Below are 115,343 nucleotides of genomic sequence, written 5' to 3'. Positions count from 1 at the left end.
GGGAATCCGAGCCTTCGAGCCCTGTGCCTATTTTACTGCATCGAGCAAAGCGTCTTGTCACCGCCGATTTTATGGAAATTCTGCAGAATTTATTGCCGGATGCGATTTCCCAAATGGATATGATCAAAGGTCCGGAAGCGTCGGAATAATAATTTTTTTATCAAACTAAAAATAGAGAGGGTAGAGGCATGGCCGAAAGTAGTCAAAAGTTTATCCAAAGAAACCGTGCGCCTCGCGTGCAGATTGAATATGATGTCGAAGTGTACGGTTCGCAGAAGAAAGTTCAGCTCCCTTTCGTAATGGGAGTGCTCTCGGATTTGTCGGGCAAGCCGTCTGAGCCTTTGCCACCCGTCGCCGACCGCAAGTTGCTCGAAATTGACGTCGATAATTTTGATGAGCGGCTCAAATCGATGAAGCCTCGGGTCGCTTTTCCGGTTCAGAATAGCTTGACCGGCGAGGGCAACCTGAGTGTCGATATCACCTTTGAAAGCATGGATGATTTTTCACCGGCTGCAGTTGTCAGAAAAGTTGCCGGACTAGACAAAGTGCTCGAAGCCAGACAGCAATTGGCCAACTTGATCACCTACATGGACGGGAAAACCGGCGCAGAAGAATTGATCGGTAAACTGATCAACGATCCGGCTCTGCTACAGTCGCTTGTCGCATCGGCGAAACCTGCTGAATCCAGCGGTGACGCAACCGCTTCAGAAACTACCGGAGGTTAGTCATGTCGGTATTGGAAAGCCAAGTCTCACAAGGGGCAACAGAAACCCTGGAAATTGATGAATTTTCCGCGCTGTTGGCAAAGGAGTTCAAGCCTGGCACCGAGGCGGCCAGTCATGTGAATACGGCCATTTCTACCCTCGCGCAATATGCCTTGCAGGACGTCACGAAAATTTCCGATGACGTGATCGGCAGCATACAGGCGATTATTGCTGGCCTGGATCAAAAGATTTCCGAACAGCTCAACCTGATCATGCATCACCCCGATTTCCAGAAGCTCGAAAGCGCATGGCGGGGATTGCACTATCTGGTCAATAATACCGAAACGGACGAGATGTTGAAGATCCGCGTGTTCAACATTTCAAAAAATGAGCTCGGTAAGACATTGAAAAAATTCAAGGGGACTGCCTGGGACCAAAGCCCGCTCTTCAAAAAGCTTTATGAAGAAGAATACGGTACGTTTGGCGGAGAACCTTTCGGTTGTCTGGTCGGCGACTATCATTTCGATCATTCTCCTCCCGACGTCGAATTGCTCGGCGAAATGGCGAAGGTCAGCGCGTCCGCGCATACCCCGTTCATTTCTGGCGTGGCGCCGGCGGTCATGCAGATGCAAAGCTGGTCGGAACTGGCCAATCCCCGCGATTTGACCAAGATTTTCACCACGCCGGAATATGCCTCTTGGCGTTCGCTGCGGGAGTCCGAAGACGCGCGTTATCTCGGTTTGGCGATGCCGCGCTTTTTGAGCAGGCTGCCGTATGGCGCAAAAAGCGATCCGGTCGAAGAGTTCAATTTCGAGGAAGATACGGAGAGCAGCGACAGCAGCAAATACACGTGGTCCAATGCGGCGTATGCGATGGCAGTCAACATCAACCGCTCGTTCAAACTGTACGGCTGGTGCTCGCGGATTCGCGGTATCGAATCCGGCGGCGCAGTCGAAGGCTTGCCGGTGCATACCTTCCCGACCGACGACGGCGGCGTCGACATGAAATGCCCGACCGAGATCGCAATCACCGATCGGCGCGAGGCCGAGCTTGCCAAAAGCGGTTTCATGCCGCTGATCCACAAGAAAAACACTGATTTTGCGGCATTCATCGGGGCGCAATCGCTGCAAAAGCCGGCCGAATATGAGGACCCGGACGCGACCGCCAATGCAAATCTGGCGGCACGCCTACCGTATTTGTTCGCGACCTGTCGCTTTGCGCATTATTTGAAGTGCATGGTGCGCGACAAGATCGGCTCATTCAAGGAGCGCGAAGACATGGAGCGTTGGCTTGGCAATTGGATCAATCAATATGTCGACGGGGACCCGATCAACTCCAGCGAAATTACTAAGGCTAAAAAACCGCTGGCGGCTGCCGAAGTCGTTATCGAGGAGGTCGAGGGCAACCCAGGTTATTACAGTGCCAAGTTCTTTTTAAGACCGCATTATCAGTTGGAAGGACTGACGGTCTCATTGCGTCTGGTTTCGAAATTGCCTTCCGCAAAAAGCGGCTAATTAGGCGTGCGGAAAGCTTTTTCGCTTTGCCGGCAAAGTATTTTAAATGCTTTACTATTCATTAATCACACTAAGTAGGAGATTGAAATGGCTGTAGATATGTTTATCAACATGGGATCTAAAATCAAGGGAGAGTCGAAGGATAAGGCTCAAGGAGCAAAAGGCGATATCGACATTTTGGCTTGGTCTTGGGGTATGTCGCAATCGGGCTCGTTTCATGTAGGTGGCGGCGGCGGCGCCGGTAAAGTCAATGTGCAGGATATCTCGTTTACCAAGTACATTGATGCGGCGTCTCCGGCAATCCAATTACATTGTTGTGGCGGGACGCATATAGATCAAATGGTTCTATTATGTCGCAAGGCAGGGGAAACACAGGAAAAATATATTGAAATCACGCTGAAAAAGTGCATTATCTCCTCGGTTTCGACCGGAGGGAGTGGTGGCGAGGATCGTTTGACCGAAAACGTGTCGGTGAATTTTGCCGAATTCAAGTTTGAATATTTCAAACAGGATGATAAAGGTAAAACTGCTTCTGCGGGCGTATGCGCATGGAACATCGAAGAAAACGTCAAATCAGGCTAAGCCTTTGCTAAAAAATGACCGGGCAATTTTTTTGCCCGGTTCTTTTTATTGCCGTTTAAGGATTATTTGCCGTGAGCGCTGAATCAAGTTTACAAATGGGCGATTTGGATGAATCGCTGAAACAGTTACAGGATCAGGTTAGAAAAGACTCCGCCAATCCGAAACACCGGGTATTTTTGTTTCAGTTGTTGGCGGTGTTGGGCAATTGGGAAAGAGCGTTGGCGCAATTGAATGTTGCCGGCGAATTGTCTGCCGAAAACTTTCCGATGGTGCAGACCTATCGCGAAACGATTCGCTGCGAACTGCTCCGCGAGAAAGTGTTCAAGGCGCACACGATGCCGATCATGTTCGGCGAGCCGCAACAATGGCAAGCACTGTTATTGGAATCGCTAAAATTGCTCAATGCGGGCAATTACGAAGCCGCGTTACAGGTTCGAGATCAGGCCTATGAACAGGCACCGACGGTCACCGGCACGGTCAACAATGAGCCTTTTGACTGGCTGGCCGACACCGACACCCGCTTGGGACCGGTGCTGGAGCTGATCGTGAACGGTAAATATTATTGGGTGCCAAGCACAGCAGTACGCAAATTGGCAATCGAAGTGCCGGTCGATTTGCGCGACTTGGTTTGGTTGCCGGCCCAAGTGACTTGGGTAAACGGCGGCGGCGCTGCCTGCTTTATTCCCACGCGTTACCCCGGTTCGGAAACGTCGGCAGACTCCGCGATCCGCTTGGCGCGCAAGACCGAATGGCTGGAACCGTATCCAGGCCATGCGTTTGGTATCGGTCAAAAAGTCTTGGCCACGAACGATCGCGATTATGCGCTGTTCGAAATCCGGGAATTGGTTTTCAATCATCCCGACAGTTGACGCATCATGGCTGAATTGACCCATCAAGAGCGTTTGCAGCCGTCCTTACTGGACCGTTTGACCGACGGCGCCCCTGATAAATCAATCGAAAGCCGGGAGCAACGGGTGTTGTCTTTGCGCCAATTGAGGCAAAGCGTACTGCGCGATTTGGGTTGGTTGTTGAGCGCTTCCGCGTTCGATACCATGGTCGATCTGACAGCTTACCCTTTTGTTGAACATTCGGTGATCAACTACGGTACGCCGTTATCTTCCGGTACTTCGGTCAGCAGCATGGATGCGGCTAAAATTGAGCGCAAGATCAAACAAGCGATTCTCGACTTTGAGCCGAGAATTCTTGCCAATTCGCTGACGGTCAAATTGGTGTCCGATGAAGGCAAAATGAACCAACAAGCGGTATCTTTTACGATAGAAGGCGAGTTATGGGCGCAGCCGTTGCCGACGCATTTGTTCATCCGCAGCAGTTTTGACCTCGAAACGGGAGAGGTGACGGTCAAGGATCTGGGAGGTTAGGGTATGGATCCCCGCTTATTGAATTACTACAACCGCGAATTGCAGCATGTGCGCGAGATCGGCGCCGAATTCGCGGCCGAATATCCGAAAATCGCCGCCCGTTTGGGCCTCGATACTTTCGAATGCGCCGATCCGTATGTCGAGCGTTTGTTCGAGGGCTTCGCGTTCATGGCGGCGCGCGTGCAACTCAAGATCGATGCCGAGTTTCCACGCTTTACGCAGAATTTGCTGGAAATCGTTTACCCGCATTATTTGGCGAGCACGCCGTCGATGGCGGTCGTCGAGTTTGCGCCGAAATTGAGCGAATCCGGTCTGGCGGAAGGCTTCGTGATTCCTAGGGACACCGTGCTGCGCGGCCAAATCGGCAAAGGCGAGCAGACCGCCTGCGAATACCGCACCGCGCATCCACTCAAATTGTTTCCGCTCGAAATACGGCAGGTCGATTATTTGCCGACCCTGGCGGCCGTATCCGCCTGCGGCCTGACGTCCGGCAAACATTTGACGAACGTCAAAGCCGCGTTGCGCATCGTGCTGAATACCACGGCCGGCGTGCCGTTCGATAAAATAGCACTCGACACGTTGACGCTGTTTTTACGCGGCACAGCCGGCATTCCTTACCGTCTCTACGAGCAACTGTTGGCCAACAGCAAAGCGGTGGCCGGTAAATTTCGCGTCAACGAGGTCGCGGAGGTGAACTATGCGGCGAGTGCCGGGCTCGTGCGGGGCATGGGATTTGCCGAAGACGAAGCGATGCTGCGCAACACCCCGCGTTCGTTCACCGGTTACCGGATGCTGCAAGAATATTTCGCGTTTCCCGAGCGGTATTTGTTCGTCGAACTTTCCGGTCTGGCGCCGTTGTGCGGCACGTGTCCGGGGCACGAGTTGGAGTTGTTCGTGCTGTTCGAGCGCAGCGACGCCAACTTGATTCATGCGTTGGACAAGTCGAATTTCGGTTTGTTTTGCGTGCCGGCGATCAACCTGTTCCCGAAGCGGAGCGACCGCATTCACGTCGACCCGCGCCAATCCGAATTCCATGTCGTCGTCGACCGGACGCGGCCGATGGATTACGAAGTCCACAGCATCGAGCAGATGACCGGTTACGGCAGCGAACAACGCAGCGAGCAAACGTTTCTGCCGTTTTACGGGTCGCGCAGCGCCTATCAAGGCCAAAGCGAAACCGCGTTTTATACGCTGAATCGCCGCAAACGCGTGTTGTCTTCCAGGCAGCGGCGCGAAGGTATCCGCTCCAGTTATATCGGCAGCGAAATGTTCGTCTCGCTGGTCGATGCGGCGGAAGCGCCGTTTTCGCCGAACATCTCGATGCTGGGTCTGGACATTTTATGCACGAACCGCGATTTGCCGCTGTTGATGCCGGTCGGCGTGGGCGACACCGACTTCACGTTGCAGATCGGCGCGCCGGTGCAAGCGATCCGTTGCGTCGCAGGACCCACGCGGCCCTTACCTGCCGCTTACGAGGGCGATACGGTCTGGCGTCTGATCAGCCATCTTTCTTTGAATTATTTGTCGCTGATCGACAGCGATGCCGGCCAAGGCGCCGTGGCCTTGCGCGAGCTCTTGAGTCTTTACGCCGATCAACGCGATTCGGTCAAGCGCAAACAAATCGAAGGTGTCGTGTCGGTCGGCGCCAGAAACGTCGTGCGCCGGATCGACACCAAAGGGCCGATCGTGTTCGGACGCGGCCTGGAGGTGTCGTTGACGCTCGACGAATCGGCGTTTGAAGGCGGCGGTTATTTTTTGATGGGCAAAGTCTTGGAACAATTTTTTGCGCAGCACGTATCGATCAATTCGTTTGTCGAAACGGTGGTGCGTTCGACCGACCGCGGAGAGGTGGCCAGATGGCCGGCGAGAATCGGACGGCGGCACATTTTTTAAGCGCCGAGCTGGAAGAGGCCGCTTACCGCTTCGATTTTTTCGAGGCGATGCGCTTGATCGAAACCTGGCATCCCGATAAACCGAAATTGGGCGACAGCTTGAAGGCGGCCGACGATCCGGTGCGTCTCGGGCAAGTGCCGGAGCTTCAATTTCCTGCGTCCGCCTTGGCGCATTATTCCCGTGACGCCGCGCCGCCGCGCCTGGCGGTGCATTTTTTCGGTTTGTTCGGTCCGAACGGGCCTTTGCCGCTGCATTTGACCGAATATGTGCGCGATCGGCTCAGAAACCATCACGATTCCACCTTGTCCGCGTTCGCGGACGTTTTTCATCACCGCATGCTGTGCCTGTTTTATCGGGCCTGGGCCGACGCGCGCCCGGAAGTCGCCTACGACCGGCCGTCTGTCGACCGCTTTCCGTTTTACGTCGATACGTTGTTGGGGTTGGGTGGCCAGGCTTTTCGGGCACGGGATGCGCTGCCGGATCGGGCGAAGCGGTTTTATGCGGGCCGTTTTGCCGAGCAGGCGAAAAATCCCGAAGGTTTGCGGGCGGTCGCCTCGGATCTGTTGGGCGTCGAAGTCCGCGTCGAAGAGTTCGTCGGTGAATGGATGAAAATCGAAACGGAAGAACATACGCGCCTGGGTTATTCGCCGCAGGTGGCGACGCTCGGCCAATCGGCGCTGCTCGGCGCGTACGTTTGGGGCTGCCAGCATAAATTTCGGCTGACCGTGGGGCCGTTGTCGTTGACGCAGTATTTGGCGCTGTTGCCGGGCGCGGAAGCGTTGGCGAAACTGACCGCGATCGTGCGCAATTACGTCGGCGACGCATTCGTCTGGGACATCAATCTGATTTTGCGCTGCGACCAGGTGCCTCGGGAAGTCTCGCTGGGGCGGCCCAAGACCGAACGGCCCGACAGCATGAACGGCGGCGCGCAGTTGGGCTGGAGCATGTGGTTGGGACCCAGGCCGGGTTTCAGTGACGCGGACGATTTGATGCTGAATCCGTTCGTCAAACAAAGTAGGCTTTAACGTTTTGAGGTCTCTCCATGATTTTTTTAACAGAAATAAAAACAACCGTTTGCAAAATCGCCAAACACCTTCTCTCTGGAGGAGGCGTGTAAAGCACCGGTGTCGAGACCCGCGTTTTAAAGCTGGACGGCACACACTATAACAACAATCGATCAGCAGGAACGAGTCATGGCAGAAATAAGCCGAGTCAAATTATTTGGAAAGTTAAACCGGGTTTGCTACAAGGCCGTCGAAGGCGCGACCGTGTTCTGCAAACTCAGAGGCAACCCCTACGTCGAGCTGGTGCATTGGCTGAGCCAGCTCTTGCAGTTGCCCGATTCCGATTTGCACCGCGTGCTCAAACATTACAGCCTCGACGCCTCGGTGCTGGCGCGCGACGTGACCAATGCGCTCGACCGGCTGCCGCGCGGATCGACCGCGATCTCCGATTTTTCGCCGCACATCGCCGATTCGATCGAACGCGGCTGGGTGTACGGTACGTTGATGTTTGGCGAAAGCCAGGTGCGCGGCGGCCACCTGTTGGTCGGCATCTTGAAAACCCCCACCCTGCGCAACCAATTGGTCGGCATTTCCCGCGAGTTTGAAAAAATCAAGCCCGACGCGTTCAGCGATGAATTGTCCAACATCGTGGCCGGTTCGCCCGAAGACGGCTTGGCCGCGAGCGACGGTTTTCAAGCCGGGGCGGCGCCCGGCGAGGCGAGCGGCGCGATCGCGCCGGCCGCGATGGGCAAACAGGAAGCGTTGAAGCAATTTACCGTCGATTTGACCGAACAGGCGCGGCTCGGCAAGATCGACCCGATCGTCGGCCGCGACGAAGAAATCCGCCAGGTGATCGACATTTTGATGCGCCGCCGGCAAAACAACCCGATTTTGACCGGCGAGGCCGGGGTCGGCAAAACGGCGGTCGTCGAAGGCTTCGCGCTCAAAATCGTTGCCGGCGACGTGCCGCCGTCGTTGAAAGACGTGACGCTCAGAACGTTGGATGTCGGCTTGCTGCAAGCCGGCGCGAGCATGAAAGGCGAGTTCGAGAACCGTCTGCGTCAAGTGATCGAAGAAGTACAGTCGTCGCCGAAGCCGATCATTCTGTTTATCGACGAAGCGCACACCTTGGTCGGCGCGGGCGGCGCGGCCGGCACCGGCGATGCGGCGAACCTGTTGAAGCCGGCCTTGGCGCGCGGCGCGTTGCGCACGGTCGCGGCGACGACCTGGGCCGAATACAAGAAACACATCGAAAAAGACCCGGCGTTGACCCGCCGTTTTCAAGTCGTGCAAGTGCACGAACCGAGCGAGGAAAAAGCGATCCGCATGATGCGCGGCGTCGTCTCGGTGCAGGAAAAACACCATCAGGTCCTGGTGCTCGACGAGGCGCTCGAAGCGGCGGTCAAGCTCTCGCACCGCTATATTCCTGCTCGGCAATTGCCGGACAAAGCGGTCAGCCTGCTCGATACCGCTTGCGCGCGGGTCGGCATCAGCCAGCACGCGGTGCCGGCCGAGGTCGACGATTGCCGGAAGCGGATCGATGCGCTGAATACCGAGCTCGGCATCATCGGCCGCGAAAAAGCGGTCGGCATCGAGGTCGCCGGGCGTGAACAGGCGGCCAACGAAAAACTCGAAGCCGAAAAAACCCGCCTTGCCGAGCTCGACACGCGCTGGCAAGCCGAAAAAGAATTGGTCGGCAAAATTCTCGATTTACGCGCGAAACTGCGCGCGGCTGGACACGAAGTCGACAAAACCGGCGTAGCGCCGGCCGAAGAGGCAAACGACCGCGAAGCGTTATTGGCGGAACTGAAAGATTTGCAGGAAAAACTGCACGAACAGCAGGGTGAAAATCCGTTGATTCTGCCGACCGTCGATCAGCACGCGGTCGGCGCGGTCGTGCAAGACTGGACCGGCATTCCGGTCGGGCGCATGGTCAAAAACGAAATCGAAACGGTGCTGAAATTGCCCGGCTTGCTCGAACAGCGCATCGTCGGCCAGCGTCACGCGCTCGAAATGATCGCCCGGCGCATTCAAACCTCGCGCGCGGGGCTCGACAACCCGAACAAGCCGATCGGCGTATTCATGCTGGCCGGCACTTCCGGCGTCGGCAAGACCGAAACCGCGTTGGCCTTGGCCGAAGTGTTGTACGGCGGCGAGCAAAACGTGATCACGATCAACATGAGCGAATATCAAGAGGCGCATACTGTCTCGACCTTGAAAGGTGCGCCGCCTGGTTATGTCGGTTACGGCGAGGGCGGCGTGTTGACCGAAGCGGTGCGCCGTCGCCCGTACAGCGTAGTGTTGCTTGACGAAGTCGAAAAAGCGCATCCCGACGTACACGAAATTTTCTTCCAGGTGTTCGACAAAGGCTGGATGGAAGACGGCGAAGGCCGGGTGATCGACTTCAAGAACACGCTGATTCTATTGACCACGAACGCCGGCACCGACCTGATCGCGGGGCTGTGCAGCGACCCGGAACTGATGCCGGACCCGGAAGGCATCTCGAAAGCGCTCCGAGAGCCGCTTTTGAAAGTGTTCCCGCCCGCCTTGCTCGGCCGTCTGGTCGTGATTCCGTATTATCCGCTCAGCGACGAAATGATCGGCGCGATCGCCCGCCTGCAACTCGGCCGCATCAAGAAACGCATCGCCGAAAGCCACAAAGTGCCGTTCACGTATGACGACGAAGTGATCAAGCTGATCGCGAGCCGCTGCACCGAACTCGAAAGCGGCGGACGTATGATCGATGCCATCCTGACCAACACGGTGCTGCCCCGGATCAGCGAAGAGTTTTTAACCCGGATGATGGAAGGCAAGCCGATCGATCGGGTACATGTAAGCGTCGCGGATGGGGATTTTGGGTATGGGTTTGAATAAGCAACTCGCTTCATCGCCCGTTTTTTCCGTTCGATAACGAATCCGGGAGCTATCTATGCCGGAACCAGGTGTTTCTTTGGTTTGTTTAAGGAAAAATGATGGTGACGAGGAGATGCAGACAGATGCAGAGTTGCAAAGAAAACCTACAAAAATACCTTCGAGAATGCGCCTGCTCGAAAAAAAGGGCTGCCCGATTTTTTCGGGTATGCCATAGAGAAAACGATTCTTAATCGAATGGATTCGCACCAAGAGCTGACGAATAATCAAGGGTGGGTTCGAGTTTTGGAATGGTAAGAACCGAACCTGCCGGTTTTGCATCGGCGCTTCCCGAAACCACATCATACATAACCGAAACGCACAGAGGAGTCATCGAATGGCCAAGAAGCATCTGAACAAGAAGGAACTGGTTCACCCTTGTCTGTTGATCAAATACAGCGACCAGAATAAGCCCGACAAAGCTACCAAGAAGAAGCTGGTGGAGGCCGTGAAGTTATCGGCCGAGATCATGCGCGCCACCGTCTGGAAGATGGATCGCGTGGTGTTCTTTCAGCGTCCTGAAACCTATTTGACGGATATCGTAACCGAACACTTCCATTTGGGACAGCCGGGTGAAACCAAGTTTCAGCGGCTGCGCTACCTGAACAAGATCAGGGCGTGCATGTTGTCGACTTCATTTCACATCAACACGGGCATGTATCTGCTCGACATAGACGGAGGCAACCGCAAAACTATGGGTGGCTCTCCGCTCAGCGCGCAAGACGTGATTGACATGCCTTACATCGAAGGCTACGTGAGCACCCGGAAAGCGCTCTTCCTTGAGCTTGCCGGGCCGGTGCACGTGGCGTTCGATCTGGCGAAGCAATATTCCAGTCGCGGGCTGGCGCGTCTGATTATCCACGAAGCGACCCATTCATACTGGCATACCGACGACGTCTTTTACGGTCATGAAGGCGGCTACGCCACGATGACGCCGGATGAGTCGGTGCGTAACGCTGACAGCTTTGCTTATGCGGCCCTGTCGATTCACGCCAAGCAAGTGCAGACTTGGGCTACGCTTGACGCGAACGGCGACCATTAAGCGCTGAAAACGCGAGCAAAAAACCGAATGACGGCGACAGTTTTATCGCCGTCCGACGATCAGGAAGGCTGATAAGATGACCGCAATTTTGAAGCTGGATGGAGACCGCTGGCGTCAAAAACATGCCCGGCCTACAGCTCATTAACTTAAGGAAACTCTGAATAAGTTCTGTTGCTGCGATAAAATATCCGCAGCCACCCTTATCGAGAGGACGCCGCAGATGAAACAACTCGGACTCAGTGCCCCGCTGTTCGTGAAGAAGCCGAAGCAGACCCGACGCCAACAATTCCTCCAGGAGATGGAACAGGTGGTACCGTGGGCGTTGTGGACGCGTCGGATTGCGCCGCACTATCCGATGGCGGGCCGAGGCCGGCGTCCCTTTGCTTTGGCGACGATGTTGCGTATCCACCTGATGCAGCAGTGGTTCGGCTATTCTGATCCGGCGATGGAGGAGGCCTTGCACGACATGCCCTTGTTGCGCGAATTTGCCGGGCTCGATGCCGGTGAAGAGGCGATGCCGGATGAGACGACGATCCTCAAGTTTCGGCGCCTGTTGGAACGCCATCAGTTGGCACAAACGCTGTTCGATGAAACGGCGGCATTGTTAGCCGACAAAGGCTTGTTGCTGCGGCAAGGGACGATCGTGGATGCCACCTTGATTGCCGCCCCGCCCTCGACCAAGAACCGCGATCGCAAACGGGATGGCGAGATGAGTTCCACCAAGAAAGGCAACAACTATCACTTTGGCATGAAAGCGCACATTGGGGTCGATGCCGCATCGGGGCTGGTGCACACCGTCGAGATCACTACTGCGAAAGTGGCGGACGGGGTGATGACCGATGCGTTGCTGCACGGCGATGAACAGGTCGTGCTGGGCGACCGGGCCTATACGCGCAAGGATCGCAATCTGGCGGCGGAACGTCAGGAAGGCGAGCCAGTCTGGGCTTTTCCGTTCAAGCGCCGGAAGGGCGAAGAGTTGCCGGCGGAGCAAGCCCTTTGCAACCGCATGTTGGCTTCGCTGCGGTCCGCGGTCGAACACCCGTTCCGGATCGTCAAGCGCCAATTCGGTTATACCAAAGTGCGCTACCGGGGACTTTTCAAGAACGCGCAGCAACTCTACTTGCTGTTTGCCCTCGGTAATCTTTACCACATCCGGCAGGCGTTGATGCCGGCCTAGAGGAGACGTCCGTCCTGCGTCCTGGAAACCCCGGGGGCGAAGGACGAAAACGGCCTCTCATAGGCCGCTTCTCGTCGAAAATCGGACGATTTTTCGGCCAGCCGCCCACGCCGATTGACCGGTTCTAGCGATAAAAGCTACTTAATCAGAGTTTCCTTAACGGCATTGCCTACACACGGCGGTAGCCCTAAATCAACAGCTAAGTGAATAGAAATTAGATAAATGAAAGGGGAAAAGCGAGATAAATGGAAATGAAACGAAATGAAGAGGGATAAAACGGAACAAAAAATAAAAATAATTTCCGCAGAGCGAAAATAAAAAAATCAGCTTGTTTGATCCAAAATTCCGAGTGTTTTTATATCCACAAACGTATCACGATATTTGATCTCATCAAGATAATGAGGATCGTCTAAACGCGCTTCTTGGGCCGCCATACCGGCCTTGTCGCTTCGCAACTGATAAAGCTCCCATAAATGAAGCAGTCTATTATCATGATGCCGCGAACTATGCTGTTCATAATCTTGCCGTGATGAAAACGCATCACGAAACAAAATGAAAAACTCTTCTTGGGTAGCATGATGCGGAGCATCAAAAATAGACTCAATCATATTCTCTCCCTGCCAAATGCTTAATTTTGGTTTGAATGTGGTCTCGAAATTGAGGATATTTCGCAGCCAGTGTCTTGATCAGATCGTCTTGCATCGTCCACCAATTTGCATGCCGATCGATATGAAAGAAATTATCCATCACCTCAGAATCAATAACGAGAGTCACCGGATCCATCGCGCCAATCTCGACCAACAAATTCTTAAAAGTACCCGCACTTTTAGTATAACTCAGCTGGGTAGCCCGATGTTTCAATGCTTCCGGGCTCTGAAATGTCGGGCAGAAAAGCGCTGCCCGATCTACTCGGCTATTTGTAAGACCATAAGCCGCGCCACAGAATGTGCCGACGTAAGGAGGCGCATCGTTCGCGATCGATGCGCTTCGCTATCGTTCATCCGATGGCTTTTTTTGTAGATATAAACGACTGTAAATAAGAGGGCAAGCATGCTAATCGATGTCAACCACGAGGGTAAACTGAAGAAAGAAGGCTACGGTCAGTACAATACGGCAACGTGTTGGCTTTCGTGTTACCGTATGATTTACAAATGGCCGGCAAGGACGAATCGACGATTCCCGGTAAATTGACTGCTGCCGGTTTGGATTACAAGGAATTATGCAAGCGTGGCATCTATATTGAAGAATGGCCGGTTGCAGGTTCCGCGCTGAGAATGTGCGGTTGGGAAGGTCGTTTGGTCAAAGCGTGGGACGACGAACAGCTCGTTTATGTGTTGAAAGGCTACGGTCCCTTGTTTTTTACCTGGGATTACGGTTCTTCGGGGCATGCCTTGCTGATAGTGGGCTTCGAGGCCAAAATGAAAAAATTCAAGATTTACAACCCTTACAATCAATTTGAAGTCGGAACCGTCGATGTGGAGTGGGCTACCGCGTCTCAACTTCGCGAAAAACTGCATAAGGCGCGTTGGGCGCTTCAGGCGTGGTACGGATGACGAAACGCGCATGAGTATGGATCATGGAGTTGAATCGCATTATTATCGATTTTGCTGGAAAATATTCACTTTTTTAAACCATTTAAAATCGGAGGCGTTATGGATATCTTTACCGAGGTATACACCAAGATAATCGATATCTTGAAAACCAAGTCCCTCGATAGCAGTTGGTCCGATATCGAGGCGGAGCTGAAAGCGTTATGTGTCGATACCGGCCCAAACGCGGCAAAGAGCGAGGCTTTGAGCAAAGCCCGGAAAAAAATCGAAAGCGCGGCGGGTATTTTCGATCTCTTCAATCCCGGCAGCGCCCATGCGGGTGAAATTTTGAAAGCCGCCAAGTCCAGCACGACGGGTTTCCAGAACCGGGCGGCCACGCTTAAAACGTTTAAGCATGTGTATTTTGTAGCCAAAAAAGGTAACCAAAGCATTTGGGTGGTTGACCATCCCAAGACTTACACCCAATGGGCGTTTGACCAGTTCGATGGAAAGCAGCTAAAAAACGTCGAAACGATGTTGGCGGAAGAGGAGGAAACCTTCGGCGCTTCTCGTCGCAAAATGATGTCCGATGCATTGCAACTGGCGCGCAAATGGTCTATGGATATCGTGATCAAACTGGGCACCGCAGACGCAAGCACACTGGCTGTCGTCAAGCGTTGGTTTCATACCGACAGTGCAACTGAACAGGAAGTCAAAGCCACCGCGGCCGTTTTGCTGGACGGCTATAAAAAAATCGAAGCGGTCTGCAACTCCACGACCGTTATTTTTTCAGACAGGCCTCATAAGCGGGCCGATAAGGACTGGAACGATACGACTTTTGCGTCGGTCCGCGCGGACGACACTCTGCCGGTCATCTACATTTTTCAGGCTTTCCTGGACGCAGGAAAGCGTACCTTTTTCGGTAACATCCCGAAACTATGGCTGTGTGCGTTGACGGTGGTGCATGAGTTGTCGCATAAAAAAGTCCATACCGACGACATAAGATACGACTATGACGGTCTCAAACCGGGCAGCGGTATCAGTCCGGCAAATGCAATCAAAAATGCCGACAGTTGGGCGTATTTTGGCGCAGATTTAGTTGGCGTCCTGTCCGAGGCCACCGTTAAAAACGTTTTGAAATGAACGCGGTCGATTTTATTCGCATTTGCTGCGGCGTTGGTATGTTGTCAATGGCTTTGTCCGCCTGCGCCAATGATCCTATTCCCCAAACACAGCCCAAAGAGGTAGTCCCTATGGAAGAAAAAGCCAAACGAAAGGCACCGAAGCCTGTTGATCCAGTAGAGATCGATCACATCCGCTACGAAGTCGTGCGCGGTGCGAAGTCACGCGGCTTCGATCAGAATGGCGGTGTCATCGCCGCCATCGATATGACCAAAAACGAAGAATTATGGACCCTGGTTGTCTATCGAACGGTCTACGACCCCAACGAAGAGAAGGATGTGCAGGAGGTCCATATCACCGACATGACTGCCAGCCCGGATAAAAGTCAGTTACGCATCGAAAACGAAGCGCATAAAATCTACTTGCTCGACCTGAGGACACGGGACGTCACGGAAGAAAAATAATCGACCGATACAGTTTCCAGCATTGGCTTCGATTGAAGTGTCGAGCGATGAAACGCCGCTCGACCTACTTTGCCGGGAATCGGCGGCGAGTTTTACAGGTGGATGATGCCAAGTAGGCGGTGCGAACGATCGGTGGATGTGTAGATGTGGGTAATGGATTTGAATGATGTAAACGGTATTGCGAACGAAAACGCCACGTTAAGTACGTTCGTGTTGCATTGGCCGTTGTCGATGCAATGGAACGACGAACGGTTTTTCGAGTTTTGCCAAGCCAACAACGCATGCGCATCAAGCGCGGCGCTTTAGGAGGCGGGGGGAAGGAAACCGGTTCGAGAAATACCCGTCTAACCAGGCATACGATATTCATTTGAACAATTCGATTAGGTATGAAAGATGAAAATATTTACCGAAGCCTATAAAAAAGCAAAAGAATATAGTCGACACCAAAGAGTTTTCATCTCCTGATTGGCAGAAGTTTTTGAAGGACGAGGCACAAATAGCGAGTCTGTTCGGGCCTGATGGCTTTAGTTCTGCCCACTTTAAAACTCCCGATAAGGTAAGAGATAAAATTTACTCGCAAACGTCTTATGCAATCGTTCGTTTTTTCGGCGCGGGAAAAACGAGCGGTGACGTGATTTACGAGGCGGCAAACAATACCGCCAGCCCGACGGCAGTGAATGACCGCGCCGCGACGTTGAAATTCGTCAAGCATTTATACCGAGCTAAAAAACGCGGGGCACAAGACGTTTGGATTTACTCGCCGCCGAGTGAGCATGCGGGTTGGATTTTCGACGAGATCACCGGCAATAAAGAAACCGTGATAGCCAAGTTGAACAAGGAGGCGGAGCTTTTCTCCGAGACTGACAAGAACAGCATGTGTTCGGCGCTTGCGTTGGCGCTCAAGATATCCGAGGATACCAAGATAAAGCTTGCAGATAACAACGAAACGACCAAAAGTTTTGTAAAACGCTGGTTTATGGATGAGGATTGCGGCGACACCGAAATTAACGAGGCGATTGCTAAATTGTCTGATGGATTCAAGAGAATCGCGGTTTGCTGTAATTCAAATACCTTGGTTTTTACGGATTATCCCGATTGGCGAGACCGTAGAAACACGCTGATGGGGGGAGCGATTCCAGGCGGGGGCCGATTATTTATATTGAAGGCGCTTTTACCGACCTGGCGAACAGAAGCGGGAATTTGTGGACCTGTGCGAGAACCATTATCCATGAGTTCTCACATCATGAGATTCGTACCGAGGATCATCGATACAGGCATCAAGGGTTGAAGCCCAATAAGTCGAATTTGCCTTATACAAAAACGATCACCAATGCGGATAGTTGGGCCTGTTTTGCCGTAGATTTGGCGGGCTATATGCCCGAGTCCGATAGGAATAGCTTTCTTAAATGATATGCTCGGATGGAGGCTTTTTCTTATGTCTTCATTTATGATGAGACAAACTGTCTTTTTAAAATTGACAGCCCTTATAATTATCTGTGTGCATATGAACTATGCGTATGCAGGACAAGATGCCAAAATGGCGCCTAAAAATTCAAAAGAGGTTAATGTGATGATGCAAGCAGATAGGATTCCACCGGCTAATGTATCGCCCATTATTATAGAGGGTATTAGATATGAAGTCATTCATTGGGGAAAAGATTGAGGTTTATGACAGAACGGAGGTTATATCTCGGCCATTGAGATGGCTAGCGGGAAAGAGCTGTGGGTATTAAAGATTTATGATGTGACCTATGATCCAGGCATGGAGAAAGATGTTCAAGATATCTTTATTAAATCCATGTCAAAACCCTTTTTTAGCAAAAAACTAAAAATTGTTGATGAGAAGGGGCGAAAATTCATCGTTGATATCACCAATCGCTCAGTGCGGCAGGAGTAACAGGGGCGTTTCAGAACTCAACTCTCGCGAGCCCGGTAGGGTGGGCAAACTGACTTACCTCGTTTTCAATATTGGGGCTTTGTCAGCGTTCGTGAGCCCTACAAGCGCAGCGTAGGCGGAAGCTATTATTTGACCCAATGCTAATTTCCAAGATACGTGAATCACTTGAAATGCGGAAACGTCAAGCGTGTGGCCGATTGACCGTATTCCACCTTTCATCGACATGTCGCGAATGGCATTTTTTCTATGGATTGGTGTGGTATTTAAATGATGCGTTTGATGGCGATGAATAAAATTTATTTTCGGAGATTAGCATAGCCCATTTCCGCAAAATCGGAACACGCAATCAGCCAGGGTTCGATACCGGCTCGAGCCGACAATTATTGCCTCGTGGTCAAGAGACAAATTTTTACCTTGTCGCTGGACCCGATCTTTCCATCCAAGTGGATGATGAAGCAGTCGCGAGGGTGTTTAGCGGTTCAGGTGATCATTTGGTTGAAAATGTTAAGGTTTACCCCTACCGAATAGATTATGCACCCGAATCAAAAATGCGCTAACAGTGCTGAGAGAATACAACGATAGATCAGTCATCTGGCTTGGCTCTCTTCCACGATCACAGGGCGAACGCCAAAATGGAACATCCGGCCGTGGATGCCGAAAGTTAATTCTTGGAAGCCCTTTATTTCTTTATGAAGAATATTTATACTGAAATATATTTATACTAATAAAGCGCACAACGGGGTTTGCTGGTTTTCATACGGTAAACGATTTATGCGATAGCCTTGGATGCCGATATGTCACACAGTTTTTCCAAAGAATATGAAGCGGCGCGCGACAGCATTTGCAACGGCGCTTTTCCTGCCGACAAGTCAGTTGATGATCTGATCAAAAAGCTGAAAAAATTGCTCGCTTCCGATGGCTTCGATGACGCCAGTTCGGATGCGCTCGAGCTGCTCAGAAAAGAGATCATGACCTTCTCGCTGAGCCGTGTGGTGCTCGGAACCAGTTCCGGAGAAGCCGCGAAAATTCTCGGAATGGCCGGCGCCTACGATACCGCGAAAAAATTCAGCGGTAATGCCGTTCTGGTACAGCGCGCGAGCGCGCTGAAACTGCTGCGCCACAGTTACTTCATTTCGAAAACCGGCGCCAAAAGCCTCTGGGTGATTTCAGTGCCGAAAGGGTATACCGATTGGCCAAGCCTTGAGCTGAAACCGTTGGCCAGCGACGAAACGCGGTTAAAAGACAACCTAGGCAAAGTTCGCGAATATTTCAGTTCGTCGCAAAAGAAACACATGCACGAAGGCGCTCAGTTTGCGCTGGCGTGGGTGCAAAAAACATTGATAGTTCTCGCGAATGCCGGCAAGGACAAAGGCGAATCAATGACACTGGTCAAACGCTGGTTCAAAACCAAGGGCACGTCCGACACCGATTTGACGTCGATTGTCAGCGAGCTGACTGCGGGCTTCAAAAAAGTTCAGGGGGTGCTTAACGGCAACCGTTTGATCTTTACCGATAACCCGCCGGATCGCGGCACCGCGGACGAAACTAACACTGAAGCTTTCGTCTGGAGCGGCGGTTGGAAGGACAGTTTGAAAGTCGTTTACATCGAAAAGGGATTTTTTGCCCGTGGCGCGAACGTGTTGTCCGGGCGCAATAATTGGGCGCGCATCATCATCCATGAGCTGACGCACAGCGAGTTGGATACGAAAGACTACCCGCGCGACAATTCTTACGGTTGGCAGGGCATCAATCCGATGGACCCGAAATTCAATGGCAACAAGGCGATTACGAATGCCGAAAACTGGGCTTACTTCGCCGCCGATTGTGCGAATGCACTGTCCGATAGCGAACGCAAGACGGCATTGAAAACGCCGTAAAGGAGGCGTTCATGCGGATTGTTAGTTTCATGCTCGCCGCGCTGTTCATGTGCCGGAGCCTGCCAGGAGAGGCCGGCGTTTCCGCCAACCAGCCGGCACCTTTCGCTCCTTCCGTTTTTTCAACAGAATCTCACGAGGTACTCATCATGACCGATGCTTCAGACGGCCGCCCTATACGTTCATCCAGCCGGATTCGCGCCCCCGAGGTTGCGCCGGTCGTGCACCAGGGCATACGCTACGAACAAATCAAGGCTCCTTCGTCAAAGGGATTACCGCCGGGGGGCTACGTCAGCGCGACCGAGGTCGCGACGGGTAAACGCGTGTGGCTCGCCAAAGTTTACGATACCGCACTCGATTCGAACCGCGAGACCGACGTGCAGATCGTTTTTTTCAAAAGCCTTGTGTTAAACCAGGGCGGCGATGCGCTGCTGATCGAAGACGAAAAACAACGCAAATATCGGGTTTCGCTGGTGGACGGAGCGGTCCAATCCGTTCCGTGAAGAACGGATTAGACTTTTGAGAAAGGAGAACGAGGCACCTCTTCGTCCCCAAGCGAATGGGATATGATCGGTTCATCCTGGGATTCAGTTTAACCGTCAGTAACAGATGCACAAAGACGGTAAAATTCGAAGTGCTAAAAGCTATACGCCGTTCTGTCGGAGCTGGAGTTCGAAATCATCCGTAAAGCATTGAACGATGCGATCGGCTTCGACATGGATCAACACGGCGGAGGTTCAGTTCGCTGGGCATGGCGACGAATCGATTAAGGTGTCATGCCGGACGGCCCCGCCTTTGCAATATTCAATTCTCGGTAATGCCGAAGCGGTGCAACGTCGATATATGGATCTAAACCGTAATTGATCGCCAAAATAGGAAAGGATGCTTTGGGCGATAAGAGCCGTTGGTTCTGGTATGACGATCATGGCAATCTATTTCTGCCGGAACTGACAGGACCGTCCGGAAGTAGTCTAAAGAAACGCCATCTGGTCATAGCTTGCCGCTTGATTTCATGTTAAAGTCGGCTCTTTCATTTACTGCCGATATCGCATGCGACGGCATGGAGTCAGTGCGCGCTGCGGGAGTTCGAAAGACAAGGGGCAAGAAGAACAAATGGCCGGTTTTGACGTATTGAAGAAAGTTGTTTCACCGAAAGCTGCGGCGCTTTGTCAGGACATCGACCTCGATCCGGCGGCGGTGCAGTGTCTTGCGAGTGACCCCTCGCCGGTTGAATTTCTGAATGCTTTGTTTGAACGCGAGTCTTACCCCGACGCGGTACGTTTTCTGGCGCGCGTGCTGCCCAAACGGGAAGCGGCATGGTGGGCGTGTATTTGTACGCGCGGCGTGCTGGGTCCGGAGGCGCCACCGGTAGCCGTCCAAGCACTTGCAGCGGCGGAACAATGGGTATACAAGCCGACGGAGGCCAATCGCAGGCTGGCCGAGGCGGCGGCACAGGCCACGGCTTTCGACAGTCCTGCCTCCTGGGCGGCGATGGCGGCGTTTTGGAGCGAGGGCAGCATGGTACCTGAAGATGCCCCGGCGGTGCCGCCGGCGGATAATTTGACGGCCAAGGCGGTCGCGGGTGCGGTGATGCTGGCGGCCGTGATTGGGCAACCGGCGTCGATCCAGGAAAAATACCGTTTCTTTTTGACCCAGGGCGTCGACATAGCGAACGGCGGCAATGGGCGTCCCTGGCAAGGTTGATTTGGAGGCTATAAACGATGGGCCAGCCTGCGGCACGTGTTTCTGATATGCATGTTTGTCCGATGTTTGACGGTCCTAAACCGCATGTCGGGGGGCCAATTTTGCCGCCGGGAGAACTGACGGTGCTGATTGGCAAACTGCCTGCGGCAAGAGTCGGCGACATGGCAACCTGCGTAGGCCCTCCGGATGCGATTGTTCTGGGATCTTTCACCGTATTTATCGGTGGCATGCCGGCCGCCCGAATGGGAGATTCGACCGCCCATGGGGGAATGATTGTTTTGGGGTATCCCACGGTTTTGATCGGCTAATAAATAACAACAAATAACGCAGTGAATTCCGGGAAATATCAAATGGCTCGTTTTAGTGGGGCCGTTATAGTCCATTGACAAATTAAAGCCGAATTGATCAGGAATTGTTATGCCCATTTCTCAAGCAGGCCGTGTGGCTTCGGTTACAACACCGCTACCTGAAAACGATTTATTTCTGTGGCGCGTATCCGGCAGCGAGCAGCTGAGCCGGTTGTTCGAATACGAACTGGACCTGCTCAGCGAAAAAAATAATATTAATTTAAAGCCTTTGCTCGGCAAGAGCATGACCATCAAGTTGAACCTTCTGGACGAAGCCGGGCAGCGCTCGATCAATGGCATGGTGATCCGGGCCAGTCGGTGTGGGATGATGGGCCGATTTTATCATTACCGGGCTACGCTCAGGCCCAAGGCCTGGTTATTGACGCGGCGCAGCAATTGCCGAATCATGCCCACCCTGAAGACCGTGCCGGAGATCGTCAAACTGATCCTCGAAGAGCACGGAGTTTCGGAGGTTGAACTGAAACTTTCCCACGAATATTCGAAACGCGAATATTGCGTCCAATACCGCGAATCCGATTTTGATTTTATCAGCCGCCTGATGGAGGACGAGGGGATCTATTACTATTTCGATCATGGCAATACGAGCCATACTTTGATGCTCTGTGACTCAGTATCCTCACAAAAAAGCGCTCCGGTTAATGCCAATATTTTGTATTTTCCCCAAGCCAACGAAAATCGCCGCAAGGAAGGGCACATATACGAATGGAGTTTGAGCCAAGAAATACAGCCGGGAAATTACGAATTGGACGACTTCGATTTTGAGGCGCCGAGCACTGATTTAACCTCCAAGTCATCCAATCCTGGAGCGCACTCTGAAGGGAGTAAAGAAGTTTACGATTATCCGGGGGGCTATAAAAAGAAGCCCGAGGGCGAACACTACTCTAAAGTACGCCTGGAAGAGTTGCGCAGCCAGTTCGAACAAATCTCCGCGCGCGGGAACGCACGTCAGCTCGCGGCCGGGATGAAATTCACCCTGGTCGATTTTCCGGTAGCCGACCAAAATCGCGAATACGTAATCGTTTCCTCGGATCTTCGGATTCAGAACAACGGTTACGAATCGGATGGAATCAGCGATTGTGCCGAGGAATACGAGTGCGCTTACCGCGTGCTTCCTGCCAAAGCGGAAAACCAATACCGGCCGGTCCGCCTGACTCCTATCCCGGTCGTGCAGGGCGTACAGACCGCTATCGTGGTCGGTAAATCCGGAGAGGAAATTTACACTGACAAATACGGACGGATTAAAGTCCAGTTTCATTGGGACCGAGAGGGTAAAAAGGATGAAAACAGTTCCTGTTGGGTGCGCGTCGCCCAGATCTGGGCCGGTAAAAACTGGGGCGCGATCCATATTCCGCGTGTCGGCCAGGAAGTGATCGTTGATTTTTTGGAAGGCAATCCCGATCGGCCGATCGTTACAGGGGCAGTCTATAATGCCGACCAGATGCCGCCGTACGAACTTGAGGCGAACAAAACCCAAAGCGGGATAAAATCCCGCAGCAGCAAAGGGGCAGGGGCGGAGAATTTCAATGAAATCCGTTTCGAAGACAAAAAAGGCGAAGAAGAGCTTTATATTCATGCCGAAAAAAACTTCACACGGATTGTCGAGAACAACGACGTGCAAAAGATCGGCTTCGATAAGAAAGACGCCGGCGATCAAGCCATTGATATCTACAATCACCGGACTGTTACGTTGGATCAGGGTAACGACAGCCTGACGGTAAAAACGGGCAACCGGACGGTCAGCGTCGATACCGGCAATCACGAACTGACGGTGAAAACCGGAAATCGCTCTGCCAGCATCGACACCGGGAATGACAGCGTGAAGGTCAAAACAGGCAACCGTACGGTAAAGGTCGATCTCGGCAGCATCGAAGAAGAGGCCATGCAGTCGATCGAACTGAAGGTTGGCCAGAACAGCATAACGATCGATCAGAAAGGGATTACCTTGAAGGGCATCATGATCACGATAGAAGGACAGGTTAAGACCGATCTCAAAAGCCCGATGACCACCGTTAACGGCGACGGTATACTAACCATGAAGGGTGGAATCGTAATGATCAATTGATCTCCTTTAGAAAAATCGGATCGCCTTGAGTATCTACGAAGCTCTCGAATGTAAGTGTTAAAAGTGGAAATGAGTAAATGAAACGATCCCGTTTTGTACCGGTTTTGAGTTTTGTATTGTTGCAGGCTTGCGGCAGCGCGCCTCCGGCGCCCCCTGCCCCCGTGCCGGAGCCGCCGACCGTCGTGAATTTAAAGATCAGCAGCGCGGCAAACCTGAATGCGGACGCGATCGGTGCCGGCGCCCCGGTCATGCTCCGGATTTATCAATTGCGGGAGACCAGTGCCTTTAATTCCGCCGACTTTTTTTCGCTGTTCGATAAGGATCAGGCGACGCTGTCCGCTGAAATGGCAAGGAAACAAGAACTGCTGATCAAGCCGAACGACCATCTGTCGCTTTCGTTGCAGCTGGAGCCCGACATCAAAACGCTAGGAATCTTCGCCGCTTTTAGGCTGCTGGATAACGCGCAATGGCGCGCCATGCTACCGGTGACAGCTCACCAGACGCAAACGGCCGAAATCAAACTGCAAGGCAATACGGTGCGCGTTGAGCCGCTCCAACCGGGCATAAACAAGCCATAAGGAAGATGCTTGTTGAAAATATGGCAATATTTGTATCATAGGCGTTTTTAATGATTGGCTGTTTTCTCGGTTCGATGCTCTGGTCCGCTTCCCCTTATCTGTCAATTCAGTTCTCCGCTCATTTGTCCGTGCTGCCGTTCAATCGTTGGTGGGGGCGAAGATGACATTGATCATTAAAGCCGTCAGTTACAAGGATGCGCCGCTGACGTCAGAAATCAGCGTTCGGTTTGAAGAGCAGGGCGGTTCGATCGGACGTTCGCCGGATAACCAGATGGTGTTACCCGATCCCGAAAAGTACATCTCCCGCCTGCATGCCGAGATTCAATACGAAAGGGGGCAGTATTTCATTCAGGACTGTAGCGCCGGAGGGACTTACCTGGAACAGCAGGGCCAGCAGCTGCAGCAGGCCCGAGCGGCTTTGACCGATGGCGAAAAACTGCGCATCGGTGAATATGAACTGGTGGTGACGATAATCGAATCGGCGCCGGCATTCTCGCAGCCTTATCAGTCTTATGTAGAGCCTGTCCGTCAGCTGGATTTGGCCGATAGCAGCGCCTTGGGCGGACTTTCTGGCCCTCAACCCAGTGTCGCAGTAAAAACCGAAACACATCAAAGTTTCATCGAACAGCCCGATGCTTCGGTTTTTCATCAAAGCTTTACCCCACCGGAAGCCCAAGCGGATCCTCGGCTTCAGAAGAAGGAAGAGGTGAAAGATGATCTCGACTTCGGCGATCTACTCTCGACCCTGGATCATTTGTCGGCTTCCCCGTCTGCGCCGGACGGCCGCGCTTTTAAGCCGTCAGCCTCGAGCCCTTCATTGCTTTCCGATTTCCCCGAACTGCCAGCCGATTTTTTTGAGGAAGAGAGTATGCTGGAATCCGCTAAGATGTCGGCTGCCACTTCGCCGCACCTTGATACGGCGGATTTGCCGGCTTCGCCGTTTAATACCGCGGCAACCGATCAAGAGGAACTGGTAGCGGCGAACGAGCTACCTGCGTCTCCATTTTCGTCAAATCCATTCCCAGAGGCAGGTTCCGGACGCGAAGCTGATCCAGCCGCGCCCTTTAGCTTGGAGACGGCAATTCACAGTGTCGAGGCGAGAGAACCGGAGGCGGTAGCTCCAATACCGAAGCCCCATGTGGCTCCTCAGGAAGCCCGGGTGCGCATGACCGCCCCTTCCAATACTGAAAGAGCGGCAGCGGACAGCGAACTGATTCGTGCATTTCTAACCGGGGCAGGGATTGACGATTCCCAGTTTTTGTCACCGGAACAATGGTCGGAGTTGTTCCGGACCTCTGGCGAACTGCTGCGCAGCATGGTCGAAGGACTGATGTGCGTACTGCGCGCCCGCGCGGAGCTGAAAAGCCAGTTTCGCGTTTCGGTGACCACGATGCGGTCGGTCGACAATAATCCGTTGAAATTTACCCCGAATGTCGATGATGCGCTGCGCCTGATTCTGGCGCCGACGAATCCCGGCTTTTTGACGCCGAAAGAAGCGGTGCGGGAAGGATTTGCGGACATCATGAATCATCAGATGGCGATGACCGCCGGCATCCAGGCCGCGCTGGCGGATATTCTGCGCGGTTTCGATCCCGAATTGATCGAGAAAGCCCAAGGCGAAGGGATCCAGTTTCAGAAAAAAGCCAAATGCTGGGAGCACTATACGAATCAATACCCGAAGCTGAAGGCTTCCGCCCAGGAAGACTTTTTCGGGGACGCTTTCGGCGATGCTTATGAGCAGCAAATGCAGTTGCTGAGCCGCTCCTCAAAACAATAGCCTTATTACCGCACTTCTGCCGGGAAACCACAATATGTCTGAACACAATAGGGTAGTCTGGTCCGAGGGAATGTTCCTTCGTCCCCAGCATTTCCAGCAGCATGACCGCTATTTTGAAAGCCTGCTGCATGGCTTGTCGCTGGGCATTCACGCCTATGCCTGGGGCTTTGCAAGCCTGAAACTCGACCAGGGATGCCTCGCGATCGGCAAGGTCGGGCTTTGCGAATGCAAGGGCGTCTTTCCGGACGGCACTCCCTTCAACCTGCCGCAAGACGATGATCTGCCGATGCCGCTGGACGTACCCGAAAATGAAAAGGCCAGTATTGTCTATTTGGCCTTGCCGCTGCGCCGGTCGGATGCTACCGAAGTCGACAGCGAGGCTTTTCCGGACAACATGGCCCGTTACCGCCTGACCGAACGCCAGGTCCGCGATCATAACAGCGGCTCCGACGGACGCTACGACGTACAGATCGGCGCACTGAAGCCGCGCCTGATGTGCGAAAGCCAGGAGCGTTCGGGCTATGTCTGTCTGGGTATCGCCAGGGTCGTCGAAGTGCGCGCCGACAAGACGGTAATTCTCGACAAACAGTACATTCCGCCGGCCGTGCACTGCGCCTCTGCGGGCCTGTTGGGCAGCTTTGCCGGCGAGTTGCAAGGCTTGCTGCATACGCGCGGCGAAGCGTTGGCGGGACGAGTCGCCGGCAGCAGCCAGGGCGGCGTGGCAGAAATCGCCGACTTCATGCTGCTGCAGCTGATCAACCGCTACGAACCGCTGCTGGCGCATCTGGCCAATACTTCGGTGATGCATCCGGAAGATTTTTTCCGGCTTTGCCTGCAAATGGCCGGCGAATTGGCGACCTTTTATCGCCCCGGCAAACGGCCGATTGCGTTTCCCGATTACCGGCACGACGACTTGAAAGCCAGTTTCATTCCGTTGATTGACGAACTGCGTAGCCTGTTGAGCATGGTGCTGGAACAGAATGCGGTGCAGTTGCCGTTGGCCGAAGCCCGGCCTGGCGTCTATGTCGCAAAACGCCCGGAATTACAGTTGTTGGAGGGTGCAATTTTTGTGCTTGCCGCGAAGGCTCAGGTATCTTCCGAATTGATCCGCAGCCATTTCCCGCCGCAGGCTAAGATTGGCCCGGTCGAAGACATTCAATTGCTGGTGCGTTCGGCGCTGCCCGGCATTGCGATTCAGGCCTTGCCGGTCGCGCCGCGGCAGATTCCTTACCATGCCGGTTACTCTTATTTCGAGCTGAACAAGCAAAGCGAGCTATGGGCAAAAATGGCGGCTTCCGGCGGCTTTGCGATTCATGTCGGCGGCAGTTTTCCGGAATTGGAACTCGAGTTTTGGGCAATTAGAAAAGGTTGAACGGTATGAATCCAAGCAATCCTTCAGGACCCTTCGATGACGGCGATCGTACGATCATCCGGCCGATGCCGGGTGGACGCAAGCCCGCCGCCGCACCGACGGTAACGGATATTCCGCCGGTGCCCCCCATTTCTCCGGCACCATCTTACCGTCCCACAGCCCCCGTGGAACTACCCCCTGCCGAGTTTAAGCAGAATCCGATCGTTGCGGCGGCGCTGTCGCTGATCTCGCTGGCCGGGCGGCTGCGGCAAACCGCGGTGTATCCGGCGGTTGAGGAACTGCGCCAACGGATGAGCAACGAAGTGACTCTGTTTGAAAACCGGTTGCTGCAATCCGGGATCAGCGCCGACCATACCCGTATGGCCAGTTATGCGCTGTGCAGCTTTCTGGATGAAACGATTTTGAATACCCCGTGGGGTTCGCAAAGCCAGTGGGGTCAGCAAAGTTTATTGATCTCTTTCCATCGCGAAGCCTGGGGCGGTGAAAAGTTTTTTGATATTGTCGCGGCATTGGTCAAACAGCCGGCCCAGAATCTGGTGCTGATCGAATTGACCTATCTTTTTATCAGTCTGGGATTCGAAGGCAAGTACCGGATATTGACGAACGGTGCGAACGCGCTGGAGAAATACCGCGCCGAACTGTATCAGTTGATTCAGCGCGTGAAGGGCGATAGCGAACGCGAACTGTCGCCGCGCTGGCAGGGCTTGAAGGACGTGCGCAATGCGCTGGTCCGGTATGTGCCGCTCTGGGTGGTCGGCGCGGTATTGGGCGTGCTTTTGCTTCTGGTTTACATCGGGTTTGTTCTGGCATTGAATGCGAGGTCCGACCAGATTTATAAGGACCTGTTCGCGCTGGCCAAACAGCCGGTCGAGATCGCGCACGCGGCGATTCCGGCGCCGGTCGTAAAACCGGCGGATCCGGATCGGAAGGAACGTTTCAAGCGGCTGCTCGCGAATGAAATTGCGGCAAATATGGTAGAAGTCGTCGACGACCGGCTGCTTCGGATCCGAAACTCGTTTGCCTCCGGCAGTGACCAGTTAAAGCCGGAATTCAGGCCGATGCTGAGAAAGATCGCGGATGAGTTTGCTGCCGGCAAGGACAATGTGCTGGTGACCGGGCACACCGACGACAAACCGATCGTGTCGGCGCGCTTTCCTTCCAACTGGCATTTGTCGCAATCGAGAGCCAAGCAGGTCAGCGAAATATTGAATAGTCTGGCCACGCAAAGCGGGAAGATCCGCTATGAAGGACGGGCCGAAAGCGAGCCGTTGATCCCGAACGATACGCCGGAGCACAGGGCGATCAATCGTCGCGTCGATTTACTGATTTTGTGAGAGCGCAAATGGGAAAGCTCAAGGCATTTTTTACCAATAAATGGGTGATTCAGTTTCTAGGGCTGGCGGCGCTCAGCTGCCTGGTATGGTTCGCGGGGCCGCTGATCGCGATCGCCGGCAGCGTGCCGCTGGAGTCGGCGCCGGCGAGGATACTGGTAATTATCGCTTTGTTCGTGATTTGGGTGATTTTTCGGCTGGTCATGCAGCTTCGTGCCGGCAGCACCGAGAAAAAACTGGTCGAGCAATTGGTCACCGGCGACAGTGATCATGTGGCGGCAGCGTCGGCCGATGAAGTCGATATGTTGCGTAAAGGCTTCGAGGACGCGTTTGCGGTATTGAAAAAATCGCGCACAGGCAGTAAATCCTCTGGCCAGTTTGTTTATCAATTACCGTGGTATGCGATCATCGGACCGCCCGGCTCCGGCAAAACGACTGCACTGATCAATTCCGGCCTGCATTTTCCGCTCGCCGAAAAGCTCGGCAAACATGCGATCCAAGGAGTCAGCGGGACGCGCAATTGCGATTGGTGGTTTGCCGATAATGCGGTTTTTCTGGATACGGCCGGCCGTTATACGGCTCAGGAAAGCCACAAGGCCGTCGATGCGGCCGGATGGGCCGGATTTTTGGCGCTGATCAAAAAATACCGTCCGCGTCGGCCGTTAAATGGCGTGATCGTGGCGACCAGCCTTTCCGATCTGCTGCAGCAGTCCGAGCAGGAGCGCCTGCTGCATGCGAAGGCCGTGCGTGCGCGGATTCATGAGCTTTATCAGCATCTCGGCGTACGGCTGCCGGTCTATATGATGTTTACCAAGGCCGATCTGGTGGCTGGCTTCAACGATTTTTTCGCCGATCTGACTCCCGAGCAGCGCGCCCAGGTTTGGGGAGAAACCTTTTCGGCCGACACCCTGACCGGCGATCAGGATTTACCTGCGCGTTTCGCGGATTCCTATGACGAATTGCTGCAGCGCCTGCAGAATCTGACGATCGGACGGATTCAGGACGAGCGCGATGTGCGCCGGCGTGGCGCGATTCTGGATTTCCCGCAGCAAATGACATTGCTGAAACCCGCGCTGCTGGATTTTTTACAGGCAACTTTCGCGGCAAACCGGTATGAGCAGCCGGTACTCCTGCGCGGCTGTTATTTCACCAGCGGTACCCAGGAAGGCACGCCGATCGACCGGATGCTGGGCATCCTGGCCGGCGCTTTTCACCTGGACCGGCAGGCTGTCCCGATGTACAGCGGCCAGGGAAAGAGTTTCTTTCTGACGCGCCTGCTGAAGGATGTGTTGTTTCCCGAAGCGGAACTGGCCGGTCAGGATCCGAAACTGGAAAAACGGACGCGCTTACTGCAGCTGAGCGCCTATGCCGGCGCCGGGCTCGTTTTTTTGGCCGTGATTTCGCTCTGGACGGTCAGCTATTTCAACAATCGGGCCGCGTTGGAACAGATCGAAGAACAGATTGAGCAATACCGCACGATCAAAATGTCCGCAAGCAGTACCCAGGATAATTTTCGGGTATTGTTGCCGCGTCTGAATATTTTGCAGACGGCGCGGAATGTATACAAAGAGGCCGGGCTATGGACCGGATACGGCCTGTCGCAGGGCGACAAGATCGAGGCGGCCGCAGGCCATGCCTATGAGGCAATGCTGCGCGAGTATTTTCTGCCTTCGATCATGCTGCGTTTGAAAGAGCGGATGCAGGGGGCTGAAGGCAATAAACTCGACGTGCTGTATGAGCTGCTGAAGGTTTACCTGATGTTCAACCAGACTGACCGGCTGGTGCCGGAAACTGCGATGGCCTGGGTGCGCGCGGACTGGGACCTGCAATACGCCGGCGATCCCGAAGCCGTTGCCCAATTGGCCGGGTATCTGGATAACCTGCTCAAACTGCAGCTCGACCCGGTGCAGATCGATCAGGCTTTCGTGAACTCGGTTAGAGGCAAGCTGACGCAGGTGCCGCTGATCGGCCAGATTTATTCACGCTTCAAGTCGGAGACATCGCTCGACCAGGCGCATGATTTCCAATTAGGCAAGGCCCTCGGTGTGGATGGCGCGCGAGTTTTCACCCTATCGGACGGCAAGGATTTTTCGTCTTATGCGATCCCGGCGGTGTTCACCGGTTACGGCTATAAAGAGCTGTTTTTGACCAAAAGCCGCGATTTCGTGAAGGATGCGGTCGAGCAGAACTGGGTGCTGGGCAGTCAGGCCAGACTGGAAATCGCGGAAGTCGAAAAACTGCATGCCGAATTGAAGAAGCTGTACGTCAACGAATATAAAACGGTCTGGTCGGACCTGATCGCCAAGCTGAAGCTTCAACCCGCGTTGACGACGAGCCAGACCGCCCAGATGCTCGACATTCTGTCCAGGCCCGACGGTCCTTTGCGCAAATTGCTGGACGGCATCGAGGCGAATACGGCATTCAGTCAGTTAAGCAAACAGGCCAGCGACTCGATGGCGAAAGCGGTCGGTAGCGCATTGAAGTCGCCGGATACGAAGACCTCGCAATTGCTCGCTTTGGCCAAAAACGCGGCCGGCGTCGATGCCGGGCCCGATCCGGCCCTTGCGGCGGAGGCGCAGTTCGAGCCTTTGAACAATCTGGTGCGCGGCGGGCCGGATAAACCGGTAGCGCTGGATTCGGTATTGCAGCAATTGAAAAGCCTGCGCGATTACTTTCTGCAATTGAGCAGCGCCAATACCGGCGGCCAGGCCTTGCAGAATCAGGCGAGCCTGTTTAGCGGCGCCGGCACGGACGTGCTGAAACAGGCGCAGCTCGAATTTGCCCGCCTGCCCGAACCGTTGAAAGGCTGGCTGCAAATCGTCGTGAACAGCGGTGGGCAAAAACTGTCTTCGGCAGCCAAGGGCCAGCTGAGCGAAATGGTCAAAACGGCCGTCGCCTCGCCCTGTAAAGCGGCTTTAACGGGACGTTATCCGTTCAATGTGAAAACGAATCAGGACGTCCTGCTGGCCGATTTTTCGAAAATCTTTGCGCCTTCCGGGCTGATGGACCAGTTTTTCCAGGCGAATCTAAAACCCTTTGTCGACACCAGCAGGCCCGTCTGGTCTGAAATGGTGGCCGAAAAGCCGTTAGGTTTGTCGCAGGAGTCAATCCGTCGGTTTCAGCTGGCGGCCAAGATCCGGGATGCCTTTTTCGCCGCCGGGCCTTCGCCTCAGGTGCAATTCGAGCTGAAACCGCAGGGGCTCGATACGAATGTCGGGACCTTCCGCCTGCAAATCGAAGGCCAAGAGGCGGTTTATCGGCACGGTCCGGAACAGGCCACCAGTCTGAAGTGGCCTGGGCCGACTCCCAGCCAGGGTGTGCGGATCGTCTTCGAAAGTCTCGACGGGCGTCAGGCCAGCCGCAGTAAGGAAGGCACCTGGGCTTTTTTCCGGTTGCTCGACGAAGCGACGATCGAACCGACTTCGGCGCCGGAAAAATTCAATCTGACGTTTCAACTGGACGGTATGAGCGCGCGCTATGAGCTGCGCGCGGCCAGCGTGACGAACCCATTCAATCTGCGGGAACTGCAAAGTTTCCGTTGTCCGGAAGGTTTGTGATTCAGCCGCAATCCGCGCCGGGCTTTTACGGCAAGATCCCGAGCCACGGCGACTTTTTATCCCGGCGTTTGCCGCGCCAGTTTATCGAACCCTGGGACCAATGGCTGCAGGCGGGTTTGACCGCCAGCCGCGAGCAATTGGGTCCGGCCTGGCTGGATACCTTTCTAATTAGTCCGATCTGGCAGTTCGCCCTGCCGGCGGGTCTGTGCGGGAACGATGCCTGGGCCGGGGTCATGATGCCGAGCGTCGACAGGGTAGGGCGGTATTTTCCGCTGACGCTGGCCGCGAAAGTCAATAACTGGCCGTTGACCGATCTGTTCGAGCCCGATTGCAGCTGGTTCGAGGCGTTGTCCCAACTGGCGCTGTTTTCGCTCGATTATGATTTCGACCTGGACAGTTTTGATGGCAGGTTAGAGCGCCTGCATCTTCGCGAATTCGTTTCGGTGCAGCCGATTCGCTATGGCCAGGAGCGGCTTGATACCGCTTCGGCTCGACAGGCTTTTCATTTCCGGCTCGATACGGCCGCGGATACGCCCCGGGCCTTGCGCCAGATTGGGAGCCGGTTGGGCGCACGTTTTTTGGAACGTTGCAGCTACTGGCGCTCGACCGCGCTTGAAGCTTCAGAGACTTCCTTTTTGCTCTGCGACGGGATGCCGCCGGTCGATGCTTTTGTCGGGTTTCTGAATGGCGTATGGCCGAATCGCCAATGGAACTTGTCGAATCTTAGCTTGGCCGGGAGTTTGCCGGTAACGGACACCAAGGTTTCGCAACCAGCGATCGAGGCCGAAGCTTCTTCAACCGGACCGGCCGCGGGCGATCCGGTTTGGGAGCACGGAGAGATTACGCGCGGCCGGGAGACGCGTGCCCCGTTACGACGCTCGGGCGCAAAATGGGTGACGGAGAGCGCCGGGTTGAGCGTGGTCGGGATGCGGCGTAAGCTCAATGAAGACGCGATCCTGGAGAGGTGCGAGGCCGGGATGTGGGCGGTGGCCGATGGGATGGGCGGGCACAGCGCGGGGGATGTTGCGAGCAAAACCGCGGTAGCGGCCCTGGCGAAGATTTCCGGCCAAGATGGCATTGACCGCTATCAGGAACGGGTCGAGGCATGCCTGCAGTCGGTCAATCGCGAACTGCTGCGTATGGCCGAAAGTCGGGGCCATGGCCAGATTATCGGCAGTACGATCGTAGTGTTGCTGATATCCGGCAAGCACTTCCGTTACCTTTGGGCGGGCGACAGCCGTTTGTATCGTTACCGGCAAGGGATTCTCGAGCAATTGACCCAGGATCACTCCTTATCACCGCCAATAGCGGACGGCGGGCTTGGCGCCTCCGAGGCTTCAGCCGTTCCGGTCCATGAAAATGTGATTACGCGTGCGGTCGGGGCGGATGAGCTGCTGGAGCTCGACGCTGGGGAAGGAGAAATTGCCGATCGGGATTTGTTTATTTTGTGCAGCGACGGGTTGATCAAGGAACTCGCGGATGCGGATATCATCGCTTATTGCATGGCAGGGTCCCCGGAAGAGATTGTTCGGAATCTGGTTCGCGAAGCGGAAATGAGAGGGGGCAGGGATAATATTTCGGTAGTCATCGTCTCGGTCGCCTGCGAAAAACTTTGAAAAACTCTTTAAGAAAGGGTTTAATGTATGTGAATTTAAAGAGCTTTACGGTTTTAATAAAGCTTGAATTCGGCAAGAAAACCTAATTGAAATGTTTGACGGACGCCGGTTTTGACGGAGGGATGGGGGCGGACGCTGGGTTTGATACGGATTTTTTACCTGCCGTTCCCGTACTTCTTTTTAAACCGTGCCAACCGCCGACGGATCCTGCAATAAAATTTTCAGTCATGGGCAATTTTCAATTACAGAGTGTGAGTAACATGACGCCAACCCTAAATCTTCATAAAAATTCAGCCTCAGGCCAATTACCGGATTGCCGTGCACCCAGATTGCTTCGTTATGCCGCGCATGCGGTTTTGACGGCCGAGGTCCCGCTGGGAAGTATCGAGTCGGCTTTCGCGAATCCCTGCAGCATATATTTTAATCAGAATTCACAATCCGAAGTTTCAGCGGCCCGATTTTTTCCGACTTTGGCAGAGCTGGATCTTTCCAGTACCTGTGCCAATGCCCTTTTTGGCGGGCCTAACGAATCAACTAATTTCGAGGCCCTTGCGCAATTGACTCCCTATCAAGCGCTGGCGCAGTCGACGCTGGCGATCTCGGTTGCCAACCAGCAGTTCCGCAACGTCAAGAACCGGCTGATGCTGCTGCGCCACAGCGACTGGGGCGGCTTCATCGTCAGCGGGGTGAGCGGTCCCAACCTGCTGGCGTCTGCAGGCCTCCCCGGCCAGTCCAGCGGCGGTGCCGGCGGCGACAAGGACAGCTCGCTCGACAGGCTCGGCGTGTTCATGAACGGCAACTTCGATGCCGGCGACAAGGATGCGACGAAGCGGGAGTTGGGCTTTGAGTACGACTGGTCAACTGGCAGTTCAACAATGATCCCGCGCAGAACGTCTTTACCGTCGTCAGCGACAACCCGGACCGCAACTATGCGAACCTGGGCGCCGGCATGTCGGCGACGTTCACGCACGGGCTCTCTGCGTTCCTGTTTTACGAAGCGATGGTGGGACGCGAAAACCTGTCCGAGCACTCGATTAATCTCGGCGTGTGCAGCGAATTTTAGGACTGGCCGATGCGTATCCTGATCCTGGGCGACTTCAGCGGGGCCGGTATGCGACGGGAAGCGAAGCGGCAAGGTTTTGGCGAGCGCGTCATTCATCAGGTGGACATCGATAATTTCGATGCGGTGATGGCGCGGATCGCGCCTCGCCTGCATCTCGATGCCGACGTGGAACTCGCGTTTCGGCAGATGGACGACTTCCATCCCGATACGCTGTTCCGAAATCTCGAAATATTCCAGGAGCTTGCCCGCGTCAGGAAGCGGCTGAACGACGACGCGACATTTGCGCAGGCGGCGGAAATGTTGCGCGGCCTGATGCAAGTTGCGGCGCCTCCGGTAACCGACGGGGAACCGTCCCCACCCGAAGACGATCAGGCGACCTTTGATCGCCTGATCGGAGGGCGCGCCGTGCATCCTGAAGGTTCCCGTAAGAATCCAGGCGCATCGGTTACGGCCCGGTATATCGAGCAGATCGTGGCTCAGTATATCGTGCCCGACCCCGGGCCTTTCAAAGCCGTTTACCTCAAAGCGGCGGACGAGGCGTTGAGCGTGAAAATGCGGGAGTTATTGCATCGGCCGGATTTTCAGGCGCTCGAAGCGGCTTGGAGAGCGATGTGGATATTGGTTTCGAATCTCGAAACCGGGGAGCATCTTTCGTTGCATCTGCTGGATGTCGGCAAGGATGAATTGTTCGAAGAGATAAGCGCTGCGAGGGAAAACCTGAGCCGCTCCGCTTTGTATCGCCTGCTGGCAGGGCAAAACGCCGGTTCGTTCGGCGGGGAATCCTGGTCCGCGATAATCGGAAATTATACCTTCGGCAGCGATCCTGAAGACGTCGCTTTGCTGGCGGCGTGCGGCTTGGTGTCATCTCAGGCCGGCGGCCCCTTTATCGCTGCGGCCGATTCCGGACTTTTGGGGTGCCGCGTCCTGGCCGAATCGCCTGATCCTCACGACTGGAGCGAGATGAGTCCGGAGGCGGAAAAACGTTGGGCGGCGTTGCGGCAGACGCCGATCGCTCCGTGGCTTGGCTTGGCGTTGCCCCGAATTCTGCTGCGCTTGCCGTACGGGGGCGATTCCGATCCGGTCGAATCTTTTGCGTTTGAGGAGACTGCACAACCTTACCCCCATGCGGACTTTTTATGGGGTAACCCGGCTTTTTTTTGCGCATTGCTGTTGGGTCGTTCCTATCTTGGGCGCGGCGATGCGATGCGGCCTGGGGATGACTTGCAAATCCACGATCTGCCGGCGTACATTTTAAAACAGGACGGCGGTTCAACGCTGTTGCCGTGCGCGGAAACGCATTTGACCGATCGGGCAGCGGAAAAAATTCTTGGCCTCGGAATCATGCCCTTCCTGAGCCACCGCAACGGCAATGCCGCGCGTCTGGCAAGGTTTCAGTCGCTTGCCGATCCGCCTGCGGCCTTGCGTGGCTTCTGGACCGGTTGAGGACTCGGTCCGTCCAATCGAAGTGATATTTTCAAAATGATGCCTGTCCTCCGCCGGCGAATATTTTCGTTGAACGCCTTCACCAAGTTTCCTTACTCCGGCCCGGCCAGCCAATCCGATGCAGGACGATAAAACCGTTTTCAAGCCGTCCCTCTCTCCGCCCGCCGTGCAGGACGCCGACCGGACCGTGATATTCCGCTCCGGTTTGCGGGTCTTTGTCCAGGACAGCACCGGCAGAACGCTGAAAGACTATCATTTTGCCGAGGGATTTACCGCCGGGCGCGCGCATGACAACTCGGTCGTGCTGGAGAGCGGAGACATAAGCCGCCACCACCTCGAAGTGAAACAGGAACAGGGCGGATGGTGGCTTGTCGATCTGAATAGCGCGAATGGAGTTTTTATCGGTGACGAACGGATGGAGCAAAAAGCCCGATTGGCGCTGCCGACTCGGGTGCGGGTGGGCAATGCAGAGATTTTTCTGCAAATTCAGGCGGCCGGGCGGGAGCCGGCCAAAGGACCGAGCCCGAACAAAGCTCCGACGCCGCCGGCTCCTTCTTCGGTCACACTGACGCAACAAGCCGCGGAAAAACACCATCTATCCAAAGAGGCGGTCAGGAATCGGCTGATGTCCCAGGAGGAGGCCGAGGATGCCGGCGAATACACCCGGATGGTGCGGACGCTGATTCGCGAAGACCGAGTGATCCGAAGCAAAAAATACAATAAATGGATCACGGTTCTGGCCGTGCTGTTTCTGGTTGCCGGCGGCATGGCGGTGTATCAAAGGATCGCGCTGTCCAATGCCCGCGCCCTGGCGATCGATTTGTTTTACGATATCAAAACGCTCGAAGTCAGCCTGTCGCGTGCCGAGATCACGATCGAATCCAGCGCGGAAGTGCTCGAACAGACGGTCAAGACAGTCGCGCAGGAAAAGTTGAAGGCCGAGCAGGAACGCATCAAGGCCGAACAGGCAAAAGTCGCCGCGGAGAGCCTGCGGCTGGCGGAGGAGCGCAAACGGCTGCAACGGATGAAGGTCAAGTACCAGGAGTACGTGAAGGAAGCGGAATCCCTGCGTATCCGTTTTCTAAGCCCGGCGCGTTACGAAGAAGAACTGATCGTCAGGGTTGCCCGGGAGTTCGGCGAAAGCGAACTGGAGCTGCCCGAGGATTTCGTCGAAGAAGTCAAGCGTTATATCAAGTACTGGCAATCCACGCCGCGCATTGGGCAGGCGATGGCAGCGCTGGAGGGCAACGGTTATGCCCCGATGATCCTGGCGGCTCTGGAAAAGGAAGGCTTGCCGCCGCATTTCATTTATCTGCCGTTGCAGGAAAGCGGCTACGACAGGATGGCGGTCGGCCCGGAAACCCGCTTCGGGATCGCGAAAGGCGCGTGGCAGCTGCTGGCGTCGACCGGTGAGGATTTCGGGCTGAAATCCGGCCCGCTGGCCGCGACCCGGGAATACGACGAGCAGGATCAGCGCTTCGATTTCGACCGCGCGACCCGGGCCGGAGCGAAATATTTAAAGCTGATCTACGGGACCGAGGCGCAGGCGTCGGGCCTGTTAGTGATCGCCAGTTACAATTACGGGCAAAATCGGGTCAAGGAAATGATCAGAAAGATGCCCGACAATCCGCGCGACCGGAATTTCTGGAAATTCATCCGCCAATACCAGATTCCGAAAGAAACCTACGACTATGTCTTCTATATCTTTTCGGCCGCGGTGATCGGGGAAGATCCGAAATATTTCGGTTTCAAATTCGCTCCGCCGCTGCTATTGAAGGAAACACCAAAGCCGGTTTAGAAACGGGCGGGACCTGTTCAGGTTCGCAGGGCTGAATTATTCCGGGCCGGGCGGGTCCGGACGCGTTGCGATCATGTCCAGGATCGCATGCCATCGATTCTCCCAACAGCAGTCATGATCCGCTTCGGGGATGACGACCCATTTTGCCGAAGGCTGGCGCCGTACGGCCGGATGAATCAAATCCGGCGGGATATTCGTGTCTTTTTCGCCGGCCAAGTGCAGTTGGAAGATGTTTTTGGGCAAGGGTGGCCGCCTGGCAGGATTTTCCGAACCGGTCAGCGGCGAATAATGGTGATGCTTGGCCCAGGCGTCAGGGTCCAGATTGCCCGCGATCGTGACGATGCCGTTCACAATATTCAGTTGTTCCGCCATCAGCATCGCCAGGGCGCCGCCGCCGCTGAAGCCGATCAATACCGTTCTGCGCGGATGCAATGACCGGTGGATTTGCCGGAAGGCGGCCGTCATCGATTCGACGACGGTTTTGGAATAACGCCGACCGGTCCAGAGATCCGCGGAGCAGGGCGGTTTCGCGCCGTAGCCGTGATAACACGGACGGCCCAGATAAACCGAGGGCATCGGGTCTTGCGCCATCAGCCTGAGCACGAGCGGATTGCGCGGGGTCGGATTGTCCGAAATCCAGCGGTGATGCAGCCAGGGCGAGCCGTCGCCGTCCAGGTAGACGTGCAGTTCGCCGGTTTGGTTCTGCGTTCGACTCAGATAGGCGACATGTACAAAATCGCTGCCCTTGACCACGGTCCGAATCAAATGCAGTCGTTCGGCTTCCCGGTCCAGGCGGATTTCGGGAGTCGCGCAACCGGCCAGCCACAGCGTCAGGCAACCAAGCAATAGGGCGCGTCGCGGTATGGACTTCAAGGTTGCGCGAGGCGCTTTTATTGTTGGCCTTCCAATTCCAGAATCTGCTTTTTCAACGCCAGCAGGCCGTCGTGTTTCGGCACCGCTTCCAGCCCTTCTTCGATCTTGGCCATGCTTTCGGTGATGCTGTTTTGGGCGAACAATTCTTCCGCCTGTTGCTCGCACAGGTTGGCGATTTTTTCGAGTCCTGCTTTGGCGGCTTTGTTGTATGGATCGATTTCGAGTACCTGCCGATAGGCCCAGAGCGCATTGCTGCCGGAAGGGGCGGTGATGAAGCCGACATCGTAGTGAATCTGTGCGAGTTCCAGCAGGTCCTTGATTTTGAGTTCCTGTTCGGGCGTCAACGCGATGACCTTGTCGGCCAGGGGATCGACATTGTAGTAGAGATAGACGTAAGCGCCCGAGGCGCTCAATAGCGCCAGCACGGTGATTGCCGATAAAATCCAGGTGATCCTCGATCGCGGTTCGAATTCGCTGATGAATTGAGGAATAGAGGGCGTGCGCTGCGCTTTTTTAAACGCGAGCGCATGCGTCAGCGCATTCCATTGCCGCCGCTTCAGGCCTGGGATGGCCGGCGGCTGCAAATTGACCGCGTAGGCTTTCGGCGCCTCGATTTTGCCGAACGGATGCTTGCCGGTCAGCAGTTCGTAAGCGACGCAGCCCAGTGCATAAATATCGTCGCGCGGGTCCGGCGGCTGATTTTCGAACATTTCGAGGCTGGCGTATTCGGGGGTCAGCGCGCCCAGGTCGCGGGCGTTGAAAACGGTCTTGTCGTGGTCCGAACGGGCCGCCGCGCAGGCGATGCCGAAATCGAGCACTTTGACGTCGCCGCCGGTCGTGATGAAGACGTTGCCGGGTTTGAAGTCGGAATGGACGATATTGTGTTTGTGCGCGTAAGCCAAGGCCAGGGCCAGCCCTTTGATGATCGGCCAGGCTTGCTTGAAGGGCAGGCCATCCGGCGCCTGTTCGCGAATGTATTGGCGCAGCGACTGGCCTTCCAGAATCTGCATCACCATGAAGACATTGCTGCCGTCCCGGTCGAAATCGTAGACTGTCACGATGTTGGGATGCGCCAGTTGCTGGGTTTTTTTGGTTTCCCGCTGCAGCGCGATAAACAGCTCCGGGTCCTGGCGGAATTCTTCGTTCAATACCTTGATGGCGACATCCGGGGATTCGTCCTGCGCTTCCTCCCGGCGTAAATCGGTGGCCCGAAATACCGTGCCCATGCCGCCGCAGCCGATGATTTCCTTAATCACAAAACGGTCCTTGATCACCGAGCCGATGGTCAGCGGCGCCGAGGGCGAACCGGTGGAAAAACTCAGCGTCTTGGCCATCGCCGCGGTGCGCCAAGTGGCGGGCGTGGGCGTAGCGGGCGCCGGACTCACGACGATCGTCTCGGCATCTTCATTCGGCGGGTTTGCGGGCGCCGGCGGCTGAGTCCCGGTTTTGACGGCGGCAATGACCGTCGCATCGTCTTCCGGGGCCGATGGCTGCGTACGGAACGAAGCGCTCAAGCGCGTCTTCGCATCCTGGGTATCCGCCGCGCTTGCCGAAGCCGCTGCTTGGCCGGCCGTTGGATTAGGCGGTCGCGGCGCAATCCGGGTCACATCATCGGCATCATCGTCGGGGTTTTTGTCGTTCATAAACGGCTCGTAATCGAGTTAACTTTTAGGTACGAAGAAGAAGGGACTGCCTTCGTGCCCGGCATGCTGCAAGGCGGAATATTCGGGCGACTGTTGAAAGCCGACCATCGAGGCGGATTTTTTGACCTGACCGGAAACGATCCGGAACAGCTCGTAATCGACCATCATGCCCTTGTTCGAATTCAGCGCGGCCAACAGCGCCTTGGCAAAGACCGAGTGGTTGCCGCCGCCGGAATCCAGCACCGGTTCCTCGCCGCCCGATGTCATGACGGTGCGGGCCTTGCGGTTCATCATGAACTTGAGCCATTTTTCGCGCTTGTCTTCCGGCATGTCCTTCGGCAGGCGGACGATCGCGCCCTGCGTCATGGCACCCGAATAACACGAATCCGCGATAACCAGAATATGCCTGGCCGGAATCACGTTCAGATATTTGGTTACGTTGAAGCTGGACAGCCAGTTCGCGGTATTGTTCGGTTCGGCGTCGGTCGGCAGCCAGTAGGCGCTTTCGTCGCTTTTGTCGATTTCGCCGTGGCCCGCGTAATAAATCAGCAGATTGTCCTGGGAGGTCAGGCTCTGGCGCAGGTCGTTGAAAGCGGTCATGATTTGGTGCCGGTTCGCGTTGACCAGCAGTTTGGTCTTGAAGCCGTAGCGCGAGCGCAGCACTTCATCCAGCGCTTTGGCGTCGTTGGCCGAGGTGTTCAGGGTCGGCATGCTGGCATAATTGTTGTTGCCGATGATCAAAGCGTAATAGCGGCCGAAATTGACCGACGGGTAGGTGCTTGAAATCGTGCTTTCCGGCGCTTCGTCGAACGTCTGTGCGGCTGTCTGGGTTGGGGAAAGCAGATTGAAGGCGATCAGGCTGCGGCGGTTTTGCCGGTCGGTCGCGAGGATCTTGACCGGGGTCGAGGCCGACGCGATCGCGATTTCGGATTTGAAGAGGCCGTCTTTGTCGGGCTGGACGGTCATTTGATTGATCTTCAGGCTCTTCAAACTGCCGGGTGCCGAAATCCGGCCGACAATTTCCTTGATCTTGGTCGCCGAGCGCAGACGGAAACTCGGCGCCGTGCCCCGGGTCAACTTGACCGGCGGATCGAGGATTTCGATTGCCGGCCCTCCCTGCGCGACCGTCAACGGCTGGGCCAGATTACGCTTTTCATTCGCGATCGCATTTTTCAGTTCCTTGATCTGCTGGCCTTGCGCGATCAGTTCGCTCTTCGAGCGGGACAATTTGCCGCGCCGCGCCTCGACCGCCAGCTTTTCCTGCGTCGTGCCGGCTTGTCCGGCCTTCTCCTCGATGGTACTGACTTCCATGTTGATATGCGCCGCATTGGCTTGGTACTCGGTTTCGAGCGATTTCATGCGGGCTTCCATTTCGGCCAGCCGGCTTTCCGAAGCCTGGGTTTGCGGTTCTTCGACCTGTCCGGGCTCTTCGGTATCGGGTGTGGCTACCGTTTCCTGGCGAGCGATCGTCTGGGTTTTCGGGCGGCTCTTGATTTGTCTTTCTTCTTCCTTCAACTGTTTTTCCAGTTGGGAAACCTGTTGCCGCTGGTTTTTAAGGTCTGACTGCCTGGTATCGACTTCCTGCTGCAGCGATTGGATCAGCGCCTCGTTGCGGCTGGCCTTGCCTTTTTCCTGTTTCAGTCGGCCGCGGGTTTCGTCGAGCTGCCGTTCGATCGTTCTCGACTGCTGTTTTTGCTCGGCAAGCTGCTGGCGGGTGGCATCCAGTTGGGCGCGCAGGTTTTCGGCTTCCGCTTTATAGCCTTGCGATTCTTCGCGCAGTTGGCTGAGTTGCTGCTGATAATTGGCCTCGATCACGCTCGAAAACTGCAGATCGGAACCGGCCAGCCCGGAAGCTTTGCGGTACCAGTTCAACGCGGTGGCTTTGTCCTGTTTGACGCCGAGGCCTTTTTCATACAGATAGCCCAGGTTGATCTGCGCCTGCGAATCGCCTTTCTCGGCCGCCTTCAAATACCATTCGGCGGCCAGCTTCGGATCGGCCATCCCGCCGAGGCCCTTTTCGTAGATTTCGCCGACCTTCACCATCGCTTCCGGATCGCCCTGCTGCGCCTGCGGCAGCCAGATCTTCAGCGACGTGGCCGCATTCGCGCGGTCGTAAGCGACATATTCGCCGCCGCGCATTTCGCAGTCGCCGGCGGTGGTCTGGATTGGCCGCCGCGCGGTCAGATACATCGCCTTCGCGCCAAGCTTGCGCACCTGTCCCGGCAACAGGCAGTCCACCACGAACAGCTTGTCGGTGTCTTTCGGATCGTAACCGGCCGTCGCTTTGGAGTCATTCAATTCCGAAACGCTGGTCGCCGCGCAGCCGACCAGCACCATTAGCGCCGCGGCCGGAATGAAAGGAGGAGTTTTCGAGGATTTGCGCGCCGTGGTGCCGGGTGCGCCCGGCTTATGAAAAGGTTTCATAGGGCTTGTCCTTCTTGAGATTCAGAAGCGGTTGGAGGCAGAGTTGCCTAAAGCGGGCATGTTAAACGAGCCTTTCCGGAACGGCAAGCGGGCGAGAAAAAAAGAGGGATCGTTCTTTTACGGCGCGCAACATGAACCGACGGTATCCTTAATTTAAAACTGTCTGGAAAACCCGCTTTCCGGATTCACTTTTTAGGATGTTCACTTTTGGCTGACCTGATACGGTGGTATGAGAAGGATAACGGGCGTAATGCCGTTACCTTTACCGTGGGAGCGACGACTTCGTGTCGACTTTCGAAGTTTGTCGATGTTCAAGTTTCAGCTGTGTAGGCCGGGTTGGAGCTTTGCGGAAACCCGGCATTGCCGGCGTTGGGAAAAGCCGGGTTTCGTACCTTCAGCCCAGCCTACGGCTCTGAATGCGCGGGATTTCCTTCAGGATGTCGGCGCCGTCGAAATGGTCGGCCACCTTACGAATGGCATTATTCTTCAGGCTGGCATCGATCAAATGGGCGAAGTTGCGTACGATGTTTTCAAGCGGATCGCCCAAACTGGCCGTGCCGCCTTTCAATCGCCGAATGCCGGAAGTCTGGTGCGTCAATCCGCGCCGTCCGCGCGGACCTTTCACGTTGTCCTCGATCACCCGGTAAAACGGAATGTAATCGCCGCTATCCCACATCACCCGCGACTTCGGGAGCGTAAAAGCCCTCGACGCCGCCGGCATCGATCGATTCGGCGGTTTGCGGTACGTCGGCGGCGGCTTGTTCCACGCGCAACTTGCCGGCATCGAGCAGCCGCTTGACGCGCTTGGGCAGCCAGGATTTAACGTCGGCGACGGTGCTGCCGGTGGTGGGTGGGGATTTGGAGAATAGGCGGTCGAGCCCGCCTTGTTTGACTAACTGACGCGACCCACGTAAAACGTGTTCCAGTATTCCAGATCTTTCTCCGCCCGCGCTTGATACAAGGGACTGGAGGAATGCGCCGCGACGAGTCGTTGTCGAACCTGCTCGCGCTGCTCGTCCAACTCCATACTCCTTTTGGTACTTATCGAACTTGGCCCAGTCCACGGGTTGTCCGTCAATGGATCGTACAAACTGTCTTTTTCCGAAGTCATACTGAATATCCTTATAATTCTGGAAATTGATTTTTGCAGATTAGCAAGGAAAGTCTGAATCAATGACTGTGTTTTGTCAACGTCACTGCCTTGCCACTTCAACGGCACAACGCCAATCTCTGGAATCCCACGCCTTTGCTCGATGCTTGGCTCCATAAAATCGGTCGTACCCAAACGTAAAGCCAGTGACAGCATATTAGCCGTACGCCGGATTACCGCGTCATCGCTCAGCCCTGCGGGGTCGCCAACAAACACTTTGTCAGCATTATGCGCGTAATTGCCCAGGGCGTGATAGATCGCCGCACCGCCCTCGCCCGTACTTAACCGACTGACATCAATCCAAATTTCATCACCACGTTCGTACACATAAAACGGCTTGCCTTTGTCGGTCTTAAACACAAAGCGCCGATCCGCGCCGGACTCGCTGCGTTCATCTTCCCGCGTATCCTCGCCAACAAATTCAAAGTCTGGCGCAATGTCTTTCATCACGCCATCAAGCGTGGTCTTTGGACTAACTGGAAACCGGAAGAACTCGTCAACCTCCGCCAGCTCATTCAGCACTTCTTGCGCAAAGGCGAGGTCGTCTTGGATGGCGCGGCTGAACTTGATCCCGCCCTCATTTTCGGCGCTGCTGGCAGCGTCCCTATGCAAGGGATTGCTTGGGTCTTCGGAGACCGGCGCCATCTTCTTCAACTTGTCGGCTACGGCCGCCAAATCCGGGTAGTCGTTCAACACCTCCCGCGACACCGGCTCTCCGTATTCCAATGCCCGCTTAACGTCATGATAATGCTCGCGCAGCATATGGCCCCGCAGCATATGCCTTTCGGCATCCATGGCATTGACGCCCCATTCCCCCAGCGGATTCTCCTTGATTCTTACCGCCCTGTCTCTCAGATCCTGTCAGTTGACGCCGATGAATTTCGGCGCGATGTAGCGGCGCATCCGGACTATTACCTGATGATTGCGGGACACGACTATTTAAAGGGATTTGCGAAAGACAACGTGGTCGGCGAGATGGCGAAGATCAAGATCGCGTTGAGCAAGGCCAAGTCGTCGGCGGATTTGGCGGCCGTGGCCGACAAGTTGAAGAAGATGGCGCCGGTCTCCGAAGACCCAAGCAATCCCTTGCATGGGGATGCTGTCAGCAGCGCCGAAAATAAGGGCGGGATCAAGTTCAGCCGATCTACTAAAAATACCCATCCAAAGACATTCGTTTCATCTCCTGACGGCTCTTTAGATTTTGGAGAGATCACTCAAGATATTTCGACAACAATAGGCCGGCAGCCGGCAAAAATTCGTTTACGTTATGGCGATGAAAAGGAAGGCTTGGTGCATATTGAACTTCGTCATCAGGACGACATTAAGGCGCTTGGGTTTGATAGTGCTATTGATTTCATTAATGAAATTACGCGCAATTTTACGCGCATTCACAAAAGCGATAAGCCAAACAGCAGAAGTTTGATTTTGGTTGAAGACAAAGGCAAATTAAAGTTTGCCGCTATTCAACTAGAGCCAAGCGAAGATGGGGAATTTTACGAGATTAAAAACGCAACCCCAGGAAGAGACGATCAGTTCAAAAATAAAAAACCGCTTTGGGAGCGCGCCGGGCCCAGCGCGTCATCTGATAAACAGACCCTCTTAATCCCAGAGGCCAAGGCGGATGAAACAAGTATAACGGATACAGACCAAAATACAAGCTTGTCGTCGAAAACCGATCGGCCGGTAAGCGGCAGCACCGTCGCCGACGTTAAATCCTGGCTGCCCAAGCGCGTCAAGCGGCTGCTCGATGCCGGCAAGTTGAAAGTAGTGCAATCGGTCGAAGATCTTCCGGCCTATCTACAGGAGCGCGGCACAGCGCTGTATCATGCGGCCTGGCATGGCACACCACACGATTTTGACCGGTTCAGTCTGGAACATATCGGCAAAGGTGAGGGCGCGCAGGCGTTCGGCTACGGGCTTTATTTTGCAGATAGTAAAGGGATTGCTGAGTATTACCGCAAGGGGCTCAGTGCCAGAGACTTCATTGACTTGGCGAGGGACTCATACGATGAGTATTCGACCCCCGGTGATGCAGTTGATGAAATGCTGACAAATCCCAATCTGAGTGATGCGCAGAAGGAGCTATTGATTGCCTTGCAGAATGATGATTGGCTGGGGTTTGACTACCCACACCAAGCTATTTCTGCGGCATTAAAACACCCCGATGATTATGACTTATCTGATGAGACAAAACAGGCCCTGGCCAATCAAGGTCGTCTATACCAAGTTGAACTTGCCCCCGAACAAGACGAGTATTTGCTTTGGGATAAGCCGCTGAGTGAGCAGAGCGATAAGATTAAGAAGGCTCTTAAAGTTTTGGGTATGTGGCCACGTAATCCCGATGACGTTATGGGTGGAGATGTTGCCGTCCGTCCTGGTGATGGCTCTTACGAGAAAGAGGACAGAGCCGATAGGATGCACAGAGCCGGCATTCGCGGAATCAAATACCTCGACGCCACAAGCCGATCCGGCGAAAGCGAAAATTACAACTATGTCATTTTCTCGGACGAAGATATCAGCATCACTGCGAAATATAGCAAGCTGGCCGGCGTCGAGGCGCTCTATGACGGGCGGCACGACCAGATGTATCTGGTTGCTGATATGCTCAATCAGGATAACCTGCCGTCCGTCCTGGCCCACGAACTCCTGCACCGGGCCGAAGCCGTCGACCCGCAACTGAAAGCCGCAATCAACCGCTTTGAAAACCAGCTCGACCGCAGTTTCAAACATGCGGCGGCCGGCCGTGGTAGCGCGATTGAAAAGGCCGCATACCGGCGCGTGATGGACGCTAAGACGCCAGCCGCCGACCAAGCCGAGGAATATCGCGCCTATCTGGTTTCGGAGTACAGCAAGCGTCCTGATTCACTGGGCGGCATGGTCCGGAAGGCGATCGAGGATTTCATTGCGGCAATCCGTGTGGCGCTGATTCGTTCCGGGCTCGACATGGGTTTTATCAAGTCGCTGACGCCGGCCGATCTGGCGGCGATGTCGCGATATGGGGCAAAGGTTGCAAGCTCAAACGTAAAGCAAACCGGTGAGAATGGTAAAGCGGACAGGATGGCGAGCCGCAGCCAGACGACCCGAGAGGCGTATGAGAAGCGAATCGATGAGTTGTTTGCCGATCCGCAAAACATCAATCGCAATAGTCTACGTGAAATCAAAATACTTGATCGTGGCGACGTGTTGGATTTGATTGGCTTTGGAGACCTCCCTGTTTATGTTCATGAAGCTCACGCCGTCGACGACGGCCATTACAACCATTCGCTGACCGCAGAACAATGGAAGAAGATCCCAGAATGGCTAGAAAATCCTAATCTTGTTTTGGAACGCCAGTCGGATGGACATCTGACGATTATTGCGCCAGAGAAATCGGCGGATGGTAAGGCAATTATCGTTGCACTTGAACCGCAGGCGGAAAGCAAAGGGCGTACTGAAGCCAAAAATCGCCATCTAGTGTTGACGGCTTACGCAAAAGACCGTGGCGTTATGCCAGTTGACAAATATATTGAGAGCGGCCATCACAAGCCCCTGTACGTCAACCAAAAAATAAGCCCTAAGTTTTACCTGGGGTCTGGCGTCCAATTCGCCAGCGAGCCAAGTAAAATTAGGGCTTGGAACAAAAGCTTAAAGACTGACCGTGATCTTGTCAAGTACCGGAAGCCGCCTGATTCGGACAAAAGTTCAAGCGGCATCAAATTCAGCCGGGCACAGAACGAAAATCAGTCCATTGATGAATTACTCGGTGATCACAGCGAATCATCACGACATGAGTTGAAGAATAGGGCAAAGCACTATCTTGACAACATCATTCATGCGCTGGACGGCATGGGTCCACTTAAAGACCTGCCCAATAAAGACGACTACCTCGTGAAGCGGTATTTGACGCTGGGGAAACTGGCCAAGGTCGACGAGGTGGCCAGAGGTATTTACGACGCCTTCAAAGACGCCGGAGAGGATCAGGCCAATGTGTTCGAGTACCTGACCAACAAGTATGCGAATCCCTCGATCATCAAGAACGAGGCCATACGGGCCAGTGCTGTCAAAACGAAGAAGACGATCATCGATGTGGGGCAGAAGCTGGTCGACCGCGGGCTTCTCGATGAAGAAACCTACGACCAGAACCTAGGCGGGTATTTGCCGAGGCTGTACCTCAAGCATTTACTAGACGACAACATCATTTCCGCTTTAGGAACCGGCAAGAAACCGTCCAACATGGGTTATTTGAAATCCCGCAAAGACATTCCGCCCGACGTGCGCCGGCTGATTCTTGGCGAAATTACCCATCCCGGTTATCTGGCTTCGAAAGGCTACGGCATTCAAATGCGCGATGTTGCGTTGCTCGACTGGCTGGAGCAGATTTCGGAAAACAAGGATTGGGTTTTGCAGCAATCGTTGGTTGACTGGAAAGGCCGGAAAGTGACGCCGCTTTATTTGAAGGCCGAGGCGCAGCGTATTCGCGCTCAAGCTCTTGTAGGGTGGATTCGCCGCCAGGCAATCCGCCTCGCTTTGAAGGCTGTTGGCGTTTTGCTATCGCGAAAACGCCCTACAACGCTGCTCTTCATAACGCTTGACGTGGATAACAGTATCTACGCATGGGAGGCGACGATCCCACGAATGGGGCGATCGCGTCTGGAACCAGCGAACTACTTGAATTTTGCCAGTATCTCCAACAGATATTCCATATCCTTTTCGGTATGGTGCGCGGAGATCTGCAAGCGGATTTCTTCCTCGCCTTTCGGAACCACCGGATAATTCAGGCCGGCGGCTAGAATTCCGTGCGCGAAGAAATGTTCGGCCAGCGCGGCGGTGGCGGCCGTGTCGCGGATCAGGATCGGCACGATCGGGTGTTCGCCGGGCAGGGTTTCGAAGCCCAGGCGTTTCAGGCCGGCCCGCAGGCCGAGGCTCAATCGGCGCAGTTTTTCCAGCAATTCGATGCCTTCCGGACTGTCCACGATTTGCAGGGCGGTCAGGGCCGCTGCCGCTTCGCCGGGCGTGATCGGGTTGGAATAGATATACAGCGGCGCGCTTTCGCGGAGATAGGCGATCACGGCGGCGCTGGAGACGACATAGCCGCCGTTCACTCCGAATGCCTTGCCGAGCGTGCCGACCAGCACGTCGGCCCTGCCGCCGACGACCTCTTCGGTGCCGCGGCCGGTCCGGCCGAAGGCGCCAATCCCGTGCGAATCGTCGACCAGTGTGAGGATGCCTTGTTCGTAAGCGTTTTCATGCCGTTTGCAGATCGCCTCGATCCGGTCGAGCGCTGCATGGTCGCCGCGCATGCTGAATACGCCGTCGGTGACCACGCAGACGCGTTTGAATCGGCCGCGATGGGAAGACAGAATGTCGTTCAGCGCGTCGAGGTCTCCGTGCGCAAACACTTCTTTCCGGGCCGGTTGGGCAAGGCGGATCGCGTTGATGATGCAGTTATGGTTCAGCGCATCGCTGACTACCAGCGTTTCCTGCTCGATCAGTTGCGGCAGCACGCCGAGCATCGTCGCGTAGGCCGCGCTGAACAGCATGGCGGCTTCGCGGCCGTGGAATTCGGCCAGTTTTTTTTCGAGCGCGACATGGGGTTGATACGTGCCGCTGATGAAGCGAACCGCGCCCGGCCCCGTGCCGAAGCGGTCGCACGCTTCGGATTCGCTCCGGATTACGCGCGGGTCGAGCCCGAGGCCCAGATACGCATTCGCATTCATCCTGAGATAAGCGGTATCGCCGCCGCCTTCCAGCCAATAGCGCGGCCCGAAACCGTTTGCCGCAGGCCGGATGCCGGTGATTACTTTCTCTTGCCCTTTGCCGATACCTTGCATCCGCAATTGGCGGACTTTGTCGTTCAACCGCGTTTCGATTTTTGCCAGCGACATCGTGATCTCCGATTAGTTCTTTTGCAGTTTGACCGCGATTTTTTGGAGCATATCCTCGACCATCGCGGCCAGATCGAAGCGCGGTTGCCAGTCCCATTCGGCGCGGGCGGCGCTGTCGTTCATGTGCCGCGGCCAGGAGGAGGCGATCGCCTGGCGAACCGGGTCGATCCGGTAATCGATCGTGAAATCGGGAATGCGTTTCCGGATTTCGGCCGCCAGTTCCGCCGGCGTGAAACTCATCGCGGTCACATTGAACGCATTGCGGTGGCGCAGTTTGTCGGGAGCCGTGTTCATCAGTTTGAGCGCGGCATCGATCGCATCGGGCATGTACATCATGTCGAGTTGCGTGTCGGCGCTCAAAAAACAATCGTAATGCCGGGCGGCTAGTGCGGCGTAGAAAATCTCGACCGCATAATCGGTCGAACCGCCGCCCGGCGGCGCCTCGCTCGAAATCAGTCCCGGATAGCGCAGGCCGCGCGTATCGACGCCGAAGTGGCGGTAATAATAGTCGCACAACAGCTCGCCGGACACTTTGGTGATGCCGTAGATCGTTGTCGGCCGCTGCAGAGTATCCTGCGGCGTGTCGATCGACGGCGTGCCGGGGCCGAAAGCGCCGATCGAACTCGGGAAAAATATCGCGCAACGGTGTTTCCGGGCGGTTTCGAGCACGTTGAGCAGGCCGTTCATGTTGATGTCCCAGGCTTCCTGCGGCCGGGTTTCCGCGACCGCGGACAACAGGGCGGCGAGATGGAAAATCGTATCGCAGCGGTGTTCGGCGACGAGGTGATCGAGGCGGTCGCCGGCGCGCACGTCGAGCAGGTAAAAAGGACCCGGTTCGGCAAAATCGGCGGAGGGTTTCCGGTTGGAAGCGGCAATCACGTTGTCCGCGCCGTATGATTGCCGCAAGACCCGCGTCAATTCCGAGCCGATCTGTCCGGTTGCTCCTGTGATCAATATCTTCTTCATTCCCGTCCGCCGGTGCCGTTTACGATGGTGCTTAAGTTTACAACAGGTTCCGGCAATTTCGGGCGCGCAAATTCGACCGCAACGGATTTTTCGAAGCGCAGCATTCGGAGGTAAATCTTTGCCTTTGGCAACCCTTTACGAAAACCAAGCCCGACGAAAATTCCGTCCTTACGGGGTTTACATTTGGGTTATCCGTGATTCTCGTCTAAAATCTGCCCGCTTTAAATAACCTTTCTTTTTTTGTGGGCTTGATGTTTCGTGCAATTCTTGGCATTGTAGCGGCCCATTTCGATCAACCTTATTTAACCGCATGTTTCAATTTATTCTCTCGCTGATCAATCGGCTGCACGCCAAGCAGGTTCCTGCGGCCGGCATCGGCCTGTTCCGGATTTTGTACGGCCTGGTTACCCTTCAGGAAGTCCTGTTTCTGATTTATTTCAATCATCTAATTTTCGATCCGATTCCGTTTATCGACGTCGAATTTCCGACGATTCCGTTTTTTCTGGGGCTGTGGGCGTTGGTCGCGTTTTTCGTCGTGATCGGCTACCGTTACCGATTTTCGCTGCTGGCGAATTACCTGTTCTGGATCGTGTTCGTCAATTTTACGCCGATGCAGCGCGATTTCGACGGCGGTTTCGATATGTTCATGACCGGCGCCAATTTTTTCCTGCTGTTCATGCCGGGCGACCGCGCGTTTGCGATCGATGCGTTGCGGCATAAGCTCGGCACGCCGTTCCGGCCTTACCGCAGCTATCCCGAGCCCAGGGTGTCGTCGCTGACTTATTATTTGCCGGTCCTGATCTGTCTCGGCTTTTTGTATTTCGATTCGGCGATCCATAAACTGTTTGCCGAACACTGGCGCAACGGCCTGGGCTCGTGGCTGCCTTCGACGCAGCCTTATTATGTCTCCGCGCTGGATATGTCGTTCCTGCTGAATCAGGAGTATCTGGTCAAGGCGTTCGGCTATACGATCATCGTCTTCCAGTTCACGTTTTTGTTTTTCTTCAATCGTCGGTGTTTGCGCCCTCTGTATCTGTTCATCGGTATTGGCCTGCATCTCGGGATTACGCTGTCGCTGAACATTTATCCGTTCGGGCTGGGAATGCTGAGCTTCTACACGCTGCTGGTGCCTTTCAGTTGGTGGCGCCGGATCGGCCGGTTTTTTACCGCGCGCGAGCCGTCGCTGACCGTGTTTTACGACCAGCTTTGCCCGCTCTGCAACCGGACCGTGCTGGTGCTGAACCATTTCGATATTTTCCGCCGGATCGATTTCAAAAGCGCGCAGGAATATGCCGGACAGTATTCCGCCTTGCGCGCGCTGAGCCAGGAGGAATTGCTGAAAGACCTGTATGCCCTGGACAGGGAAAACCGGCTTTATGCGGGGCTGGATACCTATATCCGGATTTTGATCGAGATGCGTTATCCGGCCCTCTTGGGCTTGATGCTGAAAGTACCCGGCATTTATCATCTGGCCGCAAGAAAATACCGGCAAATCGCCGATACCCGTGCTCGTGTGACTTGTACGGAAGCGTGCGTGATTTCGACCCCTTTACCGGACCGGACTTTCTACCATCAAATATTCGAAGAGTATGCCGGTCAGAAACCGAAGGCTTTTGCGCGGAAACTCGCGAAAGTTCTGGTTGCAATCGTGCTGCTGCAACTGAACAGCACGATCCACTATGGTTTTTTGTACCGCTTCAAATGGAACAAGCCCGAGAGCCCGGTGTTGGCGGCGATGGTCAAAGGCAGCAACGAGCTGATCTCGGTTTCCCAGCTGTTTCTCGGCATCGCGCCGCATGCCTTGTATCTGCACGATCATTTCGCCGGCTACGACCGGATCATTGGGATCACTTATACCGACGCGGAAGGCCGCGAGCACTGGCTGCCGTTCGTGAACGAGCAGGGCAGACTGCTGGCGCCGAACTGGGGACGGGTGCATTCGATGTGGGCGAATATTGCGGTGACGCCGACGATCAACGAGACGCGGCTGAAAAAATTCATCATGAAGGTGACCGCATTCTGGGGACAAAAGATCGGTTTGCCGCTCGATCGGACGGTTTTCCATCTGAAGATGAAAAAAATCGATGCGCCGACGGAGTGGGTCGAGGATCAGCTGCATAAAAATTTCGCTTCGCCCTGGTTTGAGATCGGAACGGCGAGATGGAACAACGGTGTAATCTCGATAGAGATGCCCGACAATATCAACGAACTATGAAGCATTTGTCGTGCCGGTCTATTTTTTATTGCGCGATTAGAACCGGCATGGTATAAATTACGCGCCTTTTATGGCGCACGAATAAAAATAATTTAAATTTTTTTGGAGGATATTTTATGAAAAAAGTTCTTTCAGTTCTGGCTGTAGCCCTGATGATTGTTGGCCTGACTGGCTGCCTTGATTCTCAAGATGATTTGAAACAAAGACCAGGCGCTACTTCTAGCGTTTCACTCTAATCGAGTGGCTGAAAGTTCGGTTTGTCTTATTGCATCAATTAAAAAGTCATGATATAAAGTGAACGTGCCGTTGAGCACACACTTATAAAAATAATTCAACTCTACTGTGGAGGATATTATTATGAAGAAAGCATTAGCACTTCTGGCTCTGACTCTAACAATTGTTGGTTTGACTGGCTGCCTGGATCCGCAAGACGGTGAAAAGCAAAGACCAGGAGCTTCTAGTTCAATCAGTTTGTAATAAAAACTGACCGGATATACCAAAAAACCCAGCTTAACGGCTGGGTTTTTTGTTTCTGCTCTCCATCTGCAACGCAGCGGATCTATTGCCTTTCGAAATCGAGCCGTCCCCGGGCCGTTCTGCTATCCGTCAAGCCGGTTCTTCGTTTGAGTTCAACGTAAAATTGCTCCATTCTACCGTCCCGGTTCTATTTGAAGCGGGCTTGATGCTCATGGAATCAAGGATGCGGTAAAACTGTGCGGATAAATAAAGCGGAAGACAGGCTGTAGCCTCATGCGAGGGCAGCCTGCCGAATTCATGGATTAAACGACTTTTACGTTTTCGGCTTGAGGGCCTTTGGGGCCGCGGCTTACGCTGAATTCCACCCTTTGGCCTTCATCGAGGGTTTTATAGCCGCCCGCATTGATGATGCTTCTGAAATGAACGAAAACATCGGGGCCGGATTGTTGTTGAATAAAGCCGAAGCCTTTCTCTGCATTGAACCATTTGACGGTACCGGTAGTAACTGTAGACATTAGCGAGTCCTGATAAATAATTGAGTGTAAAGCGCCCTGAACGGGCAGATGTAGCTGTAAAAGAGAACTTACTTAATGAAAAACAGGACGAGAAACTACGGGAGAGACGTCGAAATGGTAAACAGCGGGTAAATCTTTTTTCTAGCTGGGGCCAGTATGGGCTTCATATTTCACAAAGTCAAGCGATATCTGGCGATCGGGGGTAAGGCTAAAGGGCGCGATGGCCGAATCGGATTGTCAAAAGGGAAAATTTCTGTAGAAGATTTTGTCTGAGCGGCGCCCTGGCTGAACGTGCAAAGACGGTGATGAGCTTGGCTCGCATAATAAAAAGCCCGCGCTATTCATAAATAGCGCGGGCTTTCAACCTGCAAAAAATGAGAACCATTAATCTTGAACATACCGGCAAAAGCCCAGAGTTTCTGCAGTTTACGGTTTTTTCCGCTTAAAGACGCATACTCAAGCCTAAAATTACTGATTGCCGGCCTTGATGTGTTGAGCGGCTTCTTCTGCAGCTTTGGTTGCGGCTTTTGCATGTTCCTTGCCTTTCATTCTGCCGTGCTCGATCGCCGCTTCGAGCGATTTTACCGCGGCGTCCATATGCGTTTTGGATTCGCCGCTGGCCACTTCGGCAGCCGCTTTCGCATGAGTCAAGGCTTCTTTGGCATGGGTCGTCAGAATGGCGTTGTGCTCGGCCTTTCCATATTGGATGGCCATATTGGTATGCTTCAGAGCCGCATCGGCGTGCTCTTCCGCAAGAGCCGAAAAGCTTAAGAAACCCATTAAAGCGGCGCCGATCAAAGTGATTTTTTTCATAGTGTCCTCCGTCTATTTTTATTATGGATGGATGTTCCTGATCCGTAGCGATAACCAATTTGCTAAGTTCAGAAGCAGGAATCATAACACGTTCAGTAAAAAGTGAATGTTTTAATTCCGACAAGAACAATCGGAATTCATTTCGTTGACCGGAATTACCCAGTAGAGAGGCAAAAATCATGCATTCCCTTGACCCTGCAAGCATACGGCATCCAGCGTTTTATACGCATCGCTCGGCGCTTGCTCGGGTTTACCGGAATGACAGGCGCCAAAATGCTTCCGCAATCGGTTGGAGAAACGAATCGAATCGAGCAGGACGATTAAATTGCCGCACAGAGGGGATATGTCTTATAATCGGAGGTGTTTTTTGAACTTCACATGCTAAACTGCATGTCGATGATTCATTGATGTGAATGACTAAGGGCTAAGCTCGATCGCCGGCGGATTGCAGCGTCGCCTAAAATTTCAAGTCCCTTTTCTTCCTCTCCGGAGAAGGGGCGGTACGGGGATACCCTATCCCTGAGCCACTCCAGTCCGGAATTTTCGCTACGCTTGCCCAGAGGATTACAAGCAGACTGATGACTTGCTTTTTCTTGGGACGAATCCGTCAGCGCAGCGCCATCCTGTTGTATACCGGAGTAATGGGTTATGCCGGATACAACCTTTTTCACACCCCTTATTAAGGACCTCTATTGAAAAGATTATTTGTGGGAAATCTACCTAGTGACGCGACCGAAGCCAGTGTATCGGCTTTATTCTCGGAGTTTGGCAGAGTTCATTCCATTGAGATCGTTACCGATCTGTTCAGCGGCAAATGCAAGGGTTTCGGCTATATCGGCATGGAAGGTCATGAGGCCAGAGCCGCGATCGCCAAGCTTAGCGGCATGCTCTACGGCGGCAAGCCGCTCCGAGTCAACTTTGAAGAGACTTCAGGCAGAAAGGGCCGGCGTCGTTAGCAGGAAGTTCCTTTCTGCAATTTTAAACATACGGAGAGGGCCTCTGGCGTTGGAAACAAACCGCCATCAGGGTGCCCGAGATTCCTCCCCCATGCCGGGATTTTAATCCCCCTCTTATCGAGATTTTCTATGCCATTTTCTTCTCTCGGCCTGTCCGAGTCCCTGTTGCGCGCGATCGGCGATTCAGGCTATACCGTGCCCACGCCGATCCAGCAAAAGTCCATTCCGGCGGTTCTATCGGGCCGCGACCTGCTCGCCGCCGCCCAGACCGGCACCGGCAAGACCGCAGGCTTTACCTTGCCGATTCTCCAGCGGCTGGCGGATAAACATTTCGACCGCAACCGTCCGGTCAGGGCACTCATCTTGACTCCGACTCGCGAACTGGCGGCTCAGGTAGGCGAGTCGGTAACCAAATACGGTGCGCATCTCGTCCCGCTACTGAAATCGGATGTCGTATTCGGCGGCGTCAAGATCAACCCGCAGATGATCCGCCTGCGCGGCGGCGTCGATATTTTGACCGCTACGCCGGGGCGCCTGCTCGACCTGGTTGCGCAGAATGCGGTCAAATTGAATCAAGTCGAAGTTTTGGTTCTGGATGAAGCGGACCGCATGCTGGACATGGGATTTATCCGGGATATCCACAAAATTCTGGCGTTGCTGCCCAAAAAGCGGCAGAACCTGCTGTTTTCCGCGACTTATTCGCCGGAAATCCGCAAGCTGACGCAGAATCTGCTGATCGATCCGGTAAGGATCGAAGTTGCGGTTGAAAACGCGGCGGCCGATACGGTCGAACAGATTGCCTATTCGGTCAACAAGACCGCCAAGGCCGCTTTTTTGACACAACTGATCAAGCACAATGACTGGCGGCAGGTTTTGGTTTTTACCAGTACCAAACACGGCGCCAACAAGCTGACCGAGAAGCTGAATTCCGCCCAGATTTCCGCCAAGGCCATACACGGTAATAAAAGTCAGGGGGCGAGAACCAGTGCCTTGGCCGATTTCAAATCCGGAGGAATCCGGGTACTGGTGGCGACCGATGTCGCCGCGCGCGGGATCGACATCGTCCAATTGCCGCATGTGGTGAATTATGAATTGCCGCGCTCTTCCGCCGATTATGTACATCGTATCGGCCGCACCGGTCGGGCAGGCCGGGGCGGGCTTGCGGTCTCTTTGATTTCAGAGGAAGAAAGCAATGCGTTGCGGCTGGTCGAAAAGCTGATCGGCGCTAAAATCAAACGCGGCCAAGCCACGGGTTTCTAGTTCGGTAAGCCGAATTGATTCGATAAAGTCCGCTTCTTATTATCCGATATTCCCGGTTATCCGATATTCCCGGTTCAACTTAAAGGTCCTCGGGAAAAAGCGCAAAGGCGCGCGGCTTGAACGCCAAGTCGCGCGCGGCCTGGCTATGGTCGAACGCCATGTCCCGGTTCATCCGTTCGGCCATTGCGGACGACCAGTGCCGGTAGCGGGGAAACAGGCGGAATAGGGCGCAGGCTATCTGGAAAGCCAACAAAGGCACCGGCAAAAGCAGCGGAAACCGGCCCATGCAGGTGAACACGCGGATAAGCATGTCCCGGTAAGAAAGCGTCTCTCCGCCGGAAAGATTGTAGACGCGGTTGGCCGCCGCCGACGATTCCAGCGCCGCAAGACAGGCATGGGCGACGTCCTGCACATGAACGGGTTGGCGGAGCCCCTGTGCTTTACCGAACAAGGGAAAGAACCCGAATCGCCGGATGAAGCGGGCAATCTCGGCGATATTTCCGTCCCGCCCGAATCCGTAAATCAAGGTTGGCCTGAGGATCACCCATTCCACGCCGCCGCTTTCCGCCCATTGTTGCACCCTGGCCTCCGCTTCGGCCAGGCGGCGCGAAACGGCCTGCTCTTCCGGATCGGAAGAATTCTTTTTCGTAAAGCGGCTGGTTGACGACAGGGTTACCAGGCGCCGTATGCCCTGGGATTCGAGCAAGGCGAAATACTCGGGCAGAATCCAGATAGGGGCGGTGCAGATCCAGTATTTGGCCGCCGTTTCGCTTGGCGAATGGGGAGCGGCAGCGACGCCCGGTTGCGGTAGAGGCAGCCATTCTATTGCTTCGGACGCAGGCGCCGATTCGCCCCGGTAATAGGCGGTTACCTTCCATCCTGCCTTGGTTGAAAGCGCCAGCAAACATTCTCCAACCAGACCGGTCGCGCCAATGACGGCCAGATTTTTGCGGGTGGGTTCCGCATCGTTCGGCGATAAATGATGAGGAAACGATGTCATCGCATTATGCTTCACTTCCGAATCCTAACCTGCGTTCGACATTTTTGAACGAACGGTAACCGGCGATCAAACCGAATCGGGACCAGACCCCCAATGCGACCAGCCACATCAATATGCCGGGATACTGATGGCGGAAAAATTTGAGGTAAAACCGCATCATGCCCTTGTGTTTATGCCATTCGACGAAAATAGGCCGGCTGCGGCTGCACGAGCCCTGCGCGTGAATCACCCGTGCCGAAGGGACGAAGAGGATTTTCCAGCCTTTCTGACGAAAACGCATGCACCAGTCGAGGTCTTCGCAATGCAGGAAGTAGCCTTCGTCCCATAGGCCGACGTCGGCAATGGCTTCGCGTTTCACCAGCATGCAGGCGCCCGAAATCGCTTCCACTTCGGCAGGGCTTTCGGGCAGCGGCTGTTTGTGCAGATAAAAGTCGAAGAACAGCTTCGGCCAGCGCTTGTCGAAATAGTTCAAACCGAATGCCCGTACGAAGGAACGCCAGGGTGTCGGTACCGCGCGGCGGGCTCCGCCCTGCTCGGAACCGTCCGGATTGATCAGCAGGCCGCCCGCCATTCCGGCTTTGTCCTCCGCTTTCAACGCGGCCAATAATTCGGCCAGGGCGCCTTTTTCGAAACAGCAGTCGGGATTCAGAAACAGCAGATAATCGGTTGTCGCCAGGGCGGCACCCTGGTTGCAGGCGGAAGCAAAGCCGGTGTTGGCGGCGTTTCTGACGAGCGTAACCGCAGGTAAACCTTCGATTTGTTTGAGGCTTTCATCTACGGAGGCGTTGTCGATGACGATGATTTCGACAGGCAGGAAGCTAAGGGATGATAGGGACTCAACGCATGCGCGAAGTAAATTCCTCGAGTTGTGATTAACGATAACTGCAGAGAGGGTGAACGTCATTTATTACGCTCTCATCACCGCAAGAGAAACAAATTTTTATCCAATATTCGCCAGATTTCGCGTATGGAGGCCTTTCTATATTGTGGGATATCCCTTCTCTTTTTCCACATCTTGGATACTCCCTGAATTGCATCCCATTTGGCCCGCGCAATGATTTTGCCTTTGCCCAGTCCGCTAAAATAAATAACGGAAACCGCGTTCAATAGTATATGAAAAGGGAGAAATAACCAAAACAAAATCCCCGGCATGTTTTTAACGTAAGCCCAGACCAGGTTTCGATGGCCGTAATAAATCGAGAAATCGCTATGACGGCCGCCTGTTGTCGCCGAGCCGACATGGCGTACCACCGCGCTGGGAACGTACATGGCTTTGTACCCGGCGAGTCGGAGGCGAAAACCTAAGTCGATGTCTTCGGCATAGCAAAAATAATCCTCGTCGAAGCCGCCTACCGTTTGCAACGCTTCGCGTCGGTATAAAGCGGCGCAGGCGCAGGGTGAAAATATTTCATGCGGCAACTCTTCGAAATCCGATTGAGGGCACCTATGGCCACGGCGCCAGACCAAGCCCGAGCAGTGATAGACGTCGCCGATGCCGTCGATGAGGTCATCCGAACCGTAAATCAATTGCTTCGAACCGAAAGCCGAGACGTCGGGATAGGTTTTGGCCGCCGCCAACAGTTGTTCCAGCCATGCGGGTTCCGGAAATGCATCGGGATTGAGCAAGGCTAAAAATTCGGTATTGCAGACCGATAAAGCAAGGTTATTGGCAGCGGCAAATCCGATATTCTTAACGAGCTTTTGAATCGTAACCCCAGGGATAGCGGGGATAAAATCAACCGAACCGTCCGTGCTGGCATTATCAATGATCAGGATATGATCCGGTTTTAGGGATTGTTCAGCAAGTTGTGCTACACATCGATCCAACAGAACGCCGCTGTTCCAGTTGACGATAATGACTGTAACGGACGCCGGCCTGTTGAATATTTCGCCTGCCAGGGTTGCCATGTATTGAGCCGGCTTTTGAAGCTAACGGGAGATTAATGCTTACACTTTTCCATATTAAGCAATCTGGCTGCCGCTTATTGCTCTAAAGGCGTCATATAGCCTTTCATAATGGAGCGTGTCTCTATAATTATTTAGAAGTTCTTTCTGCCTCCTTCTGAGCGTGGGTAAGTATTTCAAATGCTGTTTTCTACGATCCAGTAAAACGGCCTCATTTTTGGGTATTCTGAACTCCGAGGTGGGTTTATTGAGAAAAACAAAGTCTCCCTCCGCTGTATACCTCATCCATAAGTCCCAGTCTTCAAGACAATCCAATTCCAGGCTAAAGCCGCCGTGTTTCGTATAGAGTTCTTTTCGGAATATTAACGATTGAATTGTGATGTAGTTATAGTTCCATAAGTTAGATAACGACCAGCTGGAGCATCCGAAAAGATACTTCTTCCCTTCATTATATTTTAATGGCGATAAACTCAACACTTCAGTGGGAACTTCCCATGAACCCGCATATGCGCCTACTGCGGAAGGATGTAAAAGCAAATGTCGGACCAGAGATTCAATATGATCGGGTAGAAATAAATCGTCATCATCCAGAAATCCTATCAATTGCCCGCGAGACATTTCCAGTCCGCAGTTGCCGGCATGGCAGCGCCCCCGTTTGGGCGTGGATACATAATCTATCGTAATTCCCGGCGGTGGCGTTATTGTACTCATTAAAGAGCGGGTTCTTTCGGAACCGTCTTCCACGATCACGATTTGAATCGGACGGTAGGTTTGCTGAAAAACCGAGGCCAGGGCTTGTTTTAAGAAATCTTGTCTTTCCCCATGGGTTCGCGTGATGATGGTTACCAGTGGTGAATGGGCTATGTTTCCGCTTTCGTGCCGTTTTATCCAAGGCCGGTTGACGCGGGGAGGGAATGCCAGTGCAAAGTTTTCGGAGTTTAGAGAAAGATTCGGATTGTAAGCCGGATCATCTTCGATATAGGCCTTCCATTTTATTGCAAAATAATCTTCTTCGCTTTGATGGGCCAACAAACCGCGGGTTTTCGATTCATGATGATACATTTCCGCATAAGGCGTATACAAGTTCCTATACCCTCTTTCATGGATACGCAGGCAAAGATCGACATCGTTGAAAGTTACGGAAAAATTTTCGTCAAATCCCTCAACTTCGTCAAAAACTTGTTTTCTCAATACCATACAGGCAGCGGTCACTGCCGTAAGATTTTGGATAAGAACCGAGCGCGCCCAATACCCGAGCCATTCGGGCGAAGAATGACGATGCATATGGCCGGCTTTTCCTTTATAGCCTAACAGAACGCCCGCATGCTGAACGGTGCCGTCCGGATAATACAGTCTGGCCCCTACGGCGCCGATTTCAGGGCGCATTGCATGACTGACCATTTCTCGAAGCCAATCGGCGTTAATGATTTCGATATCGTTGTTGAGTAAGGCCAGGAGAGTTCCGCTTGCCTTACCTGCCGCCATATTGTTAATTTTCGAGTAATTGAACGGCTCGTCAAAATCTATGATTTTAATTCTCGGGTCGATGGAAAGCGATTTAAGATACCGGTAGGTGGCGGGATCTTTGCTTTGGTTGTTGACTATGATTATTTCAATGTTTTTATAGATGGTCTCGTTTAACAGTCCATCTATGCATTTACTGAGTAAGTCTATACCGTCTTTGGTAGGAATGATAATACTCACTAACGGTTCTTCCGGTAATGAATAAACGACCCGGTGGATGGAAAGATGAGGGTAATGAGATGTGACTTCCGCTTGAATATCGAGTCTTTTCAGATGTTCCGCCAGGGCTTTGCGGGAAGTGGCGGGCGCATAATTCTTTGCTTCCGAGTCAGTCGCAAGCGAGCCGGGTACGGCACGCCAGTGATACAACACATAGGGAATGTGCTTGATCCGCAATGGCGATATTTGTTCGGTAACGCGCAATACCAGGTCATAATCCTGACTGCCGTCAAATTCCCTACGCCAGCCATTCAGTTTTCGAACAACGGAGGTCCGAAAAACGGCGAGATGATCTACAAAATTTTGAGACCTTAAAAGGTCCGGATTGAAGTCTGGCTTGAAATAGGGATCGTAGCGGATGTCGTGGATATCTATCTTATCCTGATCGCTATATAAAAAATCTACTTCGGGATTGCGGTTGATTTCTTCCGCAAATAAATAAAGCGCGTGCTCGGCAATCGCATCGTCATGGTCAAGCATCGCGAGAAACTCTCCTCGAGCCAAAGCCAACGCACTGTTGGACGCTTGGGAGATATGGCCGTTAGCGGTCCGGTAAACGACTTTGATCCGGGCATCTTGCCGGCAATGGCGGTCAATGATTTTGCGTATCGAGGGGTCGGTGGACGCGTCATCGGCAATGCATAGCTCCCAATGCGGGTATAGCTGATTGCGGACGGATTGAATGGCCTTTTCGAAGAAATCGAGAGGCGGATTGTAGACCGGCATTATCACCGAGAAAAGCGGCTTATATTGAAAGCCCTCGATATGAGATACAATCTTTTCCCGATCCGTATCGGTTAAAGTGTCATAAAGTTGTATCCATTGGGTATATTCGGCTTTATCCTCTTCTTCCGAGAATCGATTATGTGGATTCGTATGACTTGGGGAGCCTTTTCGTGCGGTATCCACCCAGACAATACGCCGCTTTATTCCAGCCCAGCCTTCGCGCGCATAGACTTTCCGAGTTTTATCGATAACTCCTCCGATACCGCCGCAAATATAAATTATATCGGGCAATATGCTTATTATACTTCCAAGAATTTTTGCCTTTGAAGATATCATGCGCAGAGGGTAAGTGATTCTCCAACTGGTACTGTCAAGAAGTTCATCAATGGATTGATTGAGATTACCGATCTGAGTATTGCGCTCGGTCAGAGCTTGATTCAGGCTGTCGATCCGGGCGTCGCGCTCGGCCAAAACCTGGTTCAGGCCGTCAATCCGAACATCGCGTTCGGCCAAAACCTGGTTCAGGCCGTCAATCCGAACATCGCGCTCGGCCAGAGTCTGATTCAGGTCGTCGGTCCGAGCATCGCGTTCGGCCAGAGTCTGATTCAGGCTGCCGATCCGAGCGTCGCGTTCGGCCAAAGTTTGGTTCAGGTCGTCGGTCCGAGCATCGCGTTCGGCCAGAGTCTGATTCAGGTTGTCGATCCGAGCGTCGCGTTCGGCTGAAGCTTGGTTCAGGCTGTCGATCCGGGTATCGCGCTCGGCCAGGGCCTGGTTCAGGCGGTCAGCCTCGGCAGTGCGGCCAACCAGTGTTTGATTGAGATTGGCAATCTCCTCGTTACGTGAGGCGAGTAATCGGTTAAGCGTGGATAAATGGATTTTTGCCTGATCAAATTCATAACGTTCCAACTGTTTGGCGCCTAAAGCCGAAAAGTAATTTTGAATCTGCCGTTGTTCAAAAGACGCGGGATTCAGCCAGGCAAATTTTTGTTCACTTGTCGAGGCTTCGTTTAACTGCAAAATACCTAGCCCATGCGAGTGTAAGAACTCCATGTGATTCGGATAGCGCTCTTGCAGCGCTTCCCATAATTTCCAGACGCCGAATTCATTTTCGCGCACATTGGTGTCATGCAGGAGGACGATAGCGTTGGGCGCGAGTTTGGGCAACCAGGCTTCAAAGTCGTGTTTAACTGCCTCGTAGGTATGTAGTCCGTCGATATGTAGCAGTTCAATCGATCCATCGGAAAAATAGCTCAAGGCCTCATCGAACTCCATGCGCAGCAAACGGGAAAACTGCGCATAGTGCGTTTTGTTGTGCTGATCGACTCGGTCAAATATTTCATTGCCATATAAGCCCGCATGTTTATCGCCTCTCCAGGTATCGACGGCATAACATTTTGTAGCGAGATTGTTTTCTTTTACCGACTGGCAGAAAGAAAAATAAGAGTTGCCCGAATGCGTACCCAATTCGACAAAAATTTTTGGATTAACGGTGTGTATCAACCAAGCCGCAAAAGGCATATGCCCACACCAAGCCTCTGGGGCCTGCAATGAGATAGGCGTAAATTTAGCCGATTCCAGTAAACTATCCGATAGACTCTTCATGCAATTTCTTAACTTTAAGTTTGATATTATTCATTGGAATGCCGATAAGGCCGCCCGCCACACTGGTCGATTCCGATCTGAAAAATATTGCGTCGTGCATCCAGTGGTGCTGGATATGGTCGTTCTGCGTGCCATTTGCAATCGCTACGGTAATGGAATAATCACCCGCAAACAATCGAGGCATTTGAAACGAAAAATCCGCTATTATGCACTGACCTTCGGTACAGACGACAGGGGAATCGATATAGCTGAGATAAGTATTGTCTCCAAATAAGTACTGTCCCAATTTATCTTTTATAAAAAAGCCGATAATGGGCGAATCGAGGGGCGAGTGCGCTCTGGCTTCGATTCTCAAGGCGACCTCTTCTCCACCGACAACCCAGGCCAGCGGGTTGCCTTCTTTATCGAGAAATTTGACCGAAACAATTTGAGCTTCGCCTTTTCCGAATGACGGCGCCTCCGGGTTGAATTCAAATAATCGGATGTCGTTACGCAAATTACTGGTATTGATAAACTCGCGACGCTGATCTTTGGCATGCTGATTGCCTGACAAAACTTAGCAACGCCCTGCCGGAGGTGTCAAAATAAGCATTTCGTAATATTGACAAGCAAGGACGCCGACGGATGCCGCCAGAGACCCGATTGTATGACACGGTACTGAAATTATTGCACGATGCCCCGTGGCGAGACCGCCGGCATTTAGCGGCCGTGTCGTGGATGGTGGTCGGTCTATTATCGAGCGGGTGGATTGCCTTGAGCGAATGGACGGCATTTGTGGTGGGGCGTGCGCAGTACGCACAAAGCAGTGAGCGGCGGTTTCAGCGTTGGCTGGCGAATCCCCGGATTGACGTATTGCAGCTCTACGCAGCGGTGTTGCGGGGTGCCTTGGGGACGCTGGCAGATCAACGCTTGCTGGTGGCGTTGGATACCACGGTGTTATGGAATCAGTTCTGCGTCGTGCAAGTATCATTGGTGTATCGGGGACGAGGTATCCCGTTGGTGTGGAAAGTCTTGGAGCACCCGAGTGCCAGTGTGGCGTTCCGCGATTATCGCGGGGTGTTGGGATTTGCGGCGCGCTTGTTGAAGGGTTACGAAGTGGTATTGCTGGCAGATCGCGGTTTTATGCATGGTGATTTATTGCGTTGGTGCCAGCGGCAGAGCCATTGGCACGTGCGTGTGCGCTGCAAACGCGATGTGGGCATGTTTGAAAGGACGCGTCACGGTTACCGTGCCTTGACCTTACGCGTGTTGCCGGGCGAAGTTTGTTACTACCACAACGTCTATTTGACGGCAGAGCATCTACCGGTTCATCTCGCGGTCGGTTGGGAAAAGGGCGCCAAAGAGCCGTGGATCATCGTCAGCGATCAACCAACCGATGACGAAACTTTGTACGAGTATGGGCGTCGGTTCACCATCGAAGAAACGTTTTTGGACCACAAGTCCAACGGCTTCCAGTGGGAGTCATCGAAGCTGAGCGATGTGGGCACGCTGCAGCGCTTGTGTTTTGTGATGGCGGTCGCCACACTGGTAGTGGTCTGCCAAGGCGTAGCGGTGGTAGCCGAAGGCAAACGGCGCTACGTTGATCCGCATTGGTTCCGCGGACAAAGTTATGCCCGCATCGGTTGGAACTGGCTACGCCGGGCTTTGGCTCGCGGCGAAGCGTTGATCGACTCCTTGGCGTTACTCACCTGCCACGATCCCGCGCCGGCCAAAGCCTCGAAGCGTCAGGTCGATAGGTCGCGATGGATGGACGACTTACCATTCCGGTATGTCTTCTTTTTTTCTGCTCCGTCAGTGGGTTATTAAGTTTTGTCAGGCAATCAGCTTTGGCATGAGTCATCGAATGATCGACGGAATCGATTTTAGCGGGGATTGCGCTTTTTCCTTGCTGGGCTTCGTAGAATGCTTCCAGGTAGTTTTCACAAATTTCTTTGGGCGGACCTTGCCGTACAATAGACCCTTTTTCAAGCCAAATGGCATGGGTGCACAAATTTCTGACAGAACCGGTATCATGGCTGACAAAGAATACTGTTCCCGATTGCATGAAACGGCGTAAAAACCGCATGCACTTTTGGGTAAAGAAGGCATCCCCCACCGCGAGCGCTTCATCTATTATCAAAATATCCGCATCGATGTGGGCAATGACTGCAAACGCTAAACGCAGCATCATGCCACTGGAGTAAGTTTTGACGGGCTGCTCGATAAAGTCGCCGATATCGGCAAAAGCGATAATGTCGTCAAAGCGGGCATCGGTTTCTTTTTGGCTCAATCCCAGTACGGCGGCGTTGATATAGACGTTTTCGCGTCCGGTAAACTCCGGGTTAAAACCCGAGCCGAGTTCAAGCAAGGCCGCGATACGCCCATGAACTCGAAGGTTGCCGCTCGTCGGATTGAGCGTGCCGCAGATAAGCTGCAATAACGTCGATTTGCCGCTGCCGTTCCGGCCTATGATGCCGACCGTTTCGCCTTTTTTTATTTCGAAAGAGACGTTTCTTAGTGCCCAGAACTCGCGGAAATATTGTTTGGGCTTTTGTCCGGCCAGGTATTGCAAACGCGGATAGATCGATTGTTTGAGCCGGTCCTGCGGCTTATCGTAAATCTGGTAGCATTTGGACAGATTGTCCACTTGAATGGCGATTTCAGAGCACATCGGCAAATCCTTTGCGCGTCTTCTGGAACCAGACGAAGCCGGTCCACGCAATGATCAATCCCGCCGTTCCCATCAGGGTCCATTGCCGAATATCCGGCACTTTTCCGAAAATCAGCGTATTGCGTCCTTCTTCGATGATGAAGGTGAGCGGATTGATTTGCAGCCAGATCTGGTATTGATCGGGCAGGGCGCTGACCGGGTAAAACACCGGGGAAAGAAACATCAATATCGTCGTCACCATACCGGTGATTTGGCCGATGTCGCGCACGTAGACGCCGAGCCCGGCCAGAAACCAGGCGCAGCCCATCGTCGCGAAGACGAGCGGCAGCAAGATCAGCGGAAACAGCAGGGCCGTCCACATGATCTGCTGGCTGAGAAGCAATTGCGCGGCCAATAGGACGATCAGGCTGATCGAGCTATGGAAAAGCGCCGAACTCAAGGCGACCCAGGGCAGGATTTCCAGCGGAAAAATGACCTTTTTCACATAATTGACATTCGAGAGGATCAGGCCGGGCGCGCGGTTCAGGCATTCGGAGAACAAACCGTGGACGATCATGCCCACGAAAAGCACGATCGCGAATTCGGTTTGGCTTTCTTCCCCGCCGCTCCCCCAGCGCGACTTGAAAATCACCGAGAACACGAACGTGTAAATCAGCAGCATCAGGACCGGATTGAAAAAAGACCAGGCCATGCCCAGCAACGAACCGCGATAACGTCCTATCACTTCGCGTTTGGTCAGCGTATAGATCAGGCTGCGGTTGCGCCAGAAGCTGGCAATCATTTCGCGGGGAGAAATACTGAAGCGCAGCATCAGGCAAATGTTTCGGCTTGATGTAAAGGCAAACCGCCGGCGTCCTTGGCCGATAGAACGGGAGCATCCTGAATCAGCCAGTCGATCGCGAGCGTCGCGTCATCCCAGGCAATACAGCGTTCGTGGGTCGGCGCGTAATAATCGGTCGTCTTGTAAAGAAACTCGGCGTGGTCGGTCAGTACGACGAAACCGTGCGCGAACCCTTCGGGTACCCAAAGCTGGTGTTTATTTTCCGCGGAAAGCATGGCGCTGACCCAGCGGCCGAAAGTGGGCGAGGATCGGCGAATATCTACCGCAACATCGAGCACCTTGCCGCATGCCACGCGCACCAGCTTGCCCTGGGGCTGGTGAATTTGGTAATGCAATCCTCGCAGGACGTTTTTCGCGGAACGCGAATGGTTGTCCTGCACGAAATTCACTTTTCGGCCCACGATCTCTTCGAATTGGCGCAGATTGAAACTTTCAAAGAAAAAACCGCGCTCGTCGCCGAACATGGCGGGTTCGAGCAGGATAACGTCGGCTATCGCAAGGGGAGTCGCTTTCATCAGAATATATTCTCCTGCAGAATCCGCTGCAAATAGTGTCCATAACCGTTTTTGGCAAGCGTCCGCGCGAGCTTGTCGAGTTGATCGACACTGATCCACTGTTGTCTGAAAGCGATTTCTTCGGGGCAGGAGACTTTGAGTCCCTGGCGGTTTTCGATGGTGGCGATGAATTGACTGGCGTCCAGCAAGGACTCGTGGGTGCCGGTATCGAGCCAGGCATAGCCGCGGCCCATGATTTCGACGTTTAACTTGCGTTGCTCCAAATAAATGCGGTTCAGGTCGGTGATTTCCAGTTCGCCGCGCGCCGAAGGCTTGAGATTGCGGGCGAGTTCCACCACGTTCCGGTCATAGAAATACAGGCCGGTCACCGCGTAATTCGATTTGGGCAAGGGCGGTTTTTCTTCCAGCGAGAGGGCTTTGCCTTGCCGGTCGAATTCGACGACGCCGTAGCGTTCCGGATCGGTGACGTGGTAGGCGAATACGGTGGCGCCCTCGCCGCGCGCCATCGCATTACCGAGGAGTTCCTGCAGATCGTGGCCGTAAAAGAGGTTATCGCCCAGAATTAGGGCGGAAGGATCGCCGCCGATGAACGACTCGCCGATAATGAACGCCTGCGCCAGCCCGTCGGGGCTGGGCTGCACGGCATAGTGCAGGTCGAGTCCCCATTGTTCGCCGCTGCCCAGGAGCTGCTCGAAGCGCGGCACGTCCTGCGGCGTGGAAATGATCAGGATGTCGCGAATACCGGCCAGCATCAGGGTGCTGAGCGGGTAGTAGATCATCGGCTTGTCGAATACCGGCAATAACTGCTTGGAGATGGCGAGCGTGGCGGGATGTAAGCGGGTGCCCGAACCGCCGGCCAGGATGATTCCTTTACGTTGCATAGTTCTTTAGGAGAAAGGTGAAAGCGTCAATTGATCGATCGTGCGGTTGGCGTGCACGGTCCAGTCGGGCAACTGCAGTCCGAGCCCGGAAGACAACAGCGAAGTATCGAGCCGGGAATTTTTCGGGCGTCGGGCGGGAGCCGGATAGTCTTCGGCGGTGATTGCATTGATCTGCGACGCGTCCAGGTGCAGCGGGAGGCCGTTGGCCAGCGCGCGGTCGACGATGTGGCGGGCGAATCGGTGCCAGTTGGCTTCGCCGTTGGCGGTCAGGTGGTAAATGCCGCTGCCGATGCGGCCGGACCGATAACCTGCGATCGCCAGCGCGGTGACGTCGGCAATCAACTCGGCCGATGTCGGGGCGCCGAATTGGTCTGCGACGATATTCAGGCGATTTTTCTCTTTGGCCAGACGCAGAATCGTTTTGATGAAATTGCCGCCGTGCGCGGAAAACACCCAGCTGGTGCGAAAAATCAGCGCGTTGCACCGGCTTTGTTCAATCGCCTCCTCCCCCTTTCTCTTGGACAGGCCGTACACGCCGAGCGGGCGCGTGGCGTCGGTTTCCACGAAAGCCCCCGGTTTTTGCCCGTCGAACACGTAATCGGTCGAATAATGCACCAGTAAAATCTTTTGACGGAATGCATGGCCGGCCATCACTTCCACGGCTTCCGCATTGATCCGGAAGGCCGTTGCGGAGTCGGTTTCGGCCTTGTCCACCGCCGTGTAAGCGGCCGCGTTCACGATCAGCTCCGGTTTTACCGTCTGCAGTAGGCGGTCCAGTCCGGTAAGGTTTTGCAGGTCGGCGTCCTGCCGATTGAGCGCGAACACTTCCCCCAGCGGCAGCAATGTCCGCCGAAGTTCGCGTCCGACCTGGCCGTCTTTGCCGAATAAGAGAATTTTCATACCACGTAGTGCTTGTCGATCCAGTCCCGGTAGGCGCCGCTTGTCACATTGCGTACCCAGTCCGGATTGTCCAGATACCATTGAACCGTCTTGCGGATGCCGGATTCGAACGTTTCGGCAGGCTTCCAGCCCAGTTCTCTTTCCAGCTTCGTCGCGTCGATCGCGTAGCGGCGATCGTGTCCCGGGCGGTCTTTGACGAAAGTGATCTGCGTGCGGTACGGCCGGCCGTCAGACCGGGGCCGCAGTTCGTCCAGAATATCGCACAAGGCATGGACGACATCCAGGTTCGCTTTCTCGTTCCAGCCGCCGATATTATAGGTTTCTCCCGCTTTGCCGGCAGCCAGGACCCTTCGGATCGCGCTGCAATGGTCTTTCACATACAGCCAGTCGCGTATTTGCCGGCCGTCTCCGTAAATCGGCAGCGGCTTGCCGGCGAGCGCATGATGGATCACCAGCGGAATCAGTTTTTCGGGGAAATGGTAGGGGCCGTAATTGTTGGAACAATGGGTCGTCACTACGGGCAGCCCGTAGGTATGATGATAAGCGCGCACCAAGTGATCGCTGGCCGCCTTGCTGGCCGAATAAGGGCTGTTGGGTTCGTAGCGGTCGGTTTCGCAAAAGGCCGGATCTTCTTCGCTCAGCGATCCGTAGACCTCATCGGTGGAAACGTGCAGGAAACGAAAACCGGCTTTCCTCTCTTCCGGCAGCGTATTCCAGTAATGCCGCGCGGTTTCGAGAAGATGGAAAGTGCCGACAACATTGGTCCGGATGAAGTCTTCGGGACCGTGAATCGAACGGTCGACATGGCTTTCCGCCGCAAAATTCACGATCGCCCGCGGCCGGTGTTCCGTCAGCAAAGCATTGACCAGGTTTTTGTCGCCGATGTCTCCTCGGACGAAGCGGTGCCGCTCGTCCTCTTCAAGGCTTTGGAGATTTTCGATATTGCCGGCATAAGTCAGTTTGTCCAGGTTGATCAGCGTTTCCTCGTGCTGTTTGAACCAGTCAAGCACGAAATTGGAACCGATAAAACCTGCTCCGCCCGTTATAAGAATACTCATTTATCTGTTAGTCCTAAAAATGGGGTGACATATTCCGCTAATAAATCCTTTAGCCGTTTAATCGAATCTTTGCAAAAAGATCGATGACAGTCGCCATAATCGTCGCCGCAGAAGATCGCGGGCACTATAGGCGCCGCGTGCTCGGGCCGCTGGCGAGATAATCTCGAAACTTCATTCGGCGATTAAAGTGTATATCCGCGAGCGGTACAATGTAACGGATTAAATAATGATACCTTGCGGATAGGCAATGGTTAGTTTTCTTACCCATCCTCAAGCGCTCTTCCGTTTTCATATCCCTCATCGAAGGCTTCCGGTAAACCTAAATCGGGCCTAAATGCCGACCGACCCGGCAGGCTCTGAAAGACGCCGTCCATTTGAGTGCGCTGGCGATGCAGTACCCTGGCTAACGAACAGCAATTGGTCGGACAAGTCCGAGCTGTTTTTCAGGGCTTCGAGCAGCACCGTGTCGTGGCCGTAGATGTCGCGATAGAAAGCCACTTCGCCGTTCTGCTCGGCGAACGAGGTCGTATAAAAGAATAGAATGGGGATCGATCTTTTCAGCATCACGCGCTGCATTTTTGGGGCCTGCATCGCGAGCTGAATATTTTCTTTGGTCCATTCGGGCTGGTTTCTGAGCGCGAATTCGGCGAGTTCCTGCGGTTTTTCGATGCGCACGCAGCCATGGCTGAAGTCGCGAGTCGATCGGTTGAACAGCGATTTCGACGGCGTATCATGCAGATAGACGTCGTCCTTGTTGGGAAACATGAATTTGACTTTGCCGAGCGGATTTTTTTTACCCGGCCGCTGGCGGATCTTCAGAAGGCCCTGTTTGAGCATCAGCAGCGAATCGACGTTCAGCGGAACCGGTTTGGCCTGGTCGCTGAACGCGGCGACGATCTCCAGGTTTTCGGAATGCAGATAAGCCGGATTCGCGATCAGTTTGGGTACGATCTCGTTTTTGGTGATGCTGTAGGGGACATTCCAATAAGGCATGAAATCGATGAACCTCATTTCGGCCATCAGCACCGGGGTTTGGGTCTTCATCGCTTGGCCGACCACGACCCGCATGCTGAGAGGTGAAGGTTCGTTCTTGCTGATATCGTCATACACCCACATTTGAAACGCCGGAATGTTCACCAGAATATAAGGGCCGCCGCCGATTTCGGGGAGCCAGCGCAGTCTTTCCAGCGCCAGTTCGATTTGGGTTACCCGTTCGGACAGCGGTACGCCGAGGGCGGCGGCGGTGCCTCTGCCGAGCACGCCGTCTGCGGTCAGCCCGTGATGAGCCTGGAAATGCCTGACACCTTCGCTCAGCTCCTTGTCGTAAACCGGGCTGGCCGGCGTCTGGACCTTGTCCGCGCCGGCCTGAATTTCACCGGTTTGCACCAGGAAGCGCCGCAGTTCCTCCAACTGCGGATGCTTGTCGCCGATATGCACGGAGCGGGCGACATCGAGTTTAAGCGGCGCGACGCGCGCGGCCAATTCGCGGTAATGCGTCAATGCCTGTTTAAGTTTTCGGTATTGGTCCAGCTTCGGCTCGACCTCCGCGGGCAATGGCGCAATCCGGCCCCGGTCCCGGGCGGCGAGGATCAGCGCGGGTAAGTCGATGAGCTTCTTCTCGCGCAGTTTCAAGTTGAAGTTGATGCCTTGCGGGCTGACCCGCCCATAATGCAGGTCGTGCAGATAGCGCAGCAGGGACAAGCTGACGGCGGTATCGAACATGGCCCGTTTCCGGGCCGCAACCGGCGGGAGCTGGAGGGCCGCCGGCAGCATTTCCTTCAGCTTGCCGGCATCGTAATGTTGCGGATTCAGGCCTTCGCTGGCGGCATTCGATAACAGATCGAGCGTTTCCGCGATCAGCACTTCGGCATCGTTGCGGTTCAGCCAGACCGGTTCGTAATTCGCGGCTTTGTAAAGTGTCTGCATGTCCTCGGCGCGGCTGGCGAAACCGGTCTGGACCAAGTCAGGATGCTGTTTAGATTCGATCAGCGTAAAAATCTCTTTTCCGATGCCGGTCTGGGGAGGGGGGGCTTCTTGTGCGTGAAGCGGCGGCAACGGCCAGCCGAGAGAGAAACATAGCAGCAGGCGTGCGAGATAGTGGCGTTTGCTCGAACTGCTTGGAGCTTTCAATGTCGAAAGCGGCCGGCCGGCCGGGGCAACTCGATTTAATCCCATCGGAGTGGTCATTTTTGTTACTATAAACGGATTCATCGATTTATCGCGTTGGCAATAATTGTAAAGGCCAGGGCGGAGCTTTTTGAATGGGCTTGTCTCATACCAAATTTGTATTTAACCCTTCTTCATCAGTTACTTGCCGTAACCGATCCGGTTGTTCGTCCGCGCATTGCTTCCTGCAAATTTCGGTGTATCCGGGCCATTATAATGGATGATCGGGTTTGTGTTCAGTTCATTTCATCCTGCGGGCCGGACTGCCGGAGCCTGCCCGGAATAATCCGCTTCGGTGGTCCTTCAGGGCGGCAGTCAATTTCCAACGCGTTTTTATCATGATATTTTGCAGCTACCGATATTTTTTTACCGAAAAAATGAAAATTCATGGTGTTCTGATCATTTTTCTGCTGTTGAGTCTCGGATCCGGAGAGATGTGGGCCGGCACGGCGTTACCCGTCTCCAGCACGAACGATTCGGCGACCGAGTTCGGCAAGAAAGATCTGCAGAACAGGATTGATGCGCTGAACAAACGGCAGGGCGTCGATGAGGCCTTAAAAACCAAGGTGCTGGCGATTTACCAGGAGGCGGGAGACAATCTCGAAAATAAGGATAAATTTGCGGATCGCGAGGCGGATTACCGTGGGGCCTTAAAAACCGCGCCGCCAGAGACCCGGAGACTGCAGAAAGACATCGATGCGCTTCAGCAGAAAGCCTCCAGATCAAAGAATGAGGACTGGGACAGCATTCCGACCGAAGAGCTCGAACAGCGGTTGATCATTGAAAAAAGCAAGATGGCCGGCCTGATCGAACAGATCAAGAAGAAAGAAACGGAGTTTGTCGAGCAAAACAGCAGGCCGCAATTGATTCGGGAGGAGATCGTGGCGGCGAAACAGGCGATCGAAACCGATCAGTCGCATCTGACGGCGCCGGCAGCCGGTCTGACGTCCGCGCTGGAAAGCGATGCGAGACAGGCATTGCTGCGGACCGCCATCGCCAGACGTAATGCCGAGCTGAAAATGCTCGAAGCCGAAGCGCTCAGCAATCCGGTGCGGGTGGATTTGCTGAAAATCGAACTGCAATGGCTTGATCTCAAACAAAACGAATTGGGGGCCGTCCTCGAAACCGTAGAAGGATTGCTGGCGGAGCGCCGGCAAAAGGAAGCGCAGGAAATTCAGAATGCGCTGAGTCAGGCCGAAAAAGAGCTCGCCGGCAAGCATCCCTTGATCCAGCAGATTACGCGCGAGAATCTGCAATATACGCGCGACCTGCAGAACATCAACAGCAAAACCGAAAAATTTGCCGAGCGGAAAAACGCCATCGACGCTGCCGCCGTCAATATCGGCAACGATTTCCAATCCGCCGAAAAGAAAATCAGCCTCGCCGGGCTGAGCCCCGCGCTGGGAAGGATTTTGCGCGAGCAACGGCGTAATCTGGCTAACCAGGATCGTTACCTTTTGCTGACCGACAATCTGCAGGATGACACGGCGACGGCCAGCCTCGAGCAATTCAAGGTCGATGACCAGCTGCGGCGGCGCCTCGTGAATTTGGATGTCGAACTCAGCGAGTTGATGCGCACCCGGGTCGATGCGTCGCTGCCGGTCGATCAGCGCATGAGGGTCCAGGCGGAGCTGCGGGTGCTGCTGAACAGTAGGAAAGATCTGTTGAACCGGTTGTCTGTGGCTTATGCCGCCTATTTGCGGGCACTGGGAGACTTCGATTTCGCCCGTCAGCAGTTGGCGTCGCAGATCGATAAATTCGCCAGCTTTCTCGATCAGCGTTTGCTCTGGGTGCCCAGCTCAGAGCCGGTCAATCTGGTATTTTTCGCCGGCCTGTATGAATCGGCGCAATGGTTGCTGTCGTCTTCGCACTGGATGGAGGCAATCAAGGATCTGTGGAGTTCGGCGCTGAATCGTCCTTTCCTGGCCTTGTTGGCGGTGCTGGTTTTAAGTGGGTTGCCGTTGGGCAGAAACTGGGCGAAGCCGCGGCTGACTTTACTCCTGGAAAAGACTGAAAAGATTTATGCCGACAGTTTCAGCAACGGTCTGCAGGCCCTGGTCTATACCCTGCTGATGGTGTTGCCGGCGCCTGCCTTGATCTATTTGATCGGCTGGTTTCTGGAGAACGCCTGGCAGGCGGCCGATTTCAGCCAGGCGGTGGGGGTCGGGCTCAAAACGTCCGCCGTACCGCTCTGCCTGACGCAGTTCTTTTACCGTTTGTTTCGCGCCGACGGCGTGGCGGTCAAACATTTTCAATGGCAAAAAACCAATGCCCAACTGATGCGCAGGCATCTGGGCTGGGTGCGTTATGTGGTCGTGCCCGGCGTCTTTACGGTCTATTGCGCCAGTGCGTCGAAAAGCTCGATCTATGGCGATAGTCTGGGACGCTTGGCGCTGATTGCCGTAATGATTGCGATGGGGGTATTTTTCGGCCGGATTCTGCAGTTCGACAAGGGACTCTTGAGCAACCACATGCTGACTTATCCCGAAGGTTGGGTGGCGCGTTTGCGTTATATCTGGTATCCGGCGGTTTGCCTCTTGCCGTTGATCGTGGTCGGCTTCGCGGTGGCGGGTTACTATCTGAGCGCGGTCGAACTGCAACAAAAACTGGTCGTGACCCTGCGGTTCGCATTCGGCTTGATCGTGATTCACGAACTCGCGATGCGCTGGCTGACGCTGGCGAACCGCCAGCTGGCGATCAGGAATGCGCGACAAAAACGCAAGACGGCGATGCAGAGCGAAAAAGCGGCGGCCGCACCTGCGGGAGGCGAGGATCCGATGCTGCCGGTCGACGAACAGTTGGTCGACATTCCGAAGATCAATGCGCAGACGATTAAATTGATACACGTATCGATTGCCTTTGCCGCACTGGCCGGCGCCGGCATCGTCTGGCAGGATATTTTGCCGGCATTCTCGTTCCTGGATCGGGTCGCCTTGTGGCAGCATCTGGACAAAGTGGATGGGCAGGAGGTTTATTTGCCGATTACGCTGGCCAATTTGCTGTTGGCCGGTTTTTACGTCTTTATTACCGTGGTGGCGGTCAGAAATTTTTCCGGGGTGATGGAACTGCTGGTCTTCAGGCGTTTATCGGTCGAGGCGGGCGTGCGTTATGCAGTCAATCAGCTTGCCGGGTACGCGCTGATGGCGATCGGTTTTGTCGTTGTCGCCAATGAACTGGGCGGTAGCTGGTCGCAAGTGCAGTGGCTGGTCGCGGCGCTCGGTGTCGGCCTGGGTTTCGGCTTGCAGGAAATTTTTGCCAATTTGGTGTCCGGCATCATCTTGCTGTTCGAACGGCCGGTCCGGGTCGGCGATACGGTCACGATCGGGACGGTAACAGGCAAGGTCGCCCGTATCCAGATGCGGGCGACCACACTGATCGATTCGGATCAAAAAGAACTGATCGTGCCGAACAAGACTTTCATCACCAGTCAGCTGATCAACTGGTCGCTGACCGATACGACGACCCGGGTCGTGATTCCGGTCGGCATTGCGTACGGGTCGAATGTCGAAGAGGCGCATCAGTTGATGAGCGATACGGTCAAATCGACGCCGCTGGTGCTGGCCGAGCCGGAACCGAGCGTGCTGTTCGTCGGCTTCGGCGAGAACTCGCTCAATTTCTCGATACGGATTTTCGTCAGCGAACTGTCGCACCGCATGCAGGCGACCCACAATATCCACCTGCGGCTCGAAAAGGCTTTTCGCGAACACCGCATCAATATTCCGTTTCCGCAGCGGGAAGTGCATATTCGCTCGGCCGGCGCGGACTGCGGCGTGCCGATGCGGGAAAAGCCGGCTTGAAGCCGGCTCGCAAAACGAGAAATTCGCAACCGTTATTTATTGTTCGGACAGTCCCCGGTATTGGCTGCGGAAATACAAGAGAGGCTCGCCGTCGCGGCAGACCGTGTTCTCGACTTCTCCGATGATGATCCAGTGCGTGCCGGCGTGCACTTTTTCGACGACCCGGCAATCGAGCGACGCGATACTGTCGTTCAGCAGCGGCACGCCCTGAATGCCTGCGGTCCAGCCTGCCTGTTCGAAGCGTTCCTGCTGGCTCAGGCCGCCGGCAAAGTGACTCGAAACGTCCTGCTGCCGGCTGCTGAGTACATTCACCGAAAAACGCTCGCTTTCCTTGATGCCTTCGCCGGTGTCGGCGGATTCGTTGATGCAAACCAGAATCTGCGGCGGAGTCATCGAAACGCTTGCAAAAGCGGTTACCGTCATTCCCTGATTCCCGAGCTTCGCCGAGTGGGTGGCGACCACGGCGACGCCGCTTGCCCATTGTTGTAATGCTTTTTTGAATTCGTCGCCGGTGACAGCCATCAAGTTCTCCAGAGTGATTTGAAAAGCGCTGCGTCTTCCTGCCGATGGAGAAACAACGTCGAAAAGAGCGCCATATGTTACAACAGCGAGGCAGCCTTGTTAAATCCGCGCAGAGGGCGAAGAAATCCGGACAGACATGGCGGTTTTTACCGCAATCGTCTTGTTTTGAACTGGCCAGTCTTTATGAATCAATGCCTTAACGGTTTTGTACGAAATAATCCAGTAAATCAAGGATTTCTGTAGAATTTGCCAGGTTGAGAAAAGTGCGGTTTTGTGATGTAATGGGATGATTTTTTACCATAGTGTCTCCGGATGTTTGATTGCGGTCGGAATAAGGGGGACAATTTCGCGGCTACTTGCTTGGAGAGTAGGTTTCAACTATGCAATTTACAATAAAGAAAGGTTTGGATCTGCCGATTACCGGCGGCCCCGAACAGGTAATCGAGAAGGGCAACGAAGTCAGAACCGTCGCCGTTCTGGGAACGGACTATGTCGGCATGAAGCCGACCATGTTGGTCGGCGAAGGGGACTCCATCAAGCTGGGCCAGATCATCTTTACCGACAAAAAAAATCCCGGCGTCAACTTTACCGCGCCCGGAGCCGGCACGGTCAAGGCGATCAACCGCGGCGCGAAGCGTGCACTGCAGTCGGTCGTGATCGAACTGGCCGGCGACGAGCAGGTTGCGTTCGCGCAATATCCGGAAACCGAACTGGCGGGCCTGAGCGACGAGCAGGTCAGAGAGAACCTGCTGCAATCCGGCTTGTGGACCACGCTCCGTACCCGCCCGTACGGCAAGATTCCGGCCGTCGACACGAAGCCCCGCTCGATCTTCGTGACGGCGATCGATACCAGTCCGCTGGCGGCCGATCCGGCCGTGATCATCAAGGATCGCAGCGCCGATTTCGTGAACGGCCTCACCGTCATTTCCAAGCTGACCGACGGCAAGGTCCATGTCTGCAAGAAGACCGGCGCGGATGTGCCGGTCGGCAATACGCCTTCGGTTCAGGTCTCCGAGTTTTCCGGTCCGCATCCGGCCGGCCTGCCGAGCACGCACATCCATTTCATCGATCCGGTCAATGCCGAAAAATTCGTATGGCATCTGGATTATCAGGCGGTGATCGCGATCGGCGCGCTGTTTACGAACGGTAAATTGAATGTCGAGAAAGTCGTTTCATTGGCCGGTCCTACGGTCAAGAATCCTCGTCTGATCCGGACCCGCGTTGGCGCGAATACCGATGACCTGGTCAAGGGCGAACTCGAAGACATCGAGAATCGCGTCATTTGCGGTTCGGTGCTGTATGGCCATCAGGCTTCCGAATGGGCGGCCTACCTGGGCTGCTACAGCAACCAGGTTTCCGTACTGCAGGAAGGCCGCGCCCGCGAACTGTTCGGCTGGATCGTTCCCGGCAAGGACAAATACTCGGCGCTGGACGTCTACATCCACAGCCGTCAAGACAGAAAATCGGGCCGGCTGTTCCCGTTGACGACCAATAAAAACGGCAGTAACCGTGCGATCGTGCCGGTCGGCATTTACGAAACCGTGATGCCGCTGGATATTCTGCCGACGCCGCTGGTGAAGTCGCTGATCGTCGGCGACACCGATAATGCCCAGTTGCTCGGCTGCCTGGAACTCGATGAAGAAGACATGGCGCTGCTGACGTTTGTCGATCCCGGCAAACACGACTTCGGCCCCGTGCTCAGAGCGAATTTAACTAAGATTGAGAAGGAAGGATAATGTCGGCTAGAGAGTTTTTAGATAAGTTAGAGCCACATTTTACAAAAGGCGGCAGGTTTGAAAAGTATTACGGCCTCTACGAGATGGTCGATACTTTCATTTACACGCCACCGACAGTAACGCGCGGCACGACCCATGTTCGCGACGGCAACGACTTGAAACGCACGATGACCTTCGTCGTCATCGCCACCGCTTTCTGTATCCTGATGGCATTGTACAACACCGGCTATCAGGCGAACTTGGCGATCAATGCGCTGGGAAGAGAGGGCGCCGAAGGCTGGCGCGGCGTAATCATGAGCCTGTTCGGCTATAACACGATGAATCCGCTGTCCAATCTGCTGCACGGCGCCTTGTATTTCTTTCCGATCTACATCGTGACCCTGGCGGTCGGCGGTGTGTGGGAAGTTTTGTTCGCGACCGTGCGCGGCCATGAAGTCAACGAAGGCTTTTTGGTTTCCTCGATGCTGTATGCCCTGATCCTGCCGCCCGACATGCCGTTGTGGCAAGTCGCGCTCGGCATTTCGTTCGGTATCGTAATCGGCAAGGAAGTGTTCGGCGGTACCGGCAAGAATTTTCTGAATCCTGCATTGACCGGTCGCGCCTTCCTGTATTTCGCGTATCCGGCTTCGATCTCGGGCGATTCGGTCTGGGTTGCGGTCGACGGTTATACCGCCGCGACCCCGCTGGGTCTGGCTGCGAACGGCGGTATGGAAGCGGTCTATAAAGCCAATTATACCTGGATGCAAACGTTCTTCGGCTTTGAGCCGGGTTGTCTTGGCGAGACCTCGACGTTGGCGATCCTGATCGGCGCAGCCTTCCTGCTGTGGACGCGCGTCGCATCCTACAGGATCATGGCCGGCGTATTCCTGGGCATGGTGGCGACCTCGTCTCTGCTCAATTTTATCGGCAGCAACACCAATCCGATGTTTACTATGCCCTGGTACTGGCATTTGACCACCGGCGGCTTCGCTTTCGGCATGGTGTATATGGCGACCGATCCGGTTTCCGCGGCGATGACCGACGCCGGCCGCTGGATTTTCGGCGTATTGGTCGGCTTCATGACCGTAGTGGTGCGTGTCATCAATCCGGCTTTTCCGGAAGGCATCATGCTGGCGATTCTGTTCTCGAACATGTTTGCGCCGACGATCGACTATTTCGTAATTCAGGCCAATATCAGAAGAAGGATCAAACGCCATGCCTAATCAACAAAAGCCATGCAAACATCTGGAAAAGGTTTGCAATAAGCTGAATGAATACGAGTCTTATCGTAAGTTTTTAATTTATAAAGATAAAATTCTGGCGATGGGCAACGATAGTCTGGAGAAGACTATCGCGATCGCACTGTCGCTGTGCTTTGTCTGCGCGATTTTAGTGTCGTTCTCGGCGGTCGCGCTGAAGCCGTTCCAGATCTATAACAAGGATCTGGACATGAAGAAAAACATCCTCGACGTCGCCGGCCTGCTCGAAGAGGGCATGGATATCGACAAGGCATTCGCGGATAAGATCGAAGCGAAAGTCGTCGACCTGGAAACCGGCGATTATGTCGAAAACATCGACGCGAATGCTTACGATCAACGCAAGGCTGCGAAAGATCCGGCGCAAAGCGTCGCGATTCCGAAGGAGAAAGATATTGCGCATATCCGCGTCAAGGCAAAACTGGCCAAAGTCTTTTTGGTCAAGGAAGGCGGTACGCTGAAATCGGTCATCCTGCCGGTCAGCGGTTATGGTTTGTGGTCGACCCTGTACGGCTTCTTGTCGTTGGATCCGGACGGCCAAACGGTGCAAAGCATCAACTTTTATGACCAGGCAGAAACGCCGGGCCTGGGCGGCGAAGTGGTGAACCCGAATTGGCGCGCACTGTGGAAAGGCAAAAAGGTCTATGCGGTGACCAATCAGCCGTCGATGGAAAAAGGTCTGATTGCCGAAGCCGATGTCGGCGAGCCGGCGTTGAGCCTGATCAAAGGCACCGTCGATCCGAGCAAGCCGGGTTCCGAATATCAGGTTGACGGTTTGGCGGGGGCGACCCTGACAAGTACCGGCGTGACCAATCTGGTCAGGTACTGGATGAGCCAAGAAGGCTTTGCGAAGTACCTGAGCAAAGTGAGAGTGAATCAAGGGGCAAAATCATGAGTGCAGTATTAGATAAAGTCGGACTCAATTCCGAAACTCAAAAAGTGGTGACCACGCCGCTGGTCGAAAACAACCCGATCACTTTACAGGTCCTGGGGATCTGTTCGGCGCTGGCGGTCACTTCGAAAATGTCGACCTCGCTGATCATGGCGCTGGCCTTGACGCTGGTCACCGCGTTTTCGAGCGCGGCGATCAGCGCGATCCGGAACCATATTCCGAGCAGCATCCGGATCATCGTGCAAATGACGATCATCGCATCGCTCGTGATCGTGGTCGATCAGTTATTGAAAGCGTTTGCGTTCGATGTCAGCAAGCAGCTGTCGGTTTTCGTCGGCCTGATCATCACGAACTGTATCGTGATGGGCCGTGCCGAAGGTTATGCGATGAAGAATCCGCCGCTCGAAAGCTTTTGGGACGGCATCGGCAACGGCCTGGGCTATAGCCTGATCCTGGTCACCGTCGCGTTTTTCCGCGAAACCCTGGGTTCCGGCAAGCTGCTCGGTTTTGAAGTGCTCAAATTGACCAAAGACGGCGGCTGGTACGATCCAAACGGCCTCATGCTGCTGCCGCCCAGCGCGTTCTTCATCATCGGCCTGATCATCTGGGGCGTGCGCCAAGCGAAGCCGAACCAGCGCGAAACGGTCGATTACAAAATCATGTCGATAGCTCACGGTGAAGGAGGGCACCACTAATGGAAGCGTATATCAGTTTATTTATCAAATCGGTTTTCATTGAAAACCTGGCGCTGTCCTTCTTTCTGGGTATGTGCACCTTTATCGCGGTGTCGAAGAAAATTTCGACTGCGATAGGTCTCGGCGTCGCGGTGATGATCGTACAGGCGATCACCGTGCCGGCCAACAACCTGGTTTATCATGCGGTATTGAAGGAAAACGCCTTGGCTTCCATCGGAATCAACGGCGTTGATCTGAGCTTTTTGGCCTTATTGAGCTGTATTGGAATCATCGCGGGCCTGGTACAGATTCTCGAAATGATTCTGGATAAGTTTTTTCCGGCCCTTTACCATGCGCTGGGCGTGTTTTTGCCGTTGATTACGGTCAACTGCGCGATTCTGGGCGGCAGTTTGTTCATGATCGAGCGCGACTACAACTTCGGCGAAAGCGTGACCTACGGTGTCGGTAGCGGTCTGGGCTGGGCATTGGCGATTACGGTCATGGCCGGCGTGCGCGAAAAGCTCAAATACAGTGATATTCCCGCCGGTTTGCAGGGCCTGGGCATCACTTTCATTACTGCGGGTCTGATGTCTCTCGGCTTCATGGCTTTCTCCGGAATCCAACTGTAAGGGTAATCGAATGCTGGATATTTTATTAGGGATTTTCATCTTTACGGCGCTGGTGATTGCGCTCGTATTCATGATTCTCGGCGCAAAACGAAAACTGGTGGCCGAAGGCGATGTTGAGATCCTGATCAATGATGAAAAGAAAATTCATGTGCCGGTCGGCGCCAAATTACTGACCGCGCTGGCGGACAATGGTTTGTTCGTGTCCTCGGCCTGCGGCGGCGGCGGAACCTGCGGTCAGTGCAAGGTCATAGTCAAATCCGGTGGCGGCGAAATCCTGCCGACCGAATTGACCCATATCACCAAGCGCGAAGCGGCCTGCGGCGAACGTCTCTCCTGCCAGGTCAGCGTCAAGCACGACATGGACATCGAAGTCGAAGATTCGGTTTTTGGTGTCAAAAAATGGGAGTGTACGGTCAAATCGAACGATAACGTTGCGACTTTCATTAAGGAACTGGTGCTGGAGTTGCCGCCCGGTGAATCGATCAATTATCGCGCCGGCGGTTATATTCAGATCGAATGTCCGCCGCATGTGGTCAATTATAAGGACTACGATATCGAAGAACGTTTCCATGAAGATTGGGATAAATATAATCTGTGGCGCTATGTCTCCGACGTGAAGGAGCCGGTCCTGCGCGCCTATTCAATGGCGAGCTACCCGGAAGAAAAAGAAATCATGCTGAACGTGCGTATCGCGACCCCTCCGCCAAGAGCGGACGAAAGCGTGCCCCCGGGCAAGATGTCTTCGTACATCTTCAGTTTGGAACCGGGCGACAAATGTATCATATCGGGACCTTATGGCGAATTCTTCGCGAAGGATACCGATGCCGACATGGTCTTCGTCGGCGGCGGCGCGGGGATGGCGCCGATGCGTTCGCACATCTTCGACCAATTGCGCCGGCTGAAATCGAAACGCAAGATGACGTTCTGGTACGGCGCGCGCAGCAAGCGCGAAATGTTCTATGTGGAAGATTTCGACATGCTCGCGAGAGAAAATCCCAATTTCACCTGGCATGTCGCCTTGTCCGATCCATTGCCGGAAGACAACTGGACCGGTTATACCGGCTTCATTCATAACGTGCTGTATGAAAACTATCTGAAAAATCATCCGGCACCGGAAGACTGCGAGTTCTATATGTGCGGTCCGCCGATGATGAACGCAGCGGTGATCAAGATGCTGCTCGATATCGGTGTCGAGCCGGAAAACATCATGCTCGACGATTTCGGCGGCTAAAGACCTGCCGGCCCTCTTCCGCGCACGACCTGTCTTGCGGAGGAGGGCTTCGCTGTTTTTAACGCTTTCCCGAAAACCATCGCTACAAGAATGTATGCGTCAGCCGCTCATTCCTTTTATCCTTATCGGAGTCGTTTGGTGCTATGTTCATGACTGATTGGCTTTCCTCTGCAAATGAATCATCTCAAGCAAAACGGAAGCGATTGCGTTTGAATCTGCTCTTGATGATCTTGCTGACGTATGCCGGTACCGCATTCGGCATTTCCACGATGCGCTGCGGCCACAATCTGATCGAGCTTCAGGACGATAAATACACTGTGCTGGAAATCTGCGGCGAGCCGGAATACATCTCCTACCGGACCAAGATTGTCGGCAGTATCCTGCACCATCCCCGCCGTACTCTCGATATTCAACAGTTCGAGGAGGTCCAGGTCGAAGAATGGGTCTATAATTTCGGGAGAAACCGGATCAAACAATTACTTCGTTTCGAGAATGGGATACTGGTAGAAATATCGGATCTGCAGCGGGGGCGATAAAAAATGAAGGAGAAGCTTTCGACCGCTTTCGAAAATCTCCGCCGAGAATAAACTTTTGGGCTTGTTACCGGTCCTTTGATTGACCGATTTATTTTGATGGCGGCAAACTCCGGTAAAGGGTATTATTCGTCCAATACAATCTTGAGATTGTCCGTTCCTGAAAAACGGGATTTTTTTCTTTCTTAGAGATTTATCATGACTTATTTTTTAGTGACATTTGCGATCATGCTCGCAGTAATCGTCTTGATGGCGATCGGCGTGATGTTCGGACGGCGCGCGATTAAAGGTTCGTGCGGCGGATTGAATTCCGGCTCATGCGTCTGTGTTGAGAAATGCGATAAAAGAAAAAAACTCGAGGCCGAACAAGCGTCGCTGCAGCAGCCTTAACTCTTAATTTATACAAAGCGTCGGTATTGGTCTCGGTTCGGTAACTGCTTTAATTGATAACAATTTAATGCGTTAAGGAGTTTGTTATGCTGAATAAAATATCAACAGCAGACTATATGACCAAACACTTAGTCACATTGACGCAGGATCACAGTGTCATCGATGCGATAAAGATCATGCTCGGCCATAAGATCACGTGTGCGCCCGTTCTCGATGATAAAGGCCAACTGCTGGGCATGTTTTCCGAAATGGACGGCATGAAGGCGTTTCTGGACACGGTCTATAATCAGGGCATGAGCGGTAAAGTCTGCGATTACATGACCAGAAACCCGATTACCGTGAATGCCGATATCAGTATCGTCGATCTGGCCGAGAAATTCATGAAATTGTCGGTCAGAAGTTTTCCCGTGTACGAAGACGGCGAACTGGTCGGGATCATCAGCCGGACCGATCTGTTCAAAGCGCTTGCCGCGACGCAATAACCCAGTCGTAGGTTGTGACGGATCACTCGCTTTATTGGCACGACTACGAAACGTTCGGTACGGACGCGCGTCGGGACCGTCCCGTCCAGTTTGCGGGCGTCCGTACCGATCTGCAATTCAATCCGATCGGCGAGCCGCTGGTCGTTTATCTGAAGCCGGCGGACGATTGCCTGCCGCACCCCGATGCCTGCTTGATTACCGGCATCACCCCGCAACTGGCCGAACAGAAAGGCGTCTGCGAAGCCGAATTCATTCGTTTGATTCATCGGGAAATCTCGACGCCGAACACCTGCGCCTTGGGCTACAACACGCTGCGCTTCGATGACGAGGTCACGCGCAATTGCCTTTACCGCAATTTTTACGATCCCTATGCGCGCGAGTGGCAACACGGGAACAGCCGCTGGGATCTGATCGATGTGGTCAGGGCGGCGCGCGCGTTGCGTCCGGACGGGCTCGCATGGCCGTTCAATGACGACGGCACGCCGACGTTGCGCCTCGACCGCCTGACCGTAGCCAACGGGCTTGTGCATGAAGCTGCGCACGACGCCTTGTCCGATGTCAAGGCGACGATTGCGCTCGCGCAGCTGCTCAGCCGGGCGCAGCCGAAACTGTACCCGTTCCTGTTTCGGCATCGCGTCAAGGCCGAAGCGCTGAAACTGCTGCAAATCGGCAGCTTCGAGCCGGTCGTCCATGTTTCGGGGAAATATCCTGCTTCTCGCCATTGTCTGGCGGTCGTGCTGCCGGTTGCCTGGCACCCCTCTAACGGCAACGGTGTGATCGTTTACGACGTATCGATCGATCCCGGACCGATGCTCGAATTGTCTGCCGCGGAAATCCGCCGGCGTATTTTTACCGCGGCGGAAGATTTACCCGAAGGGGAGACAAGAATTCCGCTCAAGACCGTTCATTTGAACAAATGTCCGGTGCTGGCGCCGGTGTCGGTCATTCGCGGGCAGGACGCCGAGCGCTTGGCGATCGATCTGGCCGCGTGCCGAGCGCATATTGCCAAAATCAAAGCCGCCGCCGGGCTGGCGGAAAAAATCGTGCAGGTGTTCGATGCGGAGAACGATTTCGAGACCGAGACCGACCCCGATCTGGCGATTTACCAGGGCGGTTTTTTTACGGATGAAGACAAGCGCAAAATGGCCAAGCTTCGTTCGATGTCGCCCGGCCAACTCGCCGAGACGACATTGACGTTTACCGACAGGCGCCTCTCCGAAATGCTGTTCCGTTACCGCGCGAGAAATTATCCGGACTCGCTGAACGCCGAAGAAACGGCGCGCTGGCAGCAGTTCTGCGCCGACCGCCTGAGCGGCCGCATACCGGGCGCCGGGATCACGTTCGACCGGTATTTTGCCCGTCTCGAAGCGCTGAGAAATGACGTGTCGGCCGATCGATCGATCGTCGCCGCCCTCCAATCCTATGCGCTTCAAAAAATGCGGCGTTTGGGCATCGAGCGCAGTCGGGCCGATCTGCCGGCCGCTTTGCCGGTTTAGCGGTCCGCCGGTTTGCCGAAGAGTTTACAGCGTGCTTTTCAATTCCTATGCGTTTATTTTCGGATTTCTTCCGATCACGTTGATTTTATTTTTCCTGATCGGAAAGCGCAGTCAATTTCTGGCCGCCGCCTGGCTGACGCTCGCTTCCCTGGCGTTTTACGGCTGGTGGAACCCGAACTACCTTTTGCTGTTGTTGCTTTCGATCGGCTTCAACTTCCGGATCGGCAAACAGATCGCCCTGATGAAACTCCGTTCTTCCAGATGGACCAAAGCGGTCTTCATACTCGGCGTTGCGGTTAACCTCGGCTTGCTCGGCTACTATAAATATCTTGGGTTTCTGATCGGCAACCTGAATCATTTCGTCGAGCGGTCGTTGCCGGTTCCCGAGATCGTGCTGCCGCTCGGCATCTCGTTCTTCACGTTCACCCAGTTGGCTTTTCTCGCCGACGCTTACCAGGGCCATGCGAAAGAATTCCGCCCTGTGCATTACGCTTTGTTCGTGACTTATTTCCCGCATTTGATCGCCGGGCCGGTGCTGCACCACAAGGAGATGATGTCGCAATTCGCCAAGCCCGCCATCTACCGGATCGATTGGGAAAATCTGGCGGTCGGCTTGTCGGTTTTTTTCATCGGCCTGTTCAAGAAGATGTTGCTTGCGGACGAGATGGCGCAGTATGCCCGGCCCGCGTTCGATGCGGCGGCCGAAGGAGAGGCATTGGGAATGCTCGACGCCTGGGGCGGGGCCTTGGCGTACAGTTTCCAGCTTTATTTCGATTTTTCCGCCTATTCGGACATGGCGATCGGCATCTCGCTCCTGTTCGGGATCAAGCTGCCGCTGAATTTCGATTCGCCGTACAAGGCCGCCAGCATCATCGATTTCTGGCGGCGCTGGCATATGACCCTGTCGCGCTTCCTGCGCGATTACCTTTACATTCCGCTGGGCGGAAACCGGCGCGGGCCGTTCCGACGGTATCTGAACCTGTTGGTCACGATGGTGCTCGGCGGCGCTTGGCATGGGGCGAACTGGACCTACATTCTGTGGGGCGCTCTGCACGGCCTGTACCTGGTCGTCAACCACCAGTGGCAGAGCAGCGTCTTGCGCCGGTGGGTGACGGCTTGCGTGCCCGCGCCGGTGTACCACAAAATCGCATTGCTGACGACTTTTCTCGCCGTCGTGGTGGCGTGGGTGTTTTTCCGCGCCGAGAATGTCGATGCGGCGCGGCTCCTGCTGGAAGGCATGGCCGGACAGCACGGCGTCGCACTGCCTTTGAAATGGCGGCAGGGGATGGGGGGAGCGGCCGAAATCCTGGCTCGGCACGGCATCGAGTTCCGCAACACCGACACCTTCAACGCCGCCAAGGCGCCGGTCCGGATTCTGATTTGCCTGGGCATCGTCTGGTTTCTTCCGAATACCCAGCAAATCATGGCGCGCTATCGTCCCGCGCTGGGCCTGGACGTTCCCGGCGAAATCCCGCAAGTCTGGTGGCATTGGCGGCCCAGCGGCGCATGGCTGGGCTTCGCCGTGACCGCCGCGACGCTCGGCATCCTGTCGCTGAACGAGATCAGCGAGTTCATCTATTTCCAATTCTGATAATGCGGCCGAAACGTTTTGCCCTGTCGCTGCTGATCGGCATCGGCCTGATTCTCGCCGCGGTCGCCGCACTCAACCGGATGGTGGATCCTTTCTGGTATTACCGCGATTTCGAGATCGACGGCCTGAACAAGGTCAAAACCAAAATGCGGCGTTTCGAACGCCATGTGAAGCCGATGGTCGTCGCGCGGGAGCAGCCGGAGGCGTTGATTTTCGGCAGTTCGTTCGCGGAAATCGGTTTCGACCCGACCCATGCCGGATTTACCGGCGGCGGCAAATTGGCCGGCTACAATTTCGGGATTGCCGGCGCGGATTGGGGGCGGGTGCTTTGCTATTTCGATTATGCGGTTGCTGCGACCGGAATGAAGCGGGCCTTCATCGGAATCACGCCGGGCGCCATGCCGCGCGTCGACTGCAAAGGCCGGTTGCCCGAAATCGACGGGTTTTCGGAAAGCAAATTGCTGTTGTCCCTGAAAGCGGTCTCCGCCTCGATCGGCACGATCAGGGAGCAGCGCAAGAACAGCCCGAGCCATACCCGCGAAGGCATGTATTATTACATCCGGGGCTTGCCGGGCGTGGAAGGCCAATTCCGCCAGTTTTTCGGCGAGCGGCTGAAAAAACAGCATTGCGACCTGACCTCCTTGCAACAGTCCGTGCCCGCGCCGCCCATACTGGACGCGGCCTTGCCCGGTGCCGATCCGGGACTCGATCTGGAAGGCTTGCGGCATATCGTCCGCCTCGCAAAACGGAAAGGCATCGAACTGACTTTGCTCGCCTACCCAAAACATGCGCTTTGGCTGGAGTTCGACGCGGTGTGCGGCGCCTACAAAGCTTATTGGTCGGGGCTCACCGCGGTCGCCGCGCTTCTCGAAGAGGAGGGCGGCCGTGCGGCGCTGTGGGAGTTTAGCCGCTACAACGGGATTACCGGCGAGCCAATCACTCAAAACAGCGCCGTTTATTGGCAGGATCCCGAACATTTCAATTACGAGTTCGGGAATCGGATTTTCGATGCGATTTATAAGCATCGGGACGAGGATCATCTCGGCAGCCGGATCACCTCAGGGAATATCTCGCGGGTTTACCGAAGCTATCTTGACAACAGAATTTCTTATCTCGGCTCCCATCCGGAGATTCTGGCGGCGCTGCGGAAGCAGCTGCTGTTGCCGGGGCGCGATTGACGGCGGTTTGCAAGCCGGGGCCTGGATTCCTCCATGCTGGCTCGTAGGCCGGATAAGCGAAGCGCATCCGGCGATCATAGAGTGGATGCGCTTCGCTTATCCGGCCTACGAGATATCTTGACTTGACGGCAAGAGGGGGACTTATTCGGAGTTTCCTTAAGCGCAAAATAGGCTGACGAGGGGCGTTCCGGCGGATTGGTCGTGACTGCGATTTTTTCGCTTCGAGAATGCCTCGGCCGTTATTTCGCTCCCAGATGGTCGGAAATCTTCAGGGTGAAACAGCTTCCGGTCCCCGGCGTGCTGACGACGCTGACATCTCCCGAGAGCAAATCGACCGCAATTTTTCGCGTCAGATACAATCCCAAGCCGGTACCCGAGGTTCTTAAGCGCAAAAAAGAGTCCAGGCGCTCGAAAGGAATGAATAGCTTCTGCATCTGCTCCGTTTCGATGCCGATGCCGGTATCCCTGATCTCGATCGATACCTTTCCGTCGGCCGCGCGCGCGGAAATCGCGACACTGCCTTGTTCGGTGTATTTGATCGCGTTGCTCAACAAGTTGATGACGCACTGCAGCACCCGTTTTTGGTCGGAATGGACAGGAAAAGGCTCGGCATCCATCGTCAGCACTAAGCCTTTTTCCTGCGCCTGAGCCTTTACCGTATCGGTTGCCTGGGAGACGAGGGCGTGCAGGTCGAAATCGCTCGGAAAGACATCGATGCGTCCGGCTTCGATCTTGGAAATATCGATGATGTCGGTGATCAGGTCGAGCAGATGCCGTGCAGACCGGGCGACGCGGCTCAATTGATCGCGCTGGCGTTCGTTCAGGTCGCCGGACAAGCCTTGCAATAAAATGCCGGTGAAGCCGATGATCGCATTGAGCGGCGTGCGCAGTTCATGCGACATGGTGGCGATGAACATCGATTTGGTGCGGTCGGCCGATACGGCGGCTTCCTTGGCTTGAAGCAGTTGCCTTTCTATTTCCTTTTGCTGGGACATGTCGGTAACGATATTGGCGACGTATTGTGGGTTGCCGCCTTCATCGCATACCGCAAAGAAGTTGTCGAGCGTCGGGATGCGTTTTCCGTGGCTCTTGCCCAGTTCGAGTTCGCCGATCCATTGGCCGTGGCCGAGCAGTTTCGGCAGGACTTCGGAGCTGAGCCTGCGGGCGGCCTCTTCGGTGTAATAGTCGGTCAATACTTTGGAAGGATCGAAAGGAATCCCGAGCGAAGCCAGCGTTTTTTTCAGGGCAGGATTCATATAGATGACTTCGCCCTGCATTTTGGCCATCCCCATGCCCTGGCCGGCGCTTTCCGAAAACCAGCGGAATGCCCGCAGCGTTTCTTCGGTTTGTTTCAGTTGGGTAATGTCGACATGGCAGCCCAGAATGCGGGTGGGCCGCCCCTCCTGATCCCAGGCGACCGCTTCGCCGCGCGAACGGATCCAGAGATAGGAACCGTTTTTGTGCCGTAAACGGAATTCCGATTCATAGGCGGATTTTTTCCTTTCGATATATTCGAAGTTGTCCGCAATGGCGCGATCCTTGTCCTCCGGGTGCAGCCGGCTTTCCCATTCCAGATAATGCCCTGCTATTTCATGGTCTTCGTAGCCGATCTGGCGTTTGTATTCGGGAGTAAACATGACGCTGTCATCCACGATATTCCAGTCCCATACGCCGATATCCGCCGCTTTCGTCGCCAGGCGCAAACGCAGTTCGCTTTCCCTCAAAGTGGCTTCGGCCTGCCGGCGGTCGGCCGCTTCCGCAAGCAACTCGGCGTTCAATTTGATCAGTTCGACAGTGCGTTCCCTGACCTTGGCTTCCAGTTCCAGATTGGCGGCGCGCAGTTTGTCTTCGGCTTCTTTTCTTTTGACGACTTCGAAGGCGAGGGAGGCGAGGTCGGCAATCGAACCGGCGAAGTTTTGTTCGTCCAGCGTCCAATGCCTTTTTGTCCCTACATGCTCATGACAGATGACGCCGATCATTTCGTTGCCGAACTGGATGGGGGCGTCCAGCAGGGAGGTAATGCTGAATTGAGGCAGGTAATGGTCGCGGAACTCCTGCGTGACCGGATCTGCGAACGTATCGTCGACCGCGATATTGCGGGCGCCCAGCAAGGCGGCGAAATAGGAAGGATAGTCGGCGGTCGACAGCTTCCCGCCGGAAAGGTGGCGGTTGCTGCCCAGTTCGTAAAGGTCGGCGCAGCAAAGCGCGGTACGGTCGTCGTTGAACAGCCAGATGCTCGCCCGTTCGACTTCCAGCGTCGCCGCGGACGTTTCGGTCATGATTTTCAGCGTGGCGTAAAGATCGCCGGAACTGATCGAATCGCCGAGCGCGATGCGGGACAGTGCGAGATTTTGCCTTTTCAGCCGTTTTTCGTTGCTCCGCAGGGCATTTTGCTCGCGGCGGTGCACTTCCAGATAGTCGGCCAGAATCAACGTCAGCGTTATTCCTGCCAGCAATACGTTCCAGGACAACCAGTTGCGGGACAGCCCGGAATAAGCCGCAACGGATGCCTTGACCGGCGCGGAATGGCTCTGCGTCAGGCGGGTTTCGAATTGATGGACGATAAAAAATCCGCACATTGTCAGGCCGATGCAGGGCGCGACGAGCGGAAACAGCAGTCCTCTGCGGCTTTCCTTCCGGTTCCAGACCAGCAGCAGCGGCGTCATGACAAGCATGCCCGCCGCATCCCCAACCCACCAGGTGAACGCCGCTTCGGAATAATGCCCGAAGTCCATTTGCCGCGACAGCAACAGGCCGAGGCAACCGGCGGCGGCGCCGACGGTCCCGGAGCCGAAGCAGATCAGAGTAAAACGTTTGATATCCCGCAACGTTTCCGGCGCCAGTCCGGAAAAGCTGAGTTTGAACAGATAGCCGGCAAGGGCGAATTCAAGCATCGAGCCGAACGCCATGATGGCCGCTCCCGAAACGGCCGGCATCGCCATGCCGCCCTGCTGGCTTAAATAGAGCAGGTTATAGGCGAACGATCCGAGCCCTGCGCCGATGACGAGCCGGTAACCGCAAACCAGCACGGCGGCAAGCGAAATTCCCGACGCCGGCCAAATAGCCATCGCGTTGCCGGCAAATTCGGAGGCATTGAAAGCGGCAAGCCGGGCGGCCAGATAATAAACCAGCGCCATCAGCAAAATGGCGCCCGTCTCTCTGACTAAAGGCTGGGTCGGCAAAACTTTGCGAAGAGACAACATGATCGGCTTTTAGCGGGTTCCGGCGGAAAGGGGGCACGTTGAAAGCAAATGCCTCGACAGGAAAGCGGGTTTCTCCGAAGCCTTGAACAAACCCTGCTGGATTCTATTCTTGAATCGGCAAAACTACAAGGCGGGAATCGGGCGATAATAAGGCATAATCCGACAAGACGAGGCGGATAAACCACTATCCTTCCGGTTAATTCGCAATTTTTGAGGGCAGGTGCTACACTTGCCGCATATTCAGTATTGCGGCGGCGGGAGATGGGAATGGCCTCGGTTCTGGTTATTGAGGACAATGAAGATAATCTGGAATTGATCCGGTTCATTCTTGAGGCGCACGGTTACCGTGTCGACCATGCCGCTTCCGGCCTTGAAGGCGTTGCACGCGCGTTGACGCTGATTCCAGACTTCATTCTGCTCGATATTCAGCTTCCCGACATCGACGGCGAGGAAGTGCTCAGGCGCATTCGCGAGCAGGAGGCCGGCCGGCACATTCCGATCATCGCGGTGACTTCCTATGCCATGTCCGGCGACCGGGAACGTTTGCTGGCGGCCGGATGCAACGGTTATATCGAGAAACCCATCGATCCTTATACGATCATCGGGCAGATCATGATGGTTGTTAGCCAGTCCTATGATAAATCATGAATCGATTGTATTGATCGCGGAAGACGAGGAGAACTCCCGCGTATTGCTGGAGAATACCCTGTCGGCGGTCGGTTATCGGGTGCTTTCCGCGTCGAATGGGCAAGAGGCGATCGCTCTGGCGAAAACCTGCACGCCCGACATTATCGTGTCCGACATTCTGATGCCGGTCATGGACGGCTACGCGCTTTGCCGTTGCATCAAAAAGGATGAGGCCCTCAAACAGGTGCCGTTCATTTTCTATACGGCCACTTATACGGATCGCGAAGACGAAGTCCTGGCGCTGTCGCTGGGAGCCGACCGGTTTATCGTAAAACCGGTCGAAATGCAGGAACTGCTCCGGATCATGGAAGAAACGATCGAATCTTCTTCCAAAGGCAAAGCGTCGGTGCGCGAGCCCCAGCTGCCGGACGAGCAACTCGAACAGATGCATAACGAACGGTTGCAGTCCAAACTCAATAATAAACTGGCCGAACTGGATAGCGAGCGCAAGCGCCTGCTGGAGAGCGAACAACGCTTCCGCGATTATGCGGAAGCCTCTTCGGACTGGTTTTGGGAGTCGGATCGCGATATGGTGATCACCAAGATAACCAGCGGCCCGCCGGAGCTTTTGTTTTTCGGATTGTCCGGACTGGCGAAGCGGATCGAATGCGCTACGGACCCGGTCGACGATCCCCATCAGGGCTATCTGGAGTCCTTGCGGCAGAAGAAAGCGTTTCAGGATGTGATCCTGGAATTCGAAGGCAGCAATCAGCGCTTGCTGACCATCCGTTTTTCGGGAAAACCGTATTATGACAGTCACGGCGAATTTCAAGGCTACCGCGGCGTGGGCCGCGACATGACCGAAACGGTCGCGCTGATCCATCAAATCGAATATCTCGCCACTCACGACGAACTGACCGGCCTGCCGAACCGCTCGCATTTCTGGGAGTGTTTGAACCTGGCCTTGAGCCGCGCCCGGCTCAACGTGTGCCGGCTGAGCCTGCTGTTCATCGATGTCGATCATTTTAAACGCATCAACGACACGTTGGGACACGATGCCGGCGATCAGTTGCTGCAGGAGATCGCGGCCCGGATTCGGCGAACGATCCGGGAGCATGACACCATTGCCCGCATCGGCAGCGACGAGTTCGTTCTGCTGATCGAAGAAGAATATCCCAGCGGCGCCCACCGGGTGGCGCTCGATATTCTGAAGCAATTCGAAGCGCCGATACTGGTGCGCGAACAGCGAATTTTCGTGACGGTCAGCATCGGGCTCAGCGTCTATCCCGACGATACGCAGCAGGCGAAGATGCTGCTTTCCTACGCGGATCTCGCCATGTACCGCGCCAAGGAACAAGGCCGCAACAGCTTCCAGTACTTTACCGACGAACTGAATCTGGCGGCGCACGAATGGCTGTCGATCGAAAACGGTTTGCATCAGGCGCTGGAACGGAACGAGCTGTTCCTGCTTTACCAGCCGCAAATCGACCTCAAGAGCCGGCGTCTCATCGGCGTGGAAGCATTGATCCGGTGGCGGCATCCGGAGCGGGGGCTGATCATGCCGGATAAATTCATTCCGATTGCTGAACAATCCGGCCTGATCGTGAACCTCGGGCGATGGTGTCTGGACACCGCATGCCGGCAAATACGCGCTTGGGACAGCGAAAATTTTTACGTGCCGCGCGTAGCGGTCAATATTTCCGCCCGGCATGTGCGCAACAGCCGAATTTCCGAAGATGTGTGTGCGGCGCTAGCCGCTCACGGCGTCGAACCGGGCAGGATCGGCATCGAAATCACCGAGCATACCCTGCTTGAGAATGTCGATACCATCAGCCATACGCTGAACGACATGCATCGGCGCGGCACCTATCTGGCGCTGGACGATTTCGGTACCGGTTATTCCTCGCTGGGCTATCTCAAACTTTTACCCGTGGACGAACTCAAGATCGATCGCAGCTTCATCCGCGGCGTTGCTGAGCGGGACGACGACATCGCCATCGTCAAGGCCGTGATAGCGCTCGGCAAAACCCTCGGCAAGAAAGTGCTTGCCGAGGGCGTGGAAAATTTCGAGCAAGCCGGCGTACTGGAGGCACTGGGCTGCGACGCCATTCAGGGTTATCTGGTCGCCAAGCCTCTGTCCTCGGTAGAGGTGAAGTCGTGGACTGCACCGCCGCTGCCTTTCGAAGAACCCGGGCAAGCCGGCACTGTCATCGATACGGCCTGAGGCCGGCAGCGTACACCACGCGCTGACGCCGCCGCTGTCTTTTCAATAAAATCCGCTTCGTCCTGACTGATTCGATATAATGGGCGCCTTTCGAATCAATCTGATGCTGAAGGGCGGCCATGGCGGAGAGGAATAACGAAAAACACAAGATCGTGATCGTCGGCGGCGGCGCATCCGGACTGGAGTTGGCGACCCGACTGGGCCGCAAGCTCGGCAAAAAAGGGCTGGCGGAAGTGACGCTGTTCGACGCCGCTTCGACCCATATCTGGAAGCCTTTATTGCACGAAGTCGCGGCCGGCACGCTGGACGAATCCGAACAGGTCGAATATCTGGCCCAGGGTTATCGGAACCGTTTCCGCTTCCGGCTCGGCCGGATGGAAGGGCTGAATCGCGCCAAAAAGGAAATCACGATCGCGCCGACCTTGAGCGACAGTGGCGAGGAACTGATTCCGCGGCGGACGTTCGGTTACGACACGCTGGTGATGGCGGTCGGCAGCGTCAGCAATTCTTTCAATATCCGGGGCGTTACCGAGCATTGCCTGTTCCTCGACACGACGCAGCAGGCTTTCCGCTTTCAACGGCAGTTGGTCGAGACTTATATCAAGACCTTTGCGGATGAGCGACGCATCCATGAGAAGCCGCTGTCGATCGTGATCATCGGCGCCGGGGCAACCGGCGTGGAACTGGTCGCGCAACTGCACGAAGTGACCAATCTGCTGGCGGTGTACGGGCTTCGCGAATCCACCAACGTCCGGCTGACGATTATCGAGGCCGCGCCGCAGCTCTTGCCGGCGCTGCCGGGCAAACTTGCCGAGGCGACCAAGCAGCAGTTGCTCAAGCTGGGCGTCGACCTTAAACTCGGCTGCCGGGTCACCGAAGTGACCGAGGAACACATCAAGACCCACGACGGCGAAATCATCCCGGCCGATCTGAAGGTCTGGGCCGCCGGCATCAAGGGGCCGGACTGGCTGAAGCAAGTGGACGGTCTCGAAACCAATCATCTGAACCAGCTGGTCGTCGACGAATGCCTGCAGACCTCCGATCCGTCGATCTTCGCGATGGGCGACTGCGCGGCCTGCGCCTGGCCGGGGCATCCCGGCAATATCCCGCCGCGCGCGCAGGCCGCGCACCAGCAGGCGTCGGCATTGTACAAAACGCTGCGTAACCGGCTGGCCGGCAAGCCGCCGGTCAAGTTCGTCTACTACGATTACGGTTCGCTGGTGTCGCTCGGCAAATATACGACCGTCGGCAATCTGATGGGCAACCTGATGGGCACGGTCAGCGTCGGCGGGTTCATTGCCCGGGTCGTGTACCTGTCCTTATACAAGATGCACCAGGTCGCGATCCACGGCTATTTCCGGACCGCCATGCTGACGCTCTCCAATTTATTCAGACGCACGGTGCACGCGATGATCAAGCTGCACTGATTTTTTCTTCAATATTATTAAAACAAGAACATGCTGGAAATAGAATACGAGTTCAGAGAAGAAGATCTGGTCAATTTCAACGAAGCGCAATACCTGAATTCGAAAGACGTTCAAAACCAAATCAACAAAAATCGCTGGATCGTGCCGAGCATCATGGTGCTGATCGGCATGTTTTATTATTACTATTACGGAGACGCCAAGTCGGCGGGTTACGTCGGGCTGGTCGCGGCGCTGTGGGCGCTGCTGTCGCCGAAAGTGATGATGTACGACATGCGCCGGCAAATTCTGAAGCATTACACGCCGCAGGAAAAGAAAGCGATGTTCGGCACCTATACGTTGACGATCGATCCGGCCAATCCGGCTTATCTGTTCGAGCAATCGCCGAGCGGCAAGAACAAAATGCTTTGGAAAGACCTGGTTCGGGTCGAATACGGCAAGCGCTATGTCTACATCTACATTACCCTGAATACCGCGCTGGTGATACCGGTCGAGACGGTCAAGAAAGGGGAGCTGGAGAAATTCGCCGAGCAGGCCGAGAAAATGATCGAGCGCTATGCAGGCTAGAGCAGCTAGGGAATCATCCTGATGAATATGCGATCGACCAATCCCCGCATCGTGGTGCTCGACACCGAAACGACCGGCCTGAGCCCGGAACAGGGCCACCGGGTCATCGAAATCGGCTGCGTCGAACTGGTTAACCGGCGCCTGACCGGCAACCGGTTTCATGTTTACATCAACCCGGAACGGGTGATCGACGCCGGAGCGATCGAAGTGCACGGGATCACCAACGAGTTTCTGGAAGACAAGCCGCGCTTCGCCGGCGTTGCGGAGGATTTTCTGGCGTTTGTGCAGGGCGCCGAACTGGTCATTCACAATGCGCCGTTCGATGTCGGCTTCATCAACCACGAATTCGCTCTGCTCGACGATCCGCTGGCGTCGATAACCGAGTACTGCCAAGTCTTCGACACGCTCGCCTTCGCGCGCCAGAAACATCCGGGCCAGCGTAACAGCCTGGATGCGCTCTGCAAGCGTTACGGCGTCGACAACAGCCAGCGCGAACTGCACGGCGCATTGCTCGACGCGGAAATTCTCGCCGACGTTTATCTGTTGATGACCGGCGGGCAGTTTTCGCTGCTCGATGAAGCCTCCGAGGTCCAGGCGGCGGTAGCGGTCGAATCCGGCCTGGTCCAGCGCATTGCGTCCGACCGGCCGCGTTTGAAGGTGATTGCCTGCGATCCGGGGGAACTGGAAGCGCACCGGCAGCGTCTGGCCGCGATCGAGAAAGCGGGCGGCGTGTGTTTATGGAACCGTTGATTCGATTGCAACCCACGCCGCCTGGTAGCCCTGTAGGTCGGGCAACCGCTTTATCGTTGCCCGACGTTCATGTGGCGATCCTGCTTCGGAATATGGCGCGGGTCTGAAACCCTGCCACCTTTCAAGGCATTGGAAATGTCGGGCGCAAAAAGCGCGTGCCCGACCTACGCGACTGATGAAAAACATGAGATTATGCCTCAATCCGCTGTATTTCTTTTGCCATTTTAACCAATTCAAAAGATTCTCCATTTGACAAGCCCTGCCTGAATCTCTCCAATTCAGAAAAGCCGCATTTTTTGTAAAAAGGCTCGCCAGAAAGTGTAGCGGTCAGATATAAAGTCTGAATACCTTTATGCAAACATTCATTTTCGCAGGCCGCAAGGAGGCGCGTGGCAACACCTCTTCGGGCACAATCCGGATGTACGAAAAAGCCCCTTATTTCCGCTTTCTGAGCGTCGGAAGCGTCGATTGTCCAACCTCCACAGCCGATGAAGCTATTTTGATACTCGGCGACAAAAAAACTGCCGGCGGAAATCAATTCTTCGATGCCGCTTACTAACTCCAATGCTGTTTCAATCTCCGACTGTTTATAGTATGGCGATTGAAGTATTCGGGCTGATTTTGAAATTAACGCCCGAATACGAGCAAGATTTTTCAAACTGGCTTTATAGATATTTGGATCCATAATCTAACGCTGCAAATCAACGGTAGACAAAGCGCAGCGAAGCGACGCTTTTGACTGTCCCGGTGCATTTCCCTTGTTAGACATCATTTTCCACCCGCCAAATCGATAAATGTGCCGGTTGTATAGGATGCCTCTTCAGATAGCAGCCAGAGGATTGCATTCGCGACTTCGGCTGGCTGCCCGCCCCGCTTCATCGGCAACGATTCTTTTATACGATCTACCCGCCCTGGCTCACCGCCATCAGCATGCATGTCCGTATAGATAAATGCAGGACGTACCGCGTTAACGCGAATTCCTTCTTCCGCAACCTCTTGGGACAAACCTATAGTAAGCGTGTCGATCGCGCCCTTTGATGCCGCATAGTCAACATATTCGCCCGCTGAACCGAGTCTCGATGCGGCAGACGATACATTTACGATGGCTCCGCCATGGCCCCCATGTTTTGTTGACATGCGCCTCACTGCCTCCCTTGCACATAGAAAAGAGCCGACCACGTTCGCCGCGAAAATCCGATGTAGTCGCGCCGCATCGATATCCTCGACTCGCATTTGCTTCTCAAGAATACCGGCATTATTAACTAGCGCCGATATTGGCCCGAGTTGCTCATCTATGACTTTAAACAGATTTTTGACTTCCGATTCCAGTGAAACATCTGCCGCGACAGCAATGGCATTGCCGCCTTTCGATTTGATCTCATCAACGACTGCTTCAGCGGCTGCCTGATTCTTTCGATAGTTGATGCAAACGGTATATTCGCGCGCTGCCGCAAGCAGTGCGGTTGCAGCGCCAATTCCACGACTGCCGCCAGTAATGACTAGCACTTTATTCATAAGTAATGCTCATAGACGTATCTGTTCCTTCGAACTGTGGTTCTTGCCGCTCAACGCCAAGCTAAGGGCCGTAGGGCGTTTTCGCGATAGCAGAACGCCAACCGGCTTCAAAGCGATGGCGGATTGCCTATCGGCGAATCCGCCTTACCGGGTTTTCGCTGCGATGACTGCGGGCATACGCAATGCCGCGACCTGAACGCGGCAATCAATATCGAGTGGGAAGGCCTTCGCCTTGCCGCCGAAGGGGCGGGTAACGCCCTGTGTGGCACTATAAAACCGAAGGTTAATCCGCGGATAGTTGAACTTTTACGACGCCTTGGACGGAACAAGCCGAGGAAAAGTAAGGGATCATTCCAATCAACCGAGCACACACCCAAGAAACCGCCGAACAACAGCCATCTGGCTCGGTTTTTCCAACGAACTTAATCGAAGGCAACGCTTTTCACTTGACATTATGCCAAAAGAAACCATAATGAAACCTTATTGGTTCTCAGCGAGATTATAATATGGCTACTTTGACACTTAAAAACATACCAGACAATCTTTATAACCAATTAAAGGAAGCGGCCAAATTACATCACAGAAGCATTAACAGTGAAATTCTGTATTGCGTGGAACGCACCATCAACCCTCACAAAATTAATGTTAACGAACATTTGGCAATGGCGAAGCAGTTGAGGGCTAAAACCGCAAATTACTTATTAACAGACGAAAAAATCGATAAAGCTAAGTCTGAAGGCAGACCATGATTGTTGCCGATACTAACACAATTGCCTATCTCTACTTCAACAGCGAGAAATCCGCTCAAGCGGAACAACTGTTGATACTTGAACCGAAATGGATTGCCCCCAATCTTTGGAAAAGTGAGTTTCGTAACGTGTTAACGCTCTATTTGCGAAAAAACATTTTAACTTTTGATGAAATTCTGTTGATTACCCAACAGGCTGAAAACTTGATGCTTGAAAATGAGTACGAGGTTTCATCCGCTCACATTTTACAATTGGTAAACGCCAGTAATTGCTCTGCATACGACTGTGAATTTGTTGCTTTGGCAAAGCTCTTAAGTATTCCGCTAATCACGGCGGATAAAAAAATTATTAACGAGTTTCCCGATATTGCTAGAACGATTGATAGCTTTATTGCCTAACGTTGGAGGTAACCGGACTGCCGTTTGCGGCAGGTCCGGTTAACCGAATTGTTAGCCTGATGACAGCGAAGTGGTGTTTTATTTTTTGTCATTTTTCTCGAAAGTTAATGGGGCTGGAGCCTTAATTCCACCGCGTTTACTCCAAACCGAAGACGAGTCGGCACGACTGGCATTTACACAATTGGGTTTAGCTGCCAACTCACCAGGATTTGAGTTGCATTTGGCAAGCTGAGCTTTGCGCTCAGCAGGATGCTCTTTAAACCATTCGACAGTTTGGACAACCTCTTGTGCATTTCCTTCCTTGCAGCCTACCAAGACTGCAACCAACGCGAGCATCATTACTACATCTTGCTTCATGTGGAACTTCCCTTCTAACAAGGATAACGTAAAGGTAAGGCGCGCGCCGTGGACAAGCCTTAAACGAAACCGCCGAACCCGATTAAAAAGCAATCCTTCAAAACCGCCTTAGGGCGGCGCGTCCCTTTGACCGTTTTGTTAGGCTGTAGAGAACGGTTAAAGCCAAGAACTCATAAATCGCTCGGATTAAGCCCAGTATGTTTGGCTATTCGAGTCAGCATACGAGGCCCGATTTCTTCGCCGTCATGAAAGGCGAACACAAAATCAGGCCAACCATCACGGGATAAGGTACGATGAGAGCCGGATTGACGCTTAATGCTCCAGCCAATGTAAAGTAGAGCAGCAAGAACACGTTTAGCCTTTGTAGAAGGCCATTGGCTCATGCCGCTACGAACTCAATACTGATTGGCACAGGCTGACTTTCCCCTATTTCAATTCGTTCTGCGAGCACTCGCAGAGCCAATGTTTCCGCCTTAGCCATTGCTTCATTGGCGGAAACACCGTAAGTAAGCACGCCAGGAAGTTCTGGCACTTCGGCTAACCAGCGACCATCAGCTTCGCGTTCATACTCAATATGAAAATTCATGCTGCCCCCATTGTAAGGAAATTAGTGGCTTATTGTACGCCTGCTATGCAAAGAAACCTAGCAACGCCTAACGTTACGGTAAGGGGCGCGCCGTTCACAGAGCTTAAACGAAGCCGCCGAACCTTGATAAAAAACCAAACTTCAAAACCGCCAACGGGCGGCGCGTCGCCTTGACCGACTTGTTGGGCCGAATTATGAAAACCAGACCAACAAGTAACTAACCAAAAAACACAAATATGACTATTGAAACTGAAAACTATGTTATTGAAACACCAGAAACGTACTTTGAAATAAGCACAGATGCCGGAAAACTAGCCTTGCTCGAATAGCTTGAAAAACTTAAGGCACAAAATAAAGAGCTTGTTTGTATGCTACCAGAAGGTAGTGCCTTATTAAAAAAGATTTACTATTACACAAGTACACCAAGAGCTTGAAATAATAACCCAAGAGCAATTAAAAACATACCGCGCTTAAAGCTTTCATGTTCAGCTTTTTGACGCTTGAACTCAATTGCTCCGCCGTCACAAAACAACCCGTAGTATGGCGGTTTTAATGATGCGATTGTAACACCGACAATATCAATGTTGAGACCGAGCAAGGATAGAAATTTGTTAAATGCAGTTTCGCCAGAAAATCCGTGACTAACAAAGAACCAAACCCATATAAGCAATGTTGTGAATATGAGTATCATTTTATGAAAAGTTGTCCACTCAACTTTAATCTCGTTGTCAGGAGGGTATTTTGGGTTTTCTAGATCACTCATATTTGGCCGCCCAACGTTAAGTAGACACCTATACAGGTGTATATTAATCTACGATTATCGGTGTATAACGCCACTCTGATAATCTGCTAAACTGGATACTACAATATTTAATTATTGATAGCAACCTCTTTATGCTAACGAAAAATACACCTCCAAAGCTCCTAGATCAAGTCCGTGACCGGATTCGCGTCAAGCACTATAGTATCCGTACCGAGAAGCTTTACGTGCAGTGGATCAAGCGGTTTATTTTGTTTCACGGTAAACGCCATCCGTTAGAAATGGGTGCAATGGAAATTGAAACTTTTTTGACGCATCTCGCAGTGGAAGGCCAGGTATCGGCTTCAACACAAAACCAAGCATTGTCCGCTTTACTATTTTTGTACAAAGAAATCCTTTTAATCGATTTGCCCTGGCTGGATAATATCGTGCGTGCCAAGCAACCGCAATGTTTACCCAGTGTGTTGACGCGAACCGAGGTGAGCACCGTGCTGGCGCGGATGAGCGGAGTCTATGGATTGATGGCAAATCTCCTTTACGGCACGGGCATGCGCTTGATGGAGTGTGTACGCCTCAGAGTGAATGTTCTCAACAAGGGCGGAAGAGGAGTTGTAAGCCCATTAGATCGGTTATGACGCTGTTTTTCCTAAAAAAACGATCGAATGCAGCCCTTCGCCGGACGGGTTTGGTAAACCCGTCCGGATCTTTTCTCCGAAGTTCAGGCAATGACTGAAACGTTGAAGACGGAACTACAAACTCCGTTTTGCCGTAATACTGCCGGAGCGGATTTCTTCCGGGTGTTGCTATAATGGGCCGGTTGAGTTTTCAATCGGAAAGCGATTCCCTTCCCGTAGCCGAAACAGTAGCCTTTGATGCGTGCGCTCTATACCGTTCTGTTCTATCTTTTAACGCCGTTTATTTTGCTGCGGTTACTCTGGCGCAGCCTTAAGGCTTCGGCCTACCGCCGCCGCTGGAACGAGCGTTTCGGCTTTTACGATAAAATCTATTCCCAAAACGTTGTCTGGTTCCATGCGGTGTCGGTCGGCGAGGCCGAGGCGCTGTTTCCGCTGCTGAAGGTGTTGCAGGCGCGGCGGCCCGAATGGCGCCTGCTGATCACGACCACCACTCCGACCGGTTCGGCCAGGGTGCAGGCGGTGTTCGGCGGCAAAGCGGAGCATGCGTATCTACCCTACGACATGCCGTTCGTGATCGGACGGTTTCTGAGTACCTTCAAGCCGTGCTTTGCGGTAATCATGGAAACCGAGATCTGGCCGAACCTGTACGCGGCCTGCGGCCGGCAGCAAATTCCACTGTTTTTGATCAACGCCCGCCTGTCCGAAAAATCCGCGCGCGGCTATCGAAAGATTCCTTCGCTGATTCGTCCGGCGCTGAAACACGTCAGCCTGATCGCCGCGCAAACCGCGGATGATGCGGAACGGTTTGTGCAGATCGGCGCGAAGCCGGATTCGGTCAAGGTAATGGGCAACATGAAGTTCGACATCGAGATCGCCGAAGAGACGCTGGCGCAGGGCAGGCGGCTCAAAGCTTCGATCTTTGGCGACCGTTTCGTCTGGATTCTCGCCAGCACGCACAAAAACGAGGAAGCGCCGTTTCTGGACCTTTATCCTGAAATCAAGGCAAAAATCCCGAATCTGCTGCTGGCGATCGTGCCCCGGCATCCCGAGCGTTTCAGCGAGGTCAAGAATCTGTGCGAGGAACGCGGGCTGAAAGCCGTGATGCGCACGTCGGGGAGTCACTGTACGGCCGAAACCGATGGGTATATCGCCGATACGATGGGCGAGCTCAAGATGCTTTACGCGGCGGCTGACGTGGCTTTCATCGGCGGCAGCCTGGTGCCGGTCGGGGGGCACAATCTGCTGGAAGCGGCTGCGGCCGGGGTGCCGCTGATGTTCGGACCCTACATGGCCAACTTCAAGGAGATTGCCGCCGGCGTATTGGCGCGCCAGGCCGCGCTGCAGTGCCGGTCTCCGGAAGAAATTACCGCGATACTCCTTTCGTTATATGCCGACCCGGAGCGGCGGGAGGAGCTGGCGGATCGGGCCAGGGCGTTTTTAAACGAAAACCGGGGCGCGATCGCGGCGATTGCCGAGCTGATAGAAGCTGCGATGCTGAAAGGCCGGTAATTCAGCAATATGTATTTGGGCGTTACTCTGGGGAATGAAAATGTAGGGCGGAACGCGATAGCGGTTCCGCCATATGCAATTCCCAATTGGCGGAACCGCTATCGCGTTCCGCCCTACGGGTTTTATCAATCCGACATTTTTTCCGAAAACCCGACCTCCGCATTATAATTTTCTTTTCTCCACTTACACATGCCAAGGAACATCCCCCCGCATGGATAAACCGCGTCAAAGCAAAGTGATCATCATCGGCGCAGGCCCTTCCGGCAGTATCGCGGGGGCCTTGCTCAGAAAACAAGGCTATCAGGTGATCATCCTGGAGCGCCAGCGTTTTCCCCGCTTCAGCATCGGCGAAAGCCTGCTGCCGCAGTGCATGGAGTTCATTAAGGAAGCCGGGATGCTCGACGCGGTCAAGGGCGCCGGCTTCCAGTTCAAGGACGGCGCCGCGTTCGCCTTCGGCGACCATTACACCGAATTCGATTTCGAAGACAAGTTTACCCCCGGCATCGGCACGACCTTTCAGGTCCAGCGCGGCCGCTTCGACGCGCTGCTGGCCGACGAAGCGGCGCGGATGGGCGTCGACATCCACTGGGAGATGGAGGTGAAGTCGGTCGATTTTTCCGGCGATCAGGCCTGTCTGACTGTCGCCGACACGGACGGCCGGATTTACGATTACGCGGCCGACTTCGTGCTCGATGCGAGCGGTTTCGGGCGGATACTGCCGCGCCTGCTCGGTCTGGAGTCTCCGTCGGGATTTCCGGTCCGGCAGGCCCTGTTCGGGCATATCGAAGACCGGATCGACGATCCTGCGTTCGACCGGAACAAAATCCGGATCACCGTGCATCCGGAGCACAAGGACGTCTGGTTCTGGCTGATCCCGTTCAGCAACGGACGCAGCAGCGTCGGCGTAGTGGCCGAACGAACTTTTTATGCGCCGGGCGAGGATTACGGCGCGCAATTGCAGGCATTGATCCATCAGGATGAGGGGCTCGGCCGGATTTTGAAAAACGCGGTATTCGATGACAAGATCAATACATTGGTCGGTTATTCGGCCAACGTCAAAAGCCTTTACGGTCAGAGCTACGCGCTGCTCGGCAACGCGGGCGAGTTTCTCGACCCGATTTTTTCCTCGGGCGTGACGATTGCGATGAAGTCCGCAATGCTGGCCACGGCGGCGCTGGACCGGCAATTCAGGGGCGAGCCGGTCGATTGGGAGCAGGATTATGCGCAGCCGTTGAAACGCGGCGTCGATACGTTCCGGGTATTTGTCGATGCGTGGTACGACGGCCGTTTTCAGGACGTGATCTTCCATTCGCACCAGCAGCCCGAGGTCAAGGCGATGATCTGCTCGATTTTGGCCGGTTACGCCTGGGACGAAAACAATCCTTACGTGAAGAACGCCCGCTCGCGGCTGGATACGCTCGCCGAATTATGCCGCGACGACAGTTAAGCTTGGTTGCCTTGATCATTGGTTTGGCCGGTTGCGCGTCGATTCATCCTCAAGACGGAAGCCTGCCCGAAGCGGCCCGGCAAGCCGGGGTGCGCCCGCAGCCTTTGTTTCCGCTCGCGCCGCCTTTGGGTCCGGAGCGGCGCATCGTGCAGCAGTTGACCGCGCACTGGCCGGAAAGCGAGGAAACGCTGCTCTGCGTGCTGGAACTGGACAGCCGGCGTATCGCGATGGCCGGCCTTACCCAGGATGGGCTGAGCCTGTTCAACTTGACCTATGACGGGAAGACCCTGGAAGCGGACAAAAATCCTCTGGTTCCCGAGACGCTCGTTCCCGAGCTGATCGTTGCGGATTTGCAACTGGTTTACTGGCCGCTCGACAGCGTGCGGAAGCAGTTGCCGAAAGGCTTGACGCTGGAGGCCGGACCGGGCTTCCGCCGCTTATCCGTGGATGGCAAGCCTCTGGTCGAAATACACTATCCGAACACCGACGGCACATGGCCGGAAGCGGCCGAACTGGTCAACCTGCAGTATCATTACCGGCTTGCGATCCGGACGGTCAGCTATGAAGTTGTATCTGAATGACGTCGGCATGCTTTGCGCGGCCGGAAACGGTAAGCGAGAGGTACTGGCGAGGCTGCTGGCCGGAGACCGTTCGGGCCTGGTCTTTACCGACCGGTTCAGCCCCGGCCGGCCGTTCGCGGTGGGCCGGATCGATGCCGAACTGCCGGAAATCGGCGACCGTTTCGGGTATTACCGCTGCCGCAATAACCGCCTGTTGCTGGCCGCACTGGAACAAATCCGCGATACGGTCGAGCGAATGGTCGCCTGCTTTGGGAAGGACCGTATCGGTTGCGTGTTGGGCACGAGTACGTCCGGGGTTCGGAACACCGAGCTGGCGCTGGCTCACCAGGCCCAAAACGGCAGCTTGCCGGACGGTTTCCATTACAAGCAGCAGCAAATGGGGTCGGGCGCCGATTTTCTGGCCGCCTGCCTGAATCTCGGCGGACCGGCCTATACCTTGTCGACCGCCTGTTCTTCGAGCGGACGGGCGATCGCGTCCGCGCGCCGCCTGCTGCGCTTAGGGCTATGCGATGCGGTAATCGTCGGCGGCGCCGATACGCTCTGCAATCTGACGGTCAACGGTTTCGCGGCCCTGGAGTCGTTGAGCGGCGGTTTGTGCAAGCCGTTCGGCGCGCACCGGGACGGGATCAACATCGGCGAGGCGGTCAGTCTGTTCGTGTTGAGTAGGGTGCAGGGTCCTGTCGAACTGCTCGGGATCGGTGCCACCAGCGACGCCTACCATTTTTCCGCGCCCGATCCGGACGGGCTGGCGGTGGGTCGGGCCATGCACTTGGCTCTGGAAGATGCCGGCAAGCGTTCCGAGGAAATCGATTATCTGAATCTGCACGGCACCGCGACCGTGCTGAACGACAGCATGGAAAGCAAGGCGGTCAACGCGTTGTTCGGCGACGCAGTGCCGGCCAGTTCGAGCAAGGGCATGACCGGCCATACGCTGGGCGCGGCAGCCGCGCTCGAACTCGGTTTTTGCTGGCTGCTGCTGAACAGAGGCGACGAAAGGGGCCGGCCGATTCCGAACGTCAGCGACGACACGGATGATCCGCTACTGGCCCCATTGAATCTCGCGCGTCCGGGCGACGAACTGAAGCGCCGGATCGACACCTGCCAAAGCAATTCGTTCGCGTTCGGCGGCAATAACATCTCGATCGTGGTCGGGCGGGCATGAACGATTTTCCGCTGTTCGAGGTCGCCGAACTGCTGCCGCATACCGGCGGGATGATCTGGCTCGACAAAGTGCTTGCCTGGGATGAGGAGACGGCCACTGCCGAGCTGACCGTCCGGACCGGCCCGCTGTTCGGCGGCGGCGATACGGTTCCGGCCTGGGCCGGCATCGAATACATGGCGCAGACGATCGGCCTGTATGCCGGCCTGCATGCCAAGCGGGCCGGCGAGCCGATCAGGCTGGGCTTTTTACTCGGCACCCGGCGTTTCGAGAGCAGCGCGCCCGGCTTCCGGATCGGTTCCGTATTGACGGTACGGGTCGAAAAAATCATGCAGGACGGGCACTTGTCGGTGTTCGACTGCCGGCTAACCGGCGATCATGTTAAAGTAAGCGCCGTGCTGAATGTCTACCAGGCACCCCTCGATACGATAATGCATTATGAAAAATAAGACCGTTTTAGTGACCGGCTCGAGCCGCGGTATCGGCAAGGCGATCGCCTTGTATCTGGCGGCCCAGGGCTACGATCCGGTGTTGCATTGCCGCAGCCGGCGCGATCAAGCCGCGGAGGTCGCGGCGGAAATCGAAACACTCGGCCGCAACGCCCGGATCCTGCAATTCGATATCGGCGACCGCATTCAATGCGCGCAGCACTTGGCCGAGGACATCGATGCGAACGGCGCCTATTACGGCGTGGTCTGCAATGCCGGCATCGCCGCCGACAATGCGTTTCCGTCGCTGACCGGGGAAGAGTGGGACAGCGTGATCCATACCAACCTCGACAGTTTTTATAATGTCTTGCAGCCCATCATCATGCCGATGGTGCGCAGGCGTAAACCGGGCCGCATCGTGACTCTGTCGTCCGTCTCCGGTCTGATCGGCAACCGAGGCCAGGTCAATTACAGCGCCGCCAAGGCCGGCATCATCGGCGCGACCAAGGCGCTGGCGCTGGAACTGGCCAAGCGGGACATCACGGTCAATTGCGTCGCGCCCGGCCTGATCGAAACCGAAATGGTCGAAGCGCTGCCGCTGGACGAGATCAAAAAGATGATTCCGGCGCGCCGTGTCGGGCAGCCGAAAGAGGTCGCCGCAGCGGTCGCTTTTCTGCTGTCCAAGGACGCCGCCTACATTACCCGCCAAGTGATCGCGGTCAACGGAGGCTTGTGCTGATGAAGCGCGTCGTGGTGACCGGGATGGCCGGGCTGTCTCCGCTCGGCAATGACTGGCGGACCGTCTCGGAACGTTTAAAGACGCAGGCGACCGGCATTCGCGCCATGCCCGAATGGGACAAATACCAGGGGCTGAATACGCGGCTCGCAGGCCCGGTCGATTTCGCGCGGCCCGCGCATTATTCCCGCAAGCAGACGCGCAGCATGGGCAAGGTCGCTCTGATGGCGGCCTATGCGACCGAACTGGCGCTGCAGGATGCCGGATTGATCGACGATCCGGTACTGAAAAGCGGGCGTATGGGTGTCGCATACGGCAGCTGTTCTGGCAGTTTCGACGCGATCGCGGATTTCGGCAACATGCTGCTGAACCACCGGACCGACGGGCTGAATGCGACCTCCTATATCCGGATGATGAGCCATACCGCGGCGGTCAACATCGGCCTGTTTTTCGGAATCAACGGCCGCGTTTATACGACGTCCAGCGCCTGCACGTCGGGCAGTCAGGGCATCGGCTACGCCTACGAAGCGATCAAGTACGGCCGGCAGACGCTGATGGCGGCCGGCGGCGCGGACGAGCTTTCGGCCAGCCAGGCGGCCGTGTTCGATACGCTCTATGCGACCAGCCTGAAAAACGACGCGCCCGAAACCACGCCGCGGCCGTTCGATCTGCACCGCGACGGACTGGTGATCGGGGAGGGGGCGGGCACGCTGATTCTCGAAGAGCTTGAGCATGCCAGGTCGCGCGGCGCGGCGATTCACGCCGAAGTGGTCGGCTACGGCACCAATTCGGACGGCCTGCACGTGACCCAGCCCGACAGCCGCAGCATGCAGGTCGCGATGCGGCTCGCGCTCGACGACGCGGGTCTGCTGCCGGGGGCGATCGGCTATATCAGTGCGCACGGCACCGCGACCCAGCATGGCGACGTCGCCGAGAGCCATGCCACTCGGGCGATCTTCGGCGCCCATACGCCGATCAGCGCGATGAAAAGCTATACCGGGCATACGCTCGGCGCCTGCGGCGCGCTGGAGGCCTGGACCGCGATCCGGATGATGCGCGAAGGCTGGTTTCATCCGACCGCGAATCTGGAAACGATCGATCCGGATTGTGCGGAACTGGATTATATTGTCGGCGCGGTCCGCCGGCTCGACTGCGGTTATGTGATGAGCAACAACTTCGCTTTCGGAGGCATCAACACCTCCCTGATTTTTAAACGCTGGGATTGAACGATCCCGAATCAACCCGAGGAAATGAGCATGATAAAAAAAACCAGTTTGCTGTTGGCGTCGTTGATTTTGGCGACCGGTTGTACGACGACCGGGACCTTCAAAGTACCGGAAGGCTCCAAGTTGTATATTTATGAACGGCCGCAACCGGTGCAGGTCGATGCGGGCGGCAAGGTCACGACCAAGCCGTTCTTCTGGACCGCGGCCGGTATGCCGCCGGGCGGCGGGATTCCTTACCGATTGGAAAAAGATGGGCAAACGGTCAAGGAAGGCAGATTGCGGACCAAATTTCGCGTCGTGTCTATCTTCTGGCCGCCATTCGCTGCCATCTATTGGCCGATGGGCTTTAATCCCAACGTCACTTATGATTTAGTCAACGACACCCAGGAGTGAGTCCGGCAGGAGAAGAATCAAGAAAGTGTCAGATGTTGGGTTCTTCCGCCCTGAGTTAAGCACCGTTTCAACCGTATTTATTTAAGTTTCACTACGGTTGAAACGGTTCGGATCGGCTTTATTGCAACATTTCCAACGCTTTTTCCGCCATTTTTTGCTTCGCCTTGTGCTTCGCCGTCTTGGCCGCCTGTTTTGAAGATTCCGGCAGATTGCCGGCTTGTGCTTTCAGTCGTTTGGCGGTTTCCGTGCCTTTTTTGACAGCGTCGGCGCCTTGCTTCAGTTGTTCCGGCGTCGCGGCTTCCAGTTTTTCCTTCGCGGTTGCTTTGAGCGTTTCTACGGCTTGGCTTTTTGCCGCTTCAGGCGCATTTTGTACGGCTTCCTTCACTTGCTTGGCATCCTGCAAGGCCTGATTAGCTGCCTCGGCGCGTTCTACCGCGCCGGGAGCTACCGTTGTCGCGGTATTTTTAGCCGCCTGTTTCGCAATGCTTTCGAGCAGGCTCTGCTCCGCCATGGCTGCGCCAGCGATGGCCAATAATGGGACAAATAAGAACGCTTTTCTTGACATGGTGAATCCTTACAGTTGTGGGTAAATGAAGCGATAGCATATTGGTGTGAAGCTGAATTTAGGATGAATTAAATTTTTAAATTGCGATGTTCAGGATAATCAATTCAGTGCAATAACCTTACATCGGTTATTTGTATTTAGTTATAATCGGCAGTCAATATGAACCATCGGCAGAGGCGGGCGAAATGACGACGATACAGGACCAGAAATTTAAAAAGATACAAGGATTTTTGGAGGCCCAGGTAGTCAAGGCGATGGCCAGCCCTTATTATCGGAAATTGATGGCGTTGCCGCCGACAGAACGCTGGGCCACGATCGCCGGTTTGTTTCTGTTGTCGCAGTTGATCATTTTCGGCGCTTTGTACCTGATCTTCGGCAAAGTCGTGGTGATCGGCTTCCTGGCCAGCATTCTAGCCGGATTGGCGACCGGCGTCGGCGCGTTGCCGGCGCTGTTTTTCCGGAATATCTCGAACAATCTGTTCAACGGCATGCTCGGAGCCGCAGCCGGCGTGATGCTCGCCGCCACCGCGTTTTCGCTGCTGGTTCCCGGCATCGGCTTCGGCAACGCGGTCTGGGCCGGCAAGGGCATTTATCTGGTTTCGTTCGGGATGCTGATCGGCGCGCTGTTTCTGCATTATGCCGACCGTCAGTTGCCGCATGTGCATTTCGATCAGGTGTCCGATCTGCGCAAAACGTCTTTCGGCAAAATCTGGCTGTTTATCGTCGCGATCACGATTCACAACTTTCCGGAAGGCATGTCGGTCGGGGTCAGTTTCGGCACCGGCGAAATGAAAACCGGCATTGTTCTGGCGATCGCGATCGGCTTGCAGAACATTCCCGAAGGCCTGGCCGTCGCGCTGCCGCTGGTCGGATTGGGCTACGACAAATGGCGTGCGGTTGCGATTGCCACCCTGACCGGGCTGGTCGAGCCGGTCGGCGGCTTGCTCGGGATTACGATGGTGACGGTCTTCCAGCCGATTCTTCCGGTGGCGATGGGCTTTGCGGCCGGTGCGATGCTGTTCGTGATCAGCGAAGAGATTATCCCGGAGACGCATGGCGGCGCGGGCGAACGCTCCCGCTATGCCACCTTTGCGCTGATGTTCGGCTTCATCCTGATGATGATTCTGGACAATATGCTGGGTTGAGCCGAACGGCATGCGCCGCGCGAACTCTCTTCTTTCCCGCTTTACACTCTACCGATCTTTCCATTCAGCCATTGCATGGACAAAGCCGAACAATTACTGACGCACCTGACCGCCTGGCTCCATAGTCTTCCTGCCGAGTCCTATTTACAGGTTTTCCTGCACAAGTTTGCTGCCTTGCTGACCGGCGGCAATTGGCGCGAAACCGGGCTTGCCGCCGCCACCAGTTTCGCTTTGATCGTCACTGCCGAAATCGGCGACAAAAGCCAACTGGTCTGTATGACGTTGGCTTCCAGGCACAAAGCCTGGCCGGTGGTGTTGGGGGCGAGCGCGGCGTTCGCCTTGTTGAACACGCTGGCGGTCGTATTCGGCGCCGCGATTGCAAGCTGGCTGCCCGAGTACATCGTCGCGGCGACGGTCGCCTTTCTGTTCGGCGCGTTCGGGATTCACGCCCTGCGCGCAGGCGGCGATGAAGACGAGGAAATCCGCGAAAAAAGCGGGCACGGCATCTTCTTTACCACGTTTTTATTGATTACGGTCGCCGAGTTCGGCGACAAAACGCAGCTTGCGGTCGTGGCGCTGAGCAGCACTTCGATGCCTGCCGCGGTCTGGATCGGATCGACCGCGGCGCTGGTCACGACTTCGGCGCTGGGCGTGCTGGCCGGACGCACGATCCTGCAGAAATTTCCGTTGGCGTTGCTGCACCGGATCAGCGGAACGATTTTTTTGATCTTGTCCCTCGTTGCGGCTTACCGGGCATATGGCGCTTATGCTTCCCGGCTCGCGTAGGGTACGCTGCGCGTACCTTTTCCAAAGCTATCCGGGAGTTCTCCCGAGCAAGGTACGCGCAGCGTACCCTACGAGATGAACCGTCGCCGCTTTCTTCAATACCTCGCTTTGTCGCCTGCCGCCGTTTACGGCTGTTCGGCGGCGCGCCGCGATTATTACCGCCAGCCGGAGTTCGGCGACGTCACGATCCTGCACATGACCGACTGCCATGCGCAGTTGCTGCCGGTGTATTACCGTGAGCCGGCGGTCAATCTAGGTATCGGCGCCGGCAAAAATGCGCCGCCCCACCTGAGCGGCGAGCAGTTCCTGCGCCGTTTCGGCATTCGTCCGCACAGCCGCGAGGCTTACGCCTTGACTCATCTCGATTTTGACAACGCCGCGCACCGTTATGGAAAAATGGGCGGCTTCGCGCACCTGGCGACATTGATCAAAACGATCAGGGCTTTACGCGGGCCTGACAAGACCTTGCTGCTCGACGGCGGCGACAGTTGGCAAGGTTCGGCGACCGCGTTATGGACGCGCGGGCAGGATATGGTCGACGCCTGCAATCTGCTGGGCGTCGACGCGATGACCGGGCATTGGGAGTTTACCTACGGCAAGGAGCGGCTTTTCGAGAATCTGAAACGCTTCAAAGGCGTTTTTCTCGCGCAGAATGCGGCACAGGCCGAGGAAGCGGTTTTTGAGTTTGGCACGGACAATGACGAGCTGTTCAAGCCTTACCTGATCAAACAGTTCGGCAAAATCCGGATTGCGGTGATCGGCCAGGCTTATCCTTATACGCCGATCGCGAACCCGCCGCGTTTCGTCAAGGGTTGGCGGTTCGGGATCGAGGAACGGCGCCTGCAGTCGCTCGTCGGCCGGATACGCGCCGCCGAACGGCCCGACGCGATTATTTTACTGTCCCACAACGGCATGGGTGTCGATCTGAAACTGGCTTCGCGCGTCGCCGGAATCGATCTGATCCTGGGAGGCCATACCCACGATGCGGTTCCCGAACCGATCCCGGTCGCGAATCCGCAAGGCAGGACCTGGGTCACCAACGCGGGCAGCCACGGCAAGTTTCTGGCGGTGATCGACCTGCAAGCCGGAGGCGGTCGGCTGCAGGCGATACGCTATCGTTTGCTGCCGGTCTTTGCGGAGCTATTGGAACCCGATCCGGAAATGCAGAGTCTGATCGATAGCTTGAGAATGCCGTATCTGCCTGTCTTGCGGCAGCCATTGGCCGAGGCGAACGAGCTGCTGTACCGCCGCGATAATTTTTATGGAACTTTCGACGGCCTGATTCTGGATGCGCTGCTGGCCGAGTACGGCGCGGACATCGCGTTGACGCCCGGTTTCCGCTGGGGTACGGCCGTATTGCCTGGCCGGACGATCGCGATGGAAGATGTGATGAATCATACCGCGGTCACTTATCCCGAAACCTATGCCGCCACGATGACGGGCGCACAATTGAAAAACATGCTGGAAGACGTGGCCGATAATCTGTTCAATCCCGATCCTTACTATCGGCAGGGCGGCGACATGGTCAGGACGGGCGGCATGCGGTTCGATTGCGATCCCGCGGCCGAAGGGGGCAAACGCATCGGTGCGATGCGGCTGCAGGGCGGCAAGCCGATCGAGGCCGGGAAACGCTATAAGGTCGCAGGCTGGGCGGCCGTTTCGGCACCGGTGGCCGGAAGGCCGGTTTTCGAGATCGTCGGAGAGCATTTAAAAGCGTCAGTTCGGCATAGGCCGGGGCGAGCAATGAGCGTATGATGGGTTTGCAATCGTTTTTCTTTGATCACACCTCCAGTGTCCGGACGTTTCGATGTTTTTCATAGGTGAAAGAGCCGAGCCTGCGCTGGACGCAATCGAGCGGGACGGAAAACTGTATGGCGTCAGATTGTCCGGAGAATGGAATTTGCGTAATCTGTGCGAGATGCCGGCGCTGCGCCGCCAACTCAGAAAGTATGCGCGAAGCAAGTCCGGGCTGCACTGGGATTTGGAGACGATCGATGTGCTCGACAATGCGGCCGCGCTGATCCTTTGGCAGGAGTGGGGCCGGACCTTGCCCGAGGGGCTGGCGATACGTCCCGAACATCTGCGTATGCTGGAGCGCTGGCAGGCGCAGGAAGTTTCCGAAACCGCGCCGCCCAAACGCGATCTCGGCGCGATATTGCTCTTTCTTTACGGCTTTATAGCCGATTTTTACCGGCAAACATTGGATCTGGTGACCTTGCTGGGCCAGTTACTGCTGGATGTGGGCTACTTGCTGCGCCATCCGGGCCAGGTGCCGTGGACCGAA

At 54.9% G+C, this 115,343-nt stretch carries 102 protein-coding genes and 3 pseudogenes (2 of these 105 only partly in view); 71 read left to right on the top strand and 34 right to left on the bottom strand.

The features are described from left to right. From tssA to CC94_RS0102365, 12 genes are all read left to right on the top strand, one after another. Positions 1 to 149 carry the 3' end of a type VI secretion system protein TssA gene (gene tssA / locus CC94_RS0102415; protein WP_005373625.1) on the top strand. 889 nt of this gene lie to the left of the window's left edge, so 149 of the gene's 1,038 nt are visible here — the last part of the coding sequence; its start codon lies off the left edge, out of view; its stop codon occupies positions 147 to 149. Positions 150 to 188: 39 nt separating this feature from the next. Beyond that, positions 189 to 725 carry a type VI secretion system contractile sheath small subunit gene (gene tssB / locus CC94_RS0102410; protein WP_005373623.1) on the top strand — a complete coding sequence of 179 codons (537 nt, stop codon included), beginning with the start codon at positions 189 to 191 and terminating at the stop codon, positions 723 to 725. A gap of 2 nt (positions 726 to 727) precedes the next feature. Continuing rightward, complete coding sequence (gene tssC, locus CC94_RS0102405; RefSeq protein WP_005373621.1) at positions 728 to 2,218, top strand: type VI secretion system contractile sheath large subunit; 1,491 nt, start codon at positions 728 to 730, stop codon at positions 2,216 to 2,218. Positions 2,219 to 2,305: 87 nt separating this feature from the next. Continuing rightward, on the top strand, positions 2,306 to 2,800 hold the full coding sequence (locus CC94_RS0102400) for an Hcp family type VI secretion system effector (RefSeq protein ID WP_005373619.1): 495 nt from the start codon (positions 2,306 to 2,308) through the stop codon (positions 2,798 to 2,800). A 71-nt stretch (positions 2,801 to 2,871) separates the two neighbouring features. Further along, positions 2,872 to 3,669 (top strand): type VI secretion system accessory protein TagJ, encoded by a 798-nt coding sequence (locus tag CC94_RS0102395; RefSeq protein WP_005373617.1) that lies wholly within the window; start codon positions 2,872 to 2,874, stop codon positions 3,667 to 3,669. 6 nt (positions 3,670 to 3,675) lie between these two features. After that, the gene (gene tssE, locus CC94_RS0102390; RefSeq protein WP_005373614.1) at positions 3,676 to 4,179 is read left to right on the top strand and encodes a type VI secretion system baseplate subunit TssE; all 504 of its coding nucleotides are present in this window, start codon (positions 3,676 to 3,678) and stop codon (positions 4,177 to 4,179) included. Positions 4,180 to 4,182: 3 nt separating this feature from the next. Further along, positions 4,183 to 6,072, top strand: coding sequence for a type VI secretion system baseplate subunit TssF (gene tssF / locus CC94_RS0102385; RefSeq protein WP_031429664.1), 1,890 nt, complete (start codon positions 4,183 to 4,185; stop codon positions 6,070 to 6,072). Then, positions 6,036 to 7,097, top strand: coding sequence for a type VI secretion system baseplate subunit TssG (tssG, locus tag CC94_RS21140; RefSeq protein WP_031429663.1), 1,062 nt, complete (start codon positions 6,036 to 6,038; stop codon positions 7,095 to 7,097). Before tssF ends, tssG begins: the two co-directional genes overlap by 37 nt. 168 nt (positions 7,098 to 7,265) lie before the next feature. After that, entirely contained in the window at positions 7,266 to 9,950 is a 2,685-nt protein-coding gene (gene tssH, locus CC94_RS0102375; protein WP_031429662.1) for a type VI secretion system ATPase TssH, read from the top strand. Between the two features lie 55 nt (positions 9,951 to 10,005). Then, positions 10,006 to 10,164 (top strand): hypothetical protein, encoded by a 159-nt coding sequence (locus tag CC94_RS23535; RefSeq protein ID WP_157203359.1) that lies wholly within the window; start codon positions 10,006 to 10,008, stop codon positions 10,162 to 10,164. Between the two features lie 159 nt (positions 10,165 to 10,323). Beyond that, a complete protein-coding gene (locus tag CC94_RS0102370) occupies positions 10,324 to 11,028 on the top strand; it encodes a M35 family metallo-endopeptidase (RefSeq protein ID WP_005373602.1) in 705 nt (234 codons plus the stop codon). Between the two features lie 220 nt (positions 11,029 to 11,248). Next, entirely contained in the window at positions 11,249 to 12,205 is a 957-nt protein-coding gene (locus tag CC94_RS0102365) for an IS5 family transposase (RefSeq protein ID WP_031429660.1), read from the top strand. A gap of 323 nt (positions 12,206 to 12,528) precedes the next feature. Here CC94_RS0102365 and CC94_RS0102360 read toward each other — a convergent pair whose 3' ends face one another. Continuing rightward, complete coding sequence (locus CC94_RS0102360; RefSeq protein WP_005373601.1) at positions 12,529 to 12,813, bottom strand: hypothetical protein; 285 nt, start codon at positions 12,811 to 12,813, stop codon at positions 12,529 to 12,531. After that, complete coding sequence (locus CC94_RS0102355; protein ID WP_169740940.1) at positions 12,806 to 12,988, bottom strand: hypothetical protein; 183 nt, start codon at positions 12,986 to 12,988, stop codon at positions 12,806 to 12,808. Before CC94_RS0102355 ends, CC94_RS0102360 begins: the two co-directional genes overlap by 8 nt. A 347-nt stretch (positions 12,989 to 13,335) precedes the next feature. Between CC94_RS0102355 and CC94_RS0102350 the strand changes: the two genes are divergently transcribed. The 21 genes from CC94_RS0102350 to CC94_RS0102250 all read left to right on the top strand — a co-directional run bounded on the left by CC94_RS0102350 (position 13,336) and on the right by CC94_RS0102250 (position 37,760). After that, positions 13,336 to 13,758 (top strand): papain-like cysteine protease family protein, encoded by a 423-nt coding sequence (locus CC94_RS0102350; RefSeq protein ID WP_245549540.1) that lies wholly within the window; start codon positions 13,336 to 13,338, stop codon positions 13,756 to 13,758. Between the two features lie 51 nt (positions 13,759 to 13,809). Further along, on the top strand, positions 13,810 to 14,877 hold the full coding sequence (locus CC94_RS0102345) for a M35 family metalloendopeptidase (RefSeq protein ID WP_157203358.1): 1,068 nt from the start codon (positions 13,810 to 13,812) through the stop codon (positions 14,875 to 14,877). Then, positions 14,874 to 15,320 carry a hypothetical protein gene (locus CC94_RS0102340; RefSeq protein ID WP_157203357.1) on the top strand — a complete coding sequence of 149 codons (447 nt, stop codon included), beginning with the start codon at positions 14,874 to 14,876 and terminating at the stop codon, positions 15,318 to 15,320. The genes CC94_RS0102345 and CC94_RS0102340 overlap by 4 nt, the downstream gene beginning before the upstream one ends. A gap of 478 nt (positions 15,321 to 15,798) precedes the next feature. Beyond that, a complete protein-coding gene (locus CC94_RS21135) occupies positions 15,799 to 16,608 on the top strand; it encodes a M35 family metalloendopeptidase (RefSeq protein ID WP_051911352.1) in 810 nt (269 codons plus the stop codon). Next, positions 16,521 to 16,730 carry a M35 family metallo-endopeptidase gene (locus CC94_RS24500; RefSeq protein ID WP_245549393.1) on the top strand — a complete coding sequence of 70 codons (210 nt, stop codon included), beginning with the start codon at positions 16,521 to 16,523 and terminating at the stop codon, positions 16,728 to 16,730. Before CC94_RS21135 ends, CC94_RS24500 begins: the two co-directional genes overlap by 88 nt. Before the next feature lie 37 nt (positions 16,731 to 16,767). Beyond that, positions 16,768 to 16,983: a hypothetical protein gene (locus tag CC94_RS24495; RefSeq protein ID WP_245549392.1), complete on the top strand. Its 216-nt coding sequence runs from the start codon at positions 16,768 to 16,770 to the stop codon at positions 16,981 to 16,983. Between the two features lie 39 nt (positions 16,984 to 17,022). Then, positions 17,023 to 17,217: a hypothetical protein gene (locus tag CC94_RS24490; protein ID WP_245549391.1), complete on the top strand. Its 195-nt coding sequence runs from the start codon at positions 17,023 to 17,025 to the stop codon at positions 17,215 to 17,217. Between the two features lie 794 nt (positions 17,218 to 18,011). Beyond that, entirely contained in the window at positions 18,012 to 19,094 is a 1,083-nt protein-coding gene (locus CC94_RS0102320; RefSeq protein WP_005373586.1) for a M35 family metalloendopeptidase, read from the top strand. Between the two features lie 146 nt (positions 19,095 to 19,240). After that, entirely contained in the window at positions 19,241 to 19,594 is a 354-nt protein-coding gene (locus CC94_RS22130) for a hypothetical protein (protein WP_157203356.1), read from the top strand. Positions 19,595 to 20,141: 547 nt separating this feature from the next. Beyond that, complete coding sequence (locus CC94_RS0102310; protein WP_005373582.1) at positions 20,142 to 20,795, top strand: DUF6931 family protein; 654 nt, start codon at positions 20,142 to 20,144, stop codon at positions 20,793 to 20,795. A gap of 17 nt (positions 20,796 to 20,812) precedes the next feature. After that, entirely contained in the window at positions 20,813 to 21,103 is a 291-nt protein-coding gene (locus tag CC94_RS0102305; RefSeq protein WP_005373580.1) for a PAAR domain-containing protein, read from the top strand. A gap of 109 nt (positions 21,104 to 21,212) precedes the next feature. After that, positions 21,213 to 23,225 carry a type VI secretion system Vgr family protein gene (locus CC94_RS0102300; RefSeq protein WP_005373578.1) on the top strand — a complete coding sequence of 671 codons (2,013 nt, stop codon included), beginning with the start codon at positions 21,213 to 21,215 and terminating at the stop codon, positions 23,223 to 23,225. A gap of 77 nt (positions 23,226 to 23,302) precedes the next feature. Beyond that, positions 23,303 to 23,803 (top strand): type VI secretion system lipoprotein TssJ, encoded by a 501-nt coding sequence (gene tssJ, locus CC94_RS0102295; protein WP_005373577.1) that lies wholly within the window; start codon positions 23,303 to 23,305, stop codon positions 23,801 to 23,803. 160 nt (positions 23,804 to 23,963) lie between these two features. After that, complete coding sequence (tagH, locus tag CC94_RS0102290) at positions 23,964 to 25,580, top strand: type VI secretion system-associated FHA domain protein TagH (protein WP_005373575.1); 1,617 nt, start codon at positions 23,964 to 23,966, stop codon at positions 25,578 to 25,580. Positions 25,581 to 25,614: 34 nt separating this feature from the next. Beyond that, entirely contained in the window at positions 25,615 to 26,952 is a 1,338-nt protein-coding gene (gene tssK, locus CC94_RS0102285) for a type VI secretion system baseplate subunit TssK (protein ID WP_005373573.1), read from the top strand. Between the two features lie 164 nt (positions 26,953 to 27,116). Continuing rightward, entirely contained in the window at positions 27,117 to 28,286 is a 1,170-nt protein-coding gene (gene icmH, locus CC94_RS0102280; protein WP_245619690.1) for a type IVB secretion system protein IcmH/DotU, read from the top strand. A gap of 8 nt (positions 28,287 to 28,294) precedes the next feature. Next, complete coding sequence (gene tssM, locus CC94_RS0102275; RefSeq protein ID WP_005373569.1) at positions 28,295 to 31,840, top strand: type VI secretion system membrane subunit TssM; 3,546 nt, start codon at positions 28,295 to 28,297, stop codon at positions 31,838 to 31,840. Continuing rightward, complete coding sequence (gene tagF, locus CC94_RS22125) at positions 31,837 to 33,456, top strand: type VI secretion system-associated protein TagF (RefSeq protein ID WP_005373568.1); 1,620 nt, start codon at positions 31,837 to 31,839, stop codon at positions 33,454 to 33,456. The genes tssM and tagF overlap by 4 nt, the downstream gene beginning before the upstream one ends. 227 nt (positions 33,457 to 33,683) lie before the next feature. Then, a complete protein-coding gene (locus CC94_RS25195) occupies positions 33,684 to 34,541 on the top strand; it encodes a hypothetical protein (protein WP_342633113.1) in 858 nt (285 codons plus the stop codon). Next, positions 34,529 to 35,962 carry a type VI secretion system contractile sheath domain-containing protein gene (locus CC94_RS0102255; RefSeq protein ID WP_005373563.1) on the top strand — a complete coding sequence of 478 codons (1,434 nt, stop codon included), beginning with the start codon at positions 34,529 to 34,531 and terminating at the stop codon, positions 35,960 to 35,962. Before CC94_RS25195 ends, CC94_RS0102255 begins: the two co-directional genes overlap by 13 nt. 118 nt (positions 35,963 to 36,080) lie before the next feature. Continuing rightward, positions 36,081 to 37,760, top strand: coding sequence for an FHA domain-containing protein (locus CC94_RS0102250; protein WP_005373561.1), 1,680 nt, complete (start codon positions 36,081 to 36,083; stop codon positions 37,758 to 37,760). 36 nt (positions 37,761 to 37,796) lie between these two features. Here CC94_RS0102250 and CC94_RS0102245 read toward each other — a convergent pair whose 3' ends face one another. The 6 genes and pseudogenes from CC94_RS0102245 to CC94_RS25400 all read right to left on the bottom strand — a co-directional run. Next, positions 37,797 to 38,633, bottom strand: coding sequence for an alpha/beta fold hydrolase (locus tag CC94_RS0102245; protein ID WP_005373560.1), 837 nt, complete (start codon positions 38,631 to 38,633; stop codon positions 37,797 to 37,799). 17 nt (positions 38,634 to 38,650) lie between these two features. Then, the gene (locus tag CC94_RS21115; RefSeq protein ID WP_005373559.1) at positions 38,651 to 40,276 is read right to left on the bottom strand and encodes a serine/threonine-protein kinase; all 1,626 of its coding nucleotides are present in this window, start codon (positions 40,274 to 40,276) and stop codon (positions 38,651 to 38,653) included. A gap of 18 nt (positions 40,277 to 40,294) precedes the next feature. Beyond that, positions 40,295 to 42,700, bottom strand: a complete 2,406-nt coding sequence (locus tag CC94_RS0102235; RefSeq protein ID WP_005373558.1) for a caspase family protein — start codon at positions 42,698 to 42,700, stop codon at positions 40,295 to 40,297. Between the two features lie 394 nt (positions 42,701 to 43,094). Further along, on the bottom strand, positions 43,095 to 43,376 hold the full coding sequence (locus CC94_RS0102230; protein ID WP_031429647.1) for a hypothetical protein: 282 nt from the start codon (positions 43,374 to 43,376) through the stop codon (positions 43,095 to 43,097). Between the two features lie 334 nt (positions 43,377 to 43,710). Then, positions 43,711 to 43,779 (bottom strand): annotated as a pseudogene (locus CC94_RS25405) (hypothetical protein); the annotation flags it as partial. Positions 43,780 to 43,874: 95 nt separating this feature from the next. Next, positions 43,875 to 44,495, bottom strand: a pseudogene (locus CC94_RS25400) (hypothetical protein); the annotation flags it as partial. A gap of 102 nt (positions 44,496 to 44,597) precedes the next feature. On the opposite strand from CC94_RS25400, the gene CC94_RS23530 reads away from it, so the two are divergent. Then, on the top strand, positions 44,598 to 48,602 hold the full coding sequence (locus CC94_RS23530; protein ID WP_169740939.1) for a MuF-C-terminal domain-containing protein: 4,005 nt from the start codon (positions 44,598 to 44,600) through the stop codon (positions 48,600 to 48,602). On the opposite strand, the gene CC94_RS0102195 is transcribed toward CC94_RS23530, so the two are convergent. Both CC94_RS0102195 and CC94_RS0102190 read right to left on the bottom strand, forming a co-directional pair. Further along, positions 48,494 to 49,714, bottom strand: coding sequence for an aminotransferase class I/II-fold pyridoxal phosphate-dependent enzyme (locus tag CC94_RS0102195; protein WP_005373554.1), 1,221 nt, complete (start codon positions 49,712 to 49,714; stop codon positions 48,494 to 48,496). The two genes, CC94_RS23530 and CC94_RS0102195, sit on opposite strands and share 109 nt — an antisense overlap. Positions 49,715 to 49,726: 12 nt before the next feature. Continuing rightward, on the bottom strand, positions 49,727 to 50,680 hold the full coding sequence (locus CC94_RS0102190; protein WP_005373552.1) for an NAD-dependent epimerase/dehydratase family protein: 954 nt from the start codon (positions 50,678 to 50,680) through the stop codon (positions 49,727 to 49,729). 310 nt (positions 50,681 to 50,990) lie between these two features. Here CC94_RS0102190 and CC94_RS0102180 point away from each other — a divergent pair, with 310 nt between their 5' ends. Further along, positions 50,991 to 52,895 carry a DCC1-like thiol-disulfide oxidoreductase family protein gene (locus CC94_RS0102180; protein WP_005373551.1) on the top strand — a complete coding sequence of 635 codons (1,905 nt, stop codon included), beginning with the start codon at positions 50,991 to 50,993 and terminating at the stop codon, positions 52,893 to 52,895. A 779-nt stretch (positions 52,896 to 53,674) separates the two neighbouring features. Here CC94_RS0102180 and CC94_RS0102175 read toward each other — a convergent pair. Together CC94_RS0102175 and smbP are read right to left on the bottom strand one after the other, a co-directional pair. Then, positions 53,675 to 53,887: a cold-shock protein gene (locus tag CC94_RS0102175; protein WP_005373549.1), complete on the bottom strand. Its 213-nt coding sequence runs from the start codon at positions 53,885 to 53,887 to the stop codon at positions 53,675 to 53,677. Positions 53,888 to 54,355: 468 nt separating this feature from the next. Then, the gene (smbP, locus tag CC94_RS0102170; protein ID WP_005373547.1) at positions 54,356 to 54,700 is read right to left on the bottom strand and encodes a small metal-binding protein SmbP; all 345 of its coding nucleotides are present in this window, start codon (positions 54,698 to 54,700) and stop codon (positions 54,356 to 54,358) included. Positions 54,701 to 55,392: 692 nt separating this feature from the next. On the opposite strand from smbP, the gene CC94_RS0102165 reads away from it, so the two are divergent. Both CC94_RS0102165 and CC94_RS0102160 read left to right on the top strand, forming a co-directional pair. After that, complete coding sequence (locus CC94_RS0102165; RefSeq protein WP_005373545.1) at positions 55,393 to 55,656, top strand: RNA recognition motif domain-containing protein; 264 nt, start codon at positions 55,393 to 55,395, stop codon at positions 55,654 to 55,656. A 129-nt stretch (positions 55,657 to 55,785) separates the two neighbouring features. Beyond that, the gene (locus CC94_RS0102160; protein WP_005373544.1) at positions 55,786 to 56,916 is read left to right on the top strand and encodes a DEAD/DEAH box helicase; all 1,131 of its coding nucleotides are present in this window, start codon (positions 55,786 to 55,788) and stop codon (positions 56,914 to 56,916) included. Positions 56,917 to 56,995: 79 nt separating this feature from the next. Here the strand turns inward: CC94_RS0102160 and CC94_RS0102155 are convergent, their stop codons facing one another. Genes CC94_RS0102155 through CC94_RS0102135 form a run of 5 tightly spaced genes read right to left on the bottom strand, consistent with a single transcriptional unit; the run spans position 56,996 to position 64,445 of the window. Next, a complete protein-coding gene (locus CC94_RS0102155) occupies positions 56,996 to 57,916 on the bottom strand; it encodes an NAD-dependent epimerase/dehydratase family protein (RefSeq protein ID WP_051911559.1) in 921 nt (306 codons plus the stop codon). Positions 57,917 to 57,920: 4 nt separating this feature from the next. Further along, the gene (locus tag CC94_RS0102150) at positions 57,921 to 58,820 is read right to left on the bottom strand and encodes a glycosyltransferase family 2 protein (protein WP_031429641.1); all 900 of its coding nucleotides are present in this window, start codon (positions 58,818 to 58,820) and stop codon (positions 57,921 to 57,923) included. Between the two features lie 14 nt (positions 58,821 to 58,834). Further along, complete coding sequence (locus CC94_RS0102145) at positions 58,835 to 59,824, bottom strand: glycosyltransferase family 2 protein (RefSeq protein ID WP_051911350.1); 990 nt, start codon at positions 59,822 to 59,824, stop codon at positions 58,835 to 58,837. A 54-nt stretch (positions 59,825 to 59,878) separates the two neighbouring features. Further along, a complete protein-coding gene (locus tag CC94_RS22120) occupies positions 59,879 to 63,892 on the bottom strand; it encodes a glycosyltransferase (RefSeq protein WP_005373538.1) in 4,014 nt (1,337 codons plus the stop codon). Further along, positions 63,873 to 64,445 (bottom strand): Wzt carbohydrate-binding domain-containing protein, encoded by a 573-nt coding sequence (locus tag CC94_RS0102135; protein WP_084675279.1) that lies wholly within the window; start codon positions 64,443 to 64,445, stop codon positions 63,873 to 63,875. The genes CC94_RS22120 and CC94_RS0102135 overlap by 20 nt, the downstream gene beginning before the upstream one ends. A 71-nt stretch (positions 64,446 to 64,516) precedes the next feature. Between CC94_RS0102135 and CC94_RS22765 the strand changes: the two genes are divergently transcribed. After that, the gene (locus tag CC94_RS22765) at positions 64,517 to 65,698 is read left to right on the top strand and encodes a transposase (protein ID WP_084675278.1); all 1,182 of its coding nucleotides are present in this window, start codon (positions 64,517 to 64,519) and stop codon (positions 65,696 to 65,698) included. 352 nt (positions 65,699 to 66,050) lie between these two features. On the opposite strand, the pseudogene CC94_RS24480 reads toward CC94_RS22765, so the two are convergent. The 8 genes and pseudogenes from CC94_RS24480 to CC94_RS23525 form a co-directional block, all read right to left on the bottom strand. Next, positions 66,051 to 66,542 (bottom strand): annotated as a pseudogene (locus CC94_RS24480) (ABC transporter ATP-binding protein); the annotation flags it as partial. Then, positions 66,532 to 67,353, bottom strand: a complete 822-nt coding sequence (locus CC94_RS0102125) for an ABC transporter permease (protein ID WP_005373534.1) — start codon at positions 67,351 to 67,353, stop codon at positions 66,532 to 66,534. The gene CC94_RS0102125 and the pseudogene CC94_RS24480, both read right to left, overlap by 11 nt. After that, positions 67,353 to 67,898 carry a dTDP-4-dehydrorhamnose 3,5-epimerase gene (rfbC, locus tag CC94_RS0102120; RefSeq protein ID WP_005373533.1) on the bottom strand — a complete coding sequence of 182 codons (546 nt, stop codon included), beginning with the start codon at positions 67,896 to 67,898 and terminating at the stop codon, positions 67,353 to 67,355. Before rfbC ends, CC94_RS0102125 begins: the two co-directional genes overlap by 1 nt. After that, positions 67,898 to 68,779: a glucose-1-phosphate thymidylyltransferase RfbA gene (gene rfbA / locus CC94_RS0102115; RefSeq protein WP_005373532.1), complete on the bottom strand. Its 882-nt coding sequence runs from the start codon at positions 68,777 to 68,779 to the stop codon at positions 67,898 to 67,900. The genes rfbC and rfbA overlap by 1 nt, the downstream gene beginning before the upstream one ends. A gap of 6 nt (positions 68,780 to 68,785) precedes the next feature. Continuing rightward, complete coding sequence (rfbD, locus tag CC94_RS0102110; RefSeq protein ID WP_005373531.1) at positions 68,786 to 69,679, bottom strand: dTDP-4-dehydrorhamnose reductase; 894 nt, start codon at positions 69,677 to 69,679, stop codon at positions 68,786 to 68,788. After that, positions 69,676 to 70,737 carry a dTDP-glucose 4,6-dehydratase gene (rfbB, locus tag CC94_RS0102105; protein WP_005373530.1) on the bottom strand — a complete coding sequence of 354 codons (1,062 nt, stop codon included), beginning with the start codon at positions 70,735 to 70,737 and terminating at the stop codon, positions 69,676 to 69,678. Before rfbB ends, rfbD begins: the two co-directional genes overlap by 4 nt. A 330-nt stretch (positions 70,738 to 71,067) precedes the next feature. Continuing rightward, positions 71,068 to 72,912 (bottom strand): L,D-transpeptidase family protein, encoded by a 1,845-nt coding sequence (locus tag CC94_RS21110; RefSeq protein ID WP_005373528.1) that lies wholly within the window; start codon positions 72,910 to 72,912, stop codon positions 71,068 to 71,070. 227 nt (positions 72,913 to 73,139) lie between these two features. After that, the gene (locus CC94_RS23525; protein ID WP_157203353.1) at positions 73,140 to 73,292 is read right to left on the bottom strand and encodes a hypothetical protein; all 153 of its coding nucleotides are present in this window, start codon (positions 73,290 to 73,292) and stop codon (positions 73,140 to 73,142) included. Here CC94_RS23525 and CC94_RS0102095 point away from each other — a divergent pair. After that, a complete protein-coding gene (locus tag CC94_RS0102095; RefSeq protein ID WP_005373526.1) occupies positions 73,281 to 76,700 on the top strand; it encodes a mechanosensitive ion channel domain-containing protein in 3,420 nt (1,139 codons plus the stop codon). The two genes, CC94_RS23525 and CC94_RS0102095, sit on opposite strands and share 12 nt — an antisense overlap. A 36-nt stretch (positions 76,701 to 76,736) precedes the next feature. Here CC94_RS0102095 and CC94_RS0102090 read toward each other — a convergent pair whose 3' ends face one another. Then, positions 76,737 to 77,222: a flavin reductase family protein gene (locus tag CC94_RS0102090; RefSeq protein WP_005373523.1), complete on the bottom strand. Its 486-nt coding sequence runs from the start codon at positions 77,220 to 77,222 to the stop codon at positions 76,737 to 76,739. Between the two features lie 380 nt (positions 77,223 to 77,602). Here CC94_RS0102090 and CC94_RS0102085 point away from each other — a divergent pair, with 380 nt between their 5' ends. The 12 genes from CC94_RS0102085 (at position 77,603) to CC94_RS0102030 (ending at position 89,289) form a co-directional block, all read left to right on the top strand. Beyond that, entirely contained in the window at positions 77,603 to 78,958 is a 1,356-nt protein-coding gene (locus CC94_RS0102085; protein WP_005373522.1) for a Na(+)-translocating NADH-quinone reductase subunit A, read from the top strand. Continuing rightward, a complete protein-coding gene (locus CC94_RS0102080) occupies positions 78,958 to 80,160 on the top strand; it encodes an NADH:ubiquinone reductase (Na(+)-transporting) subunit B (RefSeq protein WP_005373521.1) in 1,203 nt (400 codons plus the stop codon). The genes CC94_RS0102085 and CC94_RS0102080 overlap by 1 nt, the downstream gene beginning before the upstream one ends. Then, on the top strand, positions 80,153 to 81,088 hold the full coding sequence (locus CC94_RS0102075; RefSeq protein WP_005373520.1) for a Na(+)-translocating NADH-quinone reductase subunit C: 936 nt from the start codon (positions 80,153 to 80,155) through the stop codon (positions 81,086 to 81,088). Before CC94_RS0102080 ends, CC94_RS0102075 begins: the two co-directional genes overlap by 8 nt. Beyond that, entirely contained in the window at positions 81,085 to 81,780 is a 696-nt protein-coding gene (locus tag CC94_RS0102070; protein WP_005373518.1) for an NADH:ubiquinone reductase (Na(+)-transporting) subunit D, read from the top strand. Before CC94_RS0102075 ends, CC94_RS0102070 begins: the two co-directional genes overlap by 4 nt. Then, entirely contained in the window at positions 81,780 to 82,388 is a 609-nt protein-coding gene (gene nqrE, locus CC94_RS0102065; RefSeq protein ID WP_005373516.1) for an NADH:ubiquinone reductase (Na(+)-transporting) subunit E, read from the top strand. Before CC94_RS0102070 ends, nqrE begins: the two co-directional genes overlap by 1 nt. Positions 82,389 to 82,398: 10 nt before the next feature. After that, positions 82,399 to 83,619: an NADH:ubiquinone reductase (Na(+)-transporting) subunit F gene (nqrF, locus tag CC94_RS0102060; RefSeq protein WP_005373514.1), complete on the top strand. Its 1,221-nt coding sequence runs from the start codon at positions 82,399 to 82,401 to the stop codon at positions 83,617 to 83,619. Between the two features lie 224 nt (positions 83,620 to 83,843). Further along, positions 83,844 to 84,155, top strand: coding sequence for a DUF2845 domain-containing protein (locus CC94_RS0102055; protein ID WP_157203352.1), 312 nt, complete (start codon positions 83,844 to 83,846; stop codon positions 84,153 to 84,155). A 195-nt stretch (positions 84,156 to 84,350) separates the two neighbouring features. Then, positions 84,351 to 84,542: a (Na+)-NQR maturation NqrM gene (gene nqrM / locus CC94_RS0102050; protein ID WP_005373512.1), complete on the top strand. Its 192-nt coding sequence runs from the start codon at positions 84,351 to 84,353 to the stop codon at positions 84,540 to 84,542. A gap of 116 nt (positions 84,543 to 84,658) precedes the next feature. After that, complete coding sequence (locus tag CC94_RS0102045) at positions 84,659 to 85,024, top strand: CBS domain-containing protein (RefSeq protein WP_342633112.1); 366 nt, start codon at positions 84,659 to 84,661, stop codon at positions 85,022 to 85,024. A 14-nt stretch (positions 85,025 to 85,038) separates the two neighbouring features. Further along, positions 85,039 to 86,520: an exodeoxyribonuclease I gene (gene sbcB, locus CC94_RS0102040; protein WP_005373510.1), complete on the top strand. Its 1,482-nt coding sequence runs from the start codon at positions 85,039 to 85,041 to the stop codon at positions 86,518 to 86,520. Positions 86,521 to 86,551: 31 nt separating this feature from the next. Further along, positions 86,552 to 88,111 carry an MBOAT family O-acyltransferase gene (locus CC94_RS0102035; RefSeq protein ID WP_005373508.1) on the top strand — a complete coding sequence of 520 codons (1,560 nt, stop codon included), beginning with the start codon at positions 86,552 to 86,554 and terminating at the stop codon, positions 88,109 to 88,111. Between the two features lie 2 nt (positions 88,112 to 88,113). Beyond that, entirely contained in the window at positions 88,114 to 89,289 is a 1,176-nt protein-coding gene (locus CC94_RS0102030; RefSeq protein ID WP_005373506.1) for a hypothetical protein, read from the top strand. Positions 89,290 to 89,528: 239 nt separating this feature from the next. Here the strand turns inward: CC94_RS0102030 and CC94_RS0102025 are convergent, their stop codons facing one another. Next, entirely contained in the window at positions 89,529 to 92,492 is a 2,964-nt protein-coding gene (locus CC94_RS0102025; RefSeq protein WP_005373504.1) for an ATP-binding protein, read from the bottom strand. A gap of 267 nt (positions 92,493 to 92,759) precedes the next feature. Between CC94_RS0102025 and CC94_RS0102020 the strand changes: the two genes are divergently transcribed. The 5 genes from CC94_RS0102020 to dnaQ all read left to right on the top strand — a co-directional run bounded on the left by CC94_RS0102020 (position 92,760) and on the right by dnaQ (position 98,084). Next, the gene (locus CC94_RS0102020) at positions 92,760 to 93,140 is read left to right on the top strand and encodes a response regulator (protein ID WP_005373502.1); all 381 of its coding nucleotides are present in this window, start codon (positions 92,760 to 92,762) and stop codon (positions 93,138 to 93,140) included. Then, positions 93,127 to 95,343, top strand: a complete 2,217-nt coding sequence (locus CC94_RS21105) for a two-component system response regulator (protein ID WP_005373501.1) — start codon at positions 93,127 to 93,129, stop codon at positions 95,341 to 95,343. Before CC94_RS0102020 ends, CC94_RS21105 begins: the two co-directional genes overlap by 14 nt. A 119-nt stretch (positions 95,344 to 95,462) precedes the next feature. Further along, positions 95,463 to 96,770 (top strand): NAD(P)/FAD-dependent oxidoreductase, encoded by a 1,308-nt coding sequence (locus CC94_RS0102010; RefSeq protein WP_005373498.1) that lies wholly within the window; start codon positions 95,463 to 95,465, stop codon positions 96,768 to 96,770. A 30-nt stretch (positions 96,771 to 96,800) separates the two neighbouring features. After that, complete coding sequence (locus tag CC94_RS0102005; RefSeq protein WP_005373497.1) at positions 96,801 to 97,334, top strand: YcxB family protein; 534 nt, start codon at positions 96,801 to 96,803, stop codon at positions 97,332 to 97,334. Positions 97,335 to 97,355: 21 nt separating this feature from the next. Then, positions 97,356 to 98,084 carry a DNA polymerase III subunit epsilon gene (dnaQ, locus tag CC94_RS0102000; RefSeq protein WP_005373496.1) on the top strand — a complete coding sequence of 243 codons (729 nt, stop codon included), beginning with the start codon at positions 97,356 to 97,358 and terminating at the stop codon, positions 98,082 to 98,084. 190 nt (positions 98,085 to 98,274) lie between these two features. On the opposite strand, the gene CC94_RS22760 is transcribed toward dnaQ, so the two are convergent. Beyond that, positions 98,275 to 98,769 carry a GNAT family N-acetyltransferase gene (locus CC94_RS22760; RefSeq protein WP_005373495.1) on the bottom strand — a complete coding sequence of 165 codons (495 nt, stop codon included), beginning with the start codon at positions 98,767 to 98,769 and terminating at the stop codon, positions 98,275 to 98,277. A gap of 83 nt (positions 98,770 to 98,852) precedes the next feature. Further along, the gene (locus CC94_RS0101990) at positions 98,853 to 99,599 is read right to left on the bottom strand and encodes an SDR family oxidoreductase (protein ID WP_005373494.1); all 747 of its coding nucleotides are present in this window, start codon (positions 99,597 to 99,599) and stop codon (positions 98,853 to 98,855) included. A 506-nt stretch (positions 99,600 to 100,105) separates the two neighbouring features. Between CC94_RS0101990 and CC94_RS0101985 the strand changes: the two genes are divergently transcribed. Further along, positions 100,106 to 100,348, top strand: a complete 243-nt coding sequence (locus tag CC94_RS0101985; RefSeq protein ID WP_005373492.1) for a FitA-like ribbon-helix-helix domain-containing protein — start codon at positions 100,106 to 100,108, stop codon at positions 100,346 to 100,348. Continuing rightward, complete coding sequence (locus CC94_RS0101980; protein ID WP_005373479.1) at positions 100,345 to 100,746, top strand: type II toxin-antitoxin system VapC family toxin; 402 nt, start codon at positions 100,345 to 100,347, stop codon at positions 100,744 to 100,746. The genes CC94_RS0101985 and CC94_RS0101980 overlap by 4 nt, the downstream gene beginning before the upstream one ends. Positions 100,747 to 100,824: 78 nt before the next feature. Here CC94_RS0101980 and CC94_RS0101975 read toward each other — a convergent pair whose 3' ends face one another. The 4 genes from CC94_RS0101975 to CC94_RS0101970 all read right to left on the bottom strand — a co-directional run bounded on the left by CC94_RS0101975 (position 100,825) and on the right by CC94_RS0101970 (position 102,452). Beyond that, on the bottom strand, positions 100,825 to 101,103 hold the full coding sequence (locus CC94_RS0101975; protein WP_031429630.1) for an EexN family lipoprotein: 279 nt from the start codon (positions 101,101 to 101,103) through the stop codon (positions 100,825 to 100,827). Between the two features lie 170 nt (positions 101,104 to 101,273). Continuing rightward, entirely contained in the window at positions 101,274 to 101,486 is a 213-nt protein-coding gene (locus CC94_RS22755) for a type II toxin-antitoxin system HicA family toxin (protein WP_005373476.1), read from the bottom strand. Continuing rightward, on the bottom strand, positions 101,483 to 101,689 hold the full coding sequence (locus tag CC94_RS22750) for a type II toxin-antitoxin system HicB family antitoxin (RefSeq protein ID WP_005373474.1): 207 nt from the start codon (positions 101,687 to 101,689) through the stop codon (positions 101,483 to 101,485). The genes CC94_RS22755 and CC94_RS22750 overlap by 4 nt, the downstream gene beginning before the upstream one ends. A 409-nt stretch (positions 101,690 to 102,098) precedes the next feature. Next, a complete protein-coding gene (locus CC94_RS0101970; protein WP_031429629.1) occupies positions 102,099 to 102,452 on the bottom strand; it encodes a hypothetical protein in 354 nt (117 codons plus the stop codon). Positions 102,453 to 102,583: 131 nt separating this feature from the next. On the opposite strand from CC94_RS0101970, the gene CC94_RS0101965 reads away from it, so the two are divergent. The 9 genes from CC94_RS0101965 to CC94_RS0101925 all read left to right on the top strand — a co-directional run bounded on the left by CC94_RS0101965 (position 102,584) and on the right by CC94_RS0101925 (position 110,563). Further along, complete coding sequence (locus tag CC94_RS0101965) at positions 102,584 to 103,084, top strand: phage integrase N-terminal SAM-like domain-containing protein (protein WP_005373471.1); 501 nt, start codon at positions 102,584 to 102,586, stop codon at positions 103,082 to 103,084. A gap of 237 nt (positions 103,085 to 103,321) precedes the next feature. Continuing rightward, a complete protein-coding gene (gene waaA / locus CC94_RS0101960) occupies positions 103,322 to 104,593 on the top strand; it encodes a lipid IV(A) 3-deoxy-D-manno-octulosonic acid transferase (protein ID WP_005373469.1) in 1,272 nt (423 codons plus the stop codon). Positions 104,594 to 104,804: 211 nt separating this feature from the next. Beyond that, positions 104,805 to 106,040 carry an NAD(P)/FAD-dependent oxidoreductase gene (locus CC94_RS0101955; RefSeq protein WP_005373467.1) on the top strand — a complete coding sequence of 412 codons (1,236 nt, stop codon included), beginning with the start codon at positions 104,805 to 104,807 and terminating at the stop codon, positions 106,038 to 106,040. Beyond that, positions 106,022 to 106,621: a DUF3261 domain-containing protein gene (locus CC94_RS0101950; protein WP_005373465.1), complete on the top strand. Its 600-nt coding sequence runs from the start codon at positions 106,022 to 106,024 to the stop codon at positions 106,619 to 106,621. The genes CC94_RS0101955 and CC94_RS0101950 overlap by 19 nt, the downstream gene beginning before the upstream one ends. Then, on the top strand, positions 106,602 to 107,783 hold the full coding sequence (locus CC94_RS0101945) for a beta-ketoacyl-[acyl-carrier-protein] synthase family protein (RefSeq protein WP_005373464.1): 1,182 nt from the start codon (positions 106,602 to 106,604) through the stop codon (positions 107,781 to 107,783). Before CC94_RS0101950 ends, CC94_RS0101945 begins: the two co-directional genes overlap by 20 nt. After that, positions 107,780 to 108,229, top strand: a complete 450-nt coding sequence (locus CC94_RS0101940) for a hotdog family protein (protein WP_005373462.1) — start codon at positions 107,780 to 107,782, stop codon at positions 108,227 to 108,229. Before CC94_RS0101945 ends, CC94_RS0101940 begins: the two co-directional genes overlap by 4 nt. Continuing rightward, entirely contained in the window at positions 108,219 to 108,947 is a 729-nt protein-coding gene (fabG, locus tag CC94_RS0101935) for a 3-oxoacyl-ACP reductase FabG (RefSeq protein WP_005373460.1), read from the top strand. The genes CC94_RS0101940 and fabG overlap by 11 nt, the downstream gene beginning before the upstream one ends. Next, on the top strand, positions 108,947 to 110,170 hold the full coding sequence (locus tag CC94_RS0101930; RefSeq protein WP_031429627.1) for a beta-ketoacyl-ACP synthase: 1,224 nt from the start codon (positions 108,947 to 108,949) through the stop codon (positions 110,168 to 110,170). Before fabG ends, CC94_RS0101930 begins: the two co-directional genes overlap by 1 nt. A gap of 30 nt (positions 110,171 to 110,200) precedes the next feature. Continuing rightward, the gene (locus CC94_RS0101925) at positions 110,201 to 110,563 is read left to right on the top strand and encodes a hypothetical protein (protein ID WP_031429626.1); all 363 of its coding nucleotides are present in this window, start codon (positions 110,201 to 110,203) and stop codon (positions 110,561 to 110,563) included. Between the two features lie 118 nt (positions 110,564 to 110,681). On the opposite strand, the gene CC94_RS0101920 is transcribed toward CC94_RS0101925, so the two are convergent. Continuing rightward, entirely contained in the window at positions 110,682 to 111,128 is a 447-nt protein-coding gene (locus tag CC94_RS0101920; protein WP_005373455.1) for a hypothetical protein, read from the bottom strand. Positions 111,129 to 111,313: 185 nt separating this feature from the next. On the opposite strand from CC94_RS0101920, the gene CC94_RS0101915 reads away from it, so the two are divergent. The 4 genes from CC94_RS0101915 to CC94_RS0101900 form a co-directional block, all read left to right on the top strand. Beyond that, positions 111,314 to 112,273: a ZIP family metal transporter gene (locus CC94_RS0101915; RefSeq protein ID WP_005373453.1), complete on the top strand. Its 960-nt coding sequence runs from the start codon at positions 111,314 to 111,316 to the stop codon at positions 112,271 to 112,273. 75 nt (positions 112,274 to 112,348) lie between these two features. Next, the gene (locus CC94_RS0101910) at positions 112,349 to 113,059 is read left to right on the top strand and encodes a TMEM165/GDT1 family protein (RefSeq protein WP_005373451.1); all 711 of its coding nucleotides are present in this window, start codon (positions 112,349 to 112,351) and stop codon (positions 113,057 to 113,059) included. Positions 113,060 to 113,134: 75 nt separating this feature from the next. Next, positions 113,135 to 114,814 (top strand): thiosulfohydrolase SoxB, encoded by a 1,680-nt coding sequence (gene soxB / locus CC94_RS0101905; RefSeq protein WP_005373449.1) that lies wholly within the window; start codon positions 113,135 to 113,137, stop codon positions 114,812 to 114,814. A 52-nt stretch (positions 114,815 to 114,866) separates the two neighbouring features. After that, positions 114,867 to 115,343: the start of an MlaE family ABC transporter permease gene (locus CC94_RS0101900; RefSeq protein ID WP_005373447.1), read on the top strand. Its footprint extends 663 nt past the window's final position; 477 of the gene's 1,140 nt are visible here — the first part of the coding sequence; its start codon is at positions 114,867 to 114,869; its stop codon lies beyond the right edge, outside the window.

This window comes from Methylomicrobium agile, assembly GCF_000733855.1.
Classification (GTDB): domain Bacteria; phylum Pseudomonadota; class Gammaproteobacteria; order Methylococcales; family Methylomonadaceae; genus Methylomicrobium; species Methylomicrobium agile.
This window is presented reverse-complemented; position numbering and strand designations above follow the sequence as displayed.

What these genes read in the sequence shown, in the direction of transcription:
- CC94_RS0102005 (WP_005373497.1), top strand. Translation starts at nt 96,801, where the DNA reads ATGCTGGAAATAGAATACGAGTTCAGAGAAGAAGATCTGGTCAATTTC.
- CC94_RS0101925 (WP_031429626.1), top strand. Translation starts at nt 110,201, where the DNA reads ATGATAAAAAAAACCAGTTTGCTGTTGGCGTCGTTGATTTTGGCGACC.
- tssJ (WP_005373577.1), top strand. Translation starts at nt 23,303, where the DNA reads ATGAAACGATCCCGTTTTGTACCGGTTTTGAGTTTTGTATTGTTGCAG.
- tagH (WP_005373575.1), top strand. Translation starts at nt 23,964, where the DNA reads ATGACATTGATCATTAAAGCCGTCAGTTACAAGGATGCGCCGCTGACG.
- CC94_RS0102305 (WP_005373580.1), top strand. Translation starts at nt 20,813, where the DNA reads ATGGGCCAGCCTGCGGCACGTGTTTCTGATATGCATGTTTGTCCGATG.
- CC94_RS21115 (WP_005373559.1), bottom strand. Translation starts at nt 40,276, where the DNA reads ATGAACGACAAAAACCCCGACGATGATGCCGATGATGTGACCCGGATT.
- CC94_RS0102020 (WP_005373502.1), top strand. Translation starts at nt 92,760, where the DNA reads ATGGCCTCGGTTCTGGTTATTGAGGACAATGAAGATAATCTGGAATTG.
- CC94_RS0101985 (WP_005373492.1), top strand. Translation starts at nt 100,106, where the DNA reads ATGGCTACTTTGACACTTAAAAACATACCAGACAATCTTTATAACCAA.
- tssF (WP_031429664.1), top strand. Translation starts at nt 4,183, where the DNA reads ATGGATCCCCGCTTATTGAATTACTACAACCGCGAATTGCAGCATGTG.
- CC94_RS24490 (WP_245549391.1), top strand. Translation starts at nt 17,023, where the DNA reads ATGGCTAGCGGGAAAGAGCTGTGGGTATTAAAGATTTATGATGTGACC.
- CC94_RS0101990 (WP_005373494.1), bottom strand. Translation starts at nt 99,599, where the DNA reads ATGAATAAAGTGCTAGTCATTACTGGCGGCAGTCGTGGAATTGGCGCT.
- tssB (WP_005373623.1), top strand. Translation starts at nt 189, where the DNA reads ATGGCCGAAAGTAGTCAAAAGTTTATCCAAAGAAACCGTGCGCCTCGC.
- CC94_RS0102195 (WP_005373554.1), bottom strand. Translation starts at nt 49,714, where the DNA reads ATGTCGCTGGCAAAAATCGAAACGCGGTTGAACGACAAAGTCCGCCAA.
- CC94_RS0101940 (WP_005373462.1), top strand. Translation starts at nt 107,780, where the DNA reads ATGAACGATTTTCCGCTGTTCGAGGTCGCCGAACTGCTGCCGCATACC.
- CC94_RS0101915 (WP_005373453.1), top strand. Translation starts at nt 111,314, where the DNA reads ATGACGACGATACAGGACCAGAAATTTAAAAAGATACAAGGATTTTTG.
- CC94_RS0102070 (WP_005373518.1), top strand. Translation starts at nt 81,085, where the DNA reads ATGAGTGCAGTATTAGATAAAGTCGGACTCAATTCCGAAACTCAAAAA.
- rfbA (WP_005373532.1), bottom strand. Translation starts at nt 68,779, where the DNA reads ATGCAACGTAAAGGAATCATCCTGGCCGGCGGTTCGGGCACCCGCTTA.
- CC94_RS25195 (WP_342633113.1), top strand. Translation starts at nt 33,684, where the DNA reads ATGGGCAATTTTCAATTACAGAGTGTGAGTAACATGACGCCAACCCTA.
- smbP (WP_005373547.1), bottom strand. Translation starts at nt 54,700, where the DNA reads ATGAAAAAAATCACTTTGATCGGCGCCGCTTTAATGGGTTTCTTAAGC.
- tssC (WP_005373621.1), top strand. Translation starts at nt 728, where the DNA reads ATGTCGGTATTGGAAAGCCAAGTCTCACAAGGGGCAACAGAAACCCTG.
- CC94_RS0102090 (WP_005373523.1), bottom strand. Translation starts at nt 77,222, where the DNA reads ATGGCTGTCACCGGCGACGAATTCAAAAAAGCATTACAACAATGGGCA.
- CC94_RS0102085 (WP_005373522.1), top strand. Translation starts at nt 77,603, where the DNA reads ATGCAATTTACAATAAAGAAAGGTTTGGATCTGCCGATTACCGGCGGC.
- CC94_RS22750 (WP_005373474.1), bottom strand. Translation starts at nt 101,689, where the DNA reads ATGAATTTTCATATTGAGTATGAACGCGAAGCTGATGGTCGCTGGTTA.
- CC94_RS0101975 (WP_031429630.1), bottom strand. Translation starts at nt 101,103, where the DNA reads ATGAAGCAAGATGTAGTAATGATGCTCGCGTTGGTTGCAGTCTTGGTA.
- CC94_RS0102230 (WP_031429647.1), bottom strand. Translation starts at nt 43,376, where the DNA reads ATGTGGGATAGCGGCGATTACATTCCGTTTTACCGGGTGATCGAGGAC.
- CC94_RS0102255 (WP_005373563.1), top strand. Translation starts at nt 34,529, where the DNA reads ATGCGTATCCTGATCCTGGGCGACTTCAGCGGGGCCGGTATGCGACGG.
- CC94_RS0101970 (WP_031429629.1), bottom strand. Translation starts at nt 102,452, where the DNA reads ATGAGTGATCTAGAAAACCCAAAATACCCTCCTGACAACGAGATTAAA.
- CC94_RS0102125 (WP_005373534.1), bottom strand. Translation starts at nt 67,353, where the DNA reads ATGCTGCGCTTCAGTATTTCTCCCCGCGAAATGATTGCCAGCTTCTGG.
- CC94_RS0102190 (WP_005373552.1), bottom strand. Translation starts at nt 50,680, where the DNA reads ATGAAGAAGATATTGATCACAGGAGCAACCGGACAGATCGGCTCGGAA.
- tssG (WP_031429663.1), top strand. Translation starts at nt 6,036, where the DNA reads ATGGCCGGCGAGAATCGGACGGCGGCACATTTTTTAAGCGCCGAGCTG.
- CC94_RS0101955 (WP_005373467.1), top strand. Translation starts at nt 104,805, where the DNA reads ATGGATAAACCGCGTCAAAGCAAAGTGATCATCATCGGCGCAGGCCCT.
- CC94_RS0102355 (WP_169740940.1), bottom strand. Translation starts at nt 12,988, where the DNA reads ATGGATCCGGTGACTCTCGTTATTGATTCTGAGGTGATGGATAATTTC.
- CC94_RS0102025 (WP_005373504.1), bottom strand. Translation starts at nt 92,492, where the DNA reads ATGTTGTCTCTTCGCAAAGTTTTGCCGACCCAGCCTTTAGTCAGAGAG.
- CC94_RS0102365 (WP_031429660.1), top strand. Translation starts at nt 11,249, where the DNA reads ATGAAACAACTCGGACTCAGTGCCCCGCTGTTCGTGAAGAAGCCGAAG.
- CC94_RS23535 (WP_157203359.1), top strand. Translation starts at nt 10,006, where the DNA reads ATGCCGGAACCAGGTGTTTCTTTGGTTTGTTTAAGGAAAAATGATGGT.
- CC94_RS0102400 (WP_005373619.1), top strand. Translation starts at nt 2,306, where the DNA reads ATGGCTGTAGATATGTTTATCAACATGGGATCTAAAATCAAGGGAGAG.
- CC94_RS22765 (WP_084675278.1), top strand. Translation starts at nt 64,517, where the DNA reads ATGCCGCCAGAGACCCGATTGTATGACACGGTACTGAAATTATTGCAC.
- tssE (WP_005373614.1), top strand. Translation starts at nt 3,676, where the DNA reads ATGGCTGAATTGACCCATCAAGAGCGTTTGCAGCCGTCCTTACTGGAC.
- nqrE (WP_005373516.1), top strand. Translation starts at nt 81,780, where the DNA reads ATGGAAGCGTATATCAGTTTATTTATCAAATCGGTTTTCATTGAAAAC.
- nqrF (WP_005373514.1), top strand. Translation starts at nt 82,399, where the DNA reads ATGCTGGATATTTTATTAGGGATTTTCATCTTTACGGCGCTGGTGATT.
- CC94_RS0101965 (WP_005373471.1), top strand. Translation starts at nt 102,584, where the DNA reads ATGCTAACGAAAAATACACCTCCAAAGCTCCTAGATCAAGTCCGTGAC.
- waaA (WP_005373469.1), top strand. Translation starts at nt 103,322, where the DNA reads ATGCGTGCGCTCTATACCGTTCTGTTCTATCTTTTAACGCCGTTTATT.
- CC94_RS22755 (WP_005373476.1), bottom strand. Translation starts at nt 101,486, where the DNA reads ATGAGCCAATGGCCTTCTACAAAGGCTAAACGTGTTCTTGCTGCTCTA.
- tssH (WP_031429662.1), top strand. Translation starts at nt 7,266, where the DNA reads ATGGCAGAAATAAGCCGAGTCAAATTATTTGGAAAGTTAAACCGGGTT.
- CC94_RS0102150 (WP_031429641.1), bottom strand. Translation starts at nt 58,820, where the DNA reads ATGACGTTCACCCTCTCTGCAGTTATCGTTAATCACAACTCGAGGAAT.
- CC94_RS22120 (WP_005373538.1), bottom strand. Translation starts at nt 63,892, where the DNA reads ATGAAGAGTCTATCGGATAGTTTACTGGAATCGGCTAAATTTACGCCT.
- CC94_RS0102250 (WP_005373561.1), top strand. Translation starts at nt 36,081, where the DNA reads ATGCAGGACGATAAAACCGTTTTCAAGCCGTCCCTCTCTCCGCCCGCC.
- CC94_RS0102045 (WP_342633112.1), top strand. Translation starts at nt 84,659, where the DNA reads ATGACCAAACACTTAGTCACATTGACGCAGGATCACAGTGTCATCGAT.
- CC94_RS0101910 (WP_005373451.1), top strand. Translation starts at nt 112,349, where the DNA reads ATGGACAAAGCCGAACAATTACTGACGCACCTGACCGCCTGGCTCCAT.
- CC94_RS0102010 (WP_005373498.1), top strand. Translation starts at nt 95,463, where the DNA reads ATGGCGGAGAGGAATAACGAAAAACACAAGATCGTGATCGTCGGCGGC.
- CC94_RS0102340 (WP_157203357.1), top strand. Translation starts at nt 14,874, where the DNA reads ATGAACGCGGTCGATTTTATTCGCATTTGCTGCGGCGTTGGTATGTTG.
- CC94_RS0102300 (WP_005373578.1), top strand. Translation starts at nt 21,213, where the DNA reads ATGCCCATTTCTCAAGCAGGCCGTGTGGCTTCGGTTACAACACCGCTA.
- CC94_RS22130 (WP_157203356.1), top strand. Translation starts at nt 19,241, where the DNA reads ATGACCGATGCTTCAGACGGCCGCCCTATACGTTCATCCAGCCGGATT.
- nqrM (WP_005373512.1), top strand. Translation starts at nt 84,351, where the DNA reads ATGACTTATTTTTTAGTGACATTTGCGATCATGCTCGCAGTAATCGTC.
- CC94_RS0101920 (WP_005373455.1), bottom strand. Translation starts at nt 111,128, where the DNA reads ATGTCAAGAAAAGCGTTCTTATTTGTCCCATTATTGGCCATCGCTGGC.
- CC94_RS0102075 (WP_005373520.1), top strand. Translation starts at nt 80,153, where the DNA reads ATGCCTAATCAACAAAAGCCATGCAAACATCTGGAAAAGGTTTGCAAT.
- dnaQ (WP_005373496.1), top strand. Translation starts at nt 97,356, where the DNA reads ATGAATATGCGATCGACCAATCCCCGCATCGTGGTGCTCGACACCGAA.
- CC94_RS0102310 (WP_005373582.1), top strand. Translation starts at nt 20,142, where the DNA reads ATGCGACGGCATGGAGTCAGTGCGCGCTGCGGGAGTTCGAAAGACAAG.
- CC94_RS0101980 (WP_005373479.1), top strand. Translation starts at nt 100,345, where the DNA reads ATGATTGTTGCCGATACTAACACAATTGCCTATCTCTACTTCAACAGC.
- CC94_RS0102095 (WP_005373526.1), top strand. Translation starts at nt 73,281, where the DNA reads ATGAAAATTCATGGTGTTCTGATCATTTTTCTGCTGTTGAGTCTCGGA.
- CC94_RS0102080 (WP_005373521.1), top strand. Translation starts at nt 78,958, where the DNA reads ATGTCGGCTAGAGAGTTTTTAGATAAGTTAGAGCCACATTTTACAAAA.
- CC94_RS0102055 (WP_157203352.1), top strand. Translation starts at nt 83,844, where the DNA reads ATGATCTTGCTGACGTATGCCGGTACCGCATTCGGCATTTCCACGATG.
- rfbC (WP_005373533.1), bottom strand. Translation starts at nt 67,898, where the DNA reads ATGAAAGCGACTCCCCTTGCGATAGCCGACGTTATCCTGCTCGAACCC.
- rfbD (WP_005373531.1), bottom strand. Translation starts at nt 69,679, where the DNA reads ATGAAAATTCTCTTATTCGGCAAAGACGGCCAGGTCGGACGCGAACTT.
- CC94_RS0102175 (WP_005373549.1), bottom strand. Translation starts at nt 53,887, where the DNA reads ATGTCTACAGTTACTACCGGTACCGTCAAATGGTTCAATGCAGAGAAA.
- CC94_RS23530 (WP_169740939.1), top strand. Translation starts at nt 44,598, where the DNA reads ATGCTCGCGCAGCATATGGCCCCGCAGCATATGCCTTTCGGCATCCAT.
- tssM (WP_005373569.1), top strand. Translation starts at nt 28,295, where the DNA reads ATGGGAAAGCTCAAGGCATTTTTTACCAATAAATGGGTGATTCAGTTT.
- rfbB (WP_005373530.1), bottom strand. Translation starts at nt 70,737, where the DNA reads ATGAGTATTCTTATAACGGGCGGAGCAGGTTTTATCGGTTCCAATTTC.
- CC94_RS0102155 (WP_051911559.1), bottom strand. Translation starts at nt 57,916, where the DNA reads ATGACATCGTTTCCTCATCATTTATCGCCGAACGATGCGGAACCCACC.
- CC94_RS0101945 (WP_005373464.1), top strand. Translation starts at nt 106,602, where the DNA reads ATGAAGTTGTATCTGAATGACGTCGGCATGCTTTGCGCGGCCGGAAAC.
- fabG (WP_005373460.1), top strand. Translation starts at nt 108,219, where the DNA reads ATGAAAAATAAGACCGTTTTAGTGACCGGCTCGAGCCGCGGTATCGGC.
- CC94_RS24495 (WP_245549392.1), top strand. Translation starts at nt 16,768, where the DNA reads ATGATGAGACAAACTGTCTTTTTAAAATTGACAGCCCTTATAATTATC.
- CC94_RS22760 (WP_005373495.1), bottom strand. Translation starts at nt 98,769, where the DNA reads ATGGATCCAAATATCTATAAAGCCAGTTTGAAAAATCTTGCTCGTATT.
- CC94_RS0101950 (WP_005373465.1), top strand. Translation starts at nt 106,022, where the DNA reads ATGCCGCGACGACAGTTAAGCTTGGTTGCCTTGATCATTGGTTTGGCC.
- CC94_RS0102235 (WP_005373558.1), bottom strand. Translation starts at nt 42,700, where the DNA reads ATGAAACCTTTTCATAAGCCGGGCGCACCCGGCACCACGGCGCGCAAA.
- CC94_RS21110 (WP_005373528.1), bottom strand. Translation starts at nt 72,912, where the DNA reads ATGGGATTAAATCGAGTTGCCCCGGCCGGCCGGCCGCTTTCGACATTG.
- CC94_RS0102360 (WP_005373601.1), bottom strand. Translation starts at nt 12,813, where the DNA reads ATGATTGAGTCTATTTTTGATGCTCCGCATCATGCTACCCAAGAAGAG.
- CC94_RS0102320 (WP_005373586.1), top strand. Translation starts at nt 18,012, where the DNA reads ATGTCACACAGTTTTTCCAAAGAATATGAAGCGGCGCGCGACAGCATT.
- CC94_RS21105 (WP_005373501.1), top strand. Translation starts at nt 93,127, where the DNA reads ATGATAAATCATGAATCGATTGTATTGATCGCGGAAGACGAGGAGAAC.
- soxB (WP_005373449.1), top strand. Translation starts at nt 113,135, where the DNA reads ATGAACCGTCGCCGCTTTCTTCAATACCTCGCTTTGTCGCCTGCCGCC.
- CC94_RS0102145 (WP_051911350.1), bottom strand. Translation starts at nt 59,824, where the DNA reads ATGGCAACCCTGGCAGGCGAAATATTCAACAGGCCGGCGTCCGTTACA.
- CC94_RS0102180 (WP_005373551.1), top strand. Translation starts at nt 50,991, where the DNA reads ATGTTTCAATTTATTCTCTCGCTGATCAATCGGCTGCACGCCAAGCAG.
- CC94_RS0102160 (WP_005373544.1), top strand. Translation starts at nt 55,786, where the DNA reads ATGCCATTTTCTTCTCTCGGCCTGTCCGAGTCCCTGTTGCGCGCGATC.
- CC94_RS0102370 (WP_005373602.1), top strand. Translation starts at nt 10,324, where the DNA reads ATGGCCAAGAAGCATCTGAACAAGAAGGAACTGGTTCACCCTTGTCTG.
- CC94_RS23525 (WP_157203353.1), bottom strand. Translation starts at nt 73,292, where the DNA reads ATGAATTTTCATTTTTTCGGTAAAAAAATATCGGTAGCTGCAAAATAT.
- CC94_RS0102030 (WP_005373506.1), top strand. Translation starts at nt 88,114, where the DNA reads ATGCGGCCGAAACGTTTTGCCCTGTCGCTGCTGATCGGCATCGGCCTG.
- CC94_RS0101930 (WP_031429627.1), top strand. Translation starts at nt 108,947, where the DNA reads ATGAAGCGCGTCGTGGTGACCGGGATGGCCGGGCTGTCTCCGCTCGGC.
- tssK (WP_005373573.1), top strand. Translation starts at nt 25,615, where the DNA reads ATGTCTGAACACAATAGGGTAGTCTGGTCCGAGGGAATGTTCCTTCGT.